Origin of the sequence: Streptomyces sp. NPDC052721, from assembly GCF_040678315.1 — a bacterium.
Classification (GTDB): Bacteria; Actinomycetota; Actinomycetes; order Streptomycetales; family Streptomycetaceae; genus Streptomyces.
Genome location: NZ_JBFATL010000020.1, coordinates 7,395 through 122,737 on the forward strand (window position 1 = coordinate 7,395; position 115,343 = coordinate 122,737).

General features: G+C 72.1%; 102 protein-coding genes and 2 pseudogenes (1 of these 104 only partly in view). 74 read left to right on the top strand and 30 right to left on the bottom strand.

The annotated features are described in order from the left end of the window. Positions 1-114: 114 nt before the first annotated feature. Complete coding sequence (locus AB0L21_RS20115) at positions 115-948, top strand: chaplin family protein (RefSeq protein ID WP_365785432.1); 834 nt, start codon at positions 115-117, stop codon at positions 946-948. A 77-nt stretch (positions 949-1,025) separates the two neighbouring features. Here the strand turns inward: AB0L21_RS20115 and AB0L21_RS20120 are convergent, their stop codons facing one another. Continuing rightward, on the bottom strand, positions 1,026-1,214 hold the full coding sequence (locus tag AB0L21_RS20120) for a DUF5703 family protein (RefSeq protein WP_043407302.1): 189 nt from the start codon (positions 1,212-1,214) through the stop codon (positions 1,026-1,028). A gap of 47 nt (positions 1,215-1,261) precedes the next feature. Here AB0L21_RS20120 and AB0L21_RS20125 point away from each other — a divergent pair, with 47 nt between their 5' ends. Beyond that, entirely contained in the window at positions 1,262-1,981 is a 720-nt protein-coding gene (locus tag AB0L21_RS20125) for a hypothetical protein (protein WP_365785434.1), read from the top strand. A 201-nt stretch (positions 1,982-2,182) separates the two neighbouring features. Here the strand turns inward: AB0L21_RS20125 and AB0L21_RS20130 are convergent, their stop codons facing one another. Together AB0L21_RS20130 and AB0L21_RS20135 are read right to left on the bottom strand one after the other, a co-directional pair. Then, on the bottom strand, positions 2,183-4,567 hold the full coding sequence (locus tag AB0L21_RS20130; protein ID WP_365785436.1) for a helix-hairpin-helix domain-containing protein: 2,385 nt from the start codon (positions 4,565-4,567) through the stop codon (positions 2,183-2,185). After that, positions 4,564-5,547, bottom strand: a complete 984-nt coding sequence (locus AB0L21_RS20135; RefSeq protein ID WP_365703836.1) for an aldo/keto reductase — start codon at positions 5,545-5,547, stop codon at positions 4,564-4,566. The genes AB0L21_RS20130 and AB0L21_RS20135 overlap by 4 nt, the downstream gene beginning before the upstream one ends. Before the next feature lie 234 nt (positions 5,548-5,781). Between AB0L21_RS20135 and AB0L21_RS20140 the strand changes: the two genes are divergently transcribed. Both AB0L21_RS20140 and AB0L21_RS20145 read left to right on the top strand, forming a co-directional pair. After that, positions 5,782-6,837 (top strand): LLM class F420-dependent oxidoreductase, encoded by a 1,056-nt coding sequence (locus tag AB0L21_RS20140; protein ID WP_365785438.1) that lies wholly within the window; start codon positions 5,782-5,784, stop codon positions 6,835-6,837. Between the two features lie 348 nt (positions 6,838-7,185). After that, positions 7,186-7,974 (top strand): ferritin-like domain-containing protein, encoded by a 789-nt coding sequence (locus AB0L21_RS20145; RefSeq protein ID WP_365785440.1) that lies wholly within the window; start codon positions 7,186-7,188, stop codon positions 7,972-7,974. 7 nt (positions 7,975-7,981) lie between these two features. Here the strand turns inward: AB0L21_RS20145 and corA are convergent, their stop codons facing one another. Further along, positions 7,982-8,977, bottom strand: coding sequence for a magnesium/cobalt transporter CorA (gene corA, locus AB0L21_RS20150; protein WP_365703842.1), 996 nt, complete (start codon positions 8,975-8,977; stop codon positions 7,982-7,984). A gap of 62 nt (positions 8,978-9,039) precedes the next feature. On the opposite strand from corA, the gene AB0L21_RS20155 reads away from it, so the two are divergent. The 4 genes from AB0L21_RS20155 (at position 9,040) to mshC (ending at position 12,527) form a co-directional block, all read left to right on the top strand. Next, a complete protein-coding gene (locus AB0L21_RS20155) occupies positions 9,040-9,726 on the top strand; it encodes a histidine phosphatase family protein (RefSeq protein WP_365703844.1) in 687 nt (228 codons plus the stop codon). A 99-nt stretch (positions 9,727-9,825) separates the two neighbouring features. Beyond that, on the top strand, positions 9,826-10,416 hold the full coding sequence (locus AB0L21_RS20160) for a DUF3090 domain-containing protein (RefSeq protein ID WP_103812375.1): 591 nt from the start codon (positions 9,826-9,828) through the stop codon (positions 10,414-10,416). Next, entirely contained in the window at positions 10,380-11,204 is an 825-nt protein-coding gene (locus AB0L21_RS20165; RefSeq protein WP_365703846.1) for an SCO1664 family protein, read from the top strand. Before AB0L21_RS20160 ends, AB0L21_RS20165 begins: the two co-directional genes overlap by 37 nt. Positions 11,205-11,297: 93 nt before the next feature. Beyond that, positions 11,298-12,527, top strand: coding sequence for a cysteine--1-D-myo-inosityl 2-amino-2-deoxy-alpha-D-glucopyranoside ligase (gene mshC, locus AB0L21_RS20170; RefSeq protein ID WP_365703848.1), 1,230 nt, complete (start codon positions 11,298-11,300; stop codon positions 12,525-12,527). Positions 12,528-12,591: 64 nt separating this feature from the next. Here mshC and AB0L21_RS20175 read toward each other — a convergent pair whose 3' ends face one another. The 6 genes from AB0L21_RS20175 to AB0L21_RS20200 all read right to left on the bottom strand — a co-directional run bounded on the left by AB0L21_RS20175 (position 12,592) and on the right by AB0L21_RS20200 (position 19,720). Beyond that, on the bottom strand, positions 12,592-13,512 hold the full coding sequence (locus AB0L21_RS20175; protein WP_365785442.1) for a PAC2 family protein: 921 nt from the start codon (positions 13,510-13,512) through the stop codon (positions 12,592-12,594). A gap of 169 nt (positions 13,513-13,681) precedes the next feature. Next, positions 13,682-14,353, bottom strand: a complete 672-nt coding sequence (locus tag AB0L21_RS20180; protein WP_365703852.1) for a FadR/GntR family transcriptional regulator — start codon at positions 14,351-14,353, stop codon at positions 13,682-13,684. A gap of 152 nt (positions 14,354-14,505) precedes the next feature. Continuing rightward, positions 14,506-16,122, bottom strand: coding sequence for a glycerol-3-phosphate dehydrogenase/oxidase (locus AB0L21_RS20185; protein WP_365785444.1), 1,617 nt, complete (start codon positions 16,120-16,122; stop codon positions 14,506-14,508). A gap of 48 nt (positions 16,123-16,170) precedes the next feature. Then, positions 16,171-17,709: a glycerol kinase GlpK gene (gene glpK / locus AB0L21_RS20190; protein WP_365703856.1), complete on the bottom strand. Its 1,539-nt coding sequence runs from the start codon at positions 17,707-17,709 to the stop codon at positions 16,171-16,173. A gap of 91 nt (positions 17,710-17,800) precedes the next feature. After that, positions 17,801-18,595, bottom strand: a complete 795-nt coding sequence (locus tag AB0L21_RS20195; RefSeq protein WP_365703858.1) for an MIP/aquaporin family protein — start codon at positions 18,593-18,595, stop codon at positions 17,801-17,803. Positions 18,596-18,955: 360 nt separating this feature from the next. After that, on the bottom strand, positions 18,956-19,720 hold the full coding sequence (locus tag AB0L21_RS20200; protein ID WP_365703860.1) for an IclR family transcriptional regulator: 765 nt from the start codon (positions 19,718-19,720) through the stop codon (positions 18,956-18,958). Between the two features lie 281 nt (positions 19,721-20,001). Between AB0L21_RS20200 and metH the strand changes: the two genes are divergently transcribed. From metH to AB0L21_RS20220, 4 genes are all read left to right on the top strand, one after another. Beyond that, the gene (metH, locus tag AB0L21_RS20205) at positions 20,002-23,514 is read left to right on the top strand and encodes a methionine synthase (RefSeq protein WP_365785446.1); all 3,513 of its coding nucleotides are present in this window, start codon (positions 20,002-20,004) and stop codon (positions 23,512-23,514) included. Positions 23,515-23,626: 112 nt separating this feature from the next. Further along, positions 23,627-24,328: an HAD family phosphatase gene (locus AB0L21_RS20210; protein WP_365785448.1), complete on the top strand. Its 702-nt coding sequence runs from the start codon at positions 23,627-23,629 to the stop codon at positions 24,326-24,328. 433 nt (positions 24,329-24,761) lie between these two features. Beyond that, the gene (locus AB0L21_RS20215) at positions 24,762-26,366 is read left to right on the top strand and encodes an ABC transporter substrate-binding protein (RefSeq protein ID WP_365703865.1); all 1,605 of its coding nucleotides are present in this window, start codon (positions 24,762-24,764) and stop codon (positions 26,364-26,366) included. A gap of 99 nt (positions 26,367-26,465) precedes the next feature. After that, on the top strand, positions 26,466-28,046 hold the full coding sequence (locus tag AB0L21_RS20220) for an ABC transporter substrate-binding protein (protein WP_365785450.1): 1,581 nt from the start codon (positions 26,466-26,468) through the stop codon (positions 28,044-28,046). 69 nt (positions 28,047-28,115) lie between these two features. On the opposite strand, the gene AB0L21_RS20225 is transcribed toward AB0L21_RS20220, so the two are convergent. Together AB0L21_RS20225 and AB0L21_RS20230 are read right to left on the bottom strand one after the other, a co-directional pair. Continuing rightward, positions 28,116-28,787: a response regulator transcription factor gene (locus AB0L21_RS20225; RefSeq protein ID WP_365703869.1), complete on the bottom strand. Its 672-nt coding sequence runs from the start codon at positions 28,785-28,787 to the stop codon at positions 28,116-28,118. A 53-nt stretch (positions 28,788-28,840) separates the two neighbouring features. Continuing rightward, entirely contained in the window at positions 28,841-29,851 is a 1,011-nt protein-coding gene (locus AB0L21_RS20230; protein WP_365703871.1) for a RecB family exonuclease, read from the bottom strand. A 177-nt stretch (positions 29,852-30,028) separates the two neighbouring features. On the opposite strand from AB0L21_RS20230, the gene AB0L21_RS20235 reads away from it, so the two are divergent. From AB0L21_RS20235 to AB0L21_RS20245, 3 genes are all read left to right on the top strand, one after another. Then, positions 30,029-31,654, top strand: a complete 1,626-nt coding sequence (locus AB0L21_RS20235; RefSeq protein ID WP_365785452.1) for a site-2 protease family protein — start codon at positions 30,029-30,031, stop codon at positions 31,652-31,654. Positions 31,655-31,797: 143 nt separating this feature from the next. Further along, positions 31,798-32,700 (top strand): tRNA (adenine-N1)-methyltransferase, encoded by a 903-nt coding sequence (locus AB0L21_RS20240; protein ID WP_061921269.1) that lies wholly within the window; start codon positions 31,798-31,800, stop codon positions 32,698-32,700. A 235-nt stretch (positions 32,701-32,935) separates the two neighbouring features. Further along, the gene (locus AB0L21_RS20245) at positions 32,936-33,517 is read left to right on the top strand and encodes a hypothetical protein (RefSeq protein WP_365703875.1); all 582 of its coding nucleotides are present in this window, start codon (positions 32,936-32,938) and stop codon (positions 33,515-33,517) included. 7 nt (positions 33,518-33,524) lie between these two features. Here AB0L21_RS20245 and AB0L21_RS20250 read toward each other — a convergent pair whose 3' ends face one another. Then, positions 33,525-33,827 carry a ferredoxin gene (locus AB0L21_RS20250; RefSeq protein ID WP_041665048.1) on the bottom strand — a complete coding sequence of 101 codons (303 nt, stop codon included), beginning with the start codon at positions 33,825-33,827 and terminating at the stop codon, positions 33,525-33,527. 520 nt (positions 33,828-34,347) lie between these two features. Between AB0L21_RS20250 and arc the strand changes: the two genes are divergently transcribed. From arc to prcA, 6 genes are all read left to right on the top strand, one after another. Continuing rightward, a complete protein-coding gene (gene arc, locus AB0L21_RS20255; protein ID WP_365703877.1) occupies positions 34,348-36,114 on the top strand; it encodes a proteasome ATPase in 1,767 nt (588 codons plus the stop codon). A gap of 232 nt (positions 36,115-36,346) precedes the next feature. Beyond that, the gene (gene dop / locus AB0L21_RS20260; protein WP_365703879.1) at positions 36,347-37,858 is read left to right on the top strand and encodes a depupylase/deamidase Dop; all 1,512 of its coding nucleotides are present in this window, start codon (positions 36,347-36,349) and stop codon (positions 37,856-37,858) included. 172 nt (positions 37,859-38,030) lie between these two features. Next, positions 38,031-38,249 carry a ubiquitin-like protein Pup gene (locus AB0L21_RS20265; RefSeq protein WP_020939002.1) on the top strand — a complete coding sequence of 73 codons (219 nt, stop codon included), beginning with the start codon at positions 38,031-38,033 and terminating at the stop codon, positions 38,247-38,249. Between the two features lie 49 nt (positions 38,250-38,298). Next, a complete protein-coding gene (locus AB0L21_RS20270) occupies positions 38,299-38,904 on the top strand; it encodes an endonuclease VII domain-containing protein (RefSeq protein WP_365703881.1) in 606 nt (201 codons plus the stop codon). Beyond that, positions 38,856-39,701: a proteasome subunit beta gene (prcB, locus tag AB0L21_RS20275; protein WP_365703883.1), complete on the top strand. Its 846-nt coding sequence runs from the start codon at positions 38,856-38,858 to the stop codon at positions 39,699-39,701. The genes AB0L21_RS20270 and prcB overlap by 49 nt, the downstream gene beginning before the upstream one ends. 61 nt (positions 39,702-39,762) lie before the next feature. Further along, on the top strand, positions 39,763-40,518 hold the full coding sequence (gene prcA, locus AB0L21_RS20280; RefSeq protein WP_365703885.1) for a proteasome subunit alpha: 756 nt from the start codon (positions 39,763-39,765) through the stop codon (positions 40,516-40,518). 61 nt (positions 40,519-40,579) lie between these two features. Here the strand turns inward: prcA and AB0L21_RS20285 are convergent, their stop codons facing one another. Then, the gene (locus tag AB0L21_RS20285; protein ID WP_365703887.1) at positions 40,580-41,599 is read right to left on the bottom strand and encodes a LacI family DNA-binding transcriptional regulator; all 1,020 of its coding nucleotides are present in this window, start codon (positions 41,597-41,599) and stop codon (positions 40,580-40,582) included. A 116-nt stretch (positions 41,600-41,715) separates the two neighbouring features. Between AB0L21_RS20285 and AB0L21_RS20290 the strand changes: the two genes are divergently transcribed. The 16 genes from AB0L21_RS20290 to AB0L21_RS20365 all read left to right on the top strand — a co-directional run bounded on the left by AB0L21_RS20290 (position 41,716) and on the right by AB0L21_RS20365 (position 58,736). After that, positions 41,716-42,975: an MFS transporter gene (locus tag AB0L21_RS20290; protein WP_365785454.1), complete on the top strand. Its 1,260-nt coding sequence runs from the start codon at positions 41,716-41,718 to the stop codon at positions 42,973-42,975. Positions 42,976-42,984: 9 nt separating this feature from the next. Beyond that, complete coding sequence (gene pafA / locus AB0L21_RS20295; protein WP_365703891.1) at positions 42,985-44,346, top strand: Pup--protein ligase; 1,362 nt, start codon at positions 42,985-42,987, stop codon at positions 44,344-44,346. Between the two features lie 143 nt (positions 44,347-44,489). Then, complete coding sequence (locus tag AB0L21_RS20300) at positions 44,490-45,494, top strand: FKBP-type peptidyl-prolyl cis-trans isomerase (protein ID WP_365703893.1); 1,005 nt, start codon at positions 44,490-44,492, stop codon at positions 45,492-45,494. Between the two features lie 87 nt (positions 45,495-45,581). Beyond that, positions 45,582-45,953, top strand: a complete 372-nt coding sequence (locus AB0L21_RS20305) for an FKBP-type peptidyl-prolyl cis-trans isomerase (RefSeq protein ID WP_030654003.1) — start codon at positions 45,582-45,584, stop codon at positions 45,951-45,953. Positions 45,954-46,101: 148 nt separating this feature from the next. Next, entirely contained in the window at positions 46,102-47,055 is a 954-nt protein-coding gene (locus AB0L21_RS20310) for a WYL domain-containing protein (RefSeq protein ID WP_365703895.1), read from the top strand. 15 nt (positions 47,056-47,070) lie between these two features. Then, a complete protein-coding gene (locus tag AB0L21_RS20315; protein ID WP_365785455.1) occupies positions 47,071-48,075 on the top strand; it encodes a WYL domain-containing protein in 1,005 nt (334 codons plus the stop codon). Positions 48,076-48,220: 145 nt separating this feature from the next. Continuing rightward, complete coding sequence (locus tag AB0L21_RS20320; RefSeq protein WP_171160135.1) at positions 48,221-48,481, top strand: hypothetical protein; 261 nt, start codon at positions 48,221-48,223, stop codon at positions 48,479-48,481. Between the two features lie 42 nt (positions 48,482-48,523). Next, the gene (locus AB0L21_RS20325; protein ID WP_356342149.1) at positions 48,524-48,718 is read left to right on the top strand and encodes a hypothetical protein; all 195 of its coding nucleotides are present in this window, start codon (positions 48,524-48,526) and stop codon (positions 48,716-48,718) included. A gap of 259 nt (positions 48,719-48,977) precedes the next feature. Further along, positions 48,978-49,259, top strand: coding sequence for a Sec-independent protein translocase subunit TatA (gene tatA / locus AB0L21_RS20330; RefSeq protein ID WP_103812401.1), 282 nt, complete (start codon positions 48,978-48,980; stop codon positions 49,257-49,259). Positions 49,260-49,306: 47 nt separating this feature from the next. Beyond that, complete coding sequence (gene tatC, locus AB0L21_RS20335) at positions 49,307-50,257, top strand: twin-arginine translocase subunit TatC (protein ID WP_365703900.1); 951 nt, start codon at positions 49,307-49,309, stop codon at positions 50,255-50,257. 128 nt (positions 50,258-50,385) lie between these two features. Beyond that, the gene (locus tag AB0L21_RS20340) at positions 50,386-53,238 is read left to right on the top strand and encodes a DEAD/DEAH box helicase (RefSeq protein ID WP_365785457.1); all 2,853 of its coding nucleotides are present in this window, start codon (positions 50,386-50,388) and stop codon (positions 53,236-53,238) included. Positions 53,239-54,075: 837 nt separating this feature from the next. Further along, positions 54,076-55,746 (top strand): ATP-binding protein, encoded by a 1,671-nt coding sequence (locus AB0L21_RS20345; RefSeq protein WP_365785459.1) that lies wholly within the window; start codon positions 54,076-54,078, stop codon positions 55,744-55,746. After that, the gene (locus AB0L21_RS20350; RefSeq protein ID WP_014671672.1) at positions 55,743-56,147 is read left to right on the top strand and encodes a roadblock/LC7 domain-containing protein; all 405 of its coding nucleotides are present in this window, start codon (positions 55,743-55,745) and stop codon (positions 56,145-56,147) included. Before AB0L21_RS20345 ends, AB0L21_RS20350 begins: the two co-directional genes overlap by 4 nt. Beyond that, a complete protein-coding gene (locus tag AB0L21_RS20355; RefSeq protein WP_365703906.1) occupies positions 56,144-56,596 on the top strand; it encodes a DUF742 domain-containing protein in 453 nt (150 codons plus the stop codon). The genes AB0L21_RS20350 and AB0L21_RS20355 overlap by 4 nt, the downstream gene beginning before the upstream one ends. Beyond that, positions 56,577-57,197, top strand: coding sequence for an ATP/GTP-binding protein (locus AB0L21_RS20360; RefSeq protein ID WP_365703908.1), 621 nt, complete (start codon positions 56,577-56,579; stop codon positions 57,195-57,197). Before AB0L21_RS20355 ends, AB0L21_RS20360 begins: the two co-directional genes overlap by 20 nt. A 45-nt stretch (positions 57,198-57,242) precedes the next feature. Further along, positions 57,243-58,736, top strand: coding sequence for a cytochrome P450 (locus tag AB0L21_RS20365; protein WP_365785461.1), 1,494 nt, complete (start codon positions 57,243-57,245; stop codon positions 58,734-58,736). 725 nt (positions 58,737-59,461) lie between these two features. Here AB0L21_RS20365 and AB0L21_RS20370 read toward each other — a convergent pair. After that, the gene (locus AB0L21_RS20370) at positions 59,462-60,412 is read right to left on the bottom strand and encodes an RluA family pseudouridine synthase (RefSeq protein ID WP_365785463.1); all 951 of its coding nucleotides are present in this window, start codon (positions 60,410-60,412) and stop codon (positions 59,462-59,464) included. A gap of 86 nt (positions 60,413-60,498) precedes the next feature. Here AB0L21_RS20370 and AB0L21_RS20375 point away from each other — a divergent pair, with 86 nt between their 5' ends. Continuing rightward, positions 60,499-61,080, top strand: coding sequence for a GNAT family N-acetyltransferase (locus tag AB0L21_RS20375; RefSeq protein WP_365785465.1), 582 nt, complete (start codon positions 60,499-60,501; stop codon positions 61,078-61,080). A 74-nt stretch (positions 61,081-61,154) separates the two neighbouring features. Here AB0L21_RS20375 and AB0L21_RS20380 read toward each other — a convergent pair whose 3' ends face one another. Together AB0L21_RS20380 and AB0L21_RS20385 are read right to left on the bottom strand one after the other, a co-directional pair. After that, on the bottom strand, positions 61,155-62,003 hold the full coding sequence (locus tag AB0L21_RS20380) for a siderophore-interacting protein (protein WP_365785467.1): 849 nt from the start codon (positions 62,001-62,003) through the stop codon (positions 61,155-61,157). 110 nt (positions 62,004-62,113) lie between these two features. Next, entirely contained in the window at positions 62,114-63,034 is a 921-nt protein-coding gene (locus AB0L21_RS20385) for a 5'-3' exonuclease (protein ID WP_365703918.1), read from the bottom strand. A 58-nt stretch (positions 63,035-63,092) separates the two neighbouring features. Here AB0L21_RS20385 and AB0L21_RS20390 point away from each other — a divergent pair. From AB0L21_RS20390 to AB0L21_RS20405, 4 genes and pseudogenes are all read left to right on the top strand, one after another. Continuing rightward, positions 63,093-63,633 (top strand): annotated as a pseudogene (locus tag AB0L21_RS20390) (ATP-binding cassette domain-containing protein); the annotation flags it as partial. A gap of 17 nt (positions 63,634-63,650) precedes the next feature. After that, positions 63,651-63,884: a glycine betaine ABC transporter substrate-binding protein gene (locus AB0L21_RS20395; protein ID WP_365785469.1), complete on the top strand. Its 234-nt coding sequence runs from the start codon at positions 63,651-63,653 to the stop codon at positions 63,882-63,884. A 405-nt stretch (positions 63,885-64,289) separates the two neighbouring features. Then, complete coding sequence (locus AB0L21_RS20400; protein WP_365785471.1) at positions 64,290-64,862, top strand: helix-turn-helix domain-containing protein; 573 nt, start codon at positions 64,290-64,292, stop codon at positions 64,860-64,862. 112 nt (positions 64,863-64,974) lie between these two features. Then, the gene (locus AB0L21_RS20405; RefSeq protein ID WP_365785530.1) at positions 64,975-65,667 is read left to right on the top strand and encodes a helical backbone metal receptor; all 693 of its coding nucleotides are present in this window, start codon (positions 64,975-64,977) and stop codon (positions 65,665-65,667) included. Positions 65,668-65,689: 22 nt separating this feature from the next. Here the strand turns inward: AB0L21_RS20405 and AB0L21_RS20410 are convergent, their stop codons facing one another. Beyond that, entirely contained in the window at positions 65,690-69,895 is a 4,206-nt protein-coding gene (locus AB0L21_RS20410; RefSeq protein ID WP_365785473.1) for a trypsin-like peptidase domain-containing protein, read from the bottom strand. Between the two features lie 271 nt (positions 69,896-70,166). On the opposite strand from AB0L21_RS20410, the gene AB0L21_RS20415 reads away from it, so the two are divergent. Further along, complete coding sequence (locus AB0L21_RS20415; RefSeq protein WP_365703926.1) at positions 70,167-71,084, top strand: LysR family transcriptional regulator; 918 nt, start codon at positions 70,167-70,169, stop codon at positions 71,082-71,084. Positions 71,085-71,158: 74 nt separating this feature from the next. On the opposite strand, the gene AB0L21_RS20420 is transcribed toward AB0L21_RS20415, so the two are convergent. Together AB0L21_RS20420 and AB0L21_RS20425 are read right to left on the bottom strand one after the other, a co-directional pair. Next, the gene (locus AB0L21_RS20420; protein ID WP_365703928.1) at positions 71,159-71,845 is read right to left on the bottom strand and encodes a gamma-glutamyl-gamma-aminobutyrate hydrolase family protein; all 687 of its coding nucleotides are present in this window, start codon (positions 71,843-71,845) and stop codon (positions 71,159-71,161) included. Between the two features lie 49 nt (positions 71,846-71,894). Then, entirely contained in the window at positions 71,895-72,632 is a 738-nt protein-coding gene (locus AB0L21_RS20425; protein WP_365785475.1) for an FCD domain-containing protein, read from the bottom strand. 97 nt (positions 72,633-72,729) lie between these two features. Here AB0L21_RS20425 and AB0L21_RS20430 point away from each other — a divergent pair, with 97 nt between their 5' ends. Genes AB0L21_RS20430 through AB0L21_RS20440 form a run of 3 tightly spaced genes read left to right on the top strand, consistent with a single transcriptional unit; the run spans position 72,730 to position 76,267 of the window. After that, a complete protein-coding gene (locus tag AB0L21_RS20430) occupies positions 72,730-74,088 on the top strand; it encodes a glutamine synthetase family protein (RefSeq protein WP_365703932.1) in 1,359 nt (452 codons plus the stop codon). A gap of 11 nt (positions 74,089-74,099) precedes the next feature. Then, complete coding sequence (locus tag AB0L21_RS20435) at positions 74,100-75,473, top strand: aldehyde dehydrogenase family protein (RefSeq protein ID WP_365785477.1); 1,374 nt, start codon at positions 74,100-74,102, stop codon at positions 75,471-75,473. Positions 75,474-75,484: 11 nt separating this feature from the next. Then, positions 75,485-76,267 carry a 3-oxoacyl-ACP reductase gene (locus AB0L21_RS20440; RefSeq protein ID WP_365704030.1) on the top strand — a complete coding sequence of 261 codons (783 nt, stop codon included), beginning with the start codon at positions 75,485-75,487 and terminating at the stop codon, positions 76,265-76,267. 14 nt (positions 76,268-76,281) lie between these two features. Here AB0L21_RS20440 and AB0L21_RS20445 read toward each other — a convergent pair whose 3' ends face one another. Continuing rightward, positions 76,282-77,484, bottom strand: coding sequence for an amino acid deaminase/aldolase (locus tag AB0L21_RS20445; protein ID WP_365703936.1), 1,203 nt, complete (start codon positions 77,482-77,484; stop codon positions 76,282-76,284). A gap of 1,252 nt (positions 77,485-78,736) precedes the next feature. On the opposite strand from AB0L21_RS20445, the gene AB0L21_RS20450 reads away from it, so the two are divergent. Then, a complete protein-coding gene (locus AB0L21_RS20450; RefSeq protein ID WP_365785479.1) occupies positions 78,737-79,633 on the top strand; it encodes a hypothetical protein in 897 nt (298 codons plus the stop codon). Then, entirely contained in the window at positions 79,630-80,790 is a 1,161-nt protein-coding gene (gene mycP, locus AB0L21_RS20455) for a type VII secretion-associated serine protease mycosin (RefSeq protein WP_365785481.1), read from the top strand. Before AB0L21_RS20450 ends, mycP begins: the two co-directional genes overlap by 4 nt. Positions 80,791-80,794: 4 nt before the next feature. Here the strand turns inward: mycP and AB0L21_RS20460 are convergent, their stop codons facing one another. Further along, complete coding sequence (locus tag AB0L21_RS20460) at positions 80,795-81,967, bottom strand: lipase (protein ID WP_365785531.1); 1,173 nt, start codon at positions 81,965-81,967, stop codon at positions 80,795-80,797. 96 nt (positions 81,968-82,063) lie between these two features. Continuing rightward, positions 82,064-82,341, bottom strand: a pseudogene (locus tag AB0L21_RS20465) (hypothetical protein); the annotation flags it as partial. 233 nt (positions 82,342-82,574) lie between these two features. Here AB0L21_RS20465 and AB0L21_RS20470 point away from each other — a divergent pair. After that, complete coding sequence (locus tag AB0L21_RS20470) at positions 82,575-83,306, top strand: SseB family protein (protein ID WP_365785483.1); 732 nt, start codon at positions 82,575-82,577, stop codon at positions 83,304-83,306. A gap of 1 nt (position 83,307) precedes the next feature. Here AB0L21_RS20470 and AB0L21_RS20475 read toward each other — a convergent pair whose 3' ends face one another. After that, entirely contained in the window at positions 83,308-83,673 is a 366-nt protein-coding gene (locus AB0L21_RS20475) for a DUF1844 domain-containing protein (protein WP_365703948.1), read from the bottom strand. A gap of 340 nt (positions 83,674-84,013) precedes the next feature. Here AB0L21_RS20475 and infC point away from each other — a divergent pair, with 340 nt between their 5' ends. The 10 genes from infC to AB0L21_RS20525 all read left to right on the top strand — a co-directional run bounded on the left by infC (position 84,014) and on the right by AB0L21_RS20525 (position 94,886). Continuing rightward, positions 84,014-84,676 (top strand): translation initiation factor IF-3, encoded by a 663-nt coding sequence (infC, locus tag AB0L21_RS20480; protein WP_030654735.1) that lies wholly within the window; start codon positions 84,014-84,016, stop codon positions 84,674-84,676. A 123-nt stretch (positions 84,677-84,799) separates the two neighbouring features. After that, positions 84,800-84,994: a 50S ribosomal protein L35 gene (gene rpmI, locus AB0L21_RS20485; protein WP_004933563.1), complete on the top strand. Its 195-nt coding sequence runs from the start codon at positions 84,800-84,802 to the stop codon at positions 84,992-84,994. A 96-nt stretch (positions 84,995-85,090) separates the two neighbouring features. Then, positions 85,091-85,474: a 50S ribosomal protein L20 gene (rplT, locus tag AB0L21_RS20490; RefSeq protein ID WP_006141703.1), complete on the top strand. Its 384-nt coding sequence runs from the start codon at positions 85,091-85,093 to the stop codon at positions 85,472-85,474. A gap of 193 nt (positions 85,475-85,667) precedes the next feature. Continuing rightward, positions 85,668-86,528 (top strand): RNA methyltransferase, encoded by an 861-nt coding sequence (locus AB0L21_RS20495; RefSeq protein ID WP_365785485.1) that lies wholly within the window; start codon positions 85,668-85,670, stop codon positions 86,526-86,528. Between the two features lie 50 nt (positions 86,529-86,578). After that, positions 86,579-87,709: an ATP-binding protein gene (locus AB0L21_RS20500; protein ID WP_365785487.1), complete on the top strand. Its 1,131-nt coding sequence runs from the start codon at positions 86,579-86,581 to the stop codon at positions 87,707-87,709. Positions 87,710-87,834: 125 nt separating this feature from the next. After that, a complete protein-coding gene (gene pheS / locus AB0L21_RS20505; protein ID WP_365785489.1) occupies positions 87,835-88,956 on the top strand; it encodes a phenylalanine--tRNA ligase subunit alpha in 1,122 nt (373 codons plus the stop codon). Further along, positions 88,956-91,478 carry a phenylalanine--tRNA ligase subunit beta gene (pheT, locus tag AB0L21_RS20510; protein ID WP_365785491.1) on the top strand — a complete coding sequence of 841 codons (2,523 nt, stop codon included), beginning with the start codon at positions 88,956-88,958 and terminating at the stop codon, positions 91,476-91,478. The genes pheS and pheT overlap by 1 nt, the downstream gene beginning before the upstream one ends. A gap of 166 nt (positions 91,479-91,644) precedes the next feature. After that, positions 91,645-92,742 (top strand): PP2C family protein-serine/threonine phosphatase, encoded by a 1,098-nt coding sequence (locus tag AB0L21_RS20515; RefSeq protein ID WP_365785493.1) that lies wholly within the window; start codon positions 91,645-91,647, stop codon positions 92,740-92,742. 198 nt (positions 92,743-92,940) lie between these two features. Further along, on the top strand, positions 92,941-94,281 hold the full coding sequence (locus AB0L21_RS20520) for a transcriptional regulator (protein ID WP_365703960.1): 1,341 nt from the start codon (positions 92,941-92,943) through the stop codon (positions 94,279-94,281). Between the two features lie 65 nt (positions 94,282-94,346). After that, a complete protein-coding gene (locus AB0L21_RS20525) occupies positions 94,347-94,886 on the top strand; it encodes an NUDIX hydrolase (RefSeq protein ID WP_365703962.1) in 540 nt (179 codons plus the stop codon). Positions 94,887-94,894: 8 nt separating this feature from the next. Here the strand turns inward: AB0L21_RS20525 and AB0L21_RS20530 are convergent, their stop codons facing one another. Both AB0L21_RS20530 and AB0L21_RS20535 read right to left on the bottom strand, forming a co-directional pair. Next, the gene (locus AB0L21_RS20530; protein ID WP_365703964.1) at positions 94,895-95,155 is read right to left on the bottom strand and encodes a hypothetical protein; all 261 of its coding nucleotides are present in this window, start codon (positions 95,153-95,155) and stop codon (positions 94,895-94,897) included. 194 nt (positions 95,156-95,349) lie between these two features. Further along, the gene (locus tag AB0L21_RS20535; protein WP_365703966.1) at positions 95,350-96,210 is read right to left on the bottom strand and encodes a 3-hydroxybutyryl-CoA dehydrogenase; all 861 of its coding nucleotides are present in this window, start codon (positions 96,208-96,210) and stop codon (positions 95,350-95,352) included. A gap of 171 nt (positions 96,211-96,381) precedes the next feature. On the opposite strand from AB0L21_RS20535, the gene AB0L21_RS20540 reads away from it, so the two are divergent. After that, complete coding sequence (locus AB0L21_RS20540; protein ID WP_365785495.1) at positions 96,382-97,659, top strand: family 10 glycosylhydrolase; 1,278 nt, start codon at positions 96,382-96,384, stop codon at positions 97,657-97,659. On the opposite strand, the gene AB0L21_RS20545 is transcribed toward AB0L21_RS20540, so the two are convergent. Together AB0L21_RS20545 and AB0L21_RS20550 are read right to left on the bottom strand one after the other, a co-directional pair. Next, positions 97,660-97,857, bottom strand: coding sequence for a DUF1918 domain-containing protein (locus AB0L21_RS20545; protein WP_103812437.1), 198 nt, complete (start codon positions 97,855-97,857; stop codon positions 97,660-97,662). Positions 97,858-97,876: 19 nt separating this feature from the next. Further along, positions 97,877-98,788, bottom strand: coding sequence for a DMT family transporter (locus AB0L21_RS20550; RefSeq protein ID WP_365785497.1), 912 nt, complete (start codon positions 98,786-98,788; stop codon positions 97,877-97,879). Here AB0L21_RS20550 and AB0L21_RS20555 point away from each other — a divergent pair. From AB0L21_RS20555 to AB0L21_RS20565, 3 genes are read left to right on the top strand one after another with little or no spacing between them, the layout of a single operon-like run. After that, positions 98,787-100,265, top strand: a complete 1,479-nt coding sequence (locus AB0L21_RS20555; protein ID WP_365785499.1) for a PLP-dependent aminotransferase family protein — start codon at positions 98,787-98,789, stop codon at positions 100,263-100,265. The genes AB0L21_RS20550 and AB0L21_RS20555 overlap by 2 nt on opposite strands. Before the next feature lie 10 nt (positions 100,266-100,275). Continuing rightward, positions 100,276-100,728, top strand: a complete 453-nt coding sequence (locus AB0L21_RS20560) for a GNAT family N-acetyltransferase (RefSeq protein ID WP_365703974.1) — start codon at positions 100,276-100,278, stop codon at positions 100,726-100,728. 49 nt (positions 100,729-100,777) lie between these two features. After that, positions 100,778-101,371, top strand: coding sequence for a histidine phosphatase family protein (locus AB0L21_RS20565; protein ID WP_365703976.1), 594 nt, complete (start codon positions 100,778-100,780; stop codon positions 101,369-101,371). Here AB0L21_RS20565 and AB0L21_RS20570 read toward each other — a convergent pair. Continuing rightward, a complete protein-coding gene (locus AB0L21_RS20570; protein ID WP_365703978.1) occupies positions 101,368-101,820 on the bottom strand; it encodes a DUF6314 family protein in 453 nt (150 codons plus the stop codon). The genes AB0L21_RS20565 and AB0L21_RS20570 overlap by 4 nt on opposite strands. 127 nt (positions 101,821-101,947) lie before the next feature. On the opposite strand from AB0L21_RS20570, the gene AB0L21_RS20575 reads away from it, so the two are divergent. From AB0L21_RS20575 to AB0L21_RS20625, 11 genes are all read left to right on the top strand, one after another. Further along, entirely contained in the window at positions 101,948-104,428 is a 2,481-nt protein-coding gene (locus AB0L21_RS20575; protein WP_365785501.1) for an alpha-L-arabinofuranosidase C-terminal domain-containing protein, read from the top strand. Positions 104,429-104,729: 301 nt separating this feature from the next. Further along, positions 104,730-107,288: a YfhO family protein gene (locus tag AB0L21_RS20580; protein WP_365785503.1), complete on the top strand. Its 2,559-nt coding sequence runs from the start codon at positions 104,730-104,732 to the stop codon at positions 107,286-107,288. Between the two features lie 22 nt (positions 107,289-107,310). Further along, positions 107,311-108,261 (top strand): glycosyltransferase family 2 protein, encoded by a 951-nt coding sequence (locus AB0L21_RS20585; protein ID WP_365703984.1) that lies wholly within the window; start codon positions 107,311-107,313, stop codon positions 108,259-108,261. Further along, positions 108,261-108,629, top strand: a complete 369-nt coding sequence (locus tag AB0L21_RS20590) for a GtrA family protein (RefSeq protein ID WP_365785505.1) — start codon at positions 108,261-108,263, stop codon at positions 108,627-108,629. The genes AB0L21_RS20585 and AB0L21_RS20590 overlap by 1 nt, the downstream gene beginning before the upstream one ends. Positions 108,630-108,675: 46 nt before the next feature. Further along, a complete protein-coding gene (argC, locus tag AB0L21_RS20595; RefSeq protein WP_365785507.1) occupies positions 108,676-109,704 on the top strand; it encodes an N-acetyl-gamma-glutamyl-phosphate reductase in 1,029 nt (342 codons plus the stop codon). An 88-nt stretch (positions 109,705-109,792) separates the two neighbouring features. Then, positions 109,793-110,947, top strand: a complete 1,155-nt coding sequence (gene argJ / locus AB0L21_RS20600) for a bifunctional glutamate N-acetyltransferase/amino-acid acetyltransferase ArgJ (RefSeq protein ID WP_365785509.1) — start codon at positions 109,793-109,795, stop codon at positions 110,945-110,947. Continuing rightward, positions 110,944-111,852 (top strand): acetylglutamate kinase, encoded by a 909-nt coding sequence (argB, locus tag AB0L21_RS20605; protein WP_365703992.1) that lies wholly within the window; start codon positions 110,944-110,946, stop codon positions 111,850-111,852. Before argJ ends, argB begins: the two co-directional genes overlap by 4 nt. Beyond that, positions 111,849-113,057, top strand: a complete 1,209-nt coding sequence (locus AB0L21_RS20610; protein ID WP_365703994.1) for an acetylornithine transaminase — start codon at positions 111,849-111,851, stop codon at positions 113,055-113,057. The genes argB and AB0L21_RS20610 overlap by 4 nt, the downstream gene beginning before the upstream one ends. 7 nt (positions 113,058-113,064) lie before the next feature. Continuing rightward, positions 113,065-113,610, top strand: coding sequence for an arginine repressor (locus AB0L21_RS20615; protein ID WP_365703995.1), 546 nt, complete (start codon positions 113,065-113,067; stop codon positions 113,608-113,610). A 108-nt stretch (positions 113,611-113,718) separates the two neighbouring features. Then, positions 113,719-114,306 carry a sigma-70 family RNA polymerase sigma factor gene (locus AB0L21_RS20620; protein ID WP_365703996.1) on the top strand — a complete coding sequence of 196 codons (588 nt, stop codon included), beginning with the start codon at positions 113,719-113,721 and terminating at the stop codon, positions 114,304-114,306. Then, positions 114,296-115,069 carry a zf-HC2 domain-containing protein gene (locus tag AB0L21_RS20625; RefSeq protein ID WP_365785511.1) on the top strand — a complete coding sequence of 258 codons (774 nt, stop codon included), beginning with the start codon at positions 114,296-114,298 and terminating at the stop codon, positions 115,067-115,069. The genes AB0L21_RS20620 and AB0L21_RS20625 overlap by 11 nt, the downstream gene beginning before the upstream one ends. Before the next feature lie 9 nt (positions 115,070-115,078). On the opposite strand, the gene AB0L21_RS20630 is transcribed toward AB0L21_RS20625, so the two are convergent. Continuing rightward, positions 115,079-115,343 carry the 3' end of a serine/threonine-protein kinase gene (locus AB0L21_RS20630; protein WP_365785513.1) on the bottom strand. The gene runs 644 nt beyond the window's last position, so 265 of the gene's 909 nt are visible here — the last part of the coding sequence; the start codon falls outside the window, past its right edge; the stop codon is at positions 115,079-115,081.

Sequence of the window (115,343 nt, forward strand, 5' to 3'; positions counted from 1 at the left end):
GGGGTGCCCGTTGGTGTCTATTTCTCCCGCTCGTGGCCGTGGGCGCGCGCCCCCCCGCGGCGCCCGACCGGTCTTTCCGGAAACGAAGACATGGAAGGCAGGGGGGTATTCAGCATGCGACAAGGCACACGCAAGAGCCTGATGACCATGGCCGCCGCGACCGGTGTCATCGCCGCCGCGGGCGGCTACGCACACGCCGACTCGGGCGCGGCGGGCTTTGCCGGGGGATCACCCGGCGTACTGTCCGGCAACACGGTGCAGGCGCCCGTGCACGTGCCGGTGAACATCTGCGGCAACACCGTGAACGTCGTCGGGCTCCTGAACCCGTCGGTGGGCAACGCATGCGCCAACCACGGCGGCACCTCCGGGGGTCACCACAGCGGTTCCGGCGGCTCGCACGCGGACGGCCACACCGGCGGCTCGCCGGGCGTCGGCTCCGGCAACACCGTGCAGGTGCCGATCGATGTCCCGGTGAACGTGTGCGGCAACAGCGTCGACGTCATCGGGGTGGGGAACGCCGCGGTGGGGAACGACTGCGCCAACGAGGGCGGGCACGGCAATCCGCCCGGGGAGCCGGGGCACCCGGGTCACCCGGGGGAGCCCGGGCATCCCGGGAAGCCGGGAGAGCCAGAGCATCCGGGGAAGCCTGGTGAGCCCGGGCATCCGGGGAAGCCGGGTCATCCCGGGCAGCCCGGTAAGCCTGGCAACCCGGGGCACCCCGGCCATCCGGGCCACCCCGGCACCGGCACCCAGACCGGCGAGGGCGGCTCCGGCACGCACGGTACGTCCCAGGTCAGGGCCCAGGTGGGCCGCTCCGGTCAGCCCGTGAGCACCGGCCAGCTCGCCCATACGGGCAGCGAGGTGCCGCTCGGCATCGCCCTGCCGGCCGGCGCGGGCGCGCTGCTCGCCGGAGCGGTGCTCTACCGCAAGGCGCGCGCCAGGGCGTGACCCGAAACGGAGCGGGCCCCTGCCATGCCGGCGGGGCCCGCTCCGTTCATCTGTCCACACTCACCCTGTGATCACGCTCACCATGTCGCGCGCACCTGGCGGATGATCCGCCGGCGCAACCGCACCTTGCGGCTGCCGTCGCGCAACAGGCTCAGTCGGTCCAACTCCCAGTGTCCGTACTCGGCATGGTCCGTCAGCAGACGTGTGGCCTCCTTGCGGGAGACCCCGCGAGGTACGTACACGTCGACAAATTCGTATTCCGGCATCGCATCTATTGTGCGGGCTGGTGCCCGGTACGGATAGCGTCTGCACTATGTCTGATGCTGCGCAGCCCACCGCTGCCGAGGTACGCGCCGCCGCCGAGGCCGTCAAGACCGCGCTCGACCGTCATCTCGCCGCGGTCGAACGCAGGTCGGGGGAGGACGACCCGGCCGTGTCCGAGGCGTTCAACCAGCTGGCCGCTGCCGCCGAGGCGTACGACGAACTGCTCTACGACCGCTTCGACGAGGTCACCCCCTTCGAGATCCCCGGCGCGGAGGAAGCGCTGCCGCCGTACGCGGGCCCGGAGGAGCCGAACGCGATCAGTGTGCTGATCCGCCGCGACTACACCGTGGCAGAACCCCAGCGCCTGCTGGCGCAGGCCCAGCGGGTCGAGGCGGCGGAGTTCGACGACGTCGTGGACGAAGACGATGCCGCCGGGACGGTTCCGGGGGCGCTGGGCATCCTCTTCGGCGAGTTCGAACCGGACGAGATCGCCTCCCGGCACAAGGAGTTCGGCCTGGAGGAAGGCGACTCCACGCTCTGGGTCACCGCGGCCGAGGAGCCGCCCGAGGCGGGGGAGTGGCTGGAGGCGCCGTTCGAGCACATCGATCCGCAGCAGGTGGTGTGCCGGTTCGATGTGAGCGCGGTGTTCGACGACGAGGTCTCCGACGGCGAGGACGACATCGACTTCGTCGACGAGGACGAGGACGAGGACGAGGACGGGGACGGGGACGGGGACGGGGAGCTGGAAGCGCTCGACGCCGAGAAGTGAAGAGGTGGAAGTGACGGGGTGGAAGTGCGGGGTGGAAGTGACGGCGGTGGCGGTGCCGTGGGCCTGGGGCCGGTACGGCACCGCCGGACTCCGCCGTCGCGACTGATCCCCGGTCGCGTGATCGCCGCTCGCGGCGGAGGCAGAGGCGCGGAGGAATACGATCGTACGAAGACGCGCGGGCGAAGACGCGCGGGCGAAGACTCAGGTCGCCGCGACCTGCGTGCGCAGCAGCGTCTGCAGTCGGGTCGTGCGCGGCTTGGACGGGACCTCCGCCACCGCCTTCGGCAGGGCCTGTTCCACACCGTGCACCACGGACAGGTGCCGCTCCGCCCGGCCGAACGCCGTGTACACCCAGGGGCGGCTGAGAGCCTGCGCGGCGTCGCCGGGCAGGACCACGACCGCCGCCGGCCAGCGGGTGCCCACCGCCTGGTGCGCGGTCAGCGCCCAGCCGTGCCGCACGCTGCCCTCCACCCGCTCGCGCGGTACGACGACGGGGGCGCCGGCGCACGACAGGTGCAGCCCGTCGGCGTCGGCCTTCACCACCACACCCGGCACCGTGCGCCCCGGTGCGGGGGAGTAGGCGATCCGGTCGCCGGGGTCGAAGCCGCCGAACCGGCCGGGGCCGGGGTTGAGGCGCTCCTTCAGGACGGAGTTGAGGGCGCGTGTGCCCGCGGCGCCGCCGTGGCCCGGGGTGATCACCACGGTCTGGTCGGCCGGGACGCCGATCGCCCGTGGCACCGAGTCCGCGACCAGCTGCACCGTCCGGTGCACGGCCTCGCCCGCGTCCCGCACCGGCACGATGACGATCTCCTTGCCCGGCGCGGCGACCTGGTTCAGCTCGCCGACGCCGATGCCGGAGACCAGCTCGCCGAGCGGACCGGGGTCGGGGACGCGGGAGGCGGTCTGCGGGCAGGCGCGGGCCGCGAGCAGGTCGGCGAAGACGCGGCCCGGACCGGCCGACCACAGCACCCCGGGGTCACCGCTCAGCAGCAGCCGGGCCCCGTCGGGCAGCGACTCCACCAGCATCGCGGCGCTCTCCACGTCGAGCTGGGGCGCGTCCAGCACGATCAGCAGATCGAGTTCCAGGGCGCCGTCCGCGTCGCGGCCCGGGCCCTCGGTGCCGGACAGCAGCCCCGCGACCGTGCCCACGCCGTGCTCCGCCGGCTCCCCGCCCAGCCGCTCGGCCAGTCGCCGGCGCCCGTCCGGGGTGTGGCAGGCGGCGAAGGCCCGCAGGCCCGCGGCACGGGCGGCACCGAGCAGCGCGGCCGGTTCGGCGCGGGCCGCCTCTCCGCCGGTGTGCAGCACCAGGCCGTGCGCGGCGACCGCGCGGGCCAGCTCCGCAGCACCGCCGGACAATCCGGCCGCGGTGCCCTCCCAGGCCTGCCCGGCCTCCTTGGACAGGGAGTTGACCAGCCGGGCCAGGCCGTCCGCGAGGCTCTCCTCGGCCAGCGCGTACCGCTCCAGACCGACGAGAACCCGGACCGGCCGCTCCCCCTCCTCGTCGGTGTCCTCGTCGCTTGCCTGGGGCGCGGCGGCGCCGGGCTCCTCCAGGGCGTCCTGGAACACCAGCGCCTCACCCTCGGCGAGCGCGCCCTGCACCGCCGCGTCCGGGTCCGGCACGCCCTGCTTGCCGAGCGCCGCGGTGAGCGTGGGCAGCTCCAGGGCGGTGTGCCCGGCCACGGCCGCCTGCTCCAGCAGCCAGACGGTCAGCGCGCGGCCCCGCCGCTCGTCGTCCGGGCCGCAGGCCGCGCCGAGCAGCGCACGGGCGAAGCCGTCGGCCTGGTCCGGCCGTACGCCGCCGATGCGGAGCAACTGCCAGGGGTCCTCCCGGAGGGCGGTGTCGGCGCCCTCACCGAGGGCCGCGGCGACCTGCGGGGCCAGGGTGTCGGGTGCGCCGCCTTCGGCCAGCACGCGGCGCACGGCGTCGACGGTCTCCGGCGCGGGGCCGCTGGGCGCGACCGGGGCGGGGGCCGGCTGGGGCCTGCGCACCGGTTCCGGGGCGGGGCGGCGCGGTGCCGGTGCGGGCTCCGCGAACACCGCGGCCACCGGCTTCTCGCCGCTCTCCACGGCCCGGACCGCCGCGAGCAGGTCGGCGGCCTTGCCGCTCAGCTTGGTGCCGCTGTCGATCGGGCCCCTCTTCTCGGCCTTGCGCCGCTCGATCCGCTCCCGCTCGATCCGCTGCGCGGCCAACTCGGCCTCCGCCTCGGACAACTCGGCAGCGGCGGCACCGCCCTCGGCACCGCCGGAGCCGCCGACGGCGTCCGTGCTCTCGGCGCCTGTGAGGGCATCCGCCGCGCCCGTGTCGCCACCGGCGTCCGCGCCGCCGATGCCATCCGCCGCGCCCGTGTCGCCACCGGCGTCCGCGCTGTCCGGGTCGCCGGTGGCATCGGCACTGCCGGAGCCGCCGACGGCGTCCGTGCTCTCGGCGCCGGTGAGGGCATCCGCCGCGCCCGAGTCGCCGACGGCACCGCCGGTGTCGGTCGTGCCCTCGGCCGTGACGGTCCCGTCGGTGCCCTGCTCCGTGGTCCCCGGTGTGTCCGGCGTCCCCGGCCCGGCTTCCTCCGTGGTCTCCGGCTCCGTGCTCACAGCGTGCTCCAGTCGTGATCGGGATAGCGGTGCACGGGCGCCGACACATCGTCCAGCGCCCGGCAGATCTCGTCAGGAAGACTAAGGGCCTCCACTGACAACGCCGCCGTGAGCTGCTGCGCGTTGCGTGCGCCGACGATCGGCGCGACCACCCCGGGCCGGTCCCGGACCCAGGCGAGGGCCACGTGGAGCGGGGTGACCGCGAGCCCGTCGGCGGCCGTCGTCACCGCGTCCACGATGCGGGTCGCCGCGTCGTCCAGGTACGGCTCCACGAACGGCGCCAGGTGCTCGGAGGCGCCGCGCGAGTCCGGGGGAGTGGTGTGCCGGTACTTGCCGGTCAGCACGCCCCGGCCGAGCGGGGAGGAGGGCAGCAGGCCCACCCCGAGGTCGAGCGCGGCGGGCAGCACCTCGCGCTCCACGCCCCGCTGGAGCAGCGAGTACTCCATCTGTGTGCTGGCCAGCCGGGTGCGGACGCCCGGCGCGGCCAGCTGCCAGGTGGCCGCCTTGGCCAGCTGCCAGCCGCAGAAATTGGACACCCCCGCATACCGGGCCCGGCCGCTGCTGACGGCGAGGTCGAGGGCGTGGAGCGTCTCCTCCAGCGGGGTGGCGGGGTCGTAGGCGTGGATGTGCCACAGGTCGACGTAGTCGGTGCCCAGGCGGGCCAGGGAGGCGTCGAGCGCGGCGAGCAGATGGCCGCGGGAACCGTCGAAGCGGCGGTCGGGGTCGGGAACGCTGCCCGCCTTGGTGGAGATGACCAGTTCACGGCGGGGCACCAGGCCGTCCATGAGCTGCCCCAGCAGATACTCCGCCTCCCCGTCGCCGTACACGTCCGCCGTGTCGACGAGGGTGCCGCCGGCCTCCCAGAACGCCTTCAGCATGTCCGCGGCGTCGTGCTCGTCGGTGTCCCGGCCCCAGGTGAGGGTGCCGAGTCCGATCCGGGACACGCGCAGGCCGGTCCGGCCGAGATGCCTCTGCTCCATGCCCGCGAGATTACTGGCCGGAACCCGGTGCGGTGGGTTGCCTGTGGACAACCCGTTCGGAGTGCCCCGAAGGACGCGAGGACCTGCGCGACCGGCCCCTACCCGGCCCGCAGCCGAGGAACCGCCGAAGACCCACCGGCGAACCGCCGAAGCCGGGCACCCTGCCCCCGGCACCCGCCCCCGCGCTAAGGTCTGCCGCACAGGGACGTTACTCATGGGTAAGGGGATTCGGCCATGCAGCTCGGGATCAACCTCGGCTACTGGGGTGCCGGAATGGACGGCGACAACCTGGCCGTGGCGCAGGAGGCCGACCGGCTGGGCTACGCGGTGTGCTGGGCCGCCGAGGCCTACGGCTCCGACGCCGCCACGGTGCTCAGCTGGGTCGCCGCCCAGACCGAGCGCATCGACGTCGGCTCGGCCATCTTCCAGATCCCGGCCCGGCAGCCCGCGATGACCGCGATGACCGCGGCCACGCTCGACTCGCTCTCCGGCGGCCGGTTCCGGCTCGGCCTCGGCGTCTCGGGCCCGCAGGTCTCCGAGGGCTGGTACGGCGTCAAGTTCGACAAGCCGCTCGCCCGCACCCGCGAGTACGTGGAGATCGTGCGCAGGGCGATGACCCGGAAGCGGCTGACGTACGAGGGCGAGCACTGGACGCTGCCGCTGCCCGGCGGCCCGGGCAAGCCGATCAAGCTGACCGTGCACCCGCAGCGCGAGCACATCCCGCTCTACATCGCCGCGATCGGCCCGAAGAACCTGGAGCAGACCGGCGAGATCGCCGACGGCGCGCTGCTGATCTTCCCCTCCGCCGAGCACCTGGAGGAGACCACGGTCAAGTACCTGCGGGCCGGCCGGGAGAAGGCGGGACTGACACTCGACGGGTTCGACGTGTGCCCGACCCTGCCGATCGCGCTCGGCGACGACAAGGACGTGGCCCGGCTCGCCGACACCTTCCGCCCGTACACCGCGCTGTACGTCGGCGGCATGGGCAGCGCCAAGCAGAACTTCTACAACCAGCTCGCCCAGCGCATGGGGTACGAGAAGGAGGCCGCCGAGATCCAGCGGAGGTATCTGTCCGGGGACAAGCAGCAAGCCGCCGCCGCGATCCCGCAGGACCTCATCGACCGGACCACCCTGCTGGGCTCCGTCGACCGGATCGCCGACCGGATGAAGGCCTACGCCGCCGCCGGGGTCACCACCCTCAGCCTGGCCCCGGCCGGCTTCACGCTGGAGGAGCGGATCGCCTCCCTGCGGGCCGGCAGCGAGGCCCTGGAGCGCGCCGGGCTCGCGTAAAGGGGATTTCAGCGGCCGTGGTGGGGGCTCGGGGGTCTTCCCCGCCACGGCCGTCACCGAGAACAACGCGCCCGGCACCGCCCGGTTACGACCGCGACCCCTTCTTTCACGACTCCAGCGGGCACCCGCCGCCCCGCCGTTCACGGCATCGGCGGCCCCTGTCCACGCGCCCTTCGCGCCCCGGCGTCCCACCGTCCACACCCCGGCGCCCCGCCCGCCGCGCCCCCCTTCCTCCGTTCGGACCAGTCCGCCCGCACCCCTGTTGCGGCCCTGTCCGCCGCGCATTTGACTCGTTCTTCGCGGGATCCGTTTCGCGGAGTCCGGCGGAGCTGCGGAGAGGTGCCTGCCATGCTGTCGGCCAAGAGTCTGTTCCAGGAGATCCTCGACAACGACGAGTCCTTCCGGCTCTTCTGCTCCATCGCCGCAAGCGGGGAGGCCCAGGGCGGCTGGGAGAACGGGCGGATCGCCGCGCTGGTGCCGCGGAGCGAACGCGCGCTGGCCCCGAAGATCGCCCGGCACGGCGCCGACGAGGACAAGCACGGGCGCGTCTTCACCGCCCTGCTGAAGAAGCGCGGCCTCACCCCCGTCCCCGTCCCGCCCGAGACCGACTACACGATGCTCCTGGAGCGGCGCGGCATCGGCCTCGCCCACGACAAGCTCCGCCGGGACGAGCCCCTGACCGTGCGGGACGTCATCGTCTACCTCGCGCACAGCAGGGTCACCGAACAGCGCGCCGCGGAGCAGCTGGGGCTGCTGCGGACGTACTTCGCCGACCACCCGGAGATCGGCAAGGCCGTCCGCATGATCTCCGACGACGAGGACAACCACCTCGCCTACACCCACGAGGAACTGCTGCGCCTCGCCGCCGCCGGGCACGGCCGGCTGATCCAGCGCACCCTGCGCGCGTGCGCGCTCACCGAGATCCGCGTCCACCGGGACGTCAGCCTCGCCGTCATGGCCCGCATGAGCCGCATCCTCGGCTGGCCGAAGGCCAGGTCCGCGCTGCTCGCGGCCGGCATCCACGCCGTGTACGCCTACGAACGCCTCGCCGGCTGGCACCGCATGGTCACCCTCACCATGCCCGAGCGCCACGACGCCCTCGGCGGACCGGCGGCACCCGCGCCCGAGTGCGCCTGAGCCGCGCTCACAGCCAGCCGCGCCGCTTGAACTGCCGGTACAGCAGCACCTCCAGCACGGCCATCACCAGGATCACCGCCGGATACGACCACAGCCAGTGCAGTTCGGGAATGTGGTCGAAGTTCATGCCGTAGATGCCCGCGATCATGGTGGGGACCGCGGCCATCGCCGCCCACGCGGAGATCTTCCGCATGTCGTCGTTCTGCCGGACGCTCATCTGCGCCAGGTGGGCGGAGAGGATGTCCGACACCAGCCGGTCCAGGGCCTCCACCGACTCGTTCACGCGCGTGAGGTGGTCGCCCACGTCCCGGAAGAAGGGCCGTGCCTTGTCGTGCACGAAGGGCACCGTGCCGCCCGTCGGGCCGTTGCCGGCCAGCCGGGCCAGCGGCAGGGTCAGCGGCCCGGTGGCCCGGCGGAACTCCAGGACCTGCCGCTTGAAGGTGTAGATCCGGGACGCGGTGTTGCGGGAGCCACCGGTCTCGGGCTGGAACACCTCCGCCTCCAGCTCGTCCAGGTCGGTCTGCAGCTCCGTCGCCACCTCCAGATAGTGGTCGACGGTGGCGTCCGCGATCGCGTACAGCACGGCGGTGGGCCCCTTGTCGAGCATCTCCGGCTCCTCCTCCAGCCGGTGCCGCACCGCCGCCAGCGGCGAGCACTCGCCGTGCCGGACGGTCACCACGAATGAGTCGCCCACGAAGACCATCACCTCGCCGGCGGAGACCGCGTCGCTCTCCGGTTCGTACACGACCGGCTTCAGCACCATGAACAGCGAGTCGTCGTACACCTCCAGCTTGGGTCGCTGATGCGCCTTGAGCGCGTCCTCCACGGCCAGCGGGTGCAGTCCGAACTCCTGGGTGACCAGCTCGAACTCCCGCTCGGACGGCTCGTGCAGCCCGATCCACACGAAGCCGCCCGCCGCCCGCGCCTCGGCGAGCGCGTCGGACAGGTCCTCCGGCCCCTCGGTGCGGTGCCCCTGCCGATAGATGGCGCAGTCAACGATCACGCCGCGCATTCTCCCTTCGCCCAGCCGCCGGCGCACACCTTCATGCGCCTACCCTGGTCCGCATGCCCACGCTGATCCTCGTCAGGCACGGACGTTCCACCGCCAACACCTCGGGTGTGCTCGCCGGGAGGACGCCCGGCGTCGCCCTGGACGAGCGCGGCGCCGCGCAGGCCGCCGCGCTGCCCGCAAGGCTCGCCGGCCTGCCGCTCTCCGAGGTCGTCACCAGCCCGCTCCAGCGCTGCCAGGAGACCGTACGCCCCCTGCTGGAGGCCCGCCCCGGCCTCCCCCTCCACACCGAGGAGCGGATCGGGGAGTGCGACTACGGCGACTGGTCCGGCCGCAAGCTCGCCGAGCTGAAGGACGAGCCGCTGATGGAGGTCGTCCAGGCCCACCCGTCAGCCGCCGCCTTCCCCGGCGGGGAGTCCATGCGGGCCATGCAGACCCGCGCCGCCGAGGCCGTACGCGAGTGGAACGCGCGCGTGGAGCGCGAGCACGGCGCCGACGCCGTCTACCTGATGTGCTCCCACGGCGACATCATCAAGTCGCTCGTCGCCGACGCCCTCGGTCTTCACCTCGATCTCTTCCAGCGGATCTCCGTGGAGCCCTGTTCCGTCACCGCCATCCGCTACACCCGTCTGCGGCCCTTCCTCGTCCGCCTCGGCGACACCGGCGACTTCGCTTCGCTCGCCCCGCGCGAGGAACCCGGTGAGGGCGACGCACCGGTCGGGGGTGGTGCGGGCGCACCGTGATCGTCGGCCGCAGTAGGGTGAAGCGACTCACCCCATCGCGTGTCCGCATGGCCCGCACCGCTGAAACGCTCGAAACCACGACATCAATGGAGACAGGACGTGTCCCGTCAGGTGTTCCTCTACGACCAGCCGGACCGCTTCGTGGCCGGCACGGTCGGACTGCCCGGGCGCCGTACGTTCTTCCTCCAGGCCACCGCAGGCCCCCGGGTGACCAGCGTGGTCCTGGAGAAGACCCAGGTCGCCGCGCTCGCCGAGCGCATGGACGAACTGCTCGACGAGGTCGTACGCCGTAGTGGCGGCAGCGCCGCGGTCCCCGCCGTGGCCCCCTCCGAGATCGCCGACACCGCGCCGCTGGAGACCCCCATCGAGGAGGAGTTCCGCGTCGGCACCATGGCCCTGGCCTGGGACGGCGAGGAACAGCGCATGATCGTCGAGGCGCAGGCCCTCGTGGAGCTGGAAGCCGACACCGAGGAGGACCTGGCCGAGGCCGAGGAACGGTTGCTCCAGGACGAGGAGAACGGACCCCCGATGCTGCGGGTCCGGCTGACCGGCGCGCAGGCCCGGGCCTTCGCCAAGCGCGCCCTCGACATCGTCAACGCCGGGCGGCCACCGTGCCCGCTGTGCAGCCTCCCGCTCGATCCGGAAGGACATGTATGTCCGCGCCAGAACGGATACCGCCGCGGAGCGTGACGGCCGATCCGAACCCCGCCGGACTGCTCGCGCGGGGTGAGCTGACCGTGCGCGGCCGGATCCGCGAGGCGTCCAACGCGGCGCTGTTCTGCACGGTCGCCCTGGACGGCCGGGAAGCCTCCTGCGTGTACAAGCCGGTGGCCGGGGAGCGCCCGCTGTGGGACTTCCCCGACGGCACCCTCGCGGGCCGCGAGGTGGCCGCCTACGAGGTCTCCGAGGCCACCGGCTGGGGGCTCGTGCCGCCCACCGTGCTGCGCGACGGGCCGTACGGCGAGGGCATGTGCCAGCTGTGGATCGACGTCCACCCGGAGGCGGAGCTGCTCGCCCTGGTCGACGCCGAGGAGCCGGAGCCGGGCTGGAAGGCGATCGGGTTCGCCGAGGTCGGCGAGGGGCGCACCGCGCTGCTGGTGCACGCCGACGACGAGCGGCTGCGCCGGCTCGCCGTCCTGGACGCGGTGATCAACAATGCCGACCGCAAGGGCGGCCATCTGCTGCCCACCGCCGAGGGCCGGCTCTACGGCATCGACCACGGCGTCAGCTTCAACGTCGAGAACAAGCTGCGCACCCTGCTGTGGGGCTGGGCCGGCGAACCCCTCACCCCGGAGGCCGTGGCCGTCCTCAAGGGGCTGCGCGAAGGCCTGGAGGGGGATCTGGGCCGGCGGCTGGCCGCACTGATCACGGCGGCGGAGATCGACGCCACGCGCGCGCGTGTCGACGCGCTGCTCACCTCGGGCCTGCATCCGGAACCGAGCGGGGAGTGGCCCGCCATCCCCTGGCCGCCCGTGTGAGCACATCCGGCGCCGAGTCACAAGACCGCGGAACCGGCCATCCGGCCCGATCCCGTTCGTATACGCAGCTCGGCGCCGGTTAGGCTCATGTACATGCATGCCTGGCCCGCTTCCGAGGTCCCCGCCCTGCCTGGTCAGGGCCGCGACCTGAGGATCCACGACACCGCGACCGGCGGCCTGGTCACCCTCGACCCCGGTCCCGTCGCCCGCATCTATGTCTGCGGCATCACGCCGTACGACGCGACCCACATGGGTCACGCGGCGACCTACAACGCGTTCGACCTGGTTCAGCGCGTGTGGCTCGACACCAAGCGGCAGGTCCACTACGTCCAGAACGTCACCGACGTCGACGATCCGCTGCTGGAGCGGGCGGACCGGGACGGCGTCGACTGGGTCGCCCTCGCCGAGAAGGAGACCGCCCTCTTCCGCGAGGACATGACCGCCCTGCGGATGCTCCCGCCGCAGCACTACATAGGCGCCGTCGAGGCGATACCCGGCATCGTCCCGCTCGTGGAGCGGCTGCGCGACCTCGGCGCGGCCTACGAGCTGGAGGGTGACATCTACTTCTCCGTCGAGTCCGACCCGGACTTCGGCAAGGTCTCGAACCTGGACGCCGCCGCCATGCGGCTGCTGTCCGCCGAGCGCGGCGGCGACCCGGACCGCCCGGGCAAGAAGAACCCGGTCGACCCGATGCTGTGGATGGCGGCCCGGCCCGGCGAGCCCAGCTGGGACGGCGGCTCCCTCGGCCGGGGCCGGCCCGGCTGGCACATCGAGTGCGTGGCCATCGCCCTCGACCACCTCGGCATGGGCTTCGACGTCCAGGGCGGCGGCTCCGACCTCGCGTTCCCGCACCACGAGATGGGCGCCTCGCACGCCCAGGTCCTCACCGGCGAGTTCCCCATGGCCAAGGCGTACGTGCACGCCGGCATGGTCGCCCTGGACGGCGAGAAGATGTCGAAGTCCAAGGGCAACCTGGTCTTCGTCTCCACGCTGCGCCGCGACGGCGTCGACCCCGCCGCCATCCGCCTGGCGCTGCTCTCCCACCACTACCGCGCCGACTGGGAGTGGACCGACCAGGTCCTCCAGGACGCCGTCGCCCGCCTCGCCCGTTGGCGCGCGGCCGTCTCCCGTCCCGACGGCCCCTCCGCCGACGCACTGGTGGAGGAGATCCGCGAGGCCCTGGCGAACGACCTGGACGCCCCCGCCGCCCTGGCCGCGGTGGACCGCTGGGCGGCCCGGCAGGAGCAGGAGGGCGGCACCGACACCGGCGCCCCCGGCCTGGTCACGCGAGCGGTGGACGCGCTGCTGGGCGTGGCTCTGTAAGGCCCCGAAGGGGCGCTTCTCCCCATGGGAAGCGCCCCTTCGCCGTACCTCAGCCGCCGTATCCTCAGTCCTCCGGGCTGTCTTCGTCCTCCTCCTTGGACACGCCCCCGGCCGCCGGAGGCCGCGGCTTGCCGCCCGGAGGGCCCACGTCCCGGCGCCGCAGATACCGCTCGAACTCCCGCGCGATGGCCTCACCGGACGCCTCCGGCAGCTCCGCGGTGTCCCGGGCCTCCTCCAGCGTCTGCACGTACTCGGCGACCTCGCTGTCCTCGGCGGCCAGCTGGTCCACGCCCACCTGCCAGGCCCGCGCGTCCTCGGGCAGCTCGCCCTGCGGGATGCGCAGGTCGAGCAGGTCCTCCAGGCGGTTGAGCAGCGCCAGCGTGGCCTTCGGGTTGGGCGGCTGGGAGACGTAGTGCGGTACGGCCGCCCACAGCGAGACCGCGGGGACGCCCGCGTGCGTGCACGCCTCCTGCAGGACGCCGACGATGCCCGTCGGACCCTCGTACTTGGTCTCCTCCAGGTCCATCCGGCGGGCCAGGTCCGGGTCGGACGTGACCCCGCTGACCGGCACCGGACGCGTGTGCGGGGTGTCCCCGAGCAGGGCGCCCAGGATGACCACCAGCTCCACGCCCAGCTCGTGCGCGAAGCCCAGCAGCTCGTTGCAGAACGAACGCCAGCGCATGGACGGTTCGATGCCCCGGACCAGTACCAGGTCGCGCGGCTTCTCACCGCCGACGCGGACCACCGACAACCTTGTCGTCGGCCACGTGATCTTGCGCACACCGCCGTCCATGAACACCGTGGGGCGGTTCACCTGGAAGTCGTAGTAGTCCTCGGCGTCCAGCGCCGCGAACACCTCGCCCTTCCACTCGCGTTCCAGATGCGCGACCGCCGTGGAGGCGGCGTCGCCGGCATCGTTCCAGCCCTCGAACGCGGCCACCATGACTGGGTCGATCAGCTCGGGAACCCCCTCCAGCTCGATCACCCAGTGCCTCCTTCCGACGTGCCCTCGCTTGACTCACCAACCTTACGGCGTCCGGCGGGGGCGCCCGCAGCCCCCTTGCGTGGGGGAGTGAACGGATCACTGCCCCGTTCGCCGCCGCGGAACACGCGTGAGCAGCCGAACTCACAGAGCCGACGTCACACAGCCGGACTCACAGGGTGGACCGCAGCCACTGCTCCACGCTCGCGATGTGCACGGTCGCCCAGGAGCGCGCCGCCTCCGCGTCCCGGTCGCGCAGCGCGCCCAGGATCGCCCGGTGCTCGCGCAGGGTGCGGCCGACGGCGTCCTCCTGGGTGAGCCCCCGCCAGATCCGGGCCCGCGTGGTGGGCCCCGACAGCCCGTCCAGCAGCGAGCACAGCACCGAGTTCCCGGCGCTCTGCACGATGCTCCGGTGGAACTCCAGGTCGGCCGCGACCAGCTGCTCCACCGAGGGCTCGGCGCCCAGGGCGTCCAACTGGGCCTCCAGTGCGTCCAGTTGCCCGGTGTCGATCCGGGGGGCCGCCAGCGCGGTCGCGGCCGGCTCCAGGATCCGGCGCACCGCCAGGAACTCCAGCACCGTGTCGTCGCGGTGGAAGTCCACGACGAAGCTCATCGCCTCCAGCAGCAACTGCGGATCGAGGCTGGTGACGTAGGTGCCGTCGCCCTGCCGCACGTCGAGGATCCGGATCAGCGACAGGGCGCGTACGGCCTCCCGCAGGGAGTTGCGGGACAGGCCCAGCTCGGCGGCCAGCTCGCTCTCCTTCGGCAGCCGGTCGCCCGGGCGCAGCGCACCGGAGACGATCATCCCCTTGATCTTCTCGATCGCCTCGTCGGTGACTGCCACGGCCGGCCTCCTGTCGCCCCGGACATCGGATGTCAGCACATTATGCGGCGGCGCCGCCGGGCCGTGGAGCGCGTTCCCGCGCACGGGGAAGCGGAAGAGGCGGCCCCGTCGGCGTGGGGCCGCCCCTCCTGGATCGTGCACGCGCCCGCTTGCTACTTCTTGTCCAGCAGGTCCTGGACCTTGGCGCGGACCTCGTCCGTGGCCAGGCCCCGGATGGTCAGCGTGGTGCGGCGGCGCAGCACGTCGTCCGGCGTCTCGGCCCACTCGTGGTCACGGGCCCAGACGACCTGCGCCCAGATCTCCGGGGCGTCGGGGTGGACGCGCCCGGCCAGCTCCGGGTTCTCGTTCGCCAGGCGGGCGATGTCGAAGGCCAGGGAGCCGTAGTGGGTGGCCAGGTGCTTGGCGGTGTCGGCGGCCATGCGCGGGCCCGGAGCCGGACCGTCGACCAGCAGCCGGTGGGCGACCGCGCGCGGGTTGGCGACACCGGGCAGCGGCAGCTTCTTCGGCAGCGAGGAGATCGGCTCGAAGTCGTCGCCGAGGGGGTGGCCCGGCAGCGCCTCCAGCTTCTTCATGATGGTCCGGCCGATGTGGCGGAACGTCGTCCACTTGCCGCCCGCGACGGACAGCATGCCACCCTTGCCCTCGGTCACCACGGTCTCGCGCTTGGCCTTGGCGGTGTCGCCGGGGCCGCCCGGCAGCACCCGCAGACCGGCGAACGCGTACGTGATGAGGTCGCGCTGGAGCTGCTGGTCCCGGACGGAGAACGCGGCCTCGTCCAGGATCTGGGCTATGTCGTTCTCGTTGACCGCGACATCCGCCGGGTCGCCCTCGTACTCCTCGTCGGTGGTGCCGAGCAGCAGCATGTCCTCCCAGGGGAGGGCGAAGGTGATGCGGTACTTGTCGATGGGGGTCGCGAGCGCGGCCTTCCACGGAGACGTCCGCTTCAGGACCAGGTGCGCGCCCTTGGACAGACGGATGGACGGCGCCGCGCCCGGGTCCTCCATCCTGCGCAGGTGGTCGACCCAGGGGCCGGTCGCGTTCAGCACCAGGCGGGCGTTGACGCCGAACTCCTCGCCGGACAGCCGGTCCCGGAGGTCGGCGCCGGTGACCCGGCCCCTGGTGAAGCGCAGCCCGGTGACCTCGGCGTGGTTGAGGACGACCGCGCCCGCCTCGACGGCCGCGCGGACCGTCATCAGCGCCATGCGGGCGTCGTTCATCTGGTCGTCGCCGTACACGGCCACGGCCTTGAGGTTCTCGGTGCGCAGCTCGGGCACGTCCTGCGCCGCCTTGGCCGGCGAGAGCAGGTGGCCGACGCCGTCGCCGAACGCGGAGAGCGCGGAGTAGGCGAAGACGCCCGCGCCGAGCTTCGCCGCGCCGTGCGGCCCGCCCTTGTACACGGGGAGGTAGAAGGTGAGCGGGTTCGCCAGGTGGGGGGCCACCTGGCGGGAGACCGCACGGCGCTCGAAGTGGTTCTCCGCCACCAGCTTCACCGCGCCGGTCTGCAGGTAGCGCAGGCCGCCGTGGAGCAGCTTGGAGGAAGCGGAGGAGGTGGCACCGGCGAAGTCGCCGGCGTCGACCAGCGCCACCCTGAGCCCGGACTGCGCGGCGTGCCAGGCGGTGGAGATGCCCAGGATGCCGCCGCCGATCACAAGAAGGTCGTACGACGCCTTGGCGAGCTGCTCCCTGGTCTCGGCCCGGCTCGGGTTGGAGCCGGAAGCCGGGTGCGTTCCCAGGGCAGGCACGGACTGCAGGGTGGACTGACTGGTCATGTCGGGTACTTACTCCTCGTCAGAGATGTCTGAGCTGTCTTGGGCCGCTCAGCTCTCGTCCTCGATCCAGCCCATGGTCCGCTCGACGGCCTTGAGCCAGTTCTTGTACTCACGGTCGCGGGTCTCCGCGTCCATCTGGGGGGTCCATTCGGCGGCCCGGCGCCAGTTGGCGCGCAGTTCGTCGGTGCTGGACCAGAAGCCGACGGCGAGGCCGGCGGCGTAGGCGGCGCCGAGGCAGGTGGTCTCGGCGACCATCGGGCGCACCACGGGTGCGTCCAGGACGTCGGCGAGGGTCTGCATCAGCAGGTTGTTGGAGGTCATGCCGCCGTCGACCTTGAGGGTCACCAGCTCGTCGCCGGAGTCCTTGACCATGGCGTCGGCGATCTCCCGGGTCTGCCAGGCGGTGGCCTCCAGGACGGCGCGCGCGAGGTGCGCCTTGGTCACGTACCGGGTCAGGCCGGCGATCACACCGCGGGCGTCGGAGCGCCAGTGCGGGGCGAACAGGCCGGAGAAGGCCGGTACGAAGTAGGCGCCGCCGTTGTCCTCGACCGAGAGGGCGAGCGTCTCGATCTCGGCGGCGGTGGAGATCAGGCCCATCTGGTCGCGCATCCACTGCACCAGCGAGCCGGTGACGGCGATCGAGCCCTCCAGGGCGTACACCGTCGGCTGGTCGCCGATCTTGTAGCCGACGGTGGTCAGCAGACCGGCGTAGGAGTTGATGATCTTGGAGCCGGTGTTCATCACCATGAAGGTGCCGGTGCCGTAGGTCGACTTGGTCTCGCCCTCGGAGAAGCAGGTCTGGCCGAACAGGGCCGCCTGCTGGTCGCCGAGCGCGGAGGCGACCGGGATGCCGCCGAGCAGGTCGCCGAGCTTGCCGCCGGTGACCTCGCCGTAGACCTCGGCGGAGGACCGGATCTCGGGCAGGATCTGCAGCGGCACGCCGATCGATTCGGCGATCTTCTCGTCCCACTGCATCGTGTGCAGGTTCATGAGGAGGGTGCGGGAGGCGTTGGTGACGTCGGTGACGTGCTTGCCGCCGTTGACACCGCCGGTCAGGTTCCAGATGACCCAGGTGTCCATGGTGCCGAAGAGGATGTCGCCGGCCTCGGCGCGCTCCTTGAGGCCCTCGACGTTGTCGAGCAGCCAGCGGGCCTTGGGCCCGGCGAAGTAGGAGGCCAGCGGCAGGCCCGTCTCGCGGCGGAAGCGGTCCTGGCCGACGTTGCGGCCCAGCTCCCTGCAGAGCGCGTCGGTGCGGGTGTCCTGCCAGACGATGGCGTTGTGGACGGGCTCACCGGTGTTCTTGTCCCACAGCACGGTGGTCTCGCGCTGGTTGGTGATGCCGATGGCCTTGATGTCGTCGCGGGTGATGCCGGCCTTGGCGACGGCGCCGGCGACGACTTCCTGGACGTTGGTCCAGATCTCGTTGGCGTTGTGCTCGACCCAGCCCGGCTTCGGGAAGATCTGCTCGTGCTCCTTCTGGTCGACGGAGACGATGCGGCCGTCCCGGTCGAAGACGATGCAGCGCGAGGAGGTCGTGCCCTGGTCGATCGCCGCGATGAAGGGGCCTGCGGTGTGGGCGTCGGTCACTGTGTGCTCCTGAAAGATCCGTGGTGATGGGGCTGTACGTACGGCGCGTGCTCGAAGACTCGGTGCTTCTTCAGGCTTCTCAAGAGGCTTCTCAAGCAAAGGCGACGTTGTAGATGCCTGCAGCGATGGCGCCGCCGATCAGCGGACCGACCACCGGGATCCAGGCGTAGCTCCAGTCGGAACCGCCCTTGTTGGGCAGCGGCAGCAGGGCGTGCACGATGCGCGGGCCCAGGTCGCGGGCCGGGTTGATCGCGTAGCCCGTGGGGCCGCCGAGCGACAGACCGATCGACACCACCACGAGCGCGGTGATCAGACCGCCGAGGATGCCGAGGCCGTTGCCCTTGTCGTTCAGGCCCTGGGTCAGGACCGCGAGGATCAGCACGACCGTGCCGATGATCTCCGTGGCGAGGTTCTGCACCACGTTCCGGATCTCCGGACCGGTGGAGAAGATACCGAGGACCGGGCCGGCGCCCTGCTCCTCGGCCTCGACCGCCTTGGCCGCCGTGGCCTGCGCGCCCGGACCGCCGACGATCTCCCTGTCGGTCAGGTGCGCCTGGAACTGGCCGTAGTAGGCGACCCACACCAGGGCCGCGCCGATCATGGCGCCGAGCAGCTGGCCGGCGAAGTAGACCGGGACGTTGCTCCAGTCGCCGTCCTTGATGGCGAGGGCGACGGTGACGGCCGGGTTGAGGTGGGCGCCGGACAGCGGTCCGGAGATGTACACGGCCGTCAGGACGGCGAAGCCCCACCCGAAGGCGATGGCGAGCCAGCCGGCGTTACGGGCCTTGGAGGCCTTCAGCGTGACGGCGGCACAGACGCCGCCGCCGAGCAGGATGAGTATGGCGGTACCGATGGTCTCGCCGATGAAGATGTCGGAGCTGGACACCCGCGACTCCTTTGTCCTTCGTCCAGGGGTAGCCGAACCCCGGTCCCAGCGGGGGTTCTGGCGCCCTCAGGGGGTGAGAGCGATGCCGGCCCTTGGCGTTGTCACACTCTAGCGCGTATTGCCGGAAGGTGTTCGACAATGCCGACCGATGGACGGGAGTCTCGCTTCGGCGTTACACGTGAGTCAAGGGTTCTGTTATCGAAAACAGGATCGTTATTGATCGCTGCGCGTTATCAACGTTCGTGCACGGACGTACGATCTGGCCCATTTGGTCGATTTCAGGGTAGGTCGACGGCCGGAACGCCGCCTGGCGTCCCGGACGTCGAAGCCCTTTCGGTCGTTGCCCGCCCGGGCCGGCGGTCAGAACCGCCCGGCGCCCAGATCGCGGGAGACCGCACGGGCGCAGTCCCGCACCGCCGCGATCAGCTCGGGGCGCAGCTCGCCCTCCCGGCACAGCCGCTCCACGGCGCCGGTGATGCCGACCGCGCCCACGGGCATCCGGCGCCGGTCGTGGATGGGCGCGGCGATCGACGCCACGCCCTCCCAGGTCTCCTCCACGTCGGCCGCGTACCCACGCGCGCGCGTGATGTCGAGGAGGTGCTCGAAGTCGCCGGGGTCGCACACCGTGCGGTCCGTGAAGGCCTTCCGCTCGGTGTCCAGCGCCTCGCTGTGCGCCACCGGGTCGTACGCCGAGAGGACCTTGCCCAGGGCCGTGGAGTGCAGCGGCTGCATGGCCCCGATCTCCAGCACCTGCCGGCTGTCGTCGGGCCGGAAGACGTGGTGCACGATCAGGACGCCCTGCTGGTGCAGGACGCCCAGGTACACGCTCTCCCCGCTGGACCGGGCCAGATCGTCGGTCCACACCAGCGCCCGCGCGCGCAGTTCGTGCACGTCGAGATAGGTGGTGCCGAGGCGCAGCAGCTCCGCGCCCAGCTGGTAGCGCCCGGAGGCGTCGTCCTGCTCCACGAACCCCTCCTGCTGGAGGGTGCGCAGGATGCCGTGGGCGGTGCCCTTGGCGAGGCCCAGTGACGAGGCGATGTCCGACAGGCCGAGCCGCCGCTCGCCGCCCGCGAGCAGCCGCAGCATCGCCGCCGCCCGTTCGAGCGACTGGATGTTCCGTGCCATCGCCGTCCTGCCTCCGTCCCCTTCGACTGCCCCGGTGCCGTGTCAAAATCACCGTTCGGCAATGTCGAACACTACCGGTCCATGCCGACCTCCCGCTAATGGTCGGACGGCACCTGTTACATCACACGCGACCCGGGCGTGGCACCCGGGTCACCCGCGTCCGCCTCGTGGACGCCGCTGCCCATCCAAGCCGACTCCCGGTTACTCTGGCGCCGTGCGGCAACCCGGCCGGTCCGGGCAGCCGCATAGCCGACAGCCGTCGCACTCCAGGGAGCCCCTACATGGCCTCGTCGCCAACGTCCCCTTCCGCCGACAGCCGGACCCGTGCGTCCGCGCTCCGCGAGGCACTCGCCACCCGAGTGGTGGTCGCCGACGGAGCCATGGGCACGATGCTCCAGGCCCAGGAGCCCACCCTCGAGGACTTCCAGAACCTCGAAGGCTGCAACGAGATCCTCAACCTCACCCGCCCCGACATCGTCCGCTCCGTCCACGAGGCGTACTTCGCCGTGGGCGTCGACTGCGTCGAGACCAACACCTTCGGGGCCAACCACGCGGCCATGGCGGAGTACGACATCGCCGAGCGCGTCCACGAACTCTCCGAGGCCGGCGCCCGTATCGCCCGGGAGACCGCGGACGAGTTCTCCGCCCGCGACGGCCGGCCCCGCTGGGTCCTCGGCTCCATCGGCCCCGGCACCAAGCTGCCCACCCTCGGCCACATCGGGTTCACCACCATCCGGGACGGCTTCCAGGCGAACGCCGAGGGCCTGCTCGCCGGCGGCGCCGACGCCCTGATCATCGAGACCACCCAGGACCTGCTCCAGACCAAGGCGTCCGTTCTGGGCGCCCGGCGCGCCATGGAGCGCCTCGGCACCGAGGTCCCCCTGCTGTGTTCGATGGCCTTCGAGACCACCGGCACCATGCTGCTGGGCTCCGAGATCGGCGCCGCGCTCACCGCGCTGGAGCCGCTCGGCATCGACATGATCGGCCTGAACTGCTCGACCGGCCCGGCCGAGATGAGCGAGCACCTGCGCTACCTCACCCGGCACTCCCGCATCCCGCTGCTGTGCATGCCGAACGCCGGCCTGCCCGTCCTCACCAAGGACGGCGCCCACTTCCCGCTCGGCCCCGAGGGCCTGGCGGACGCCCAGGAGAACTTCGTACGCGACTACGGCCTCTCCCTCATCGGCGGCTGCTGCGGCACCACCCCCGAGCACCTGCGCCAGGTCGTGGAGCGCGTCCAGGGTCTCACCCCGCCCGAGCGGGACCCGCGCCCCGAGCCGGGCGCCGCCTCCCTCTACCAGTCGGTGCCGTTCCGTCAGGACACCTCCTACCTGGCCATCGGCGAGCGCACCAACGCCAACGGCTCCAAGAAGTTCCGCGAGGCCATGCTGGAGGGCCGCTGGGACGACTGTGTCGAGATGGCCCGGGAGCAGATCCGCGAGGGCGCGCACATGCTCGACCTGTGCGTGGACTACGTCGGCCGGGACGGCGTCGCCGACATGGAGGAACTGGCCGGCCGCTTCGCCACCGCCTCCACCCTGCCGATCGTCCTGGACTCCACCGAGGTCGACGTCATCGAGGCCGGCCTGGAGAAGCTGGGCGGCCGCGCGGTGATCAACTCGGTGAACTACGAGGACGGCGACGGCCCCGACTCCCGGTTCGCCAAGGTCACCCGGCTGGCGCGGGAGCACGGCGCCGCGCTGATCGCGCTCACCATCGACGAGGAGGGCCAGGCGCGCACCCCGGAGAAGAAGGTCGAGATCGCCGAACGGCTGATCGCCGACCTGACCGGGAACTGGGGCATCCGTGAGGAGGACATCCTCATCGACACCCTGACCTTCACCATCTGCACCGGTCAGGAGGAGTCCCGCAAGGACGGCATCGCCACCATCGAGGCGATCCGCGAGCTGAAGCGGCGCCACCCCGCGGTGCAGACCACGCTGGGCCTGTCGAACATCTCCTTCGGCCTCAACCCGGCCGCCCGCATCCTGCTGAACTCGGTCTTCCTGGACGAGTGCGTCAAGGCGGGCCTGGACTCGGCGATCGTGCACGCCTCCAAGATCCTGCCGATCGCCCGGTTCAGCGAGGAAGAGGTCCGCACCGCCCTCGACCTGATCTACGACCGCCGCGGCGAGGGCTACGACCCCCTCCAGAAGCTCATGCAGCTCTTCGAGGGCGCCACGGCGAAGTCCCTGAAGGCCGGCAAGGCCGAGGAACTGGCCGCGCTGCCCCTGGAGGAGCGGCTGGGGCGCCGCATCATCGACGGCGAGCGCAACGGCCTGGAAGCCGACCTGGACGAGGCGCTCCAGGACCGCCCGGCGCTCGACATCGTCAACGAGACCCTGCTGGACGGCATGAAGGTCGTCGGCGAGCTGTTCGGCTCCGGCCAGATGCAGCTGCCGTTCGTCCTGCAGTCCGCCGAGGTCATGAAGGCCGCCGTCGCCTACCTCGAACCGCACATGGAGAAGTCGGACGCCGAGGGCAAGGGCACGATCGTGCTCGCGACCGTGCGCGGTGACGTGCACGACATCGGCAAGAACCTCGTCGACATCATCCTGTCCAACAACGGCTACAACGTCGTCAACCTGGGCATCAAGCAGCCCGTCTCCGCGATCCTGGAGGCGGCCGAGGAGCACCGGGCCGACGTCATCGGCATGTCCGGGCTCCTGGTGAAGTCCACGGTGATCATGAAGGAGAACCTGGAGGAGCTGAACCAGCGCGGCCTCGCCGCGCGCTTCCCGGTCATCCTCGGCGGCGCCGCCCTCACCCGGGCCTACGTCGAACAGGACCTGCACGAGATCTACGAGGGCGAGGTCCGCTACGCCCGGGACGCCTTCGAGGGCCTGCGCCTGATGGACGCCCTCATCGGCGTCAAGCGGGGCGTGCCCGGCGCGAAGCTGCCCGAGCTGCGGCAGCGCCGGGTGCGGGCCGCCGCCGTGGAGATCGAGGAGCGCCCGGAGGAGGGGCACGTGCGCTCCGACGTCGCCACCGACAACCCGATCCCCGAGCCGCCGTTCTGGGGCACCCGTGTCGTCAAGGGCATCCAGCTCAAGGAGTACGCGAGCTGGCTGGACGAGGGCGCGCTGTTCAAGGGCCAGTGGGGCCTGAAGCAGGCCCGCACCGGCGAGGGCCCGACGTACGAGGAACTGGTCGAGACCGAGGGCCGGCCCCGGCTGCGCGGTCTGCTCGACCGGCTCCAGACCGAGAACCTCCTGGAAGCGGCCGTCGTCTACGGCTACTTCCCCTGCGTGTCCAAGGACGACGACCTGATCGTCCTGGACGAACAGGGCAACGAGCGCACCCGCTTCACCTTCCCGCGCCAGCGCCGCGGCCGGCGCCTGTGCCTGGCCGACTTCTTCCGCCCGGAGGAGTCGGGCGAGACGGACGTGGTGGGCCTCCAGGTCGTCACCGTCGGCTCGCGCATCGGCGCGGAGACGGCCAAGCTCTTCGAGTCCAACGCCTACCGCGACTACCTCGAACTGCACGGCCTGTCCGTCCAGTTGGCCGAAGCCCTCGCCGAGTACTGGCACGCCCGCGTCCGCGCCGAACTCGGTTTCGGCGGCGAGGACCCGGCCGCCATCGAGGACATGTTCGACCTGAAGTACCGGGGCGCCCGCTTCTCCCTCGGCTACGGCGCCTGCCCCGACCTGGAGGACCGCGCCAAGATCGCGGAACTGCTCGGGCCGGAGCGGATCGGCGTCCACCTGTCCGAGGAGTTCCAGCTCCACCCCGAGCAGTCCACGGACGCGATCGTGATCCACCACCCGGAGGCGAAGTACTTCAACGCACGGTGACGCGTGTCTCACCCAGCAGACTGATCGGACAAGTCGTACACTGGTCGGTCCACTGCAGGCCGGTTCCCCGCCCGGGAACCGGCCTGGTCGTCCCTCAAGGAGGTGCGCCCGGATGACCAGTACGGTCCCCGCGCTCGGAACCCGTACAGCCGAAGGCTCCGCCCTGCAGGCGGTGCTGCTCGACATGGACGGCACCCTGGTGGACACAGAGGGCTTCTGGTGGGACGTCGAGGTGGAGGTCTTCGCCGCCCTCGGCCACACCCTGGACGAGTCCTGGCGGCACGTCGTGGTCGGCGGCCCCATGACCCGCAGCGCCGGCTTCCTCATCGAGGCGACCGGCGCCGACATCACCCTCGCGGAACTCACCGTGCTGCTCAACGAGGGCTTCGAGGGCCGGATCGGCCAGGCTCTGCCGCTGATGCCGGGCGCCGACCGCCTGCTCGCCGAACTGCACCTGCACGGCGTCCCCACCGCCCTGGTCTCCGCCTCCCACCGGCGCATCATCGACCGTGTGCTGTCCGTGCTCGGGCAGCACCACTTCGCCCTCTCCATCGCCGGCGACGAGGTCTCCCGCACCAAGCCCTTCCCGGACCCGTACCTGCTCGCCGCCGCCGGACTCGGTGCGGATCCGGCCAGATGCGCGGTGGTCGAGGACACCGCCACCGGGGTCGCCGCCGCCGAGGCCGCGGGCTGCCGGGTGGTCGCCGTCCCCTCCGTGGCCCCCATCGGCCCGGCCGAGGGACGCACCGTCGTCGCCTCTCTGGAAGAGGTCGACCTGGCATTTCTGCGGGGTCTGATGACGGAAATGCGCTAGCCGTTCACCCAGCGTGTTAAGTCCATTGGCGGCGCTGGACACATTTCCGGGGAAGTGCACCCGAGGGGAATTCGCCGGGAGCGGAGCGGCCGAATTCTGCTGACTGGTCGCACAGTTGGGTGTGTGACGTTCCCCACGCCGATGGGGCTCGACAACGTTGGCCAAGTGTGCTGACCGGCCCCGGCCGGGGTGTTTCCGCACGACCTTGTGTCCCGATTGATGGGAAGCTGCACTAATCCTGCCGCTGTCGGGTTTTCGGTCTGTCCGCGGCCGGTTCCACTGCGTGATGGGGGGTCAGCTCACGCGGCTGTGAACCCGGCTGCGGGCGCGGACTAATCTCATCGCGAGAACATCGCCGAGAACCCCCGTGATCCGCCGCGTCACCCCTGCATGCCGGATACACGGACCCGAACAGCTCTGGAGAAACTCCCGCATGAACCGCAAGACTTTGGTGCTGCCGGCGGTGGCCGGCCTGCTCACCCCGGTTCTCGCCGCGTGCGGCGGATCCGACAGCGGGAGCAAGAGCGGTGACGCCATCGTCGTCGGTACCACGGACCAGTTCACGGCCACCAAGGAAGCCCCGGCGCCCCTCGACCCGGCCTACGCCTACGACGTCGGCACCTGGAACATCCTGCGCCAGTCCGTGCAGACCCTGATGGCCCAGCCCAAGGGCGAGGGCGACCCCGTCCCGGACGCCGCCGAGAGCTGCTCCTTCACCGACAGCGGCAGCGAGCGCTACGCCTGCAAGCTAAGGGAGGGCCTGAAGTTCGCGAACGGCGACCCGGTCACCGCCGAGGACGTGAAGTACTCCATCGAGCGCGCGCTGCGCATCAACGTCGCCGGCGGTCCCGCCGCCCTGCTGAACACCATCGACACCGTCGAGACGCAGGGCGAGCGCCAGGTCATCTTCCACCTGAAGACGGCCGACGCCACCTTCCCGTACAAGCTGTCCACCCCGGTCGCCGGCATCGTCAACCCGAAGGACTACCCGAAGGACAAGCTCCGGGACGGCTTCGAGATCGACGGCTCCGGCCCGTACACCTTCAAGGCCGAGGTCAAGGACAACGCGATCGTCAACGCGACCTTCACCAAGAACCCCTCCTACAAGGGCGGCGTGACGGTCAACAACGACAAGGTCGAGCTGCGCTCCTTCGCCGACGCCGACGCCATGGGCGCCGCGATCGACAAGGGTGACATCGACGTCATGACCCGCACCATGTCGCCCGCGCAGATCCAGAAGCTGGACGCCGGCACCGACGAGAACGTCGACCTGGTCGACATGCCCGGCCTGGAGATCCGCTACCTGGCCTTCAACACCGACGCCTCCAGCGTCAAGTCCAAGGCCGTGCGCCAGGCCATGGCCCAGCTCATCAACCGCGGCGAGCTGGTCTCCAAGGTCTACGGCACCCAGGCCGAGCCGCTGTACTCGCTGGTCCCGGCCACCGTCACCGGCCATTCCAACTCGTTCTTCAACAAGTACGGCAACCCCAGCCTCGACAAGGCCAAGTCGCTGCTCACCAAGGCCGGCATCACCGCCCCGGTGAAGCTGACCCTGCACTACACCACCGACCACTACGGCTCGGCCACCAAGCAGGAGTTCGAGGTGCTGCAGAAGCAGCTCAACGACAGCGGCCTGTTCGACGTCTCCATCCAGGGACACCCCTGGGAGACCTTCCGGCCCGCGGAGCAGAAGGGCCAGTACGACGTCTACGGCATGGGCTGGTTCCCGGACTTCCCGGACGCCGACAGCTTCCTCGCGCCCTTCCTCGACAAGGACAACACTCTCGGCTCGCCGTACAGCAACGGCACCATCCAGCGCACGCTGATCCCGGAGTCCCGCCGCGAGGCCGACCGGCTCAGCGCCTCCAAGAGCCTGAACGAGATCCAGGACATCGTCGCCGAGGACGTCCCGGTCCTGCCGCTGTGGCAGGGCAAGCAGTACGTCGCCGCACGGGACGACGTCACGGGCGTGGCCTACGCCCTCAACTCCTCCTCGACGCTTCAGCTGTGGGAGCTCGGCCGCGGTGTGAGCGGCTGACGGCTCTCCGTACCCGGGGCCCAGGACGACACGGCCCCGGGGCCCGGGACCAGGGACGGCGGCCCCGGGCTGACGAACCGACGACAAGGCACATCGCACGTGAACATGCGCAACCAGTGGCCAGTTCTGCCCATCGTGGCGGGGCTGGCCTCCGGCCTGTTGACCGGCTGCGGCTCCGAGACCGGTGATTCCGGGGGCACCGGCTCCTCCGTGGTGATGGGGATGTCCGACGACGTCCTCACCACGGACCCGGCATCCGGCTATGACCCCGGCTCCTGGCTGTTGTTCAACAACGTCTTCCAGTCGCTGCTCGGCTTCCCCAAGGGCGCGACCGAACCCCAGCCCGAACTGGCGAAGCAGTGCGCCTTCACCGACGACCGGGCCATGGTCTACAAGTGCGAGCTGAAGGACGGCCTGAAGTTCAGCAACGGTGACGCCCTCACCTCCGAGGACGTGAAGTTTTCCTTCGACCGCATGCTGAAGATCGACGACCCCGCCGGTCCGGCCATCATGTTCCCGATGCTCGACAAGGTCGAGACACCGGACGCGAGAACGGCCGTCTTCCGTCTGAAGGTGCCCGACGCCACCTTCCCCAGCAAGATCGCCTCTGGCGCCGGCTCCATCGTGGACCACCGCCAGTACGACGCGAACGGCCTGCGCACCGACCACCAGGCCGTCGGCTCCGGCCCCTACAAGCTGGACTCCTTCGACAAGGACCAGGCGGTCTTCTCGGTCAACGACAACTACAAGGGCACCGCCGAGGTCAGGAACTCCGGCGTCACCCTGAAGTTCTTCCACGGCGACCGGACCGCCCTCCGCAAGGCCCTCCTCGACGGCGACATCGACATCGCCTACCGAGGCCTGGCCGCGTCCGACATCGCCGACCTCGACCAGGGGGCCGACAGCAAGGGCGTCGACGTCATCGAGGGCACCAGCGCCGAGGTCCAGCACCTGGTCTTCAACATGAAGGACCCGGTGGCCGGCAAGCTCGGCGTCCGCAAGGCCATCGCCTACCTCCTCGACCGCGACGCCCTCATCAAGGACGTGTACGACGGCACCGCCACCCCGCTGTACTCGATCATCCCGGCAGGCATCGCGGGCCACAACACCGCGTTCTTCGACACCTACGGCGCCCGCCCCTCCGAGGACAAGGCCGCCGCCGCGCTGCGCGCCGACGGCATCACCGGCAAGGTCAGGCTCACCCTGTGGTCCACGCCGTCCCGTTACGGCCCCGCCACCGACGACGAGCTGAAGGCCGTCGCCGGCCAGCTCAACGGCAGCGGCCTGTTCGACGCCGACGTGCAGTCCGTCCCCTTCGAGCAGTACGAGAAGGACATCGCCGCCGGCAAGTACGGCGTGTACGTGAAGGGCTGGGTGCCGGACTACCCGGACGCCGACAACTTCACGGCCCCGTTCTTCGGCGAGGGCAACGTGCTGGGCAACAACTACGGCAACCGCGCCATCACCACGTCCCTCCTCCCCGCCACCGCCGCGCAGAGCGACCGCTCGGCGACCGACCAGGACTTCGGGAGGCTCCAGGACATCGTCGCCGACGAACTGCCCGTCCTGCCGGTCTGGCAGGCCAAGCAGTACGCGGTCGTCCGCGACGGCGTGTACGGCCTGGAGTACTGCCTGGACGCCTCGACGGTGTTCCGGTTCTGGGAACTCAGCAAGGGCTGACGCCCGGTACGGCAAGGGCGCCTTCCCCGCGCGGGAGGGCGCCCTTCGCCGTCGTACCGCCCTGCCGGCCTACTGTGCGCCGGGGCGCACCAGACCGCTCTCGTACGCGTACACCGCGGCCTGCACCCGGTCCCTGAGGCCCAGTTTGGTGAGCACATGGCCCACATGCGTCTTCACCGTCGTCTCGCTGACGAACAGATCGGCCGCGATCTCGGCGTTGGACAGCCCGCGCGCCACCAGCTTCAGCACCTCCACCTCGCGGTCGGTGAGGGTGTGCAGGGTGTCCGGCACCGGCTCCTCGCCGGACGGCAGATGCGTGGCGTACTTGTCGAGCAGCCGCCGGGTGATGCTCGGCGCGAGCATGGCCTCGCCGGCCGCGACCACCCGGATCGCCTGCACCAGTTCGTCGGCGGGCGCGTCCTTGAGCAGGAAGCCGCTGGCCCCCGCGCGCAGCGCCTCCACCACGTACTCGTCCAGGTCGAACGTGGTCAGCACCAGCACCTTGGCCGGACCGTCCCGGCCGGGCCCGGTGATCTGCCGGGTGGCCTCCACGCCGTCCATCCGCGGCATCCGGATGTCCATGAGCACCACGTCCGGCTGGAGTGCGCGCACCTGGTCGAGGGCCTGCAGGCCGTCACCGGCCTCGCCGACGACCGCGAGGTCCTGCTCGGCCTCCAGGATCATCCGGAAACCCGTACGCAGCAGGGGCTGGTCGTCGACCAGTAGGACGCGGATGGCCACGTGACACTCCTTCGCTAGTCCGGCCCCATTCTGCCCTGCCCGGGTTTCCGGGTTCACCCGGTCCCGGACCCGGGCGCTGTGACCGGCAGCGGGTAGGGCGGGGGAGTGCCGCCGAACTCCGGGCAGTGCGCCTGGTGGTCGCACCAGCCGCACAGCCTGGTGGGCCGGGGCCGCCAGTTCCCGGTCTCCGTGGCCTGCTTGATGGCCTCCCACAGCGCGTGCAGCTTGCGCTCCACCCGCTCCAGGTCGGCGAGGACGGGGTCGTACGTCAGCACGTCCCCGCTGCCGAGGTAGACGAGCTGGAGCCGGCGCGGAACGACCCGCTTCAGCCGCCACACCACCAGGGCGTAGAACTTCATCTGGAACAGCGCGCCCTCGGCGTACTCGGCGCGGGGGGCCTTGCCCGTCTTGTAGTCGACGATCCGCACCTCGCCGGTCGGCGCCACGTCCACCCGGTCGATGATGCCGCGCAGCCGCAGCCCCGACTCCAGCTCGGCCTCCACGAACAGCTCGCGCTCGGCCGGCTCCAGCCGCGTCGGGTCCTCCAGCGTGAACCAGCGCTCCACGAGCCGCTCCGCCTCGGCGAGCCACCCGGCCAGCCGCTCCCCCTCGGGGTCGTCGGCGAACAGCTCGGTCACCTCCGGGCGGCTCTCGCGCAGCCGGTCCCACTGCCCCGGGATCAGCGCCTTGGCGCGCGGCGCGGTCCGCTCTGCGGCGGGCGCGTCGAACAGCCGCTCCAGCACGGCGTGCACCAGCGTGCCCCGGGTGGCCGCCTCGCTCGGCTTCTCCGGCAGCCGGTCGATCACCCGGAACCGGTACAGCAACGGGCACTGCATGAAGTCACTGGCCCGGGAGGGCGACAAGGAGGTCGGCGCGACGGCGCTCCGCTCCTCGCCCGCGCCGTCCGCGGCCGGGGGCGGGACCGGGGCCGTCGGTGGCGCCGCTTCCCCGGCCGGTTCCGTGGCCGCAGGCATCGCGGGGTCCGGCGTCCGGGGTGGGGTGGCCGGGGGCGTCTGTACGGCGCCGCCCGGCTGGGCCGCCGCCTCGTCGATGCTGCTGTCCATGTCCACAGACCTTACGGCCCACCACTGACAGTGACCCAGCCGCCGTCCGCGCCGACCGCGCGACCCCCGGGGGAACTCAGGGGGTGCCGGGGCGAACGTGCCACCACGGCCGCATACCATCGACAGCAGACCCTTCCGTCCGGCAGGTGCGGAAGACGCTTCGAACGAGGGGACACCGTGGACGTGAGCGGCGGGAGCGGGCAGCCGCGGTCCGGCAACGACGAGCCGGCCGAGCACTCCGCTGACCCTACGGCCCCGGCGACCGGACCCACCGGCCCTCCAGGCCCGGAGCCCGGACCCCCGCGCCCCGCCGACCGAGCCGAGAACGGCACCGAGGAGCCGCCGGCGACGCCCACCGGACGGAACGGCGCCACCGACCGGCCGACGGAAGAGGCCACGGCGGGCAGGACCGGCACGGGCCCTACGGGCGGCGGAAACAGCACGGACGACCGTACGAGCGGCAGCACCAACGACACGGCGGGCAGCGCGCCCGGTGCCCCCGTCCCGCCCGACCCGGACCACCGAGCCCCGGCCGACACCCCCCGGCACGACCCGGTCCCGGCCCCCACGCACCACGCCGCCGCCCCCGAGCACCGTTCCCTCGCCCATTCCGGCATCGCCAAGGGCGAGCCGCCCGAGCCGCGGCCCAAGGAGCCCGGCGGCGGTATTCTCATGGGCCGCCCCTTCGGTGTGCCCGTCTACGTCGCACCGAGCTGGTTCCTCGTCGCCGCGCTGATCACCTGGGTCTTCGGCGGACAGCTCGACCGTGTGCTGCCAGAGCTGGGCGCCGCCCGCTACCTGGTCTCCCTCTTCTTCGCGGTCGCCTTCTACGCCTCCGTCCTGGTCCACGAGCTGGCCCACACGGTCGCCGCGATCCGTTTCAAGCTCCCGGTCCGCCGCATCCAGCTCCAGTTCTTCGGCGGCGTCTCGGAGATCGAGAAGGAGGCCGAGACCCCGGGCCGGGAATTCGTGCTGGCCTTCGTCGGCCCGCTGCTCTCCCTCGCCCTGGCCGGCCTGTTCTACCTGGCCATGAAGCCCGTCGAGCCCGGCACCGTGCCCGGTGTCCTGCTGGCCGGGCTGATGGTCTCCAACCTCATCGTGGCGATCTTCAACCTCCTCCCCGGCCTCCCGCTCGACGGCGGCCGCATGCTCCGCGCCGTCGTCTGGAAGATCAGCGGCAAGCCGATGACCGGCACGGTCGCCGCCGCCTGGGTCGGCCGCGCCCTGGCCGTCTCCGTCCTGATCGGCCTGCCCCTGCTCAACCAGTCCGGCGCCCTCGGCGGCAGCGGCGAGGACGTGGGCGGCATGGACACCGTCACCGACGCCCTGCTCGCCGCCATCCTCGCCGCGATCATCTGGACCGGCGCCGGCAACAGCCTGCGCATGGCCCGGCTGCGCGAACACCTTCCCGAGCTGCGCGCCCGCGCCCTCACCCGGCGGGCCGTGCCCGTGGAGAACGACACCCCGCTCTCCGAGGCGCTGCGCCGCGCCAACGCCGCCGGGGCCCGCGCCCTGGTCGTGGTCGACGCCGACGGCAACCCGCTGTCGCTGGTCCGCGAGGCCGCCATCGTCGGCGTACCCGAGCACCGCCGCCCCTGGGTGGCCGTCAGCGGCCTCGCCCAGGAGCTGACCGACGGCATGCGGGTCTCCGCCGAGCTGGCCGGCGAAGAACTGCTGGACGTGCTGCGCGCCACCCCGGCCACCGAGTACCTGGTGGTGGAGGAGACCGGCGAGATCTACGGCGTCCTGTCCGCCGCCGACGTGGAACGAGCCTTCGTCAGGGCCATGGCAAGGCCGGCCTGACAGCGCCAAGAGCCGGGGCGTCCCGTACGGGGCGCGGGGAACCGCGCGCTCGGCCCCGCCCGGCCCGCACCGTTCCGCCGTACGCTCGCCCCCCACCCCCTCCGTCGGTCAAGCCCCCGGCAGGGAACCGGTACGCTGGTCACATGTCCGAACCGACCGGTGCCGCCCGCAGGCGCGGGCCCTTCAAGGTCGGGGACCAGGTACAGCTGACCGACCCCAAGGGTCGCCACTACACGTTCACGCTCGAAGCCGGGAAGAACTTCCACACCCACAAGGGGTCCTTCCCGCACGACGAACTGATCGGCGCTCCCGAGGGCAGCGTTGTCCGGACCACCGGCAACGTCGCCTACCTCGCGCTGCGCCCCCTGCTCCCCGACTACGTCCTGTCCATGCCCCGCGGGGCAGCCGTCGTCTACCCGAAGGACGCGGGGCAGATCCTCGCCTTCGCCGACATCTTCCCCGGCGCCCGCGTCGTGGAGGCCGGCGTCGGCTCCGGCTCGCTCAGCAGCTTCCTGCTGCGGGCCATCGGCGACCAGGGCATGCTGCACTCCTACGAGCGCCGCGAGGACTTCGCCGACATCGCCCGGCAGAACGTGGAGCGCTACTTCGGCGGCCCGCACCCCGCCTGGCAGCTCACCGTCGGCGACCTCCAGGACAACCTGTCCGACACCGACGTCGACCGCGTCATCCTCGACATGCTCGCCCCCTGGGAGTGCCTGGAGGCCGTCTCCAAGGCGCTCGTCCCGGGCGGCATCCTGTGCTGCTACGTGGCCACCACCACCCAGCTCGCCCGGACCGTGGAGTCCATCCGGGAGATCGGCTGCTTCAACGAGCCGACCGCCTGGGAGACCATGATCCGCAACTGGCACATCGAGGGCCTGGCCGTCCGCCCGGACCACCGGATGATCGGCCACACCGGCTTCCTGCTCACCGCCCGCCGCCTCGCGGACGGCGTCGAGCCGCCCATGCGCCGCCGCCGCCCCGCAAAGGGCGCCTACGGCGAGGACTACGCCGGACCGAACGCCGACGGCGGCACCGGACGCTGACCGGGCACACGCCGATACAACGCGAGGGCGCCGTGCCCGAGTTCCCGACCGCGTCCGGGAACTCGGCCACGGCGCCCTTTCGTTGACACGGCACCAGCGTCGACGCCTCCCCCGCGCGCGTGCGGCTTGCGCACCATCCGGCCCGGAATCCCGCACCCCGCCGTTCCCGCGCACTGTGACGTGTGGCACCATGCAGCCCATCCCACCGGCACAGCCCTCACAGGAGACGCTCCTCGTGCAGCAATCCGCCGTTCCGGAGCTCGCGCACACCCAGACCCGGCCCATCCACTGGGTCGCCACCGCCACGGCCGTCGCGGGTGTCGTGGCCCTCTCCTCCGTCGTCCAGCCCGGATCGGCCACGGCCGCCCAGTCCGCCCCCGCCGCCAAGGGCAAGTCCGCCGCCGCGGCCGTAGCGCCGCCGAGCACGGCCGGTGTGCGGTTCCCGCTGGACTGCGGCCCCGTGAAGGCGGTGGTCGCCAAGAAGGCCACCGGAGACCTGGACGGCGACGGCAGGCCGGAGACCGTCGCGGTGGTGCACTGCGACGCCCCCATGGGCACCCCGCCCGACGGGGTCTACGTCCTCACCCGCTCCGCGGACGGCGGCAAGCCCCGCGTGGTCGCCACCCTCGTCGAGCCGAAGGAACGGCTCACGGTCACCGACTTCACGCTTCGCGCGCGTGCGGTCTCCGCCACGCTGCTCGGCTACTCCTCGGACGCCGTGCCCAGTTGCTGCCCCGATGTGAAGACCCCGGCCTCGTGGCGGTGGAACGGCAGCGCCTTCCTCCGTTCCACCCCGGCCGGGACCCAGAGCGTCTGAACCGCGCTCACTCCGCGTCGGGCCCGTACACCTCGACCTTGTCCGAAACCCGGCGCACGTGGATGCACTCGCCGGGACACTCCTTCGCCGAGTCCACCACGTCGGTCAGCAGCGGGAGCGGTACCGGCGTGGTCGCCCCGGGGGCCTGGAGCAGCTCGTCGTCCGCGCCCTTCACATAGGCCAGCCCGTCGATGTCCAGCTCGAACACCTCCGGGGCGTACTGGGCGCAGATCCCGTCGCCGGTACACAGGTCCTGGTCGATCCAGACCTCCAGCGCCTCGCCGCCCGGGGCCTCCTGCTGCACGGTCATCTCTCCTGCCGTCGGTTCGCCGGGCGGTCCCGGCACCCCTAGGGCCAGCCGGGTCCGCTCCAGCGGCTGTTGAACACCCTCGACCCTACCTCCGCCCGGTTTGTTGCCGTGTGGGACCGGTTCGGGGTTTCCGGTCCGGCCCGCTCGGGTACCAGCGCCGGACCGGGAAAGGGGTTCCGCGGCGGCCGGATCGATCACTTCAGGCCGCCACGGCGGTGACACCGCCCGCCGGCGCCGTCGCTCTGCGTGATGACCGTACGAGCGCTCTGTGTGCTGCCCGTATACGGGCCCATCGGTCGGGCGTGGACAACTCCGGTCAGTAATGAAGGGATTCGACCGCGCCATGCATGGAACAAGCTGCTTTCCCTTCACGTTGAGTGGGTATCCCCTCCGTGCGAGGAAGTGTGCACCGGGTGACCGACGACACACCTTGACAGTCTTTGTGATCTAGGGGTTTCAATCGACACCAGCCCAGGTAGGGTCTGGAAGCGTCCAGCTCCCCTTGGAGGAGGTGAGGACCGTGGCAGCCCACGACGACGACATGAACCGCGGCATCCGCCCGGGACGCGGGTCCGACGACCCGGCCGGGCAGATCGCCTACCTTGAGCAGGAGATCGCCGTCCTGCGCCGCAAGCTCGCCGACTCTCCGCGCCACACGAGGATTCTCGAAGAGCGGATCGTCGAGCTGCAGACCAACCTGGCCGGCGTGTCCGCCCAGAACGAACGACTGGCCAACACCCTCCGTGAGGCCCGCGACCAGATCGTGGCCCTCAAGGAGGAGGTCGACCGGCTCGCCCAGCCGCCGGCCGGCTTCGGTGTCTTCCTGCAGGCCAACGAGGACGGCACCGCCGACATCTTCACCGGCGGCCGCAAGCTCCGGGTGAACGTCAGCCCCAGCGTCGAGCTCGACGAGCTGCGGCGCGGCCAGGAGGTCATGCTCAACGAGGCGCTCAACGTGGTCGAGGCCATGGAGTTCGAGCGCGTCGGCGACATCGTCACCCTCAAGGAGATCCTTGAGGACGGCGAGCGCGCCCTGGTTCTCGGGCACACCGACGAGGAGCGGGTGGTACGGCTCGCCGAGCCGCTGCTGGACGTCACCATCCGCGCCGGCGACGCGCTCCTGCTCGAACCCCGCTCCGGCTACGTCTACGAGGTCGTGCCCAAGAGCGAGGTCGAGGAACTGGTCCTCGAAGAGGTCCCCGACATCGGCTACGAGCAGATCGGCGGCCTCGGCAACCAGATCGAGGCCATCCGCGACGCGGTCGAGCTGCCGTACCTCTACCCGGACCTGTTCAAGGAGCACGAGCTGCGCCCGCCCAAGGGCGTCCTGCTCTACGGCCCGCCCGGCTGCGGCAAGACGCTGATCGCCAAGGCCGTGGCGAACTCGCTGGCCAAGAAGGTCGCCGAGGTCACCGGCCAGGCCGCGGGCAAGAGCTTCTTCCTGAACATCAAGGGCCCCGAGCTGCTCAACAAGTACGTCGGCGAGACCGAGCGGCAGATCCGCCTCGTCTTCCAGCGTGCGCGTGAGAAGGCCAGCGAGGGCACCCCCGTGATCGTCTTCTTCGACGAGATGGAGTCCCTCTTCCGCACCCGCGGCTCCGGCGTCAGCTCGGACGTGGAGAACACCATCGTCCCGCAGCTGCTCGCCGAGATCGACGGCGTGGAGGGCCTGCAGAACGTGGTCGTGATCGGCGCCTCCAACCGCGAGGACATGATCGACCCCGCCATCCTGCGCCCCGGCCGGCTCGACGTGAAGATCAAGATCGAGCGTCCGGACGCGGAAGCGGCGAAGGACATCTTCGGCAAGTACCTCACCGAGCGTCTGCCGCTGCACGCGGACGACCTCGCGGAACACGGCGGCGACAAGGGCGCCACGGTCCAGGGCATGATCCAGACCGCGGTCGAGCACATGTACGCCGAATCCGAGGAGAACCGCTTCCTGGAGGTCACGTACGCCAACGGCGACAAGGAAGTCCTCTACTTCAAGGACTTCAACTCCGGCGCCATGATCGAGAACATCGTGGGCCGTGCCAAGAAGATGGCGATCAAGGACTTCCTGGAGAAGAACCAGAAGGGCCTCCGCGTCTCCCACCTGCTCCAGGCCTGCGTCGACGAGTTCAAGGAGAACGAGGACCTGCCCAACACCACGAACCCGGACGACTGGGCCCGGATCTCCGGAAAGAAGGGCGAGCGGATCGTCTACATCCGTACCCTCATCACCGGAAAGCAGGGCGCGGACACCGGACGCTCCATCGACACGGTGGCGAACACCGGTCAGTACCTGTAACGGCAGGGCGGCTGCGGGTGCCCTCGGCGGGTACCCGCAGCCGACTGTTTTCCGGGCCACGACCGGAGCAGCCAATGACGCAAATGATCTCCCCACCAGCGCAAAGGCGTTCTAGGCTCGTTCCTGCCGCCGAGTCGCGCCGTGCGGGGACGGGCACCGCACACGCACCGGAGCGCCAGCGGTATGTGAGCGGCGCCCACGACCGAGGGTGCCGCCGGGCAAGGAGGGCCGCATGACCGTACGGCGAGTAATGGGCATCGAGACGGAGTACGGGATCTCCGTCCCCGGCCACCCGAACGCCAATGCCATGCTCACCTCGTCCCAGATCGTCAACGCCTACGCGGCGGCGATGCACCGGGCCCGCCGGGCCCGCTGGGACTTCGAGGAGGAGAACCCGCTGCGCGACGCGCGAGGCTTCGACCTCGCCCGGGAGGCCGCCGACGCCAGCCAGCTCACCGACGAGGACATCGGCCTGGCCAATGTGATCCTCACCAACGGTGCGCGCCTCTACGTCGACCACGCCCACCCCGAGTACAGCGCGCCCGAGGTCACCAACCCCCGCGACGCCGTCCTCTGGGACAAGGCCGGCGAGCGGATCATGGCCGAGGCCGCCGAGCGGGCCGCGCAGCTGCCCGGCGCCCAGCCGATCCACCTCTACAAGAACAACACCGACAACAAGGGCGCCTCCTACGGCACGCACGAGAACTACCTGATGAAGCGGGAGACCCCCTTCTCGGACATCGTGCGCCACCTCACGCCCTTCTTCGTCTCCCGCCAGGTCTTCGCCGGAGCCGGCCGCGTCGGCATCGGCCAGGACGGGCACGAGCACGGCTTCCAGATCAGCCAGCGCGCGGACTACTTCGAGGTCGAGGTCGGCCTGGAGACCACGCTCAAGCGGCCGATCATCAACACCCGCGACGAGCCGCACGCGGACGCCGAGAAGTACCGCCGGCTGCACGTGATCATCGGCGACGCGAATCTCTCCGAGATCTCGACGTACCTCAAGCTGGGCACGACCGCCCTGGTCCTGTCCATGATCGAGGACGGCTTCATCGCCGTGGACCTCGCCGTCGACCAGCCCGTGCGCACCCTCCACCAGGTCTCGCACGACCCGTCGCTCAAGCGCCTGGTCACCCTGCGCAGCGGGCGCACCCTCACCGCGGTCCAGCTGCAGATGGAGTACTTCGAGCTGGCCCGCAAGTACGTCGAGGAGCGTTTCGGCGCCGACGCCGACGCCCAGACCAAGGACGTCCTCAGCCGCTGGGAGGACACCCTCACCCGGCTGGAGAACGACCCGATGAGCCTGGCCGGCGAGCTGGACTGGGTCGCCAAGCGGGAGCTGATGGAGGGCTACCGCCGCCGCGACGACCTGGACTGGGACGCGGCCCGGCTGCACCTGGTCGACCTCCAGTACGCCGACGTACGCGCCGAGAAGGGCCTGTACAACCGCCTGGTGGCCCGCGGGCGCATCAAGCGGCTCCTGGACGAGTCCGAGGTCGACAGGGCCCGTACGAAGCCGCCGGAGGACACGCGCGCGTACTTCCGCGGACGCTGCCTGGAGCAGTACGCGGACGACGTCGCGGCCGCCTCCTGGGACTCGGTCATCTTCGACCTCCCCGGCCGCGACTCGCTCCAGCGCGTTCCAACCCTGGAACCGCTACGCGGAACGCGAAATCACGTCAAGGAGCTCCTGGACCGCTGCCGTACCGCGGAAGACCTGGTCAGGGTCCTGTCCGGCGGGTGAGCGGAGCCAGGGGGGTACTCGGTGCGCCCGGGCGGCCGGGGTGGAAACCCCACCGCCCGGGAATCATCCGGGTGGCCCCCGTACGTTGGAGAAACTGCGGGGCCGATGTCGGACCCGGCTTGTAGGGTCTGATCATCACCGATCGGCAGGCGAACTGAGCGGGGTGAGGGTTATGGCAACCAAGGACACGGGCGGCGGCCAGCAGAAGGCCACACGTTCCACCGAGGAGGTCGAGGAGCAGGCGCAGGACGCGCAGGCCTCTGAGGACCTCAAGGAGCGGCACGAGAAGCTGAGCGACGACGTGGACTCGGTCCTGGACGAGATCGACGACGTACTCGAGGAAAATGCCGAGGATTTCGTGCGGAGCTTCGTGCAAAAAGGTGGGGAATAAAGGGTACTAGCGCCTTAGACCTTCGAATTGAAGGTGGCGGGGGGTAAGGGTGGCTGGCGAAGCGGACGCGAAGCGGTGCAGGAAGTGCAAGCGAAGCCTGCCTCTGGTCGCATTCGCGCGGGACAGGAACCGGCGTGACGGCCTCCAGGTGGACTGCCGGGAGTGCGTGGCGGAATACGGCGCCGCGCACTACCGGCGGCGCCGGGAGGCTTTGGGGAAGCCGGTTCGGGAGAAGGTGGACGTTCCAGCGGGACACAAGCTCTGCCGGACGTGCGGGGAGATCAAGCCGCACAGCGAGTGGCACCGTAACGCCACCGCGTCCGACGGGTTGTCCACGCGCTGCAAGGCGTGTCGGGCGGCGCAAGGGCGGGAGCTGCATCTCAAGCGCCAGTACGGCCTCACCGAAGCCGAGCGGGACGAGTTGGTCACGGCTCAGGGCGGAGTCTGCTGCATATGTCTTTCGGCTCCGCCCGCTCATGTGGATCACTGTCACGAGACGGGTAGGGTCCGTGGCGTACTGTGCTTCAGCTGCAACGCAGCGCTGGGGCAGTTCAAGGATCGGCCCGACGTCATACGGCGGGCTGCTGTATACGTGGAAGGAAACTCGTGGAAGCCAACTCTCGTGGCACCGGGCGTCTACCAGCTGCCTTCCTGACGCCAGGATCCTCTTCGTTCATGGACTTCCTCGCCGAGCACCAGCCCGAGCTGCTGCCCGGCAACCGGCAGCTGCCGCCCACCAAGGGCGTGATCGAGGCGCCGCACGGCACGACCATCGTGGCCGTGACGTTCCCCGGCGGCGTGGTGCTCGCCGGTGACCGCCGGGCCACGATGGGCAACGTGATCGCGCAGCGGGACATCGAGAAGGTGTTCCCGGCCGACGAGTACTCGGCCGTCGGTATCGCCGGCACCGCTGGCCTGGCCGTCGAGATGGTCAAGCTCTTCCAGCTGGAGCTGGAGCACTTCGAGAAGGTCGAGGGTGCCCAGCTGTCCTTGGAGGGCAAGGCGAACCGGCTGTCGACCATGATCCGATCCAACCTCGGCATGGCCATGCAGGGCCTGGCCGTGGTGCCCCTCTTCGCTGGGTACGACCTGGACCGCGAGAAGGGGCGCATCTTCTCCTACGACGTCACGGGCGGCCGTTCCGAGGAGCACAACTTCGCGGCGACGGGCTCCGGCTCGATCTTCGCGCGCGGTGCGATGAAGAAGCTGTTCCGTGACGACCTGACCGAGGAGCAGGCCACCACCCTCGTGGTGCAGGCCCTCTATGACGCGGCTGACGACGACTCGGCGACCGGCGGTCCCGATGTCGCCCGCCGGATCTACCCGATCATCACCGTGATCACCGAGGACGGCTTCCGCCGGCTCACCGAGGACGAGGCCTCCGAGATCGCCCGCGCGGTGCTCCAGAGGCGCCTGGAGGAGCCCGACGGCCCCAAGGCCGCCCTGCTCTGAGCGCGGGCCCGGTTCTTATCAAGGTGATCCAGTGACCATGACAGAAAGGGACGGATAACCGGTGTCGACGCCGTTCTATGTCTCACCCCAGCAGGCCATGGCCGACCGGGCGGAGTACGCCCGCAAGGGCATCGCCCGTGGCCGCAGCCTGGTCGTGCTGCAGTACGCCGACGGCATCGTCTTCGTTGGCGAGAACCCGTCCCGCGCGCTGCACAAGTTCAGCGAGATCTACGACCGGATCGGCTTCGCGGCGGCCGGCAAGTACAACGAGTACGAGAACCTGCGCATCGGCGGTGTCCGCTACGCCGACCTGCGCGGCTACACGTACGACCGTGACGACGTCACCGCCCGCGGCCTGGCCAACGTCTACGCCCAGACGCTGGGCACGATCTTCTCCTCCGCGGCCGAGAAGCCGTACGAGGTGGAGCTGGTGGTGGCCGAGGTGGGGGAGACCCCCGAGGGCGACCAGATCTACCGGCTGCCGCACGACGGCTCCATCGTCGACGAGCACGGCTCGGTCGCGGTGGGCGGCAACGCCGAGCAGATCAGCAGCTTCCTGGACCAGCGCCACCGCGACGGCATGAGCCTCGCCGAGGCCCTCAAGCTGGCCGTGCAGGCCCTGTCCCGGGACACCAACGGCAGCGAGCGGGAGATCCCCGCCGAGCGCCTGGAGGTGGCCGTCCTGGACCGCACGCGCCCGCAGAAGCGTAAGTTCAAGCGCATCGTCGGCCGCCAGCTCGCCCGCCTGCTGGCGGCGGACGGAGCGAGCACGGAGGCGGAGAGCGCGGACGGCTCCGAGGACTCCGACGAGGAGTGAGCCGCCTCCCCCACGTATCGCCGGGTGCCCCGGCCGGACCTCCGGCCGGGGCACCCGGCTTTCACGTGGACGCGCGTGGCGGCGCCGTGGAGCCCCGGACGACCAGTTCCACGGGTATGTCCCCGCCCTCCGGTTCCCGGCCCTCCAGGACCGCCAGCAGGGCCCGCATGCCCCGTTCCCCGAACAGCTCGGCGTCCAGTCGTACCGTCGTCAGCTCGGGGTCGATCGCGGTGGCCAGGGCCAGGTCGTCCAGGCCGGTGACGGACATGTCGTCCGGGATCCGCAGGCCCAGGCGGCGCAGCGCCTTGTAGGCGCCGGCGGCGAGCTTGTCGTCGTCGCAGACCACCGCCGTCGGCCGGGGACCGGGCGCGGTGAGCGCGGCCTCGGTGGCGGCGAGCGCGCCCTCGATGGAGATCGGGGCCCGGGCCGTCCGGACCTCGGTGCCCGGTACGGCGGCCATGCGTGCGGCCAGTTCCTTCGCGCGGACCTCGAAGGTCCAGGAGGGCACGTCGGCGGCGAGGTGCAGCACCCGGCGGTGGCCGAGGGCCAGCAGGTGGGCGGCGACCTGCCGGACGCCGTCGGCGATGTCCAGGTTCACGGTCGCGGCGCCCAGGCTGCCCGCCGGGTCGCTGTCGAGCATGACCAGGGGCAACTGGTCGCCCCGGATCGCGGTGAGGGCGTCGGCGGCCATGGAGGAGCCGATGACGCCGTCCAGGGCTCCCTCGGCGGAGGCGAAGGGGTCGCGGGCCGGGCCGATGCCCTCGGGGGAGGGGTAGAGCACCACACCGAAGCCGTGTTCGGCCGCCACGCGCGCGGCGCCGGTGTAGACGCCGGCGAAGAACTCCGTCGTCAGGGCGGGCACCACGAGCAGGACGGTACGGGTGCGGCCCAGGCGGAGGTTGCGGGCGGCGAGGTTGGGGCGGTAGCCCAGCTCGCGCGCGGCCTCGCGGACGCGCTCGGCGGTGGTCTCGGACACCCGGCCGCGCCATTTGTCGCCCAGGACGAGGGAGACGGCCGCCTGGGAGACCCCGGCCGCCTGGGCGACGTCCCGGCTGGTCGGGCGCGTGCTGCTGCGGGCCACCACTGACTCCCCGTCGTCTGGACGTGCGAACAGCGCACATGGTACGTATGAAGAAGGACGTTATACGTAACACCTCGGGCCGTCACGGCGTCCCGGTGAGCCACGGAGGGCAGCACATGGCCACGGGATACCTGGACATCCTGAAGGCGAGGCACGCCCTGCGGCTGCTCACCGGCACCCTGGTGGGCCGGCTGCCCAACGCCACCGCCGCCATCGCCCTGGTGCTCTTCGTCCGCGCCGAGGGCGGCACCTACAGCCTCGCCGGCGCCCTGGCCGCCGTGTACGGCGTCGCCAACGCCATCGGCCAGCCCGTGCTGGGCCGCCTCGTGGACCTGTACGGCCAGCCGTGCGTGCAGCTGCCCGCGGCCGTCCTCGCCGCCCTCGCCATGGCCCTCTTCGCCTTCTCCGGCACCGCGCCGCTGGCGCTCGCCTACGCGGCCGTCGCGGCGGCCGGCCTGTTCACCCCGCCCCTGGAGGGCGGCCTGCGCGCCCTGTGGCCGTCTGTGCTGGGCCGTGAGGAACAGGTGCACACCGCGTACGCCATGGACGCCATCGCGCAGGAGGTCATGTTCACCGTCGGCCCGCTGCTGGTGACCGTGTGCGCGGCCCTGTGGGACGAGCGCGCCGCCCTGCTCGCGCTCAACCTGGTGGGCGTGCTCGGCGCGCTCTCCGTCGTCCTCTCCCCGCCCTCGCGCGCGTGGCGCTCGGCCCCGCGCGAGGCCCACTGGCTGGGCGCCCTGCGCTCGCCGGGCCTGCTCGCGCTGCTCGCCGCCCTCCTGTTCGTGGGCATCGCGATGGGCTCCATCACGGTCGCCTCGGTGTCGTACGCGGACGGTCACGGCGGCGACGCGGTGTACGGCTGGCTGATGGCCGGACTGGGCCTCGGGGCGCTGGCCGGCGGCACCGTCTACGGCGCCCGCGCGTGGGCCGGCGCACCCGAACGGCGACTCAGAGTGCTGGTGGCCCTTCTGGCGGTGTGTTACCTGCCGCTGATGCTGATGCCGGGCGCGGTGGCCATGGTGTTGCTCAGCGTGGTCGCCGGTGTGTTCCTGGCGCCCTGCATCGCCTGCGCGTTCATCATCGTCGACCGGCACGCGCCGAGGGGCACCGTCACCGAGGCGTTCTCCTGGCTGGTGACGACGTTCACCGTGGGCGCCTCGGCCGGAACGGGCCTGGCCGGGCCGGTGGTCCAGGCCGGTGGCACCCTGTGGGGGTTCACGCTGCCGGGTGCCGCCGGGGCCGTGTCGCTGCTGGTCCTGCTCGCCACCGGACGGGTCCTCGCAGCTCCCGCGCGGGGCGGGATCGTTGCGGCTTCATCGGAAAATGATCCAAATCGTGCTGCCGAACCCCGTTTCAGCTCGGGGGATCGGGCGTAATGTTCCCTCATGGACCGCCGCATTTTCGGGCTGGAGAACGAGTACGGCGTCACGTGCACGTTCAGGGGACAGCGCCGCCTGTCTCCTGACGAGGTGGCGCGGTACCTCTTCCGCCGTGTCGTGTCATGGGGCCGCAGCAGCAATGTCTTTCTGCGAAACGGCGCCCGGCTCTATCTCGACGTGGGCTCACATCCGGAATACGCGACCCCCGAATGTGACAACGTGATCGAACTGGTCACCCACGACAAGGCCGGCGAGCGCATTCTCGAAGGACTCCTGGTGGACGCGGAACGACGCCTGCACGAGGAGGGAATCGCAGGCGACGTCTACCTCTTCAAGAACAACACCGACTCGGCGGGCAACTCCTACGGCTGCCACGAGAACTACCTGGTGGCCCGGCACGGGGAGTTCTCCCGGCTCGCGGACATCCTCATCCCCTTCCTCGTCACCCGGCAGCTGCTGTGCGGCGCCGGCAAGGTGCTCCAGACCCCGCGCGGCGCCGTCTACTGCGTCAGCCAGCGCGCGGAGCACATCTGGGAGGGCGTCTCCTCGGCGACGACCCGCTCCCGGCCCATCATCAACACCCGCGACGAACCCCACGCGGACGCCGAGCGCTACCGCCGGCTGCACGTCATCGTCGGCGACTCGAACATGTCCGAGACGACGATGCTGCTCAAGGTCGGCGCCACCGACCTGGTGCTGCGCATGATCGAGGCCGGCACCGTGATGCGCGACCTCACCCTGGAGAACCCGATCCGGGCGATCCGCGAGGTCAGCCACGACATCACCGGCCGGCGCAAGGTGCGCCTGGCCAGTGGCCGGGAGGCCTCCGCGCTGGAGGTGCAGCGCGAGTACTTCGACAAGGCCGTGGACTTCTGCGACCGCCGGGGCATCCGCACCGGCACGGTCGCGCAGGTCCTGGACCTGTGGGGCCGCACCCTCGAAGCGATCGAGAACGAGGAACTCGACCGCATCGAGACCGAGATCGACTGGGTCATGAAGTACAAGCTCATCGAGCGGTACCGGGCCAAGCACAACATGACGATGTCGCACCCGCGGGTCGCCCAGATAGACCTCGCCTACCACGACATCCACCGCCGTCGTGGCCTGTACTACCTGCTGGAGAAGAAGGGCCAAGCCGCCCGGATCTGCAACGATTTGAAGATCTTCGAAGGCAAGTCGGTTCCCCCGCAGACCACTCGTGCCCGGCTGCGCGGCGACTTCATCCGGCGGGCACAGGAACAGCGCAGGGACTTCACGGTCGACTGGGTGCACCTCAAGCTCAACGACCAGGCGCAGCGGACCGTGTTGTGCAAGGACCCGTTCCGTTCGGTGGACGACCGGGTGGAGAAGCTCATCGCCGGAATGTAGTCACCGCAAGGTGGGTCAAGCGTTCCGGCACCGAAATGCCGGAACGCCACACGGGCGCCGTACGTTTCCCGTACGGCGCCCTTCTCAAGTCGTAGAGTTGCGCGCACGCCATCCGCAAGATCGACCGATTACGAGGCTCTTCCGTGCGCCGACGCTCACTCCTCCTCGCCGCCGTTCCCGCAGGACTGGTCACACTCGCCGGATGCGGTGACGACACGTCCGACTCCAGCAAGACCGGCGCCTCACCGTCGGCCTCGGCGTCGTCCGCGCCCCCGCCCAAGATCGTGGACGGGCCGCTGCCGGCGGTCACGGCGGGCGCGAAGTTCGGCGAGAAGCCGACCGTCGCCAAGGGGCCGGGCGACCCGTCGAAGAACCTCGCGGTGAAGACGCTGATCGCGGGCAGTGGCCGCACGATCGCGGAGAACGACTTCATCCAGGCGAACTATCTCGGCCAGATCTGGAGCACGGCCAAGGTCTTCGACAACTCCTACGACCGCAAGCGCCCCCTGGTCATGCAGCTCGCCCAGGGCAGCATCATCGACGGCTGGCGGTACGGCCTCGCGGGCAGGAAGACCGGCAGCCGCGTCCAGATCGCCGTCCCGCCCACCTGGGGCTACGGCAAGGAGGGCAACGCGCAGGCGGGCATCAAGGGCACCGACACCCTGGTCTTCGTCATCGACCTGATCGAGTCGTTCAACTCCAAGAGCTCCGCCAAGGGCACGCCCGTCCCGCAGAACGACGCCGCCCTGCCGAAGGTGGCCACCAACACCGACGGCCAGGTGCCCAAGGTCACCGTCCCCCGGACCGACCCGCCGAAGAAGCTCGTGTCGGAGTACGTCCTGGAGGGCGACGGTCCCGAGCTGAAGGCCGACCAGACGGTCCTGTGCCAGTTCCAGGGCCTGGTCTGGGACGGCGGCAAGACCTTCCAGCGGACGTACGGCTCCGGCCGGCTCAGCCAGTTCTCGCTGGAGCAGATGCAGCAGGCGGTCAAGGGCCTCGCCCAGGGCCTGACCGGCAAGAAGGTCGGCAGCCGGGTCCTGATCGTGATCCCGCCGGAGCTGGGCTACGGCGACAACCCGCCGAGCGGCGGAGTGATCAAGAAGGGTGCCACCCTCGTGTTCACCGTGGACATCCTCGCGGCGATGTAGCGCCCGGGACGCCCGGGGCGGGCGGGAGGCCCGCGATGATGAAAGACTGTCCACGTTTCGTGTCGTACACAAGCAGGAGCTTTTGACGTGAGCATCGAGAAGCCCGAGATCGACTTCCCGGGCGGCGAGCCCCCGGCGGACCTGGAGATCAAGGACATCTGGGAGGGCGACGGACCGGTCGCGCAGGCGGGCCAGAACGTCACCGTCCACTACGTGGGCGTCGCCTTCAGCACCGGCGAGGAGTTCGACGCCAGCTGGAACCGTGGCACCCCGTTCCGCTTCCCGCTGGGCGCCGGCCGGGTCATCAAGGGCTGGGACCAGGGCGTGCAGGGCATGAAGGTCGGTGGCCGCCGCCAGCTGACCATCCCCGCCCACCTCGCCTACGGCAACCAGAGCCCGACCCCGGCGATCAAGCCCGGCGAGACCCTCATCTTCGTGGTCGACCTGCTCGGCGTCTGATCCACGCCCGGTCGACCGGCCGGTTCCGACCGGAACCGATCACCTGGGGCCCATGCCTGCTCGGGCATGGGCCCTCGGCTTTTGTCACCGCCCCGCGGAGCGGTACGGTCATCGGTCAGAAGCACCATAGGGAAGGCGAAGGGCGTCGATGGCCATTGCCAAGGCCGAGCGGCTGATGAACCTCGCGCTGTGTCTGCTCGGGACGCGGCGGCCGCTCAGCAAGCGGGAGCTGCGCGAGTCCATCGAGGCCTACCTGGAAGCGGGCAGTGACGACTCCTTCAACCGCATGTTCGAGCGGGACAAGGACGACCTGCGGGAACTGGGCCTGGTCATCGAGACCGTCGAGAACCTCGACGGCGAGGTCGGCTACCTCGCCCGCCGCGACAGCAACCGCCTGCCCCCCATCACCCTGGACGCCGAGGAGGCCGCCGCCCTCGGCCTCGCCGCCAAGGTCTGGCAGCAGGCCCGGCTGGCCGGGGCCGCCAGCGGCGCCCTGCAGAAGCTGCGCGCCGCCGGGCTCCCCGAGGACGTCGACCCGTACGAGGCGCACGGCGCCCTGGAGCCGCGCATCCCGGTGCACGAGGCCGCCTTCGAGCCGCTGATGCTGGCCTGCCGCGACCGCCGCCCGGTGGTCTTCGAGTACCGCAAGGCCTCCGCCGCCCGCCCCGAGCCCCGGCACGTCGAGCCATGGGCGCTGGAGTGCTGGCGCGGCCACTGGTACCTGGCCGGCTTCGACCGCGACCGGGGCGCCGAGCGCGTCTTCCGGCTCTCCCGGATCACCGGCAAGGTCCGCTCCCGGGGTACGGGCTTCACCGCGCCCGTGCCGGACGTCGTCACCGTGCGCGAGACCGTCGCGGGCTGGGCCGGTGAGATCGCCGACCGCTCGGCGCTGATCCGGCTGCGCTCCGGCGCCGGTTACCCCCTTCGGGCGAAGGCCACCGAGGTCCGGGAACTCGGCGACGGCTGGGACGAGTTGGAGATTCCGTACGGGCACGGCCTGGACGCCTGGCTGGTGGAGTTCGGACCAGACGTGGTCGTCCTGGAGCCGGCCGAGCTGCGGGCCGACGTGGTCGACCGGCTGCGCGCCGTGGCCAAGGGCTGAGGGGGGAGCAGGACTGTGGCAGTCAAACCGGCCAGGACCGTCAACGCCATCGATCAGACGCGGCGGATGCTCTCCCTGGTGACGTATCTGAGAGAGCGCCCCGGCGCCCGGATCGCCGATGTCGCGCGCGCCTTCGGCATCACCGAGGACGAGCTGGTCGCCGACCTCGATCTGCTGCCCATGTGCGGCACGAGCTTCCGCGGCGGCGACCTGCTGGACATCGACACCGACGGCGAGCGCATCTGGTGGCACAACCCGGCCGCGCTCGGCGAGGAAGCGGCCGAACCGCTCCGGCTCGCCGCCGACGAGGCCACCGCGCTGCTGGTCGCCGCCCGAGCGGTGTCGACCCTGCCCGGTCTCAGGGAGAGCGACCGGCAGGCCCTGCTGCGGGCCACCGCCAAGGTGGAGACCGCGGCCGGCGAGGCCGCCGGTGCCAGCTCCCGGCTGTCGGTGACCTTCGAGTCCGAGGGCGGCGTCTTCGCCGACGTCGACCGGGCGATCTCCGAGCGCCGCCGGCTGTGGATCCGCTACTACTCCCCGGCCCGGGACGAGGTCACCGAGCGCGAGATCGACCCGATCCGCCTGGTCAGCGTCGGCCACACCTATGTGGAGGCCTGGTGCCGCCGCTCCGAGGCACGGCGCACCTTCCGCCTCGACCGGGTCGCCGAGATCAGGATCCTCGACGCGCCCTCGGCGCCGCCCGAGATAGAACTGCGCGACCTCTCCGAGGCGCTGGTGCAGCCGGCCGCCGAGGACCCCGAGGTCGTGGTCGAGGTCGGCCCCGGTGGCCGCTGGGTCGCCGAGTACTACCCGCACGACAGCGCCGATGAGCTTCCCGACGGCGGGCTGCGTATCACTCTGCGCACCCCCGACCCGGCCTCGCTGCGCCGGCTCGCCCTGCGCCTCGGCCGCGACGGCCGGATCGTCTCCCCGCCGGAGCTGGCCGAAAGCGCCCGGAGAGCGGCGACGGAGGCATTGGCGGCGTACGACACGGAGCGGCCGGCAGGCCGCGGGCAGTGAGACGCGCCCGTAGGGGCGCGGCGAACTGCGCGACCGGCCCCCATGGCGCCGCGGACGCGAAACGGCACAAAGCGGCACTCCCAGCGGCGCACCTGGCGAACGACCAGAAGAAGGAGCGAGGCCTGTGAGCGAGCGTGCGGGTGAGATGACGGCGGCGACCGCCTTCGCCGGCATGAGAAGAGCGGTCCCGGTGATGTTCAGGGCCGGCTGCCCGGACTGCCGCGGTCGCTTCGAACTCGCCGCCGGCGCGCTGCGCCTCGCCATCGGCGCCAGCAGCCGGACGACGTTCTACTCCTTCACCTGCCCCGACTGCGGCGCCGCCGTCCGCAAGCCCGCCGGGGAGCGGATCGTCGAGCTGCTCACCGGCGGCGGGGTCAGGACCCTGCGGCTGCACTCCACGGTGTAGCCCCCTGCGCTCCGCGTCGGCGGACGGTCTAGGCTCGGCGTCATGTTCTGGCCGATGTTCGCGGTAGCGATGGGTTTCCTGGGTATCGCCGTCCTGGGGGTGCTCGCCGTGCGGGTGTTCCTGGAGGCGCGGCGTCTCGGGGAGCAGGTCGCGGACTCCGCGCGCCGTATCAACAGGGCCGCCGAGGATCTGGAGCGGGCGACCGTGCGGGCGGCCCGCGCTGTGGACGCGCTGTGAGCGGCGCCGAGCGGTGCCTGTGAGACCGGCGCCGCAAGCGCTTTGCGTCACTTCGCCCTGTCATGCTGCCCTGTGGGACAGGTACGCTGCTGGTCGCGGTGTGGAGAACGAGGCCAGCACCGTGGACCGGGAGTACGCACGGGGATTGCCTCACGTTTACCCCTGAGCGTTACGATCGCTGCCAGCACGACCATCGGACACATGTCCGACTGGTCGGACAGCACCCCACCCAGCCGCCTCGGTGAGAAGGTAAAGACTTATGTTCGGAAGGCTCGGAGCTCCCGAGATCATTCTCATCCTCGTCGTCATCATCCTGCTGTTCGGCGCGAAGAAGCTTCCGGACATGGCCCGCTCGCTCGGCAAGTCCGCGCGCATCCTCAAGAGCGAGGCCAAGGCGATGAAGGAAGAGGGCGGCAACGCGTCCGCCCAGGCGCCCACCACGGGCGAGCAGCCTCCGGCGCAGCGCACCATCCAGGCGGCCCCCGGTGACGTGACCAGCTCGCGGCCGGTCAACGAGCCGACGGACACCACCCAGCGCTGACGCACGGCCGGAAAACCCCGGCCTGCCGCACGAGATGAGGACGTGGGTTGCTCAAGCCTGCCCGCAACAAGGAGAAGGATCCCGAGGGGCGGATGCCCCTCGCGGATCACCTTCGTGAGCTCCGCAACCGGCTTGCGAAGGCCATGCTGGCCATCGTCGTCGTGACGGTCGTCGCCGCCTTCTTCTACAACGACATCATCAACTTCCTGACGAGGCCCATCCTCGACTCGATCGGTTGCCCGGAGACCTTCGAGGAGCTGGCGAAGGCCGGCGGCAAGCACCAGTGCGCGGAGATCACGATCAACGGTCTCCTCGCCCCGTTCACGCTGGCCCTCCAGGTCTCCCTGACGGCGGGTGTCGTGCTGGCCTCGCCGATCTGGCTGTACCAGCTGTGGGCCTTCGTCGCGCCGGGTCTGCACCGGCACGAGAAGAAGTACGCCTACGCCTTCGTCTTCACCGGCGCCCCGCTGTTCTTCGGTGGTGCCTTCTTCGCGTACAAGGTGCTGCCCACCACCGCGAAGGTGCTGATCGACTTCACGCCGAGCGGGTCCATCAGGAACTTCCTGCCGCTCGACGACCTGCTCCAGCTGGTCACCCGCATGGTGCTCGTCTTCGGTCTCTCCTTCGAGCTGCCGCTGCTGCTGATCATGCTCAACCTCACCGGGGTGCTGACCGGCCGGCGCATGCTCGGCTGGTGGCGCGCCATGATCCTCGGCATCACGGTCTTCGCGGCCGTGGCCACCCCGAGCACCGACCCGCTGTCCATGCTGGCCCTCGCCGGGCCGATCTGGGTGCTGTACTTCGGCGCGGTCGCCTTCTCGCTGCTCAACGACAGGCGCCGGCGCCGTCGCGAGGCCGCGGGCCCCGCCGACGACGAGGCCTCCGAGCTGGACCTCACGCCCGAGGACATCGGCGACGTCGAGCCCGTCTCGGCCACCCGGGCCCTGCCCGAGCAGGCGAGCACCGACCGGGTCAACGGATACGACGACGTGACCTGAGCCCTCACCGAGCCGCCACGCGATGCCCCCGCCCCCGAGGACGGGGGCATCCGTGTCTCACCGGCCGTCCGTCGTGTTTCTTCCGGACTTCTTACCCTCCGGCTGTCGTCCGGAGGGTGATCCGGATAATGATCGTCCTGTTGTCAGTGGGGCCCGGTACGCTCGAAAGTACGATGACAGAGCACCTCTCACCGGCCGAGCGGTACGCGGCAGCCCGCAGGCGGGCAGCCGAGCAGGCCACCGCGCTCGCCTCCTTCCGCGAGATGTACGACTTCGGCCTCGACCCCTTCCAGATCGAGGCCTGCCAGGCGCTCGAAGCGGGGAAGGGCGTTCTGGTGGCCGCCCCCACCGGCTCGGGCAAGACGATCGTGGGCGAGTTCGCCGTCCACCTCGCCCTGCAGCAGGGCAAGAAGTGCTTCTACACGACACCCATCAAGGCGCTGTCCAACCAGAAGTACGCCGACCTCTGCCGCCGCTACGGCACAGGGAAGGTGGGCCTGCTCACCGGCGACAACAGCGTGAACTCCGACGCCCCGGTGGTCGTGATGACCACCGAGGTGCTCCGGAACATGCTCTACGCCGGCTCGCAGACCCTCCTCGGCCTCGGCTATGTGGTCATGGACGAGGTGCACTACCTCTCCGACCGCTTCCGCGGCGCCGTCTGGGAAGAGGTGATCATCCACCTGCCCGAGTCGGTGACCCTGGTCTCGCTCTCCGCCACCGTGTCCAACGCGGAGGAGTTCGGTGACTGGCTGGACACCGTCCGCGGCGACACCGAGGTGATCGTCTCCGAGCACCGGCCCGTGCCGCTGTTCCAGCACGTGCTCGCCGGGCGCCGGATGTACGACCTGTTCGAGGAGGGCGAGGGCCACAAGAAGGCCGTCAACCCCGATCTGGTCCGGCTGGCCCGCATGGAGGCCACCCGGCCGTCGTACCAGGACCGCAGGCGCGGCCGGGCGATGCGCGAGGCCGACCGGGAGCGCGAGCGCAGACAGCGCTCGCGCGTGTGGACCCCGGGCCGCCCCGAGGTCATCGAGCGGCTCGACTCCGAGGGCCTGCTCCCGGCCATCACCTTCATCTTCAGCCGCGCCGCCTGCGAGGCCGCCGTCCAGCAGTGCCTGTACGCGGGCCTGAGACTCAACGACGAGGAGGCGCGGGAGCAGGTCCGCGCCCTGGTCGAGGAGCGCACCGCCTCCATCCCGACGGAGGACCTGCACGTCCTCGGCTACTACGAATGGCTGGAGGGCCTGGAGCGCGGCATCGCCGCCCACCACGCGGGCATGCTGCCGACCTTCAAGGAGGTCGTGGAGGAGCTGTTCGTCCGCGGCCTGGTCAAGGCGGTGTTCGCCACCGAGACCCTCGCGCTCGGCATCAACATGCCCGCGCGCTCGGTGGTGCTGGAGAAGCTCGTCAAGTGGAACGGCGAGCAGCACGCCGACATCACACCCGGTGAGTACACCCAGCTGACCGGCCGGGCAGGCCGCCGGGGCATCGACGTCGAGGGCCACGCCGTGGTGCTGTGGCAGCGCGGCATGAGCCCCGAGCACCTCGCCGGTCTCGCGGGCACGCGCACGTACCCGCTGCGCTCCAGCTTCAAGCCGTCGTACAACATGGCGGTCAACCTGGTCGAGCAGTTCGGCCGGCACCGCTCGCGCGAGCTGCTGGAGACCTCCTTCGCCCAGTTCCAGGCCGACAAGTCGGTCGTGGGCATCTCGCGTCAGGTGCAGCGCAACGAGGAGGGGCTGGCCGGTTACAAGGCCTCGATGACCTGTCACCTCGGCGACTTCGAGGAGTACGCGCGGCTGCGCCGCGAGCTGAAGGACCGGGAGACCGAGCTGGCCCGGCAGGGCGCGAACGAGCGGCGTGCCGAGGCCGCCGTCGCTCTGGAGAAGCTGAAGCCGGGCGACGTCATCCATGTGCCCACCGGCAAGTACGCGGGCCTCGCCCTGGTCCTGGACCCGGGTCTGCCCGCGGGCCGGTCCAACGGCCACCGCGGCTTCGACCACCACGACGGGCCGCGTCCGCTGGTGCTGACCGCCGAACGGCAGGTCAAGCGGCTGGCGTCGATGGACTTCCCGGTGCCGGTGGAGCCGCTGGACCGGATGCGGATCCCGAAGAACTTCAACCCGCGCTCGCCGCAGTCCCGTCGGGACCTCGCCTCCGCGCTGCGGACCAAGGCCGGGCACATCCCGCCGGAGCGGGCGCGCAAGAAGCGGTCCCAGGCCGCCGACGACCGGGAGATCGCGCGGCTGCGGACGGCGATCCGGGCACATCCCTGCCACGGGTGCAACGACCGTGAGGACCACGCCCGTTGGGCCGAGCGCTACCACCGGCTGCTGCGGGACACCTCGCAGCTGGAGCGGCGTATCGAGGGCCGTACCAACACCATCGCGCGGACCTTCGACCGGATCGTGGGCCTGCTGACCGAGCTGGACTATCTGCGCGGTGACGAGGTCACCGAGCACGGCAAGCGGCTCGCGCGGCTCTACGGCGAACTGGACCTCCTGGCCAGCGAGTGCCTGCGCGAGCGGGTCTGGGAGGGGCTGGCCCCCGCCGAACTCGCCGCCTGCGTCTCGGCGTTGGTGTACGAGGCCCGGGTCGGCGACGACGCGATGGCGCCGAAGCTGCCCTCCGGCAAGGCCAAGGCCGCGCTCGGCGAGATGGTCCGGATCTGGGGCCGGCTCGACGGGCTGGAGGAGGAGTTCCGGATCCACCAGAGCGAGGGCGTCGGGCAGCGGGAGCCGGATCTCGGGTTCGCCTGGGCCGCGTACATGTGGGCGTCCGGCAAGGGGCTCGACGAGGTGCTGCGGGAGGCGGAGATGCCGGCCGGGGACTTCGTGCGGTGGTGCAAGCAGGTCATCGACGTGCTCGGGCAGATCTCCGCGGCGGCTCCCGCGGAGGGATCGACCGTGGCCAAGGCCGCGCGCAAGGCTGTCGATCAGTTGCTGCGGGGTGTGGTCGCCTACTCGTCCGTGGGGTGACCTGTCCGGCAAGGGCTCGGACCGTTCTCGCCAGGCGGTCCGGGCCCGGCGGGCGTTCACCGGGCCCGCAGGCGCTCAGCACCGCGTGCGCGCAAGCCTCCGCTGTGAGGGTGGCGTCGCGGCCCGCCGACGCGGCCGGCGCATCCAGGAAGGCGGCAGACCCGGCCGGTTGCCGAAGCGCCGGAAGACCGTGCCCTTGCCCACGCCCGCCTCCGCCCCGACCCGGTGCCCGCCTCCGCCCCGACCCGGTCGAGCGAGATGTAGGCGCCCGGAAGCGGGCGCGCGGGTCGTCGCCTTCGTGCCGGGGGCGGGGGCGCGGTGCCGCCGGCAGCCTCGCCGTCGTACCGGACGGCGTCGCCCTGCCCACGGCCGGGATCACCGCGTCGCGCACCTGCGGGCTGCCCGGGCACGCGTGGTGGCCTGTCGGCGCCCGGCGCCCGGCGGCAGCAGGCAGAGCATCGGCTCGTGCTCGCCGTGACCGGGTCATGGCGGTCACGGCGAAGGGAACGGGGACCGTGGCCGCCGAGGTGCGGCCACGGTCCCCTTTTCACTCCGTACGGTGAGTGACTTTCGTACGCCCGTGCGCCGTTACTCATCGTGTGCGAGTAAAAGCTCCACGTGTAAAAGGAGTTGAGAGTACTCCCCTCGCGGGGCGATTTCAGGTGCTCGCCGAATATGACACGGCGATGATCCGGTCGGACTAAGCTCGCCCGCGGCGCACCGAGTTGAGGTAAATCGTGCGCCTGTTCCCCAATGTGACATACATCCCGACAGTTCCGTGTACCTTCCCCCCGCAAGCACCCCCGACACCCAGCCGATTCGTCTCAGAAGGCATCCATGGTGAGTGTTCAGAAGCCTCCCGGTCGCCGTGAACGTCCCTATGCGCGTGTGCTGTTGCCACCGGCCACAGTGATGGCCGCGGCGGCCGGGGCCGCCGTCGCCCTGGTACCGCCCACGGCCCGGCTCGCCGTCGGCGTGTGCGGAGCACTGGCCGTGCTGCTGGTACTCGGCACCGCCGGGGAAGCCGCCCGGCGCGGCCGTCTGCTCCGCGAGGCGCGGGCCGAACACGCCCGTCACGCCGCGTACCTGGAGCAGCGGATCGCCGCGCACAACGATCTGATGGAGCGCTTCGCCACCGACGTCCTGCCCGCCGGCTTCTACCGGCTGCGGCGCGGCCAGGTGCTCCGGGACGTCGTACGCGACGTGTTCGACGCGGATCCCGAACTGCGCGGCCTGCCCGAGGGCTACCGCGAACTGGTGCGCATCGCGCTGCGCGGCGCCGACCAGGAGATCTCGATGCGCGACGCCACCGAGCGCTCCTTCGTGAGCGTCGCCCGCCGCGTCCAGGCCATCGTCCACCAGCAGGCCTACGAACTGCGCGAGATGGAGGAGGACCACGGCCGCAACCCGGAGGTCTTCGACGACCTGCTCCGCATCGACCACGGCACCTCGCTGATCGGCCGGCTCGCCGACACCATCTCCGTCCTCGGCGGCGGCCGGCCCGGCCGCCAGTGGCCCAAGCCGGTCTCCCTCTACAGCGTGCTGCGCGGCGCGATGTCCCGGATCCTGGAGTACCGCCGCATCAACCTCGCCTCCATCGTCAACATCAACATCAAGGGAACCGCGGTCGAGCCGGTCATCCACGCCGCCGCCGAACTCCTCGACAACGCCACGCGCTACTCGCCGCCGTCGACCAAGGTGCACGTCACCGCCGTCGAGGTGCAGACAGGCGTCGTCATCGAGATCGAGGACTGCGGCGTCAGCCTCAGCGAGGAGTCCCGCGCCCGCATCGAGCGGATGATCGAGGACGCCAAGAACGGCGAGGACGCGCACAACCTCGGCGAGAACCCGCGCCTCGGCCTCGCCGTCGTCGGCCGCCTCTGCAAGCGGTTCGACATGGACGTCTCGCTGCGCTCCTCCGCGTACGGCGGTGTCCGCGCGATCCTCGTGGTGCCGCGCGTCATGACGACCACCGAACCCGGCGTCGGCGCCGCGCACGGCATCGGGGCCGCCGCCGCCCAGATCCCCACCGCGGACGCCGTCGAGGGCCCCAAGCGCCCGCCCAAGAAGCGCCGCCCCACCAGCCCCAAGATCCCCGCCGGCATCTCGCTGGAGGACGACGTCCCCGAGGTCACCGAGTGGACCGCGGGAGGCCTGCCGCAGCGCCGCAGCCGGGTGAAGACCCCGCTCAGCCAGCGGTACGCCGAACAGGCCGCCATCGAACGCGCCGAACGCGAGGGCCGGCCGACCATCTGGTCCCAGAAGAAGGCGGAACCGGAACCCGAGCCCGAGATGGACCCCGAGCGCAAGAAGCTCATGGAACGGCCGCCGGGCATGTGGATGGAGGCCTTCTGGGACGGTCTGCGCGAGGGCATGCCCCCGGACACCCCCACCCACGAACTGACCGACTTCACGCTCCACCCCACCAAGTACGTGCATCTGCTCAAAGATTCGGCCGACCCCGTCCAGGGCGCCACCGAGGCCGACGACGAGGGGGACTCCCAGTGATCCAGCAGCGAGGCAACCTGGACTGGATGCTCAAGCAGCTGAACGACGGCGTGCCGGGCATCGAGATGATCGTGGTCCTGTCCGCCGACGGCCTGCGCATCGCCCGCTACGGCGGCGACCCCGACGCCGCCGACCGGGTCGCCGCCGCCTGCGCGGGCGTGCAGAGCCTGGCCGGCGCCATCGTCCAGGAGCTGCCGGGCGCCGGCGACATGAAGACCGTCGTGTTCGAGATCGACGGCGGCTACTTCTACCTCATGAACGCCGGCCCCAACGCCTACCTCGCCGTGCTCTCCGACGTGACGTGCGAACCGGGGCGGATGAGCGGCATGATGCGCGACCTCGTCGTCCGGATCGGCGCCCATCTCACCAGTCCGCCCCGGCGGAACGGGCAGACCGTATGACACCTCCACGACGCACGCGGCGCCGGCCGCAGCCCCCGCCCGCCCCGCGGCCCCCGCGGCTGCCGCAGCCCCCGCCACCTCTGTCGCCGGAGGCGGCGGAGGCGGCGGAGGCCAAGGGGCCGGGCGACAACCCGGAACGGCTGTACTCCGTCGCCGGGTCCGGCGACGGCGCTCGCGCCGAACTCGACCTGGTGACCTTGATCGTGGCACGCTCCGCGCCCCCGGTCTCCGCCACCCCGGAGCAGGCGGCAGTGCTCCGGCTCTGCAAGGCCCCCCTGTCCGTGGCGGAGCTGTCGGCCTACCTCCGACTGCCGTTCAGCACGATGACCATCCTGCTCACCGAGCTGATCACGGCCGAACTGGTGCAGGCGCGCGCCCCCATCGCCCGCCAGGCGCTCCCCGACCGTTCACTCCTCGAAGCGGTGATGCATGGACTCCAAAGGCTCTGACACCCTCCCCGGCCCGCGCACCGAGGACCACCTGCCGCATACCGCGCAGGCCGCGGTGAAGATCGTGATCGTGGGCGGCTTCGGCGTCGGCAAGACCACCATGGTCGGTTCCGTCAGCGAGATCAGACCGCTGACCACCGAGGAGACCATGACCCAGGCCGGCATCGGCATCGACGACGACTACGGCTCCGAATCGAAGACGGCCACCACCGTGGCCATGGACTTCGGCCGGATCAGCATCACCGAGAAACTGGTGCTCTACCTCTTCGGCACCCCCGGCCAGGAGCGCTTCTGGTTCCTGTGGAACGGCCTGTTCGAAGGCGCGCTCGGCGCGGTCGTCCTGGTCGACACCCGGCGCCTGGAGGTCAGCTTCGACGTCATGGGCCGGCTGGAGGAGGGCGGCGTGCCCTTCGTCGTCGCCGTCAACTCCTTCCCCGACGCGCCCCGTTACCCGATCGAGGAACTGCGCACCGCCCTGGACCTGGGCCCGGACATCCCGATCATCGATTGCGACGTGCGCCGCCGGGCCTCCAGCAAGGACGTGCTGATGACCCTGATGAGCTTCCTGCACTCCCTCGCCATGTCCGGCGCCCTCACCTGACCGGCAGCCCACCGAACCCGACCCTTCCGTTCCGGAGCGACCACTGTGACGCCTGAATCCCCCTCACCGACCGGGACACCCGACACCCTCTCCGGTCCGCCACCGGGCTGCCCCGCGCACGGCCTCGGCCCCGCCGGGCCGCGCCGGCTCTACGGCCCCGACGCCGATGACCTCGGCGACCTCTACGAGCGCCTGCGGGACGAGCACGGCCCCGTGGCGCCCGTGCTGCTCCACGACGACGTACCGATGTGGGTGGTCCTCGGCCACGCCGAGAACCTCCAACTGGTGCGCAACCCCTCGCAGTTCACCCGCGACAGCCGGATCTGGACCCCGCTGCGCGAGGGCATGGTCAAGCCCGACCACCCGCTCATGCCGCACATCGCCTGGCAGCCCATCTGCTCCCACGCCGAGGGCGAGGAGCACAAGCGGCTGCGCGGCGCGGTCACCGCGGCCATGGAGACCATCGACCACCGCGGGGTGCGCCGGCACATCGGCCGCTACACCCAGATCCTGGTCAACAGCTTCTGCGAGCGCGGCCGGGCCGAGCTGGTCGGCCAGTTCGCCGAACATCTTCCGATGGCCGTGATGTGCGAGATCCTCGGCATGCCCGAGGAGTACAACGACCGGATGGTGCAGGCCGCCCGTGACGCGCTCAAGGGCACCGAGACCGCCATCCAGAGCCACACCTACGTCATGGACGCGCTCAGCCGGCTCACCACCCGGCGGCGCGCCCGGCCCGAGGACGACTTCACCAGCCACCTCCTCACCCACCCCGCCGGGCTCAGCGACGACGAGGTCCGCGAACACCTGCGGGTCGTCCTCTTCGCCGCCTACGAGGCCACCGCGAACCTCCTCGCCAACGCGTTGCGCATGGTCCTCACCGAGCCGGGGTTCCGGGCCCAGCTCAACGGCGGCCAGATGACCGTGCCCGAGGCGATCGAGCAGTCCCTGTGGGACGAGCCGCCTTTCAGCACGGTCTTCGGCTACTACGCCAAGCAGGACACCGAGCTGGGCGGCCGGCAGATCCGCAAGGGCGACGGGCTGCTCTTCGCGCCCGCGCCGGGCAACGTCGACCCGCGGGTGCGGCCCGACCTGTCCGCGAGCATGCAGGGCAACCGCGCCCATCTCGCCTTCGGCGGCGGCCCGCACGAGTGCCCCGGCCAGGACATCGGCCGCGCCATCGCCGACGTCGGCGTCGACGCGCTGCTCACGAGGCTGTCCGACATCCAGCTCGACTGCGCCGAGGAGGACCTGCGCTGGCGGTCGTCCATCGCCTCCCGGCACCTGGTGGCCCTGCCGGTGCGCTTCGAACCGAAGCCGCAGCAGGACGTCGACATGCCGCCGCGGGCCATGCCCGTCCCGCCGCAGCGCTCCGGCTGGCAGATCGGCACCCTGAGCAGCGACCCGGCCCCGGCCGCCGAGCCGGCCCCGGCACCCGCCCGCGCGTCCTTCGCCCCGGCCCCCACCCCTCCGGCCCCGGAACCGCGCCGGCCCCGGGGCCTGTGGGGCCGACTGCTGCACTGGTGGCGCGGAGAGTGACACCGGGGCCGCCGCCCCCGGCGGCTCCTGCTCCGATGGGGGTGGGTGCCGCGCCCGGCCCCTCCCGGCGTGGCTCTGTCGGGCTGGGATGACTCCGCTCCCTGGGCACGCCCGGCGGACCGACGCCCTCCTGCGACGCCGGCCCTGCCAGGCGGGGCCGGCCCGTCCGGCGGGGTCCCGTGTCTGGTGGGGGTCGGCTCGTCTCTGGTGGGGTCGGGGTCGTTCGGTGAGGGTCGGCCCGTGTCCGGCGGGGTCGGTCCGTCTTCGGTGGGGTTGGCCCGTCCGGTGGGGTGAGCCGTGACCGGTGGGGTCGGCCGTGTCCGGTGAGGAAGGCCGTGACCGGTGGGGTCGGCCGTGTCCGGTGAGGAAGGCCGTGACCGCTGGGTCGACCGTGACCGTGGGGTCGGTCCGTGTCCGGTGGGGCCGACTCGTCTCCGGTAAGGGTCGGCCCGTCTCCTGTGAGGTCGGCGCCGTCCGGTGAGGTCGGCGTCGTCCGGTGAGGGTCGGTTCTCCCCGCCGGGGCACGTGGGGAGGGAGCGGCTCTCTCCGGCAGGTGGCCGGTGAGGTCCCGGCCGTCCTGTGTCGTCGGCGTCGTCCGGTGAGGGTCGGTTCTCCCCGCCGGGGCACGTGGGGCGGGAGCGGCTCTCTCCGGCAGGTGGCCGGTGAGGTCCCGGCCGTCCTGTGTCCTCGGCGCCGTCCGGTGGGGTCGCTTCTCCCCGCCGGGGCTAGGTCCCGTCCGCCCAAGCCTCCGGCGAGGTCCACGCGCGGAGGGCGCGGGTGCTGGTGAGCGTGTGTTCCGTGCCGGTGACCGGGTCGGTGAACTCCAGCCTTCGCGCGAGCAGTTGCAGGGGGCGGCGGAAGTCGCCGGCCGGTACCGGGGCGGTCACCTCGGGGTACAGCGGGTCGCCGAGGATGGGCACGCCCAGCGCGGTCAGGTGCACCCGGAGCTGGTGGGTCTGCCCGGTGGTCGGCACGAGCCGGTAGCGGCCGAGCCCGGACCGGTGTCCGATCAGTTCCACCCGCGTCTCCGCGTTCGGCTCGCCCGGCACCTCCCGCGCGGCCGGCACCCCGCGCTCCTTCACGATCCTGCTGCGCACGGTCCGGGGCAGGGCGAGCGCGGGATCGTACGGCGCCACGGCCTCGTACTCCTTGCGCACCCGCCGGTCGCGGAACAGCGACTGGTACGCGCCCCGCTCCTCGGGCCGTACCGTGAACAGCACCAGCCCGGCGGTGAGCCGGTCCAGGCGGTGCGCCGCCGTCAGCGTCGGGATGCCCAGCTCACGCCGGAGCCGGGCCAGCGCGGTCTCGGCGACATGCGAACCACGCGGGGTCGTGGCCAGGAAGTGCGGCTTGTCGGCCACCACGATGTGGTCGTCCCGGTACACCACCTCCACCGGGAACGGCACCGCTACCTCGGCGGGCAGCTCGCGGTGGAACCAGACGAACATCCCCGGCCGGTACGGCGCGTCGGGCGGCACGGCCCGCCCGTCGGCCCCGACCACCAGCCCGGCGGCGAACATCGACTCGACCACCCCGGGCGGGGCCCCCGTCAGCCGCTCCACCAGATGCTCGCGCACGGTGGCCCACGCCCCGTCCACGGGCAGCCGTACGCGGACGGGGTCCACGCCCTCGCGCTGGGGGAGCGGGGCGGGCGGGGGCGGCGTACGGCGTCTCATCGGGGTCAAGGGTACGGGGCACGGTCACCCCGGTGGCCGTCGAAATGAGGGGGTCTGTCGGCCCCGCACTCGGCAGGATACGGACCATGCCGTTTCTCACCAGCCCCGTCCTGACCCCCGGCACCCTCGCCCGTGCCCCACAGCCCACCCTCCCCGCCGCCGACGGCATGCTCCTGCGCCCGTGGCGGGCCGAGGACGCGCCCGCCGTGCACGCCGCCTTCAAGGACCCGGCGCTGCGCCAGTGGCACGGCCGGTCCTGCGACTCCACCGAAGAGGCCGCCGACTGGATCGCGCAGTGGCAGAGGGGGTGGGCGGACGAGCGCGACGCGCAGTGGGCCGTCGTGGACGAGGACACGGACGAGCTGCTGGGCCGGGTCGCGCTGCGCCAGATGGTGCTCGGCGACGGCGTCGCCGAGATCGCGTACTGGACGGTGGCGGGGGCGCGGGGCCGGGGTGTCGCCCGGGGCGCCGCGACGGCCCTGACCCACTGGGCCTTCGAGGAGATCGGCTTCCACCGCCTGGAACTCATGCACGCGATCGCCAACCCCGCCTCCTGCCGGGTCGCCGGCAAGGCCGGTTTCGCCCTGGAGGGCACCAAGCGCAGTGCCTACCTCCACCAGGACGGCTGGCACGACATGCATCTGCACGCGCGCGTACGGGGCGACTGATCACACGGACGGGGGGACAACCGGGCCTGCGAAAGCGGCGGCGCCCTTCCCGGTCGCCGCCGCCTCCGCGTCGCTCAGGCAGCCGCCGCCGTGCCGCCCTCCTGCTCCGCCTCGATCCGGGCGTTCCACTCCCGCTTGGAGGCCTGCCAGCCGTCCTCGTTGTGGCCGAGCCGCCAGTAACCGGAGATCGACAGGTCCTCGCGCGGGATCTGGCGCTCGACCCGCAGCAGCCGGCGCAGCTCCTTCACGAAGCCCGCCTCGCCGTGCACGAAGGCGTGCGGCCGGCCCTCCGGGAACTCCAGCCCGCGCACGGCCTCCAGCAGGGCCTCGCCGACCGGCCGGTCCCCGCGGTGCAGCCAGACGACCGGCACCTCGGTGTCGATCTTCTGCTCCTCCTCGGGGCCGGAGACCTCGATGAACGCGTGCGCACGGGCGCCGGCGGGCAGCGTCTCCAGGGCGCGGGCGATGGCGGGCAGGGCGCTCTCGTCCCCGGCGAGCAGGTGCCAGTCGGCATCGAGGTCGGGCGCGTACGCGCCGCCGGGGCCCATGAAGCGCACGGTGTCGCCGGGTCGCGCGCGCAGGGCCCAGGGGCCGGCCAGGCCCTCGTCGCCGTGGATCACGAAGTCCAGGGTCAGCTCGCGCTGTCGGGGGTCCCAGGCGCGCACGGTGTAGGTCCGGGTCACCGGCCACTGTTCGCGCGGGAACTCGGCGCGGATCCGCTCCAGGTCGAAGGGCTCCGGGTAGGTGACACCGGCGGCGCCGAACAGCAGCTTCACATAGTGGTCGGTGCAGGTGTCCGCGGCGAATCCGGCCAGGCCCTCGCCGCCGAGCACCACGCGCTGCATGTGCGGGGTCAGCCGCTCGGTGCGCACCACCTGGGCGGTATGGGGCTTGCGCGGCTTTCGTCCCGGACGCTCTGCCATCACGGCCTCCTGCGGATTGGTTAGGGTTACCTAAGTTAGCACCTCGCTCCGGTTCAACACCTCTTTCCCGAGCGTTCGATGAGATCCCTTTGCCGGAATATGGGCCGGCCTCACTCCGCGAGCGTGGTCAGCAGCCGCTGCAAGGAACCGCCGAGGCCCCACCTGCGCGCCAGTCCGTCCAGTGCCGCCGGGTCGTGCGGGGTGTGCGGCAGGGCCGTGTCGACGTCCGGCAGGGGCACGTCGTCGGCGACCCGCACCACCTTCGGCGCGACCGCGAGATACGGCCGGGCCTCGGTGAGCCGCTTGCGCTGCGACGGCGTGAGCTTCGCCCGCGGGTCGTCGACCGCCGCCATGATCCCGGCCAGATCGCCGAACTCGGCGAGCAGCTTCGCGGCCGTCTTCTCGCCGATGCCGGCCACGCCCGGCAGGCCGTCGCTCGGATCGCCGCGCAGCAGCGCCAGATCCGCGTACCCGCGCCCGTCGACGCCATACTTCTCGCGCAGCGCCGCCTCGTCGGTCAGCTGGAGCGTGCCGACGCCCTTCACCGGATACAGCACCCGCACCCCGCGCTCGTCGTCCACGAGCTGGTACAGGTCGCGGTCGCCGGTGACGATGTCCACCGGGCCCCCTGCCCGCGCGGTGAACGTGCCGATCACATCGTCCGCCTCGTACCCCGCGACCCCGACGCGGGCGATCCCGATCGCGTCCAGCACGTCCTCGATCACCGGCACCTGCGGGGCGAGAGTGTCCGGCACCTCCTCCTCGTCCGGCGCGCCCTCGTGCTCCTCGGCGACCCGGTGCGCCTTGTAGGTGGGGATGAGGTCCACCCGCCACTGCGGGCGCCAGTCGGCGTCCATGCAGGCCACCAGGTGCTCCGGGCGGTGGTCCTTGACCAGCCGGTCGATGAAGTCCAGCAGCCCGCGCACCGCGTTGACGGGCGTGCCGTCCGGCGCCTTCACGGAGTCCGGGACGCCGAAGTAGGCGCGGAAGTACAGCGAGGCGGTGTCGAGAAGCATGAGTCGTCCGGTCACGCACGCATCATGCCGCACCGCACCGACAGCGGCCCCCGCTCCCGGAACGCGTTGCGTCCTGTACAAGGTGTTCGGCAGACGACCCGGCGAAGCAGTGGAACGCCTGCGCGAGGGCGCCGACCGGACGGAACTGCGCGCCGACGGCACGACCGCGGCCGTGATCGACGCCTCGTTCCGCGTCGGGGCCGGCGAGATCTTCGCCGTCATGGGGCTGTCGGGTTCCGGCAAGTCCACCCTGCTGCGCATGCTCAACGGGCTGCTGGAGCCGACCGCGGGCACCGTGCGCTTCGACGGCCAGGACCTGACCGCGCTCACCGGCCGGGTCGCTGCGCGAACTGCGCTCCAGGAAGATCAGCATGGTCTTCCAGCACTTCGCGCTGTTCCCGCACCGCAGCGTCCGCGACAACGCCGCCTACGGCCTGGAAGTGCAGGGCGTGCCCCGCGCCGAGCGCGAGCGCCGCGCCGACGGGGCGCTCGCCCTGTGCGGCCTGGCCGGCTGGGAGACCTCCTGGCCCGACGAGCTGTCCGGCGGCATGCAGCAGCGCGTCGGCCTCGCCCGCGCCGTCGCCACCGACGCCGACGTGCTGCTGATGGACGAGGGGGCAAGGGCGACGGCGTGCACACCCTCGCCCGCAAGGGCTTCGCCGCCGACAACCCGCAGGCCGGCCAGTGGCTGAAGGACTTCTCGATGACCGAGGAGCAGCTGACCGGCCTGGAGGCGCGCATCCAGAAGGCCGGCAAGGGCAACGAGCAGGGCGCCGTCCGCGCCTGGCTGCGGCAGCACCCCGGCGTCGTCGACACGTGGGCCCCGGTCGCCAAGGAGGACGCCACGAGCCAGGCGGCCGGGTGACCTGACCGGCCCGGACCGCCTCCCGAGGGGCGGGCGCCGCCGGACGCCGACACGCGTCCGGTGCCGCCCGCCCCTCGCGGTCTTCCGCCCGCTCCCGCGGCCCCCGACCTACGGGACGGTTCCGGCCAAACACTCAGTGTGAGGAGCCATGGGCCGCGCCGCGGGACCCGGCCCAGCTGGACGGCATGTTCATCCTCCAGGGTGACCGGGGCGTAGGGCACTCCCCGGCCCCCGAGCGCTGGCGCGAACTGTGAGGGTCGGGGATCACGGGAGTGTCAGGGATGTGACAGGCACGTGAAACGGTTTGCCGAACATGCGTAGGGTGCAGAGAAGTCATCGGAAGAGGAGTGCCCCGGAGCGGGCACCCGGAGAGCGGCACGACGAGCGAGGGAGGGAGCCGGAGCGATGGGCGACCACAAAGAGCAGCAGCCCGTGCGGGTGGGCGCGGCCGTCCGGCGGCGCCGTCGTACGCTGGAACTGACCCTCGCCGTCGTGGCCGAGCGCAGCGGCCTCTCGGTGCCCTTCCTCAGCCAGGTCGAGAACGACCGGGCCCGGCCCAGCCGCACCTCCCTGGAGAAGCTGGCCGACGCCCTGCGCACCACGGCCGTCGAACTGCTCGCCGCCGCCGACCCGGCCGCCAGCGTGGACGTCGTCCGCGCCGAGGCCGTCACCGAGGGCGACTTCGACCCGCGGACCCGCTCCCTGGTGCGCGGCCATCACCAGCTGCACGCCTCCGAGTTCACCGGCGACCACGACGCCGGCCGGGAGTTCCAGCACCGCAACGACGAGCTGATGTACGTCGCCGACGGGGCGGTGGAGATCGAGGCCGAGGGGCGCGCGTACCGACTCGGACGCGGCGACACGCTGTACCTGACGGGCGGGGTACGGCACCGGTGGCGGGCGACGGTGCCGGACACGAGGGTGATCGTGGTGGCGGTGGCGGAGCACATCGAGGCGGTCCACGATCGGGCCCGCTGAGCGCTCACCGAACGGGATCGTGCCGGACCATCGGCGTCCGCGGGTCCGTCGTGGCTGGTCGCGCAGTTCCCCGCGCCCCTTCGGGGCGCGCGTCGTCTCCCTCGTTCCCTCACTGACCGAGGCGGTGGCGAGGACGCTCCCCGGAGCCCTCGTCGGTGCCACCGACTGGTGCAGTCGTCCGGTGGAGCTGGACGTCACCCGGATCGGCGGCACGAAGAATCCGGACGTGGAGCGGATCATCGCGCTCGCTCCCGACCTGGTGATCGCCAACGAGGAGGAGAACCGCGCGCCCGACCTCGACGCCCTCCGTGCGGCCGGACTGGACGTCCTGGTCACCGAGGTGCGGAGCGTGCCGCAGGCCATCGGTGAGCTGGACCGGGTGCTCACCGCGTGCGGCGCGCCGGGACGGCCCGGCTGGCTGGCCGAGGCGGAGGACGCCTGGACGGCCCTGCCCGAGCCGGCGGAGCGCAGGACGGCGGTCGTACCGATCTGGCGGCGCCCCTGGATGGTCCTCGGCCGGGACACCTTCGCGGGTGACGTCCTCGCCCGCCTCGGCGTGGACCACGTGTACGCCCAGCACCCCGAGCGCTATCCCCGCGTCCCCCTGGACGAGCTGCGCGCTCAGGCGCCGGACGTGGTGGTCCTGCCCGACGAGCCGTACCGCTTCACCGCCGACGACGGCCCGGAGGCGTTCCCGGGGCTGTCCTGCGCCCTGGTCAGCGGACGCCACCTGACCTGGTACGGGCCGTCCCTGACGGAAGCGCCACGGGTACTCGCCGGGGCGCTGCGAGCAGCGCGCCGCTGAGCCGGCCGCGCACGGTGCCGGTTCAGTCTCCGCAGGGCTCGCCCGGGGCCGTTCCGTGCGGCAGCAGCCGGCGTTCGGCCCCGGTGAGCGGCCGGTGCACGGCGCGGCACAGCCGGGCACGCCACCGGTCGGGGTCGAGAGGCAGCGTGACCGACCCGGTGTCGGTGACGCCCCGCACCGTGGCGCCGTGGACGAACCACAGGTAGTCGGGAACGGCGAGGTCGGCGATCTCCTTGGGCGTGTTCCAGCGCCAGACCCCCAGGTGATCGGGGCCCTGGGAGATCAGGTACCCGTCGGGGCCGAATCCGACCAGTCCGTAGGTGTCACCGGCCTGGAGCGGCGGTGCCAGGAGGTGGAAGTCCGGCAGCCGGAGAAACTCGATCGTCGCCGCGTGCTCGGCCTTCATGTTGCTCATGACGGCAAGGGTGTCGCCTGTCGCGTCGAAGGCCTGGCCCGGCCAGGCGCCGATGGTGTCCGGGTCGGCCTGGAAGGCGCCGCGCGAGCGCCGTGCGCCGAGGTCCCACAGGCGGGTCACACCGTCACGCCCTCGCACGAGCGCCTGCGCCGGATGCCGGGGACGCGGCAGGACGCGGGCGCCGTGGGCCGCCAGCCAGGCGAGGTCCGCGCCATGGACCAACGGCAGGGGGGACCCGAACGGGCGTCCGGTGGCCGGGTTCCAGCGGCTCAGCGCTCCGGCACGGAGCGCCAGCACGCTGCCGTCGTCCGCGGCGGCCAGGCTTGTGGGGAAGCTGCCGTGCGCCCCCGGCGCCGAGGGCAGGGTGATCGTGCGTTCCGGTGTCAGCCGGGGCGTGGCGTAGACCGTCATGGAGGCCCCGTCGGCGGCGACGAGGTGGCGGCCGTCGGAGGTGAAGACCGTCTGTCCTGCCGTCCAAGCCGTCAGGAGACGCTGCTGCACGCCGGCCGCGGGTGTGGATATCACGCCGTCGGAGGTGTCGAGGAGCCGCACCGTTCCCTTCTCTTCGTCGGCCAGCAGGCGGAAGCGCCCGTCATCGCTGAGAAGGAGTTCCGATGCCTGGTGCGGAAGGGGGTGGCGGACGAGCCGCGACGGCCGGGGGGCGGTGAAACGCAGCAGTTCCCCGCCCTTGAGGGCGAGGACCGACAGGCTGCCGTCCCCGCGTGGACACACCGCGAAGTCAGCCCCGTCCAGGGCCTCGTGGGCCGGGGCGGTGGCCCAGGACACCAGACCGGACCGCAGGTCGACCAGCTTGATCGTCGTCAGGTCCGAGGAGCCGAGTGCTTGGCCGGGCTCCACGACGGCGTAGCGGCGGGTGCCGTCGAGCAGCTGCGAGGCGCAGTCGGTGGTCGCCACCGTGTGCAGCGGGGCGCCGTCGCGCGTGGACCGGATGCGCAGTCCCCCGGGGGCGCAGTCGACCACGACCTGGCCCTCAAGCCCCAGATCAGCGGGGAACTCGATGGGGAAGGAGCCGGCGTCGCCGCCGGTGCGCAGGTCGACCTGGAGGTAACCGCCGTCGTCCCCTTCGTGGTACAGCAGAACGCTGTCGGGCCGTGCGCCGAACCCCACCCGGTAGAAGGAACCGGGACCCAGGGTGCGCCGGGAGACCGGCCTGCCGCCGTCGGCGGTCCACAGGCCCAGCCGGTCGCGCTCGGACTTGCCCTCGTGGGGGCCGGCGAACAGAGCCACCAGCCGGGAGCCGTCGGGAGAGAAAGCGAGGTCGCGCACGGTGTGTGCGGCGTCCCAGCCCGCCGGGACGGGCAGCCGGACGGGGCTGTCCGGACGGTCCGGGCTCCACACCGTGAGGCCTTCGCGCTCGTCCAGCAGGGCGACCCGCCGGCCGTCCGGGCTGATCTTCACCAGGGGCGTGTGCTCGTTGAGCGCCCGGGTCCGCGTGAACACCTGGTCTTCGACCTTCCCCAGCAGACCGGTCAGGCGGTGGACCACCCCGCGCTGGTCGACGACGACGGCCGCGCTGCCGTCGGGCGCTGCGGTGAACGACAGCGCGTGGTCGATGGAGAGTTCCCGGACCCTCTCCGTGTTCCGGAGCCGTGTGTACAGCTTGAAGAGCGCTCCGTATGCCTCCGGCTGGGTCTTGTCGGTGTGCCATGCGGACAGGGCGAGCAGGGCCGCGGTGCCCTGGGCGCTGTCGGCCCGGCGCTGGGCGTCCTGGCCGAGCAGCACGGCGGCCTGGGCGTGCAACTGGCGGGTGACGGTCTGGTTCCGGTCGTATGTCACGCCGGCCAGGGTCGCCGCGAGCACGGCCAGGACCGCTATCACACCGGTCACGACGCGCCCGCGCCGCGCGCGACGGTTCCGCAGCGCCCGGCCGGCGTCGATGTACGCCCGCTCTTCGGCGGTGATGTCCTGTGGCCGTCGCTCACTCCATGTCAGTGCCTCCGTCAGCATCGGCTCCTGCAGCAGGCCGCCGTTGAGACGGCCGATCCGCTCCCACTGACGCAGGTTCCGGCGCAGTCTCTCCTGCCAGCTCCGGAACTCCCGGTCCGCGGCGAGCCAGTCCCGCAGCCGTCCCCAGCTGCCGATGAGGGCGTCGTGCGCGAGGTCGGCGATCTCCGCTCCGTCCACGGCCCGGCTCGTCACCAGCAGTTTGCGGTCGGCCAGCCGGGGCACCAGGCGTCGCTGGTCCTCGTCGAGGTCGTCGACGCGTACGGCCCGCCGGGTGAACCCGCCGTCCTCCTCGGGCCGTGCGAGCTGGACGAACAGCCGTCTGGCGGACTCCCGCTCCGAGGGGCGCAGTTGCCTGTCGTACACCTCCTCCGCGTAGTCCGCGACGGAGCCCGGCACACCGCCGAAGCCGTCGTACGCCTCGTGCGTGAGCACCCCGCCGTGGTGGCGGTCCCACAGCCGGGTCAGCGTGAATTCCACGAGGGGAAGCCGGCCAGGCCCTTCCCCGGCGTCGTCGAGGATCCGTTCCACGAGGCCGGGTTCGAGCGTGACACCCGGAGTGACGGCCAGTGGCCCGGTGATCGCCGACCGCAGCTGCTCGCGCCCCATCGGGGCCAGCAGCATGACGCCCTCGCCCAGCGTGCCCTGATTCTGCTCGGTCAGCATGCGATCCAGCGACCCGGAACGCACCGTCGTCAGCCCCCGGACGGGCACGGGCGACGAGGTTTCGCGCGTCAACGCCCACAGCAGGCCCAGGATCTCCCGTGCCGCCTCCTGGTCGGCGGTGACCATCTCCTCGAACTGATCGGCGAACAGCAGCACGCCCCGCGGATACCGTCGGCGGAGTCTGGCCGCGACTTCGGCGTGTCCTGCCGAGGCCAGACGCCCGGTCAGCTCACGCTCGTCGAGTTCGCCCTCCAGCAACGGTGCCAGCGCACCCGCCAGTGTCTGCGCCGGGCTGAGCCCGGCGATCGGGCGGAAGTCCGCCGTTGCCCAGTTCCCCCGGTTCAGCCGCGGCAGCAGTCCGGCCCGCACCAGAGAGGACTTCCCGCTGCCCGAAGGCCCCGCCAGGACCACGACGGGCTGCCGGGCGACGAGCGTCTCCAGCCGGGCGGCGGCCTCGTCCCGGCCGAAGAACACCTGCTCGTCCTGCTCGGTGAACGAGCTGAGGCCCCGGTAGGGCGACGACGGCAGAACGCGCTCGGCCAGTTCCGGCCATGTCCGCAGAATGACGGAGGAGGGCAGGAGATACGCGGTGTTCCGGCCGCTGCCGGTACCCGCCGCCACCGCCATGCCCACGACTCCGGCGAGGCCGGTGTCCCACACCGGACATCCGCTGAACCCGCCCTCGATGGCGGGCCCCGCCTCGCTCTGCATCTGTATCCAGCCCGCACCCTGCAGGGCGCGCAGACGGCCGGCGACCCACACACCGTGGTCGCTGCCCGGCGGAAAGCCGAGCACCCGCACCGCGTGGTCCCACAGCTCGTTCGCCTCCACCATCCATGGCACCGTGGCCGCCGGCGGTGGTTCGTCCAGCCGTAACAGGGCCAGGTCCCCCGTGTCGTCGGCCCGTAGCGGCCGCCAGCCCACCACACGGGCGGACACGGTGCCCCGGCTGACTCCCGCGGGCGCGTCGGGACCGGCCGAGCCCAGGAGGGGGAAGTCGAGTCCTACCCGGCCCTGTGGCGGATCGGCCGACCGGGCGTCCGTTCCCAGCGCCTGCGCCACCACGTGAGCGCAGGTGGACACCAGCCCGGGGGCGACCAGGAACCCACCGCCGACGATCGAGCCGTCCGGGCGGCGGACCCGGACGACGGCGCCGTACAGAGCGGACACGCCCGCGGTCACGGACGCCGTCCCCGGAGCGCGGGGGCCGGCACGACACCGGCACCGGCACAGACGCCGCCCCCGCTCCCGCGCGGATCCGTCACCACCTGCTGCACCGGCCTCCCAGCCCCCTGTCACCGCGCCGTGCGTGCTGTGGCGCCGATCATAGACAGCACCGCAGACCCCGGGGGAGGGCATCGCTTCCCGCCCGCGCGATTCCGGCCAGTGGGCCGGCGGGGTGCGCGGGAGGCGGGCCGGGGGAGCATGGGTCTACGAGGCATAAGCTGGTCTTATGAGTGAGGCGGAGGGGCGACACACGCAATCGCTGGCGCACCGGGTGCCGGACCTCGCCGCGCTGGAGCTGCTGCTCGCGGTGGCGCGGCTGGGCAGTCTCGGCGCGGCGGCGCGCGAGGTCGGCATCACCCAGCCGGCCGCCAGCAGCCGGATCCGCTCCATGGAACGGCAGCTGGGCGTGGCCCTGGTCGACCGCTCGCCGCGCGGCTCCCGGCTCACCGACGCCGGTGCCCTGGTCACGGACTGGGCCCGGCGGGTGGTGGAGGCGGCGGCTGCCTTCGACGCGGGCGCGCGGGCGCTGCGGGACCGGCGGGACTCACGGCTGCGGGTCGCGGCGAGCATGACCATCGCCGAGTACCTGCTGCCCGGCTGGCTGCTCGCGCTGCACGCCGAGCGGCCCGACACGGCGGTCTCGCTGCTCGCCGGGAACTCGGCGAAGGTCGCGGAACTCCTGCTGGCCGGCGAGGCGGACCTGGGCTTCGTGGAGGGTCTGACCGTGCCCACGGGCCTGGACTCCACGGTCATCGCCCGCGACCGGCTGATCGTCGTCACCGCGCCCGCCCACCCGTGGGCCCGCCGCCGACGGCCCCTGACGGCGGCGGAGCTGGCCGCGACCCCGCTGATCCTCCGCGAGCGGGGCTCCGGCACCCGTCAGGTCCTGGACGCGGCCCTCGGCGGCCTCGCCCGCCCGCTGATCGAGCTGTCCTCCACGACGGCGGTGAAGGCCTCCGCCGTCAGCGGCGCGGGCCCCTCCGTCCTCAGCGAACTCGCGGTGGGGGAGGAGCTGGCGATGCGGCGCCTGGTCAGCATTCCGGTCGAGGGCGTCTTTCTGCGCCGGGACCTGAGAGCGGTCTGGCCGACGGGCCACCGCCCCACGGGACCGGCCCGGGAACTCCTGTCCCTGACACGAGGCTGAAAAGGGGCGCGGGGAACCGGGCGACCAGCCATGACGCATCCGCACCGAAGAGACGGCCGCACACGCACCGGCGCTCAGCCCGCGGCAGCGACCAGCGCCGCCATCACCCGCAGGTCCTCGCCCATCTCCGGATGCCACTGCACCCCCAGCGCCCACCCCCGGTCCGCCGGCAGTTCGACGGCCTCCACCGTGCCGTCCGCCGCGTAGGCCGACGGGACGAGCCCCTCGCCGAGCCGTTCCACCGCCTGATGGTGATACGTCGGCACCGTCAGCTCCTCCGGCACGATCTCGGCGTACAGCGTCCCCGGCACCGGCTTCACCGGGTGCTCGCCGAACACGCCGACCACCTCCGCGTGCCCGTCCAGGTGCTGGACGAGCGTGCCGCCGCGGGCCACGTTCAGCAACTGCATGCCCCGGCACACCCCGAGCAGCGGCACGCCGGCCGCCAGCGCCGCGTCGATCAGCGCCAGCTCCCAGGCGTCCCGCTCCGGCGCGGGCGGCCCCGTGCGCGGCGAGCGCTCGGCGCCGTAGCGGGCCGGGTCGACGTCCGGGCCGCCCGCGATGACCAGCCCGTCGAGCCGGGCCACCGCCGCCCCGGCGTGCTCCGGGGCGTCCGGCGGCAGCAGCGCGGCCAGCCCGCCGGCCCGCTGGACCAGCCGTGGATAGCCGGCCGCCAGCAGCACGGCGTCCAGCTCCCACACCCCCCAGCGCACGCCGGACTCCAGATACGTGCTCACACCGATCAGCGGCCGTACGGTCATGCTGCCTCCTCGACATCAAAGGTTCATCCGATTACCTTTTCGGGGCGGCTCACGCCAGAAAGCCACGCAGCAGCGCCGCCGTACCCGCGCAGTGCTCGCGCGTCATCTCCCGCGCCCCGTCCGCGTCCCCGTCCAGCACCGCCTCCACCAGCGCGGTGTGCTGGCGCTGGGAGTGCTCCAGGTTGCGGACCAGCAGCGGGATACAGTCCAGCAGGTCGTTCACGGTGGCCCGGACCGCCGCGTACTGCGCGGTCAGCGACGGCGAACCGCACAGCTCGGCCAGTGTCAGGTGCAGCAGTGTGTCCGCCCGCCGGTACTCCGTCAGCGGGGCCTCGTGGGTGCGGTCCAGCGCCTCCCGCAGCCGCTCGGCCCGCTCCTCTGTCAGCCCGTGCGCCGCGCACAGCCCGGCCGCGCCCACCTCCAGCACCTCGCGGAAGCGCAGCACGTCCTCGATGTCGACCTCGGCGATCCGGCGCCGCAGCTCGTCCTCGCCGCCCGCGTCCGGCCGCGGCAGCACAAACGTTCCGCCGTACCGCCCGCGCCGCGCCTCCACCAGGCCCTGGTCCTGGAGCACCTTCAGCACCTCACGCAGCGTCACCCGGCTGATCCCGAGCCGCTCCGCCAGCTCCCGCTCGGCCGGCAGCCGCTCGCCGGCCGGCACCAGACCGAGCCGTACGACCTGAAGGACCTGCTCCAGCGCCTCCTCGAAGCCGTTGCCCGCCCGCACCGGCCGCAGCACCGGCGCGAGCCGGTCGCCCACCGTCCGTGCGTCCGCCTGCTGCGACATCCGGCCGCACCCCCTTCCCAAGCAATGGTTCGCGGCAATACCTTATGGCTCCCGGCCCGGCCGAAAAAAGCGCGATGGCGCCGAAGGAGGCTCCCCCGTGGCAGACCGCACACCCCCGCTCAGCGTCGAGGAACTGCACGCCCTCGTCGCGAGCGGTGAGATCGACACTGTCGTCCTGGCCTTCCCCGACATGCAAGGACGCCTCCAGGGCAAGCGGTTCGCCGCCCGCTTCTTCCTCGACGAGGTCCTGCACCACGGCACCGAGGGCTGCAACTACCTGCTCGCCGTCGACACCGAGATGAACACCGTCGACGGCTACGCGATGTCCTCCTGGGAACGCGGCTACGGCGACTTCGCCATGCACCCGGACCTGTCCACCCTGCGCCGCGTCCCCTGGCACCCCGGCACCGCGCTCCTCATCGCCGACCTCGCCTGGAACGACGGCTCCCCGGTCGTCGCCGCCCCCCGCCAGATCCTGCGCCACCAGCTGGAGCGGCTCGCCGAGCACGGCTACACCGCCCAGGTCGGCACCGAGCTGGAGTTCATCGTCTTCAAGGACAGCTACGAGCAGGCCTGGGACGCGGGCTACCGGGGCCTGACCCCGGCCAACCAGTACAACATCGACTACTCCATCCTCGGCACCGGCCGCATCGAGCCCCTGCTGCGCCGCCTGCGCAACGACATGGCCGGCGCCGGCCTCACCGTCGAGTCCGCCAAGGGCGAGTGCAACCCCGGCCAGCACGAGATCGCCTTCCGCTACGACGAGGCCCTGCGCACCTGCGACCAGCACGCCCTCTACAAGACCGGCGCCAAGGAGATCGCCGCCCAGGAAGGCGTCTCGATCACCTTCATGGCCAAGTACAACGAGCGCGAGGGCAACTCCTGCCACATCCACCTCTCGCTCGCCGACGCCGACGGCACCAACGCCATGGCCGGACCCGACGGCATGTCCGAGGTGATGCGGCACTTCCTCGCCGGACAGCTCGCCGCACTGCGCGACTTCTCCCTGCTGTACGCCCCCAACATCAACTCCTACAAGCGGTTCCAGCCGGGCTCCTTCGCCCCCACCGCCGTCGCCTGGGGCCACGACAACCGCACCTGCGCCCTGCGCGTCGTCGGCCACGGCCGCTCCCTGCGCTTCGAGAACCGCCTCCCCGGCGGCGACGTGAACCCCCACCTCGCCGTCGCGGGGCTCGTCGCGGCCGGTCTGTACGGCATCGAGCACAAGCTGGAGCTGCCCGAGCCCTGCCCCGGCAACGCCTACAGCGCCGACCACGCGCAGGTGCCGACCACCCTGCGCGAGGCCGCCGAGCTGTGGGAGAACAGCCCGATCGCCCAGGCGGCGTTCGGCGACGAGGTCGTCGCCCACTACCGCAACATGGCGCGCGTCGAGCTGGAGGCCTTCGACGCCGCGGTCACCGACTGGGAGCTGCGCCGCTCCTTCGAACGCCTGTGAAAGGTCACCACGTGCCCGACCCGAACGAGCTGACCGTCCTCAACCCCGCCACCGAAGAGGTCGTCGCCACCGTCCCCGCCGCCACCGCCGGGGACGTCGACGCCGCCGTCGAACGCGCCGCCCGCGCCCAGCCCCGGTGGGCCGCCCTCGCCCCCGCCGACCGGGCCCGGCTGCTGCGCCGCTTCGCCGACGTGGTCGACGCCCACACCGAGGAACTCGCCCAGCTGGAGGTCCGCGAGGCCGGCCACACGATCGGCAACGCCCGCTGGGAGGCCGGAAACGCCCGCGACCTGCTCCTCTACGCGGCCGGCGGCGCCGAGCGCCTCCTCGGCAAGCAGATCCCGGTCCCCGGCGGCTGGGACGTCACCTTCCAGGAACCGCTCGGCGTCATCGGCGTCATCGCCCCCTGGAACTTCCCCATGCCCATCGCCGCCTGGGGCTCCTTCCCGGCGCTCGCGGCCGGGAACGCGGTCCTCCTCAAGCCCGCCGAGACCACCCCGCTCACCGCGCTCCGCCTCGCCGGACTGGCCCTGGAGGCGGGTCTGCCCGAGCACCTCTTCCAGGTGCTGCCCGGCTACGGCGACACCGCCGGACGCGCGCTGGTCGACCACCCGGACGTCGCCAAGATCGTGTTCACCGGCTCCACCCGCACCGGCCGCGAGGTCATGGAGCGCTGTGCCCGCCTGGTCAAACCGGTCACCCTCGAACTCGGCGGCAAGAGCCCCAACGTCGTCTTCGCCGACGCCGACCTGCGGGCCGCCCTCGACCCCTTCTCCTTCCTGGACAACTCCGGCCAGGACTGCTGCGCCCGCACCCGCGTCCTGGTCCAGGAGGCGGTGCTGGACGAGGCCCGCGCCTTGCTCGCCGACGCGCTGGCCGCCGTCGTCGTGGGCGACCCGGCCGACGACAAGACCCAGATGGGCCCGCTCATCTCCCACCGGCAGCTGGAGCGCGTACGCTCCTACGTCCCCGACGACGCCCCGGCCCTGCGCGGCAACGCCCCCGACGGCCCCGGCTTCTGGTTCCCGCCGACCGTGCTCACCGGCGAGCGGCACGACAGCCCGGCGGCCCGCGAGGAGATCTTCGGCCCGGTCGCCGTCCTGCTGCCCTTCACCGACGAGCAGGACGCGATCCGCCTCGCCAACGACACCCCCTACGGCCTCTCCGGCTCCATCTGGACCCGGGACGTCGGCCGCGCCCTGCGCGTGTCGCAGGCCGTCCGCGCGGGCAACCTGTCCGTCAACTCCCACTCCAGCGTCCGCTACTGGACCCCGTTCGGCGGCTACCAGCAGTCCGGCCTCGGCCGGGAACTCGGCCCCGACGCCCTGACCGGCTTCACCGAGACCAAGAACGTCTTCCTCAGCACGGAGGTCCCCGCACCGTGACCGACAACAGCGTGACCGACACAACTGTCTGCCGCCGCCTGGTGGGCCGTACCGCCGTCGTGACCGGAGCCGGCAGCGGCATCGGCCTCGCCAGTGCCCGCCGGCTCGCCTCCGAGGGCGCCCACGTCGTCTGCGCGGACGTCGACGAGGCGCGCGGCAAGGCCGCCGCCGACGAGGTCGGCGGGCTCTTCGTGAAGACCGACGTCACCGACCCCGAGCAGGTCGAGGCGCTGTTCAAGGCCGCGTACGACACCTACGGCAGCGTCGACATCGCCTTCAACAACGCCGGCATCTCCCCGCCCGACGACGACTCCATCCTGGAGACCGGCCTGGAGGCCTGGAAGCGGGTCCAGGAGGTCAACCTCACCTCCGTCTACCTGTGCTGCAAGGCCGCCCTCCCCTACATGCGCCGCCAGGGCAAGGGCTCCATCATCAACACCGCGTCGTTCGTGGCGCGGATGGGCGCGGCCACGTCCCAGATCTCCTACACGGCCTCCAAGGGCGGCGTCCTCGCCATGTCCCGCGAACTGGGCGTGCAGTTCGCCAGGGAGGGCATCCGGGTCAACGCGCTGTGCCCCGGCCCGGTCAACACCCCGCTGCTGCAGGAGCTGTTCGCCAAGGACCCGGAGCGGGCCGCGCGCCGCCTGGTCCACATCCCGGTCGGCCGGTTCGCCGAGGCCGAGGAGATCGCCGCCGCCGTCGCCTTCCTGGCCAGCGACGACTCCTCCTTCGTCAACGCCACCGACTTCCTGGTGGACGGCGGGATCGCCGGCGCCTACGTCACGCCTCTGTAGGGCGGCTCAGAGCCTCAGAGGAACGTACGCCCCTCACCCCGGTAGGTGGGCACGGTGGCCGTCACCGTGTCCGACTCGATCAGGTGCAGCGTGTCGAACCGCTCGCACAGCTCGCCCGCCTTGGCGTGCCGGAACCACACCTTGTCGCCGATGAGCAGATCGTCGGCGGGCGAGCCGAGCAGCGGGGTCTGCACCTCGCCGGGGCCCTCCTGCGGGTCGTACCTCAACCCCTCCGGCAGATACGGCACCGGCAGCCGGTCGGGGCCGGCGGCACCGGAGGCCGGGTAGCCGCCGCCGAGCACGGTGACGACGCCCACGCCGGGCCGCCGGACCACCGGCTGGGCGAAGAGGGCGGCCGGACGGCCGGTGAAGGACGTGTAGTTGTCGAACAGGCGCGGCAGGTACAGCCCCGAGCCGGCCGCGATCTCGGTCACCGCGTCCTCGGCGGCGGTGTGCTGCACACTGCCGGTGCCGCCGCCGTTGACGAACTCCAGGTCCGGGGCGACCGCCCGGACCGCCCGGACGACCGCCGCCCGCCGCTCGGCCAGCTCCCGCCGGGCGGCGGCCTGCATCAGCCGGATCGCCCGCGAGCGCAGGGGCCGGCCGGCGACCGCGTCCCCGACCCCGGCGACGTGCCCCTCGTACGCCATGATCCCCACCAGCCGGAAACCCGGCCGCCGGGCCACGGACCGCGCCAGCTCGGCGAGTTGGGCGGGGGAGTGCAGCGGCGAACGCCGGGCCCCGACCCGGACCCGGCCGCCGAGCAGCTTCAGCGAGGTGTCCAACTCCAGGCAGACCCGGACCACTTCACGCCCGCCGTTCCGGGCGGCGTCGATGAGATCGAGGTGCGCCGGATCGTCGATCATCACGGTGACGGCACCGGCCAGCTTCGGATCGGCGGCCAGCTCCGCGAAGCCCGCCCGGTCCGCCGACGGATAGGCCAGCAGGATGTCCTCGAACCCCGAACGCGCGAGCCACAGCGACTCGTCCAGGGTGAACGACATGATCCCCCGGAAGCCGTCCCTGGCCAGGACGCGTTCCAGCAGGGCCCGGCAGCGGACCGACTTGCTGGCGACCCGCACGGGCTTCCCTCCGGCCCGGCGGACCAGGTCGTCCGCGTTGGCGTCGAAGGCGTCCAGGTCCACGATCGCGAGAGGGGCGTCGAGATGGGCGGTGGCCCGGTCGTAACGGGCCCGGTCGGCGGCGCGCGCAGTCATGACGGAAGCCTGCCAGACAGGATTACCGCAGGGTAGGGGGACGTTCCGGGCAGATGCCTCTGGCTCGTGGACCGGTTCTCCTTCTCTCCCGGACAACCCGTAGAGTGACGCGCACGTACGGCGGAACGCGCCCGGCCAGCACGTGAACCGGGATGCCGGTCCGGCCGTACGGGTATGCGTGCCCGGAAGGAGCTTCCACACCGGGCGCGGCCGAGCAGCAGACCGGCCCGCGTACGAGGAGACGGCCCGGGCACGAGGAAACGGGGGGTGCATGAGCACGGAAGCCCGCCACGCCCCGATCCCGCGTCGCCCGTCGACTCCCCCGGGGCCCCCGGCCCAGCGCCCGCCGACGCCCTCGACGCCGCCACGCCCCGACGACGACCCCGACGAGGAGCCGTCGGTCTTCACCCCGCGTGGTGCCCGGCCCACACCCGACCCGGTACCGCGCGCCCACCGCCCGCGCCCGTCTGCCGTACCCGAAGCCCCCGCCCCCGTGAGCCCGCCCCCGCCACCCGCCTCGGCCCGGTTCCCCGACGCACCGCCGAGTACGGGGTCCGCCGGCGCACCGGCCCCGACGGCTTCGGCAACCGCGGCGGAGACGAGCACGGCCCGGCTTCGCCGGGGCAGGGAGCCCGGGGGGCAGGGCGCCCCGGCCGAAACCCCGTCGGAGACGACGACACGGCTACGCCCGATCCGCCCGGAGACCTCGCCCCTGCCGGCGTCCCCGACTCCGCCGGTCTCCTCCCGCACGCCGGATTCCCCGCGCTCTTCGGCCCCCGGCCCCCGGCACCCCGGCTCCGTTCCGGCTGGTCCTGTGGGGGCGCCGGGGAACCGCCGTACCAGTGGCGAGCCCGCGCCCGGACAGGCGGCGCCTCCCCGTACGGGCGGCGTGCCGGTGCCAGGGCGGGCGGAGGCTTCCCGTGCGGGGGGCGTGTCCGCGTCCGGCCAGGTGGGCGATCCCCGTGTTGGTGGGGTGTCCGCGCCTGGGCAGGCGGGGGATTCCCGTACGGGTGGCGGCCCGGTGGGAGGGCGGGCGGAGGCTTCCCGTGCGGGGGGCGTGTCCGCGTCCGGCCAGGCGGGCGATCCCCGTGTCGGTGGGGTGTCCGCGCCTGGGCAGGCGGGGGATTCCCGTACGGGTGGCGTGCCGGTGCCCGGGCAGGCGGGGAACTCCCGTGCGGATGGGGGGCCCGGGGCGGCGACGGACCCCCGCTCTGGTGTCGTCCCCCCGCCCGGGCAGACGAACGACCGGGCCATGGCCGGGGCCTGGCGTCCCATGGCTCCCGCTCAGCCCGTGCGTCCCGCGCCCGACCCCGCCCACTCGTGGGGGGCCGGAACCGGCGGGCTGCCGCTCGTGTCGTTCGGGGAACCCGAGGGGTTCGGGGGGCGGACGCGTCCCCGAGTCGGGGCGCGCACCGTCGCCGCCGCTGCCTGTCTCGTGCTCGGCCTCGGACTCATCGGCGGTGCCGCGACCGGGAGTTGGCTCACCGGGGACGGCGCGGCGGACAGTGCCGGGAGCGCGTTCGGCACCGCCCGGACCCTCTGGCACAGCGTGCCGGTGGACGAACTGTTCCCGCGCACCGTCCAGGGCACCGGCGCCGGCCCCGGCGGCGCCGACCGCACCTGGACCCGGATCGCCGTGGCGCGGGACAGCGGCTGCGCCCACGCCTTCGACCCGCTGCTGCACAAGGCCCTCGCCCCGGCCGGCTGCCGGCGGCTGCTGCGCGCCACCTACACCGACGCCACCCAGACCTACGTCACCACCGTGGGCCTGCTCTTCACCAAGGCCGACCCCGCCGCGATGTCCGCGCTCGCCGCCCGCTTCCGCGACGAGCACCTGGACAGCCGCGCCGACCTGATGCCCCGGCCGTACGCCGCCGCCGGCACGGCCGCCGCCGGATTCGGCGACCGGCAGCGGGCCTCGTGGACCGTCTCCGTCCTCACCGACGCCCCCGTCGTCGCCTACGCCGTCTCCGGCTGGGCCGACGGCCGTACCGTCGACACGCCCCAGCCCGCCGCGGACGCCGTCCGCTCCGGCGCCACCACGGCACCGGCCCAGGCCGGCCTCGGCAACGAGGCCCAGGGCCTGGCCGACCGCATCGAACGGCGCCTGCGCAAGACCGTCGGCACGGCCACGGAGAAGCCTTCATGAAGCACGCCGCCAAGGCGGCGGTGAGCCTGCTGCTCGCCGTCCCCCTCGCCCTGCTGCCGTCCGCCGCCGCCCACGCCGACGGCATCCGAGCCCAGCAGTGGGGCCTCACCGCCCTCCACCTGGACGAGGCCTGGCGGACCACCAAGGGCCGGGGCGTCACCGTCGCCGTCCTGGACACCGGCGTCGAGGCCGGCCACCCGGACCTCGCCGGCAACGTCCTGCCCGGCAAGGACATGATCGGCTTCGGCGCCGGACCGGGCGACCGCACCTGGGCCCGGCACGGCACCGCCATGGCCGGCATCATCGCCGGGCACGGCCACGGACCCGGCGACACCGACGGCGTCATGGGCGTCGCCCCCGAGGCGAAGATCCTGCCCGTCCGGGTGATCCTGGAGGACGGCGACCCCGCCCGCGCCAAGGCCCGCACCACCCGCGGCAACGCCCTCGCCGACGGCATCCGCTGGGCCGCCGACCACGGCGCCGACGTCATCAACCTCTCCCTCGGCGACGACTCGAACTCGGCCCATCCCGAACCCGGCGAGGACGAGGCGGTGCAGTACGCCCTGAAGAAGGGCGTGGTCGTCGTCGCCTCCGCGGGCAACGGCGGCGACAAGGGCGACCACGTCTCCTACCCGGCCGCCTACCCGGGCGTCATCGCCGCCACCGCCGTGGACAAGTACGGCACCCGCGCCGCCTTCTCCACCCGCCGCTGGTACGCGGCCGTCAGCGCGCCCGGCGTCGACGTCGTCATCGCCGACCCCGACCACAAGTACTACGCGGGCTGGGGCACCAGCGCGGCCTCGGCGTTCGCCTCCGGCGCGGCGGCCCTGATCAAGGCCGCCCACCCCGGCCTTTCCCCGGCCCAGATCAAGAAGCTCCTGGAGGACACCGCCCGGGACGCCCCGGCCGGCGGCCGGGACGACTCCCGGGGCTTCGGCATGATCGACCCGGCGGCGGCCCTGAGGGCTGCCGCCCGCGTCGAACCCCGGGGCCTGAAGGCCGCGTCGTACGGCGAGAAGTACTTCGGGGCCGGCCCGGACACCTCCAGGGCCACGAGCGGCCCCTCCGACTGGGCGGCCCCGCTCGCGGGCGGTGCGGGCGGGGTCCTGCTGGTGGCCGGGGTGATCCTGTGGCGGGGCCGCAGACACGCGGCATGAGCCGCTATCCGGCGATGTACCCGATCTCCGGGTAGCGAGGTGAAGCGCCGTTCAGCAGGTGCCCGGTGTCGGGACGACCGCGCAGCCGGAGGTCGAAGAAGGCCCGCACCGTGGCCCGTACGGCCGCCACCGCCCGGTCGGCGGGGATCGAGCCGACCTGCAACGGCAGCCCGGGCGGAAGCTGCGGGGCGAGGGCCACGAGGTCGGTGAAGGAGTGGTGTCCGGCGTCCGCGAGCCGCAGACAGCGGCGCCAGCCGCGCAGATTCCGCCAGAACTCGGGCCAGGACGGGTCCTTGTTCAGGCCGTCGTGCACCGCCGTGTCCATCAGCAGGAACGGCCGGTCCAGGCCGCGCCCGATCACCGGCCCGACCATCGTGCCGTCCAGGTCGGCGCCGGCCCGCACCCGCGGGTCCAGGTCCATGACGGCCGCCGCCGCGGCACCGCCCCGGGAGTGGCCGAAGGCCCCCACGCGGGTGAGGTCCAGGGCGCCGCGCAGCCCGCGCGGGAGCCGGCGCCGCCCGGCGTCCGGGGTGCCGCCCCGGACCAGGACGGCCAGGGAGTCGAGTACGAACCGCAGATCGGCGGCGCGCACCGCGACCGCGGCGGCGATGGCGTCCGCGCCCTCGGCGCGGTGGGAGAGCACCACACGGCCGTCGGGAAACTCCACCTCGCCCGAGTCGTAGGGGTGGTCGACCGTGACCACGACATACCCCCACGACACCAGCTCCTCGACCACCAGGGTGTTGAACGTGCGGTCCTCGGCCGCGCCCGGGGAGTACAGGAGCACCGGCCGGCGGCCCGGCCGGGCCGGGGCGCGGTCCGCGCTGTGCGTCGGCGGGAGCGCGTAGGCGTCCAGCACACCGCCGTACGCTGCCTTCAGCGCCCGCTCGGCACCCGGCGGCAGCCACGGCAGCAGCGGGCGGTCCCGGACGTCCACGGCCGGATAGGTGACGGTCGCCATCAGCTCACGCGGCCGTCCCGACCACGGATCGGTCCGCGCCCCGTCGACCAGGTGCAGCTCCACCGCACCCACCGGCGCGGGCCCGGTCGGCCCGGCCAGCCGGAGTTCGGTCGCCGCCGCGGCGTGCGCGGCTGTCGGCAGGGGAACGGTGGCGGCGACGACGGCTCCCAGGCCACCGGCGATGAGGGAACGGCGTGTGGGGCGTACGGGAGGCACTGCGCTCCTTCCGCGGCCGGACCCCGGACATCGGCGAGGAGGACTCCGTGCTCCGGCCTGGCCATCGTCAAGTCCCCCGCAGCCTAAGGCACTTGCCGCCGTGTCCGGCCCGGCCGCCCGCCCGACCGTGTGCCACAGCGCCGTCGCGGACGCGTTGTCGCTCTTCCCGGTCATCCTCGTGGCGTACGCCCGCTCCTGTGCCTCAGTCGCCGGCCCGCGTCCTGCGCCTGGAGCAGCGGCGCGGCCAGGATGTCGACCTGGACGATGCTCGCCGTGTCGAAGGCGGCGTCGCCGTACACGGCGCTCTCCCCGGACTCCGGCGCCAGCACCGCCGCCGACACCCGCGCGCCCGCCGGCACCTCGACCCTCGCCATCGCGGCGCTCAGAGCCGCTTGCCGGTCCACCGTCGCGGGCTCCGTGACGGACGCCTCCTTCCCCGGCCGTGACCCCGACCACGGTGAGGACGGCGAGTGCAGTGCACGGGAGGGTACGGCGCCGGGACGGACGCGCCCGCGATGCTCGGCGTCCGCTGCCCATGCAAACCGCCCTCCGGTTCCTTGCGGGGCCCGGTACGAGCTGCTTACACCCTGGATTAGGGTCGGGGACCGTGGCGAACAAGAACATTCCCGACCCCGGCTTCTCCGACGACGACGGCTCCGCCGACCCCCGGCTGAGCGCCGCGCTCGCCGCCTGGGCCGAGGACCGCGGCGCCCTCGGGTCCGTCCTGGAGGCGCTCAAGGGCGCCCGCCTGCTGGTCCCCGTCGTCGCCGTGCTCGGCGAGGTGGAAGAGGACGAGAACGGGTTGCGCCGCGAGAAGACGAGCGACATGGCCGTACCCACCCTGAAGGCCGGCGACCGCACCGCGCTGCCCGCCTTCACCTCCACGGACTCCCTCGCCCGCTGGGACCCCGCGGCCCGCCCGGTGGCCGTACCCCTGCACCAGGCCCTCCAGGCCGCCGCGCACGAGAAGGCCGACACGGTCGTGCTCGACCTCGCCGGACCCGTGCCGTTCGAGCTGACCGGCCCGGCGCTTCTCGCCCTCGCCGAGGGCCGCACCAGCATCGACCCGCTCACCGACCCCGCCGTGGTGGGGGCGGTCCGTACGGCGGTGGCGGCGGAGCCCGCCGTGCTGCGCGCCCACCTCGGGCCCGGGCAGGCCGACGGCACCCTCGCCCTCGTCCTCGACCCGGCCGTGCCGCCCGCCGAGGCCGCCCGCGCGGTCGCCGAGCGGCTCGCGGCCGACGAAACACTGCGGGCCCGCCTGGTGCGCGGCCTCGACCTGGCACTGCTGCCGGCCGGGACCACGCCTCCGGGCGAGCCCCTGTACATCAAGGAATAGGTCAGCCGTAGATCGGGCCGGTGTACTTCTCGCCCGGCCCCTGGCCCGGCTCGTCCGGGACGATCGACGCCTCGCGGAACGCCAGCTGGAGCGACTTCAGACCGTCGCGCAGCGGAGCGGCGTGGAAGGAGCTGATCTCGGTCGCGCTCGCGTCCAGCAGACCGGCGAGCGCGGTGATCAGCTTGCGGGCCTCGTCCAGATCCTTGTACTTCTCGCCCTCCTCGCTCAGCCCGAGCTTCACGGCAGCGGCGCTCATCAGGTTGACGGCGACCGTCACGATCACCTCGACGGCGGGGACCTCGGCGATGTCCCGGGTCATCGCGTCGAAGTCGGGAGCCTCGGAAGACTCGGCAGGGGTGTCACTCATGCCCCACACCATAGGTGGTCGCGCCCGGCGCCCCTCAATTAGCCCTTGTCAAGCGATCCTGCTAATCTGAAGGACGACCGGCTGGACATGACTGTGTCCGGCCCACAAGTGGAGGCTCCGATCTCCCACCTGACCGTCCTCCGGGACGGCGGGTCACCCGGTCAGGCGGCCACCATCGTTCCGTACGGACGATGGAGTCGCCCGAAAGCGCGCCCCGCGGCATCGCGGCGGTGCTCCGGTTGTTTGGAGCCCCGCCTGTGATCGTCCGGGGCATTTTTTGTGCTTCGGCGCGGTTAGGTCTAACGAAAAGAGACGTTACGCGGCTGTCCGCCAGACCGCCGTGTGGTGCTACCGAGGAGGATCCATCAGCGCCGAGCCCCGCATCAACGACCGGATTCGCGTTCCCGAGGTGCGACTTGTCGGTCCCAGTGGCGAGCAGGTCGGCATCGTGCCGCTCGCGAAGGCACTGGAGCTTGCGCAGGAGTACGACCTGGACCTGGTCGAGGTCGCGGCGAACGCCCGTCCGCCCGTGTGCAAGCTCATGGACTACGGGAAGTTCAAGTACGAGTCGGCCATGAAGGCCCGTGAGGCGCGCAAGAACCAGGCGCACACGGTCATCAAGGAGATGAAGCTCCGGCCGAAGATCGACCCGCACGACTATGACACCAAGAAGGGTCACGTCGTCCGGTTCCTCAAGCAGGGCGACAAGGTCAAGATCACGATCATGTTCCGTGGTCGCGAGCAGTCCCGCCCCGAGCTGGGCTACCGACTGCTGCAGCGGCTCGCTGAGGACGTCCAGGACCTCGGTTTCGTGGAGTCGAACCCGAAGCAGGACGGCCGGAACATGATCATGGTCCTCGGTCCGCACAAGAAGAAGACCGAGGCGATGGCCGAGGCCCGCCAGGCGCAGGAGGCCCGCAAGGCCGAAGCGAAGGCGAACCCCGGTAAGTCGCAGAACCCTGCCGAGGCTGAGGCGCCGTCCGAGGAGCCGGCCGAGGCGTGATCCCGGGGGATGTGCGTTCCCGTACGTCCCCGAGGATGTAACCGAAAGAAGAGAGCGACGCTCCACCGTGCCCGGTTTCACGACCGGGCACCGGAGCGCCACCGACGAGGAGAGAACGGCGCTATGCCGAAGAACAAGTCGCACAGCGGTGCCAGCAAGCGCTTCAAGGTCACCGGCTCCGGCAAGGTGCTCCGTGAGCGCGCCGGCAAGCGCCACCTGCTCGAGCACAAGTCGTCCCGCGTCACGCGTCGCCTCACCGGCAACGCCGAGATGGCCCCGGGCGACGCCGCGAAGATCAAGAAGCTTCTCGGCAAGTGACGCGGCGGCGCGCTGAGCGCCGTGCGTCGGGACCGGGACCGAATCGATTCCGGGTCGTGTGAGTACCACCACGACCCCGCTACAAGGAGTTAACAAGTGGCACGCGTCAAGCGGGCAGTCAACGCCCACAAGAAGCGCCGGGCGATCCTCGAGCAGGCCTCCGGCTACCGCGGTCAGCGTTCGCGCCTGTACCGCAAGGCCAAGGAGCAGGTCACCCACTCGCTGGTCTACAACTACAACGACCGCAAGAAGCGCAAGGGCGACTTCCGTCAGCTGTGGATCCAGCGCATCAACGCCGCTGCCCGCGCCAACGGCATCACCTACAACCGCTTCATCCAGGGTCTGAAGGCCGCGAACGTCGAGGTCGACCGCAAGATCCTGGCCGAGCTGGCCGTGAACGACGCGAACGCCTTCGCGGCGCTCGTCGAGGTCGCGCAGAAGGCGCTGCCGTCGGACGTGAACGCTCCCAAGGCCGCGTGACGCTGCGCCGGCGCTAGGCCGACGCTCACTGTAGGACCCGCAGGCTGTTATGGCTTGCGGGTCCTGTTGTTGGGGTCCACTGCACGTCGTTCGGCCGCGGGCCCGTCGTGGTCGCTCGCGCCCACGCGGCGGAGCCGCATATCGACAGAGCCCCGCGCCCCCGAGGGGGCGACAAGTCGCCGAAGGTAAAAGGATGCCCTCCGTCTCTCCCGAGCTGATTTCCCCCAGGTCCGCCCGTGTCTCCGCCGCCCGGCGTCTCGCCAAGCGGAACTTCCGGGGCAAGGATCGGCTGTTCCTGGCCGAAGGGCCGCAGGCCGTGCGAGAGGCTGCCGGGCATCGGGTCGACGGCATCCCCACCCTCGTGGAGCTGTTCGCCACGGTCGAGGCCGCGGAGCGGTACGCCGACATCATCGGCGCGGCCCGCGGCGTCGGTGCCCGGGTGCACCTCGCCTCCGAAGAGGTCATCGCCGACATCTCCACCACCGTCACCCCGCAGGGCCTGGTCGGCGTCTGCCGGTTCCTGGACACCCCGTTCGAGGACATCCTCGCGGCCCGGCCCAAGCTGGTCGCCGTGCTCGCCCATGTGCGGGACCCCGGCAACGCCGGCACCGTGCTGCGCTGCGCCGACGCCGCCGGTGCCGAGGCCGTGGTGCTCACCGACGCCTCCGTGGACCTGTACAACCCCAAGGCCGTCCGGGCCTCGGTCGGCTCGCACTTCCACCTGCCCGTCGCCGTCGGCGTCCCCGTCGAGCGGGCCGTGGCCGGACTGAAGGAGGCCGGGGTGCGCGTCCTCGCCGCCGACGGTGCCGGCGACCGCGACCTGGACGAGGAGCTGGACAAGGGCACCATGGGCGGGCCCACCGCCTGGGTGTTCGGCAACGAGGCCTGGGGGCTGCCCGAGGAGACCCGCGCCCTCGCCGACGCCGTCGTACGCGTCCCCATCCACGGGAAGGCCGAGAGCCTGAACCTCGCCACCGCCGCCGCCGTATGTCTCTACGCGTCGGCCCGTGCACAGCGCGCCTCCGGAGGGTGCCGCTCCGTCACCGAGAGCTAGTAGGGTGACCAGCGCGGGGCCCTGCGCCGTCTGAGAGGTGGGGTACGGGGATGAGTGTGGCCGGCACGAGCACCGCGCCGGAGGGACGGGACGCGCGCCGCGCGCCCGCGCCCCGGTGCGCCGGCTCCGGCGTCGATCCCGACCAGCTGCCCGACGGCCTCGTCGTCGCCGACGAGCACGGCCGTGTGACCTGCTTCAACGCCGCCGCCGCGCGGATCACCGCGGTGCGGCCCGCCGACGCCCTCGGACAGTCCCTGGAGAAGGCGCTGCCCCTGGAGGACCTGGAGGGGCGCCGCTGGTGGCAGCTCACCGATCCCTACGGCGGGCTCGCCATCCGGGTGCGGCAGCCGGAGCGCAATCTGCTGCTCCCCGGCGGCCGGGAGGTCCTCGTCTCCGCCCGCTATGTGCGCGACGAGCCGCTGGGGCCGGTGCGGAGCGTGGTCGTCTCCCTCCGGGACACCGAGGCCCGCCGGCGCACCGAGCGCGGCCACGCCGAGCTGATCGCCACCGTCGCCCACGAGCTGCGCTCCCCGCTGACCTCCGTGAAGGGCTTCACCGCCACCCTGCTCGCCAAGTGGGAGCGCTTCACCGACGACCAGAAGCGGCTCATGCTGGAGACCGTCGACGCCGACGCCGACCGCGTCACCCGCCTCATCGCCGAGCTGCTGGACATCTCCCGGATCGACTCCGGGCGGCTGGAGGTGCGCCGCCAGCCCGTCGACATCGGCGCCGCCGTCTCCCGGCACATCCAGGCCTACGTCGCCGCCGGCCAGCCCGCCGACCGCTTCCTGCTCCGCATCGAACAGCCGCTGCCCGCCCTGTGGGCCGACCCCGACAAGATCGACCAGGTGCTCAGCAACCTCATCGAAAATGCCGTGCGGCACGGCGAGGGAACCGTCACCATTGACGTCACGCCCACGCCGTCCCCTCGCGAGGGCGAGGAAACCGGCACGTCGGTCACCGTGAGCGACGAGGGGCCCGGCATCCCGGAGGAGTCCATGAACCGCGTCTTCACCCGTTTCTGGCGGGGCAGCAAGCGCGGCGGCACGGGCCTCGGGCTGTACATCGTCAAGGGCATCGTGGAGGCCCACGGCGGCACGATCACGGTCGGCCGGGCCGCGAGCGGCGGCGCCGAGTTCCGATTTACGTTGCCCGTGGCGGCCCCGGCGTATCTCGCCTAGCGGCCCACGGGCGCATTCGCGTAGCTCCACCCCGTTAGACTCGGCCTTTGGCACCTTTGTGTCCTTCACACGGCCCATCCATGGTCACGGGGACCATCCGCCAGCAATCGGAAGCACGGGAAGAGATGTCGGCACCCAATAAGTCGTACGACCCTGTCGAGGTCGAGGCGTTGAAACCGGAAGAGATCGAGCGCATGCGGGACGAGGCGCTCGCCGCCTTCGCCGCCGCGGACTCCCTCGACGCGCTCCACGAGGCGAAGGTCGCCCACACCGGCCCGGCCTCCCCGCTGGCCCTCGCCAACCGCGAGATCGGCGCCCTGCCCCCGCACGCCAAGGCCGAGGCCGGCAAGCGCGTCGGCATGGCCCGCGGCGGCGTGAACAAGGCCCTGGCCGCCCGCCAGGCCGAACTGGAGGCCGAGCGGGACGCCCGCGTGCTGGTCGAGGAGGACGTCGACGTCACGCTGCCGTACGACCGCGTCCCGGCCGGTGCCCGCCACCCGCTGACCACGCTCTCGGAGCGCATCGAGGACATCTTCGTGGCCATGGGCTACGAGGTCGCCGAGGGCCCCCAGGTCGAGGCGGAGTGGTTCAACTTCGACGCCCTGAACATCGGCCCGGACCACCCGGCGCGCGGCGAGGCCGACACCTTCTTCGTGCAGGGGCCGGACGGCGGCGCCGAGTCCGGCGTCGTGCTGCGCACCCACACCTCGCCCGTGCAGATCCGTTCGCTGCTCGACCGTGAGCTGCCGGTCTACGTGATCTGCCCGGGCCGCGTGTACCGCACCGACGAGCTGGACGCCACCCACACGCCCGTCTTCCACCAGGTCGAGCTGCTCGCCGTGGACGAGGGCCTGACCATGGCCGACCTCAAGGGCACCCTGGACCACATGGTCCAGTCGCTGTTCGGCGAGGGCATGAAGACCCGGCTGCGGCCGAACTTCTTCCCCTTCACCGAGCCGAGCGCCGAGATGGACATGCTCTGCTACGTCTGCAAGGGCGAGTCCGTCGGCAACCCCGACCGGCCCTGCCGCACCTGCTCCAGCGAGGGCTGGATCGAGCTGGGCGGCTGCGGCATGGTCAACCCGCGGGTGCTCACCGCCTGCGGCGTCGACCCGGAGAAGTACAGCGGCTTCGCCTTCGGGTTCGGCATCGAGCGGATGCTGATGTTCCGCCACAACGTCGAAGACATGCGAGACATGGTCGAGGGTGACGTCCGGTTCACCCGGCCGTTCGGGATGGAGATCTGATGCGGGTCCCGCTTTCTTGGCTGCGGGAGTACGTCGACCTGCCGGCGACTCAGACCGGGCGCGACGTCCAGGCCAAGCTCATTTCGGCCGGTCTGGAGGTCGAGACGGTCGAGCAGCTCGGCGCCGACCTCAAGGGCCCCCTGGTCGTCGGCCAGGTGCTGACCATCGAGGAGCTGGAGGGCTTCAAGAAGCCGATCCGCTTCTGCACCGTCGACGTCGGCCAGGCCAACGGCACCGGTGAGCCCCAGGAGATCGTCTGTGGCGCCCGCAACTTCCAGGTCGGCGACAAGGTCGTCGTGGTCCTCCCCGGCGCCACGCTGCCCGGCGGTTTCTCCATCGCCGCCCGCAAGACCTACGGCAAGACCTCCCACGGCATGATCTGCTCCAGCGACGAGCTGGGCATGGGCGACGACGGCACCCACGGCATCATCGTGCTGCCGCCGGAGACCGAGGTCGGCAAGGACGCCATCGAGCTGCTGGAGCTGGTCGACGAGGTCCTGGACATCGCCGTCACCGCCAACCGCGGCGACTGCCTGTCCATCCGCGGCGTCGCGCGCGAGACCGCCATCGCCTACGGCCTGCCGCTGCGCGACCCCGCGCTGATCGACGTCCCCGCGCCGAACGCCTACGGCTACCCGGTCCAGGTCTCCGACCCGTTCGGCTGCGACCGTTTCACCGCGCGCACCGTCACCGGCCTGCGCCCCGAGGCACGCTCCCCGATCTGGCTCCAGCGCCGGCTGCAGAAGGTCGGCATGCGCCCGATCTCGCTCGCCGTCGACGTCACGAACTACGTGATGATGGAGCTGGGCCAGCCGCTGCACGCCTACGACCGGTCCCTGGTCCGGGGCACGATCGGCGTGCGCCGCGCGCAGGAGGGCGAGAAGCTCGTCACCCTCGACGGCGTCGAGCGCACGCTGCACGCCGAGGACCTGGTCATCACCGACGAGCGCGGCCCCATCGGCCTCGCCGGTGTGATGGGCGGCGCCAACACGGAGATCGCCGATCACGAGGTGACCGAGGAAGGCGTCAACGGAACGACCGACGTCGTCATCGAGGCCGCCCACTTCGACGCCGTCTCCATCGCCCGGACGGCCCGCCGCCACAAGCTGCTCTCCGAGGCGTCCCGCCGCTTCGAGCGGGGCGTCGACCCGCAGGCCGCCGCTGCCGCCGCGCAGCGCACGGTGGACCTGCTGGTCCTCCTCGCGGGCGGTACGGCGGAGGCCGGCGTCACCGAGATCATCGCGCCCTCGGCCCCGCACACCATCACCCTCCCGGCCGGCCACCCGGACAAGGTCGCGGGGGTCGACTACGGCCGGGAGACGGTCGTACGCCGTCTCCAGCAGGTCGGCTGCGACGTGTACGGGCAGGACGAGCTGCTGGTCACCGTCCCGTCCTGGCGCCCCGACCTGGTCGACCCGAACGACCTGGCCGAAGAGGTCATCCGCCTGGAGGGTTACGAGAACCTGCCCTCCACGCTGCCCAAGCCGCCCTCGGGCCGTGGCCTGACCCACCGCCAGCGGCTGCACCGCCGGGTCGGCCGGGCGCTGGCCGGCGCGGGCTATGTCGAGGCACCGAACTACCCGTTCGTCAGCGAGCAGGTCTTCGACCAGCTCGGGCTGGAGGGCGACGACCCGGCCCGCCGCGTCGTGAAGCTGGTCAACCCGCTCAGCGACGAGGAGCCGGCGCTGCGTACGACGCTGCTGCCGGGCCTGCTCGGCGCCCTGCGGCGCAACGACGGCCGGGGCTCGCACGACCTCGCCCTGTTCGAGACCGGGCTGGTCTTCCTGCCGCGCGAGGAGTCGCGCGGCGCCACGCACCTGCCCGTCGACCGGCGTCCCACCGACGAGGAGATCGCCGCGCTGAACGCCGCGCTGCCCGCGCAGCCCCGGCACGTGGCCGTCGTCCTCGCCGGCGCCCGTGAGCAGGCCGGCTGGTGGGGCAAGGGCCGTCCGGCCGACTGGGCCGACGCGGTCGAGGCGGGGCGTGCCGTCGCCCGGGAAGCCGGTGCCGAACTGATCGTCCGCAAGGGCCAGTACGGTCCGTGGCACCCCGGCCGGTGCGCCGAGCTGGTGGTCGTCGCGGACGGCGCCGAGCAGGTCGTGGGCCATGCGGGAGAACTGCACCCGCGGGTCCTCAAGGCCCTGGGGCTGCCCGAGCGCACGTGCGCGATGGAGCTGAACCTGGACGCCCTGGAGGCGGTGGGTGACGGTACCCCGCAGGCGCCGGGCATCTCCTCGTTCCCGGTCGCCACGCAGGACGTCGCCCTCGTCGTCGACAAGCCGGTGCCGGCCGTGGAGGTCGAGGCGGCGCTGCGTGAGGGTGCCGGTGAACTGCTGGAGTCCATCCGGCTGTTCGACGTGTACGAGAACGCCGAGCAGTTGGGGGAGGGCCGGAAGTCGCTCGCCTACGCCCTCCGGTTCCGGGCCGCCGATCGCACGCTGACCGTGGACGAGGCTTCGGCCGCGCGGGACGCGGCGGTTGCGCTCGCGGGTGAGCGGACCGGGGCGGTGCTCCGGGGCTGATCGCCTCCTCAGCTGCATAAATGCGGGTTGACCGACGGGGGCTCACTCATTCGGGTGGGAAGTGAGGGCGATCCTGCCCGCCCGGGTCATGCCGTCGACAGAATCGGACCGGCCTTTCGGGGTCGGTCCGATTCCTCTGTCAGGGCCCATATGGGGGACCAGAGGCATGATCCGCATCAAGGCACGGGCGCCCACCGGGCGGGCAGCCGTACTGCCCACGGTCTGGGGAGCCGTCGCGGTCGGCTACAAGTTCGGCTGCCCGCTCGCCCAGCAGAACGGGCTCGGGGCCCGCATCGTCACCAGTGCCGTGTTCTTCGCCGTCGGCACCGGCCTCATAGTCCATGTCCGCCGCTCCCTGCTGCGGGAGCTGCGGCTCGCCCGGCGGGCGGCGAAGGCCGCGCAGAACGTCGTCCTGCGTCCGCTGCCGCCACGACTCGACGGGATCGACGTCGCCGCCGCCCAGCTGTCCGCCGACCGGGGTGCGAGCGTCGGCGGCGATCTGTACGAGGCCATCGCCACGGAACACGGGGTCCGGGTGGTGATGGGGGACGTACGGGGGCACGGTCTGGCCGCCCTCGGCACCGTCGCCGCCCTCCTCGGCAGCTTCCGCGAGGCCGCCCACGACGAGCCCGAACTCGGCCTCGTGCTCGGCAGACTGGACCGCGCCCTCGCCCGCCACCTGCGCGAACGCGCCCGCGCCGAGCACCCCGCGAACGGCCCCGCCGACCTCGACAACCCGGTCGCCGAGGAGTTCGTCACCGTACTCCTCCTGGAGATCGGCAGGGACGGCGACCTGCGTGTCCTCAACTGCGGCCATCCGTGGCCGTATGTGCTGAGGGGGACCAGGGTCGAGCAGCTGACCTGCGGGGACCCCCTTCCGCCGCTGGGGCCGTTTCCGCTGCCGACGGAGCTGGAGGTCCTGTCCTGCGGCCGACTGCGTCCGGAGGAGTCGCTGGTCCTCTTCACGGACGGGGCGGAGGACGCACGGGACGGCCAGGGTCGCTTCTTCTCGCTGCCGGAAGTCTTGCGTGAGGCCGTACACGACCATCCGGTTTCACCCCAGGCGGTCCTGCGCACCGTCTTCACGGCCCTTCTGCGCCACACCGTTGGCAGAACGACGGATGACGTTGCGGTACTGGTCCTGCGCAATGGCCGAAGAGGGTCAAGCTGTGACTCCCCGGGGGCGCGGGGCGATGACATCAGCTGCTCCGCCGCGCGGGCCTGCTCAGCTCCCACGCACCCGCAGCCGACGACGTACCGGTAGCCCCCGTGGCCCGGCCGAGCCGCCGTCGTTCGAGGGGGAGCCGGCGGCTCGGCCGGCCTCTTGCGAGGCATCTCAGTCAACCGGATCGACACGCTCCGCGACAGCGCGCGTACACCACGGATACGGGCACTCCGTTCACACCCCGTGTGAACGCGGAGCCACTACGCTGACCGCACCAGGCCACTCGGGGGGCATCCCATGCAGCCCAACACTCTGCTCGACGCCATCCTGGACGAGGCGGGGATCTCGCACGCCGGCCTCGCCGCCCACGTCAACCAGGCGGGCCGCGCCCGCGGACTCACACTGCGGTACGAACACACCGCCGTGGCACGCTGGTTGAAGGGCCAGCGGCCCCGCGGCCAGGTGCCGGACCTGATCTGCGAGGTGCTCGCGGCACGGCTGCGGCGGCCCGTCACGCTCGACGACATCGGGCTCGGTGTGCCCGGTGAGCCCAGCACCCCGCACGCCGGTTCGCTGGGCGGGTTCGTGGAGCGGGCCACCGCCCTGTGGCGCTCGGACGAACAGCAGCGGCCCCATGTGCTGGGCGCCCCGGCCGTCACCGGGACCCCGGCGGTGATGCCGGTGTGGGAGTGGGAGAACCCGCCCGAGGACGTCGACGTCTCCCGGGGCGGCCGGCACCGGGTCACCACGGCCGACATCGAGATGCTGCGAGCCGCCCGGACGCACTACGAGCAGATGTACCGCAAGGCCGGCGGTGTCGCCACGCGGACGCGGATCGTCGGGTTCCTCAACGCCGAGGCCGCGCCGCTGCTGCGCGGCAGCTACACCGACGCCACCGGCCGCCAACTGCACCGGGCCACGGGCGGGCTGGTGGCGATCGCGGGCATCTGCGCGTACGACTCCGACGCGCACGGGCTGGCCCAGCGCTACTTCCACCAGGCGCTGCGGCTGGCAAAGGCCAGCGGGGACCGGGGCCTCGGGGCGTACGTCATCGCGCTGCTCGTCAACCAGTCGCTGTTCATGCGGGAGTACCGGCAGGCCGTCGCCTTCGCCGAGGCCGCGCTGCGCGCCGCCGGCCGGCACATCACCCCGGCGCTCGCCTCCGACCTGTACGCGATGCAGGCCAAGGCGTACGCGCATCTCGGGGACGGCGGCAGCGCGCTGTCCTGCATCCGGCGGGCGGAGACGGCGGCCGAGCGGATCCGGCGGGGCTACGAGCCCGACGAGACCGGGTATGTGCAGCCGGGGCTGGTCAATGTGCAGGTGGCCGAGGCGCTGCTGAGCCTCGGGGAACTCGCCGCCGCCCGGGAGCACGCGGCGGCGGCCGTCGACAACCCGGCCCACGACCGGGGGCGGGTGCACCGGCTGGCCATGCTCAGCACCATCGAACTGCGCCAGGGCAACGCCGACAAGGCCGTGGCCACCGCGGTGCAGATGGCGGAGCAGGCACGGGGAATGGAGTCCCAGCGGCTGCGCGACCGACTGCGCGCGGTACGCGAGCATCTGGTGCGGTGCGGTTCGGCCGGCACCGCCGAGGCCGCCGAACTCATCGACGGGGCACTGCGCGTACCGCTGTAGGCCCCCTGTGGGCGCACCGTCCCTGCTGCGATATTGCCACTTACTCGGCGGAAGGTGGCAGAACCGTGCAGTGGACGAAACAGAGCGAACAAACTGTGTATGAAAACCGCTGGTTCAGCGTCAATCTCGCGGATGTCGAGCTGCCGGACGGCCGGCACCTCGACCACTTCCTGATCCGGCTGCGGCCCGTGGCCGTGGCCACGGTGGTCAACGAGGCGAACGAGGTGCTGCTGCTGTGGCGGCACCGCTTCATCACCGACAGCTGGGGCTGGGAGCTGGCGGCGGGCGTCGTCGAGGACGGCGAGGACATCGCGAGCGCGGCGGCCAGGGAACTGGAGGAGGAGACCGGCTGGCGGCCGGGGCCCCTGCACCACCTCATGAGCGTGGAGCCGTCCAACGGCCTCACCGACGCCCGGCACCACATCTACTGGTCCGACCGGGGTGAGTACGTCGGACACCCCGTGGACGACTTCGAGTCGGACCGGCGGGTATGGGTCCCCCTGAAACTCGTCCCCGACCTGATCGCCCGTGGGGAGGTCCCGGCCGCCAACATGGCGGCCGCGTTACTCCTGCTGCACCACCTCAGGCTCGCCGAAGGTCAGTGAGCCGGCGGCTAGTGGGCCGCCAGCGCCTGCCAGACCGTCACCACGAGCGCACCGAGCGCGGTCAGCGCCGCGAGCGAGGGCAGCGGCCAGCGTGCGTGTTCCAGCGAGGCCATCCGGGTGTTCAGTTCGTCCAGCTCCTTGGCGGTCTCCTCGGTACGGTGACGCAGCAGCGCCAGTCCTCCCTCGACGCGGACGTAGGCCACGTCGAGGCGGCGCCGTAACTCTGCGAGTTCTCCATGGACCACGGGATGCTCCGGATCGGCGGTCACGGGTCCGCTCCTCTCTGTAGTCGAAATGGATGGTTCCGCATCCCTTGCATGCGCATGCAGAGTCAACTCCCCTGGTGGGCACGTGGGGAGCGTGTGCGAAGGGCATATGCGTGCCCGGCGCGCACACGGCGTGTGAAACAGATGGGCCCGGCACCGGAATCCGGTGCCGGGCCCGTAGGCGTCGCTCTTCGTAATCAGCCGTAGGTGTAGAAGCCGGAGCCGGTCTTCCGGCCGAGCCGGCCCGCCTCCACCATGCGCTGGAGCAGCGGGGGAGCGGCGTACAGCGGCTCCTTGTACTCGGCGTACATCGAGTTGGCGATGGAGACGATGGTGTCCAGGCCGATCAGGTCGGACAGCTTCAGCGGGCCCATCGGGTGGGCGCAGCCCATCTCCATGCCGTTGTCGATGTCCTCGCGGCTCGCGATGCCCGACTCGAACATCCGGATCGCGGACAGCAGGTACGGCACGAGCAGCGCGTTCACCACGAACCCGGAGCGGTCCTGGGCGCGGATGGCGTGCTTGCCGAGCACCTTCTCGGCGAAGACCTGGGCGCGGCTGAGCGTGCCCTCGGAGGTGGTGAGCGCCGGGATCAGCTCCACCAGCTTCTGCACCGGGGCCGGGTTGAAGAAGTGGACGCCGACGACGTGGTCCGGGCGGGAGGTGGCGACCGCCAGCTTCACCAGCGGGATCGAGGAGGTGTTGGAGGCCAGGATCGCGTCCGGCCGGGTCACCACCTGGTCGAGCACCTGGAAAATCTCGGTCTTCACCTGCTCGTTCTCGACGACGGCCTCGATCACCAGGTCCCGGTCGGCGAACTCGCCGAGGTCGGTGGTGAAGCTCAGCCGCGCCTGGGTGGAGTCCCGCTCCGCCTCGGTGATCTTGCCGCGCTCGGCGGCCTTGGCCAGGGAGTTGAACAGCCGGGTGCGGCCGATCTCCAGGGCTTCGCCGGTGGTCTCGGCGACCTTCACGTCCAGTCCCGCGCGGGCGCACACCTCGGCGATGCCCGCGCCCATCTGGCCGCAGCCCACGACTCCGACGCGCTCGATGTCGGTCACATCGTTCCCTTCGCTGAGTTCTCCGGCTCGCTGGCAGACCTCCGGGTTCGGCGCCTGCTCCGATCGTGCACGTTACCGCCAAGTATCGATGATCGATCGCCGGGGTGGGGGCATCCTGAACCGCGGAACGATCCGTGACGGAGCGGATCCGGAGCGTATGGGGGTGTCCCGATGGGGCGCATGTCGCGGCGGACCTTCGCCCTGGGCGCGCTGTCCACGCTGGCGACGGCACCGGCTGTGCCCACGAGGAGCGCGGCGGTCCCGGCACCGGGCGAGGCCCGCCCGGCTCCGGCGCCGTACCCCGACCGCACCTCGCGCGCCGGCGCCGGGATGCGGGGCGTCTGGATCGCGACCGTCGTCAACCGGGACTGGCCCTCGCGGACCGGCCTCACGCCGAGCGCGCAGCGCAAGGAGCTGATCGCCCACCTGGACCGCGCGGTCCGCGACCGGCTCAACACGGTGATCCTCCAGGTGCGGCCCACGGCCGACGCGCTGTGGCCGTCGCCGTACGAACCCTGGTCCGAGTACCTCACCGGCACCCAGGGCAGGCACCCGGGCTGGGACCCGCTCGGCACGGCCGTCCAGGAGGCGCACGCCCGGGGCCTGGAGCTGCACGCCTGGTTCAACCCGTACCGGATCGCCCAGCACACCGACCCCGGCCGGCTGGCCGCCTCGCACCCGGCCCGCAAGCACCCCGACTGGGTCGTGCCCTACGGCGGCCGGCTCTACTACAACCCCGGCCTGCCCCAGGTCCGCGCCTTCGTGCAGCAGGCGATGCTCGACGCGGTCGCCCGCTACCCGGTCGACGCCGTCCACTTCGACGACTACTTCTACCCCTATCCGGTCGCCGGGCAGACCTTCGACGACGACGACGCGTACGACCGCCACGGCGGCGCCTTCTCCGGCCGGGCCGCCTGGCGGCGGGACAACATCGACACACTGGTGCGGGAGATGGCCGCCGGCATCAAGCGGGTCCGGCCCGGCACCCGGTTCGGGGTCAGCCCCTTCGGGGTGTGGCGCAACGCGTCGACCGACCCGCGGGGCTCCGACACGCAGGCGGGCGTGGAGACGTACGACGACCTGTACGCGGACACCCGCGCCTGGGTCCGCAACCACTGGATCGACTACATCGTCCCGCAGCTCTACTGGCACATCGGGTACTCCGCCGCCGACTACGCCCGGCTCGTGACCTGGTGGGCGGAGGTCGCCAAGGGCACCAAGACCCACCTGTACATCGGCGAGGCCCTGTACCGGGCGGGCGCCGCCGGGCAGCCGTCCGCCTGGCAGGACCCGGTCGAACTGTCCCGGCACCTGACCCTCGCCGCCCGGTACCCGCAGGTGCGCGGGCACGTGTTCTTCGCCGCGGCGGACCTGACGGCCGATCCGATCGGGGCGATGGCACGGGTGGTCGCCGACCACTACCCGGGGCCGGCGGAACCACCGCGCTGACTACTGCTGTTGCTCGTCCTTGTGCTTGACCTGGCAGTCGGGTCCGGGGGACATGATCGCCTCGTGCCCGTCCTCGAAACGGACGCGGTAGGGCGGGTTGCCCTCCTGCCCGAGCACTTCTACGACTTCCGAGACGTGGTCGTGCTGACCCACCACCCTGCCGTGCTGGACCAGCTTGTCGCCCTTGGATGCGCGCATCTACAGGCCCTCCTCACGATCACGACCGCTGAGTGACGGCGATGCACACGAGCACGGCGACGGCGGTCAGGGGGGCGGCCGCCGTGAAGTGCTCGCCCAGCAGCAGCGCCGACCACACCAGTGTGAGCAGGGGCTGAGCCAACTGCAACTGGCTGGCCCGGGGGATGCCGATGGCCGCCATCCCCCGGTACCAGACGAGCAGCCCGAGGAACTGCGAACCGATCGCCACCCACAGCAGGCCGGCGACGCCGTGCCCGCTCAGGCGCACCGGCTCGTACGTCAGCGCCAGCGCCGCGGCCGGCACGGTCAGCGGCAGGCACAGCACCAGCGCCCAGCCGATGACCTGCCAGCCCGGCATGACCCGGGCCAGCCGGCCGCCCTCGGTGTACCCGGCCGCGCACACCAGCAGCGCCCCGAAGAGATACGCGTCGGCCGCGGTGAGCGCGCCGCCGCTCTGGCCGACGGTGAAGGCGAGCACGGCCGCCGCGCCCGCCACGGCCGCCAGCCAGAACCGGCGGGAGGGCCGGGCGCCGGTACGCAGGGCCGAGAACACGGCGGTGGTCAGCGGCAGCAGGCCCACCACGACGGCCGCGTGTGCGGTGGTGGACGTCTGCAGGGCGAGCGTGGTCAGCATGGGGAAGCCGAGCACCACTCCGGCGGCGACCACGGCGAGCCCGGCGAGATGCCGCCGGGCCGGAAGCCGTACGCGCAGGGCCAGCAGACAGCCACCGGCGACGAGTGCGGCGAGGACGCCGCGCACCGCCACCAGCGACCACGGGCCGAAGCTCTCCAGGCCCCAGGCGGTCGAGGGGAAGGTCAGGGAGAAGGCGACCACGCCGAGGGCGGCCTGGACGGTGCCGAGTCCCCGGGACTCCCGCGGAGCGCTGACTGCTATCGGGCTGGGGGTAGTAGCGCTACTCTGTGTTCTCATGCAACAGCGTAGCAGCGTGGGAGAACTGGCAGAACAGCTGCGGAGGGAACTCGACCGCTACTCTCCCGGTGGAAAGCTCCCGTCGAGCCGGGCGCTGGTCGAGCGGTTCCGGGTGAGCCCCGTGACCGTCTCGCGGGCGCTCGCCCAGCTCGCCGCCGAGGGCCTGGTGGTCACCCGGCCGGGCGCGGGCGCCTTCCGGGCCCGGCCGCACCGGACCGAGACCCCCGCCGGGGACACCTCCTGGCAGGAGGTCGCGCTGAGTGCCGACGGCGCCGCCGACCTCGTACCGCGCACCGTGGACGCCTCCGGCGTCACGGTCTCGCTGGCCGCCCCGCCGCCCGGGGTCCTGGAACTCAGCGGCGGCTATCTGCACCCCTCGCTCCAGCCGGAGCGCGCCATGGCGGCGGCCCTCGCGCGGGCCGGGCGGCGGCCGGGCGCCTGGGGGAGGCCGCCGCTGGAGGGCCTGCCGGAGCTGCGGGAGTGGTTCGCGCGCGGGATCGGCGGCACCGTCACCGCGGCCGAGGTGCTGATCGCGGCGGGCGGCCAGGCCGCGCTGGCCACCGCCCTGCGCGCGCTCGCCCCGCCCGGCGCCCCGGTGCTCGTGGAGTCGCCCACCTACCCGGGCATGCTGGCCCTCGCCCGCGCGGCCGGACTGCGGCCCGTCCCGGTCCCCGTCGACCCCGACGGGGTGCGCCCCGACCTGCTCGCGGACGCCTTCCACGCCACCGGCGCCCGCGTCTTCGTCTGCCAGCCGCTGTTCCAGAACCCCACCGGCGCCGTGCTGGCGCCCGCCCGGCGCACCGAGGTGCTGCGCATCGCCCGCGAGGCCGGCGCGTTCGTCGTCGAGGACGACTACGTCCGCCGGCTCGTGCACGCCGACGCCGGCCCGCTGCCCCGCCCGCTGGCCGCCGACGACCCGGACGGCGTGGTCGTCCACGTCGGTTCGCTGACCAAGGCGACGTCGCCCAGTTTCCGGGTGAGCGCCCTGGCCGCGCACGGGCCGGTGCTGGAACGGCTGCGCGCCATCCAGGTCGTGGACAGCTTCTTCGTCCCCCGCCCGCTCCAGGAAGCCGCCCTCGAACTCGTCGGCTCCCCGGCCTGGCCCCGCCATCTGCGGGCGCTGTCGGCCGAGCTGAGGACCCGCCGCGACGCCATGACGAGCGCGCTCGCCCGGCAGCTGCCCGGCCTCGCCCTGCCGCACATCCCCTCCGGCGGCTACCACCTGTGGGTGCGCCTGCCCGACGGCGCTGTCGGCTCCGGGGGAGAGTCCGCGCTGACCGCGGCGGCCCTCCGCGCGGGCGTCGCCGTCACCCCGGGCCGCCCCTACTTCAGCGCCGAACCCCCCGCCGCCCACCTCCGCCTGAGCTTCGCGGCGGTCGCCGGCACCGGGGAGATCGCGGAGGGGGTGCGGCGGCTGCGGGCGGCGTACGACGAGGTCCTGCGAAATCCGCTCGTCGCCCGGCAGCCGGACCTGTGAGGATCACCGCATGAGCGATACACCTGACCTCCCCGAGGGGTACGAGTTCTGCGCCGACTCCGCCCGGGTCGACGTGGACCGCGTGCACGGCTGGCTGTCGTCCGACGCGTACTGGGCGATCGGCCGTCCGCGCGAGAAGCACGAGCGGGCGATGGCGTCCTCGCTGAACTTCGGGGTGTACGCCACGGGCTCAGGGGAGCAGGTGGCGTACGCGCGCGTGGTCACCGACCAGGCGCTGTTCGCCTGGCTCGCCGATGTGTACGTCGACCCGTCGGTGCGCGGAAAGGGCGTCGGCACGGCGTTCGTCGCCCGGATCCGCGCGCACCTGGAGCCACTCGGCCTGCGCCGGCTGCTGCTGGCGACGCAGGACGCGCACGGGGTCTACGAGAAGCTGGGCTTCCGGCCGCTGGACCGTCCCGAGCTGTACATGGTGCACACCTTCGGGCAGACGGTGGACGCCTGACCGCACCGCGTCTCTTGACCTGCTGCTCGCCGGGGCTCACCATCACCGCATGCCACTGAGGGTGACGTTCGTCGCCGCCGCGCGCGGTGCCGCGCTGCTCGCGGAGCGCTTCGAGGACGACCGGCCGCTGGACCAGGGCGGCTGGGACGAGGTGCAACGCGTCGCCGCAGGCCTGCTGCCGCTGGCCGCGGCCGAGCTGCGCTACTGCTCGCCGACGCCGCGCAGCCGGGCCACGGGCGACGCCCTGGGGTACGCCCCGCTGGTCCAGCTCGCGCTGCGGGACTGCGACATGGGCCGCTGGCGGGGGCTGACGCTGGGCGAGGCGATGGCCCGGGAGCCGGAGGCGGTGGACGCCTGGCTCGCGGACCCGCGGTCCACCCCGCACGGCGGCGAGTCGTTGCTGGCGTTCATCTCCCGGGTCGGCGGCTGGCTGGACACCCGGCCGGTGGACGACGGCGGCCGGATCGTCGCGGTGGCCGAGCCGTCCGTGATCCGGGCGGCCCTGGTCTACGCCCTGAAGGCGCCTCCCTCGACCTACTGGAACATCGACGTCCGCCCGCTGTCCACGACGACGGTCACGGGCCGCGCCGGCCGCTGGAACCTCCGCTTCGACGGGGTCCCGGCTCAGGCCGCGCGCGGCTAGCCGGCCGCTCCTTCACGCACGTAGTCGGTGGTGAGAACCAGGTCCTTCGCCGGCCCGCCGACCCGCCACACCGTGCGCCAGTGGTCGGCGTCCCGGACCGTGAACTCGCCCCGGTAGAGGTCGGCCGCGCAGGGGTGGTCGGCGACGTACCGGCCCGTGGTCAGGTCCAGCTCGTGGAAGGGCCGCCCGTCGGCGAACCGCACGTCGGCCCGGCCCGGCCCGGGCCCCGGCAGGAAGCGCAGGGTCCGGGTGGCGGGCCGGGCCACCCCCTGCCAGGTGAAGGTGCCGCGCTCCTCGTGCAGCAGCCCACCGCCGGCCAGCGCGCTGAAGACGGTCGTCCCGGTGAAGTGCCCTTCGTCCCCGCTCGCCAGATCCCGCACAGCACGCTCGACGCGCCACCGCCCCGCCAGATGGGCCAGTACGTCGGGTACGGGCCAGAACTCGTCCATCACCGTGCCTCTCCCGGCGCCCCTTCGCGGCGCTCGCCCCATTGACGTGCTCATACCCCTTCTCTATCTTGCCGTTCGAAGTGCTGACCAATGTCTGATATTTCGAACAACGAGCCGCGGAGTATCCATGTCACGCACCGCCCGCTGGAGACTCGGCCTGGGAACGAGCGCCGTTCTGCTCGCCACGGCCGCCCTCCCCGCCCCCGCCCACGCCGAGGACGTCACCGACTACGCGATCACCGTCGACCCCTCCGCCACCGGGCCGAAGATCGACAAGACGATGTACGGCGTCTTCTTCGAGGACATCAACCGCGCCGCCGACGGCGGCCTGTACGCCGAACTCGTCCAGAACCGGTCCTTCGAGTACTCCACCGACGACAACAAGGCCTACACCCCGCTGACCGCCTGGACGGTCTTGGGCACCGCGCAGGTCCTGGACGACTCCGGCCGCCTGAACGACCGCAACCGCGCCTACCTCTCCCTGGGCGCGGGATCGTCGGCCACCAACGCCGGCTACAACACCGGCATCGCCGTGCGGGACGGCGAGACGTACGACTTCTCGGTCTGGGCCCGCGCCGAGGCCGGCAGCACGCTCACCGTGACCCTCCAGGACTCCGGCGGCACGCTCGCCACCGCCCGGCGGATCGCCGTGAAGAAGAACGGCTGGGCCCGGTACCAGGCCGTCTTCACCGCCACCCGCACCAGCGCCACCGGCCGGCTCACCGTGGCCGCCGACGCCGCCACGGCCCTGGACATGGTGTCCCTCTTCCCGCGCGACACCTACAAGCACGAGCCCAACGGGCTGCGCGAGGACCTCGCCGAGAAGATCGCCGCCCTGCACCCGGGCTTCGTCCGCTTCCCCGGCGGCTGCCTGGTCAACACCGGCTCCATGCAGGACTACAGCCAGGCCTCCGGCTGGCAGCGCAAGCGCTCCTACCAGTGGAAGGACACCATAGGCCCGGTCGAGCAGCGCGCCACCAACGCCAACTTCTGGGGCTACAACCAGAGCTACGGCCTCGGCTACTACGAGTACTTCCGGTTCGCCGAGGACATCGGCGCCATGCCGCTGCCCGTCGTACCGGCCCTGGTCACCGGCTGCGGCCAGAACAAGGCCGTCGCCGACGACGCCCTGCTGAAGCGGCACATCCAGGACACCCTCGACCTCATCGAGTTCGCCAACGGGCCCGCCTCCTCGAAGTGGGGCAAGGTGCGCGCCGGGATGGGCCACCCCAAGCCCTTCCACCTCACCCACATCGAGGTCGGCAACGAGGAGAACCTGCCGAACGAGTTCTTCGCCCGCTTCCAGCAGTTCCGCGCGGCCGTCCAGGCGAAGTACCCGTACATGAAGGTGATCTCCAACTCCGGGCCGGACGACGCGGGATCGACCTTCGACACGGCCTGGAAGCTCAACCGGGACGCCAAGGTCGACATGGTCGACGAGCACTACTACAACAGCCCGCAGTGGTTCCTGCAGAACAACGACCGCTACGACTCCTACGACCGCTCCGGGCCGAAGGTCTTCCTCGGCGAGTACGCCTCCCAGGGCAACGCCTTCAAGAACGGCCTCGCCGAGGCGGCGTACATGACGGGCCTGGAGCGCAACGCGGACGTCGTCAAGCTCGCCTCCTACGCCCCGCTGTTCGCCAACGAGGACTACGTCCAGTGGAGCCCGGACATGGTGTGGTTCAACAACCACGCCTCCTGGGGCTCGGCGAACTACGAGGTCCAGAAGCTGTTCATGACGAACGTGGGCGACCGGGTGGTGCCGAGCACGGCCACCGGCACCCCGAGCCTCAGCGGGCCCATCACGGGCGCGGTCGGCCTGTCCACCTGGAACACCAGCGCCGCCTACGACGACGTACGGGTCACCGGCGCCGACGGCGGCACGCTGCTCAGCGACGACTTCTCCGCCGACGCCTCCCGGTGGACCCACACCGGCACCGGCAGCTGGAGCATCCAGGACGGCCGGTACGTCCAGACGGACGACACCGCCGAGAACACCATGGTCCAGGCCGGCGACCCGTCCTGGCACGACTACGACCTGCACGTGAAGGCCACCAAGAAGTCCGGCAAGGAGGGCTTCCTCGTCGCCTTCGGCGTCAAGGACACCGGGAACTACTACTGGTGGAACATCGGCGGCTGGAACAACACCCAGTCGGCGGTCGAGCAGGCCGTGGACGGCGGCAAGTCCACGCTGATCTCCAAGGCCGGGTCGGTCGAGACCGGCCGTGCCTACGACGTCGACATCGAGGTGCGCGGCCGTCAGGTCACCCTGTACCTCGACGGCGAGGAGTGGGGCAGCTTCACCGACGACAAGCCGGCCGAGCCGTTCCGCCAGGTCGTCACCCGCGACGCGAAGACCGGCGAGCTGATCGTCAAGGTCGTCAACGCCCAGTCCGCCGCGGCCCGCACAGCCGTCGACCTCGGCGGCGCCGAGGTGGCGTCCACGGCGAAGGTGACGACGCTCGCCGCCGCGCCGGACGCGGTGAACACCGAGACGTCCACGGCGGTCGCCCCGCGGACGTCCACGTTCACCGGGGTCGCGAGGAAGTTCACCTACACCTTCCCGGCGAACTCCATCACCTTCCTGAGGATCGAGCAGAGGTAGCGACGGATCACCCCGAAGCGGCGTCCGGCGCGGGCTGCTGTCCGGGCGGCAGCGGCCCGCGCCCGGCGACGCCAGCGCCCCCTCGGGGGTCGGCGGGGCCTCCGCGGCCCGCGAGGCCGGTTCACCTTGAGAACCCCTCGCGGAAATCTACCGTTTTCCGAAGCGCCCTCGAATTCACGCGATGTTTCCCTTATTCGGAGGAAGTCGCCTCACTTTTCGGTGAGCACACAACCCTTCGGAAACACCCCCCGTCTAAGTCGGCGAAATCACCGAAATGAATTCGCTGGGGGCCTTCCGCGCAATGGACCGCTCGACCACACCTGATGCGCCGCGCCGGGCCGCCCTGCTCGCCGCGGCCGTCACGATCACCGCCTTCTGCGCCGGTGACGTGCTGGCGCGCGGCTATCCCTTCGGCCCCCGCACCCGCAGCGTCAACGACCTCGGCAACCAGTACGTGCCCTTCCACGCCCACCTGTGGGACCTGCTGCACGGCAGGGCCCACGGCGGCCTCCTCGTGAACTGGCAGTCCGGCTACGGCGCCAGCTTCCTGCCCGACCTCGGCACCTACCTCGGCAGCCCCTACGCCCTGCTCGTCGCCCTCTTCCCGCGCGACCAGATCGACCTCGCCGTCTACGCCGTCACCCTCCTGAAGACCGCCTCCGCCGCCGCGGCCATGGCCTGGCTGCTGCTCACCCTGCGCCCCGGCCGCTGGTGGGCGGCGGGCCTGCTCGGGGCCTCGTACGCGCTGTGCGGCTGGAGCACGGCCGACGCCTCCTACAACCCGATGTGGCTCGACGGCCTGATCGCCCTGCCCCTGCTGTGCCTGGTCGGCGAGTGGGCGCTCACCGGACGCCGTCGCCTGACCGGCGTCCTGATCGTCGCCCTCGCCTGGACCGCCAACTTCTACACCGCCTACATGGCCACCCTCGGCGCCGCCCTCGTCCTGCTGCTGCGCCTGCTGCTCGCCCGGCCGCCGCGCCGGCAGGCGCTCGCCACGGCCGGCCGCGCCGCCCTCACCACCGCCCTCGGCGTGGGCCTCGCCGCCCCGCTCGTGACGGTCGTCTACTTCGGCACGAAGCACGCCTACCCCGGCCGCGTACGCCAGTTCGCCCCGGTGCCCACCGAGGACGTGGCCGCCCGGCTGCTGCCCGCGACCTACGGCTTCGGCTCCCCGGCCCTCTACGTCGGCATCACCGCCCTGCTCCTCGCCCTCGCCCTGCCCTTCCACCGCGCGGTCCCGGTCCCGGTGCGCGCCGGCTGGACGGCGCTGGCGCTCGTCGTGGCCCTCTCCCTCCAGTGGGGCCCCACCCACCTGCTCTGGCACGCCTTCGCCACCCCGCAGGGCAGCCCCTACCGGCAGGCGTTCGTGCTGTGCGGGCTGCTGGTCATCGCCGCCTGGCACGCCATGGCGTACGGCCTGCCCGGCCGGCGCGCCCTCGGTGCCGCGACCGCCCTGCTCGTGCTGATCGCCGCCGTCGCGAGCCGCAGCGGGCTGGTGCGGCCGTACACCTGGCCGGTGCTGCTGCTCGCCCTCGCGGGAGCCGTCGGCGGCCTGGCCCTGCTGGGCCGCGCCGGGCAGCGCACCCGGCTCGCCGGGCTGGCCGTCGTCCTGCTCCTCGGCGCCCAGACGGGCGAGACGGCCGCCACCTCCGCCGTGGACACCCGGCTGCGCCTCGGGCACCTGGACGACTACGCGCCCTGGGGCGAGCGGCAGGAGACGCAGGCGGCGGCCATCGCCGGGGCCGACGACTGGCCGCGGTACCGCACCGATCCCGGCCGCGAGCAGACCGTCGGCAACGACCCGCTGCTGGTGGGCGGCGAGGGCGCCCAGTACTACAGCAGCCTGACCCCGGACGTCCTCAGCCGCACCCTCACCGCCCTCGGCGGCGGCTGGACCTCGCGCGGCCGGAACGTGCAGAGCCTGGACAACGCGGTCACGGACGTCGTCTTCTCCGTCGGTGCCCGGGTGCACTCCCCGCCCGACCCGCACCAGAAGTACCTGTCCCCGCACGCCGGTCCGGTGACCGTCACCCGCCGTGAGGTACCGCCCCTGGTCACCGTCCGGGCCGCGCCCGGCAGGACACCGTTCGGGCCGTCGCCGTACCGCAACCAGGAACTGCTGCTGGGCAGCCGCGTCTACACCGTGCCCCGCGTCACCGTGCGCGACGACGGCGGCCGGCCGGTCCCGTCCCACCGGGTCGGCACCGGGAACGCCCTGGCCCGGCCGACGATCACCGCCCGCTGCCCGGCCGGCACCCAGGTCCACCTGTGGGCCCCGCACTTCTCCGGCACCGCGCGGCTCGCCGGCGCCGGGGGGTCCGCCCGCTTCCGGTCCGAGTTCCCGCGCAACCGCGCCGACATGGAGCCGCTCGGCACCGCCCCCGCCCCGGGCGCGCTGCGTATCGAGCTGCGGCCGGACCGGCCCGGCCGCATCCCGTCCGGCGCCGTCGGCTGCCTGGACACGGCCCGGCTGGCCGGCGCCGCCGCCCGCCTGAAGGCGACCGGCGCCACCGAGGTGACCGTCTCCGACGCCACGGTACGGGCCCGGCTGCCCGCCGGCAGCAAGGGCGTCGCGGTCGTCGCAGCCCCCCGGATCGCCGGCTGGCGCTGCGCCGGCGGCGACGGACCCGAGCGGCCCGCCGATGACTTCCACGGCCTGATCGCGATGCCCCTCGACGGCACCGCCACCAGCCTGACCTGCACCTTCCATCCACCCGGCCTGCGGCTGGGCACGATCGTGGGCGCCGCCTCGCTGCTGACGCTCGTCGTGCTCACCGCCCTCGCCGCCGTCCGCCGCCGGCGCGCCCAGGCGCCGCCCACGACCACATCACCGCGCGAGCGCGTGACCACCGCTCTCTGACCGCGCCCAGGGGGGATTCCGCATGCTGATATCGATCGTCGCGCCCTGCTACAACGAGGAGGACGTCCTCGCCCGCTTCCACGAGGAGGTCCAGAAGGTCGCCGAGGAACTGCTGCCCCTCGGCCACGACATGGAGTTCGTGTACGTCGACGACGGCAGCCGGGACGGTACGCTCGCCGTCCTCAAGGAACTGGCGGACCTCGACTCCCGGGTCCGCTACGTCTCCTTCAGCCGCAACTTCGGCAAGGAGGCGGCCCTGCTCGCCGGCCTGCGGCACGCCTCGGGCGACTCGGTGATCGTCATGGACGCCGACCTCCAGCACCCGCCGGCGCTGATCAAGCGCATGGTCGAGCTGCGCGACCAGGGCCACGACCAGGTCATCGCCCAGCGCACCCGGACCGGCGACCGGTTCACCCGGACGCTCACCGCCCGGCTGTACTACCGGCTCGTCAACCGCCTGGTCGACGTCGAACTCGTCGACGGCGTGGGGGACTTCCGGCTGCTGTCGCGCCGGGTGGTGGACGCGGTGCTGGCCCTCACCGAGTACAACCGTTTCTCCAAGGGTCTGTTCGCCTGGGTGGGCTTCCCGAGCACCACCTTCGAGTACGAGAACGCCGCGCGCGAGGCCGGCCGCAGCTCCTGGAACCTGCGCGGCCTGCTCAACTACGGCCTCGACGGCCTGCTGTCCTTCAACAACCGCCCGCTGCGCGCCGCGCTCTGGCTGGGCGTGGGCCTGCTGCTGTGCGCGGGCCTCTACACCGCGTGGATCGTGGGCGCCACGCTCGCCCACGGCGTCCGGACCCCCGGCTATGTGACCATCATCACCGCCGTCACCGCCCTCTCGGGAGTCCAGATGGTCATGCTGGGAGTCATCGGGGAGTACACCGGCCGCATCTACTACGAGGTGAAGGGACGCCCGCACTTCCTGGTGAAGGCGACCAACGTGGAACGGACGAAAGATCTCATCCCCTGATGCGGCAGATTCTGACCTTCGCGGCGGTCGGCGTCGTGAACACGGCGACCTACTACGGTCTCTACCTGTTGTTCCTGACCGCTCTTCCTTATCTGGCCGCGCACATCCTGGCCTTTCTGCTCAGCATGACCGGGTCTTTTTTCCTGAACGCGCGCTTCACCTACCGGACGCGGCCCACCTGGCGGAAATTCCTGCTGTTCCCGCTGACGAACGCGACGAATTTCCTGATCACCACGGCGGGCGTCTACGTGATCGTCGGCCTCCTGCACGCCGGCAGCCGCTTCGCCCCGCTGCTCGCCTCCGCGGCGGCGATCCCGGTCACCTTCGTCGTCTCGCGCTGGGTGATGCTCCCCAAGTCGATTGCATAAACGTGCAACGATACGTATAGTCATGCCATCCAGGAGGAGGATGGACATGGCGGTACGTGCGGCGGTGGCCGGAGCGAGCGGATACGCGGGCGGAGAGGTCCTGCGCCTGCTCCTCGCGCACCCCGAGGTCGAGATCGGTGCCCTGACCGGAAACTCCAACGCCGGACAGCGGCTCGGCGCGCTCCAGCCGCATCTGCTGCCGCTGGCCGGCCGCGTGCTGGCCGAGACCACGCCCGAGGCCCTCGCCGGGCACGACGTGGTCTTCCTCGCGCTGCCGCACGGGCAGTCCGCCGCCGTCGCCGAGCAGCTCGGCCCCGACGTCCTCGTCATCGACATGGGCGCCGACTTCCGCCTCAGGGACCCGGCGGACTGGGAGAGGTTCTACGGCTCCCCGCACGCCGGCACCTGGCCCTACGGCCTCCCCGAACTTCCGGGCGCCCGCACCCGGCTTACGGGGTCCAAGCGCATCGCGGTGCCCGGTTGCTACCCGACCGCCGTCTCCCTCGCCCTGTACCCGGCCTACGCGGCCGGACTCGCCGAGCCCGAGGCGGTGATCGTCGCCGCGTCCGGCACCTCCGGCGCGGGCAAGTCCCCCAAGCCGCACCTGCTCGGCAGCGAGGTCATGGGCTCCATGTCGCCGTACGGCGTCGGCGGCGGTCACCGGCACACCCCCGAGATGATCCAGAACCTCAGCGCAGTCGCCGGGGAAACCGTGAAGGTCTCCTTCACGCCGACCCTCGCGCCGATGCCGCGCGGCATCCTCGCCACGTGCAGCGCGTCCGCCGCCGAGGGGGTCACGGCCGACTCGGTGCGCGCCGCCTACGAGAAGGCCTACGCCGACGAGCCCTTCGTCCACCTCCTCCCCGAGGGCCAGTGGCCCGCGACGGCGTCCGTCCACGGTTCCAACGCCGTTCAGGTGCAGGTCGCGTACGACGCCGCCGTGGGCCGCATCATCGCGATCAGCGCCCTCGACAACCTGACCAAGGGCACCGCGGGCGGTGCCGTCCAGAGCATGAACATCGCCCTGGGTCTCGACGAGACCACGGGTCTTTCCACGATCGGAGTCGCACCGTGAGCGACGCGCGTGCAGCCGCCGGGCCGCAGACGACGACGATGGCCGCACCGCTGCGCTGCACGGGCGGAGAAGCGAACAAGGAGATGCAGTGAGCGTCACGGCAGCCAAGGGATTCACGGCGGCGGGCATCGCCGCCGGGATCAAGGAGAACGGCAACCCCGACCTGGCCCTCGTGGTCAACAACGGGCCCCGCCGTGCCGCCGCGGGCGTCTTCACCTCCAACCGTGTGAAGGCCGCGCCGGTGCTCTGGTCCGAGCAGGTCCTCAAGGGCGGCCAGGTCTCGGCGGTCGTCCTCAACTCCGGAGGCGCCAACGCCTGTACCGGCCCCCAGGGCTTCCAGGACACCCACGCCACCGCCGAGAAGGCCGCCGAGGTGCTCGGCCGGGGCGCCATCGAGGTCGCCGTCTGCTCCACCGGCCTGATCGGCGTGCCGCTCCCCATGGACAAGCTCCTCAAGGGCGTGGAGACGGCCGCCGCCTCCTTGAGCGAGCACGGCGGCGAGAAGGCCGCCATCGCGATCAAGACCACCGACACCGTCCACAAGACGTCCGTCGTCAGCAGCGAGGGCGGCTGGACCGTCGGCGGCATGGCCAAGGGCGCCGGCATGCTCGCGCCGGGCCTCGCCACCATGCTCGTCGTCCTCACCACCGACGCCGACCTGGACGACGAGACCCTGGACAAGGCCCTGCGCGCCGCCACCAGGGTCACCTTCGACCGCGTCGACTCCGACGGCTGCATGTCCACCAACGACACCGTCCTGCTGCTCGCCTCCGGCGCCTCCGGCGTCACTCCGGAGTACGAGGAGTTCGCCGAGGCCGTACGGCAGGTCTGCGCCGACCTCGGCCGGCAGCTCATCGGTGACGCCGAGGGCGCCAGCAAGGACATCAAGGTCGAGGTGGTCAACGCGGCGAGCGAGGAGGACGCCGTCGAGGTGGGCCGCTCCATCGCCCGCAACAACCTCCTCAAGTGCGCGATCCACGGCGAGGACCCCAACTGGGGCCGCGTGCTCTCCGCGATCGGCACCACGAAGGCCGTCTTCGAGCCGGACCAGCTCAACGTCGCCATCAACGGCGTCTGGGTCTGCAAGAACGGCAGCGTCGGCGAGGACCGCGACCTGGTCGACATGCGCTACCGCGAGGTCCACATCGTGGCCGACCTCGCCGCCGGCGCCGAGACCGCGACCATCTGGACCAACGACCTGACCGCCGACTACGTCCACGAGAACAGCGCCTACTCCTCATGACCACGACGCGCAAACACACGGCACTGCCGAAAGCCCAGATCCTCATCGAGGCGCTGCCCTGGCTGACCCGGCACCACGGCAAGATCGTCGTCATCAAGTTCGGCGGCAACGCCATGGTGGACGAGGAACTGAAGGCCGCCTTCGCCCAGGACGTCGTCTTCCTGCGGCACGCCGGCCTCAAGCCGGTCGTCGTGCACGGCGGCGGCCCGCAGATCAGCGCCGCCCTCGACCGGCACGGCATCGTCAGCGAGTTCAAGGCGGGCCTGCGCGTCACCACCGAGGACGCCATGGACGTCGTACGGATGGTGCTCGCCGGGCAGGTGCAGCGCGAGCTGGTCGGGCTGCTCAACCAGCACGGCCCGTTCGCCGTGGGACTGACCGGCGAGGACGCGCACACCATCACCGCGACCAAGCACACCCCCGAGATCGACGGCGAGCCGGTCGACATCGGGCGGGTCGGCGAGATCACCGCCCTCGACACGGGCGCGATCGAGGCGCTGCTGGCCGACGGCCGCATCCCGGTCGTCTCCTCGATCGCCCGCTCCCAGGATGACGGACATGTCTACAACGTCAATGCTGATACGGCGGCTGCGGCACTCGCTGCGGCACTGGGCGCCGAGACGCTCATGGTCCTCACCGACGTCGAGGGCCTCTACGAGGACTGGCCCCACTCCGACGAGGTGATCAGCCGGCTCACCGCTTCCCAGCTGGAGAAGCTGCTGCCGGAGCTGAGTTCCGGCATGGTGCCGAAGATGGAGGGCTGCCTGCATGCCGTGCGCAACGGCGTGACGACCGCCCGCGTCATCGACGGCCGGGTCCAGCACTCGATCCTGCTGGAGATCTTCACCGACGAGGGCATCGGCACCATGGTCGTGCCCGACGAGCTTGAGGGGGACACGCAGTGACGGGCAACCAGGAGCTGACCGAGCGCTGGCAGGGCGCGCTCATGAACAACTACGGCACCCCGCGGCTGTCCCTCGTCCGCGGCGAGGGCACCAGGGTGTGGGACGCCGAGGGCCGGCAGTACCTCGACTTCGTCGGCGGCATCGCCACCAACGCGCTCGGCCACGCCCACCCCGCGATCGTCGAGGCCGTGACCCGGCAGATCGGCTCCCTCGGCCACATCTCCAACTTCTTCATGGCCGAGCCCACCGTCGCCCTCGCCGAACGGCTCCTGACGCTGTTCGGCCGGGAGGGCCGGGTCTTCTTCTGCAACTCCGGCGCCGAGGCCAACGAGGCCGCCTTCAAGATCGGCCGGCTCACCGGGCGCACCCGCATGGTCGCCACCGACGGCGGCTTCCACGGCCGCACGATGGGCGCCCTCGCGCTCACCGGCCAGCCCGCCAAGCAGGACCCGTTCCGGCCGCTGCCCGGCGACGTCACCCACGTCCCCTACGGCGACGCCCAGGCGCTGGCCGCCGCGGTCACCGAGGACACCGCCCTGGTGGTCATCGAGCCGATCCAGGGCGAGAACGGTGTCGTCGTGCCCCCGGCCGGCTACCTCAAGGCGGCCCGCGCGATCACCGCCGCCACGGGTGCGCTGCTCGTCCTGGACGAGGTGCAGACCGGCATCGGCCGGACCGGGACCTGGTTCGAGTACCAGGCCCACGAGGGCGTACTGCCCGACGTCGTCACCCTCGCCAAGCAGCTCGGCGGCGGGCTGCCGCTCGGCGCGACCGTGGCCTTCGGCCGGGCCGCGGAACTGCTCCGGCCCGGCCAGCACGGGACCACCTTCGGCGGCAACCCGGTCGCCTGCGCCGCCGGGCTCGCCGTGCTCGACACCATCGAGGGCGAGGGCCTGCTCGACAACGTCAAGCGGCAGAGCGAGAGGTTGCGGGACGGCGTCGAGGCCCTGGACCACCCGTTGATCGATCATGTGCGGGGTGCGGGCCTGCTCCTGGGTATCGTGCTCACCGGGCCGCGCGCACCACAGGTGCAGCAGGCGGCCCAGGAGGCCGGGTTCCTGGTGAACGCGCCCGCCCCCGACGTCGTACGGCTCATGCCACCGCTGAATCTCCGCGACGACGAGGTGGGCGCGCTGCTCCGGGCGCTGCCCGGCATCCTCGACGCGGCGAACCCCGTCGACGGGGACGGACGATCCGGAGAATGAGACGACGATGAGCGAGGCGCAGGACCACGAGGCGGCGGGCGGGGCCGGGCCCGCCGTGCCGCAGACCCGCACCGCACGGCACCGCCGGATCGTGGACATCCTCAACCGGCAGCCGGTGCGGTCGCAGAGCCAGCTGGCGAAGCTGCTCGCCGACGACGGGCTGAGCGTCACGCAGGCGACGCTCAGCCGGGATCTCGACGAGCTGAACGCGGTGAAGATCCGCAACACCGACGGCGACCTGATCTACGCGGTGCCCAGCGAGGGCGGCTTCCGTACGCCGCGGGCCCCGCTGGGGGAGTCGGCCAAGGAGGAGCGGATGCGGCGGCTCTCCCAGGAGCTGCTGATCTCCGCGGAGGCCTCGGCGAATCTGGTGGTCCTGCGGACTCCTCCGGGAGCCGCGCAGTTCCTGGCCTCCGCCATCGACCAGGCGGAGCTGCACGACATCCTGGGGACGATCGCCGGTGACGACACGCTGTTGTTGATCAGCCGGGATCCCAGCGGGGGTCAGGCCCTGGCGGACCATCTGCTGCGGCTGGCGCAGAACGGGCACTGACCGTATGCGGGGCCCGGCCGGCCGACGCACAATGGGCATGTGATCTTCCGCGGCGAGCGGCCAGGGGGACGGGCAATCCCCTGGCGGCCGTCGAACGTATACAGAGGTGTGTCGGGATATCGGTTCCCCGTCGGCCGCCTCCCGGACGAGGCTCTGCTGTCCGGGCTGGCCGCCGGAGATCCGGAGCTGGCCGTGATCTTCGTACGGAGGTTCCAGCATCGGGTCTTCGGCGTGGCCATGGCCGTCACCGGGGACCGGCAGCTCGCCGAGGACGTCGCCCAGCAGACGTTCGAGCGCGCGTGGCGTCATGCGCAGATCTACGACTCGCGCCGCGGCTCGGTCATGACCTGGCTGACGACCATCGCGCACAACCTGGCCGTCGACGCGGTCCGGGCCCGGCGGACGGAGCCGCTGGCACCCGAGGACCTCGAGGACCTGCTGGACGCCGTCACCGAGACCCCCGAGGAGTGGGCGCTGGCCGACGAGGCCTCCGCCCGGGTCCGGGCCGCCCTGGCACGGCTGCCACGGGAACAGGCCAGGGCACTGATGATGGCCGGCATCTACGGCATGACGGCCCAGCAGGTCGCCGACGCGGAGCGGATCCCGCTGGGTACCGCCAAGACGCGGATCAGGACGGCGATGGCGAGGCTGCGCACCACCGTCGCTTCTCCGGAACGAGGCGACCATGTCCAGTGACGCGAATTGCGAGAAGCTGCGGCAGATCGGTCCCGAGCTGGCGCTGGGCGTGCTGTCCGGCCGGGAGCGGGCCGAGGCGGTCGCCCATCTGGACCGGTGCGCGGACTGCCGGGAGTACGTCCGGCAACTGACCCTGGTCGGCGACCGGCTGGTCGGCCTGCTGCCGGACCGCGAGCCGCCGCCCGGCTTCGAGACCCGTGTGGCGCGCGGCCTCGCCCCGTCGGCGACGGCGCCCGAGGGACAGCGGCCGGCGGGTGTCTTCGGCCGCTCGCGCCGAGGCCTGCGCCACGGTGCCCGGCAGGCCCGGGTACGGGTCGCCGCGGTCGGTGCCGCGTTCGCCGTCGCCGTCGGATTCGCCGGCTGGGCGGTCGGCACCGCCGTCGAGGAGATCACCGCCGCGCCGCCGCCCGCCGTCGAGTCCGAGCCGGTGCTCGTCGGGGACATGACCCCGGCCGGGCGCGGCGGGCAGCCCGTCGGAGAGGTCTACGCCCACCCCGGCACCCCCGGCTGGATCTTCGTGTCCGTCGCCCTCACCCGCCCCGGCACCCGCTACACCGGAACGGTCACCTGTCTCCTGGAGCGCGCCGACGGCACCAGCGTCCGCGTCGGCGACTTCCCCGTGCGCGACGGACACGGCAACTGGGGGGTGGCGGTCCCCGTCGACCTCACCCGGTACTCCGGCGCCCGTCTGACGTCGCCCGACGGCACCGTCCTCGCCACCGCGCAGCTGCGGAAGGGGCAGGTCCTCACACCCGAGGCGTGAACCGTCCGCTCAGCCGCCCTGGGCCGGGACGGGCAGGGCCGCCTCCAGCGCGGCGGCCAGCGCGGCGACGGTGGGCCGCGCCGCCGGATCGGCGCGCAGACAGCCGTCGACGGCGGCGGCGAGAGGGGCCGGCAGGCGCCGCCGGGACGCGATCGGCGGCGCCGCACGCTCCAGCCGCGGGTACCAGTCGCCAGGGTCACCGGTGCCGGTCCCGTCGTCGGGCTCGTCCCCGGCGTAGGGTCGGTGCCCCGTCCCGCCGGTGGTGCGGCACTCG

What these genes read in the sequence shown, in the direction of transcription:
- metH (WP_365785446.1), top strand. Translation starts at nt 20,002, where the DNA reads ATGGCCTCGTCGCCAACGTCCCCTTCCGCCGACAGCCGGACCCGTGCG.
- AB0L21_RS20415 (WP_365703926.1), top strand. Translation starts at nt 70,167, where the DNA reads ATGAGTGAGGCGGAGGGGCGACACACGCAATCGCTGGCGCACCGGGTG.
- AB0L21_RS20475 (WP_365703948.1), bottom strand. Translation starts at nt 83,673, where the DNA reads ATGAGTGACACCCCTGCCGAGTCTTCCGAGGCTCCCGACTTCGACGCG.
- AB0L21_RS20290 (WP_365785454.1), top strand. Translation starts at nt 41,716, where the DNA reads ATGGCCACGGGATACCTGGACATCCTGAAGGCGAGGCACGCCCTGCGG.
- AB0L21_RS20240 (WP_061921269.1), top strand. Translation starts at nt 31,798, where the DNA reads ATGTCCGAACCGACCGGTGCCGCCCGCAGGCGCGGGCCCTTCAAGGTC.
- AB0L21_RS20115 (WP_365785432.1), top strand. Translation starts at nt 115, where the DNA reads ATGCGACAAGGCACACGCAAGAGCCTGATGACCATGGCCGCCGCGACC.
- pheS (WP_365785489.1), top strand. Translation starts at nt 87,835, where the DNA reads ATGTCGGCACCCAATAAGTCGTACGACCCTGTCGAGGTCGAGGCGTTG.
- AB0L21_RS20625 (WP_365785511.1), top strand. Translation starts at nt 114,296, where the DNA reads ATGTCCAGTGACGCGAATTGCGAGAAGCTGCGGCAGATCGGTCCCGAG.
- AB0L21_RS20200 (WP_365703860.1), bottom strand. Translation starts at nt 19,720, where the DNA reads ATGGCACGGAACATCCAGTCGCTCGAACGGGCGGCGGCGATGCTGCGG.
- AB0L21_RS20185 (WP_365785444.1), bottom strand. Translation starts at nt 16,122, where the DNA reads ATGACCAGTCAGTCCACCCTGCAGTCCGTGCCTGCCCTGGGAACGCAC.
- AB0L21_RS20265 (WP_020939002.1), top strand. Translation starts at nt 38,031, where the DNA reads ATGGCAACCAAGGACACGGGCGGCGGCCAGCAGAAGGCCACACGTTCC.
- AB0L21_RS20540 (WP_365785495.1), top strand. Translation starts at nt 96,382, where the DNA reads ATGGGGCGCATGTCGCGGCGGACCTTCGCCCTGGGCGCGCTGTCCACG.
- AB0L21_RS20585 (WP_365703984.1), top strand. Translation starts at nt 107,311, where the DNA reads ATGCTGATATCGATCGTCGCGCCCTGCTACAACGAGGAGGACGTCCTC.
- AB0L21_RS20370 (WP_365785463.1), bottom strand. Translation starts at nt 60,412, where the DNA reads ATGAGACGCCGTACGCCGCCCCCGCCCGCCCCGCTCCCCCAGCGCGAG.
- AB0L21_RS20215 (WP_365703865.1), top strand. Translation starts at nt 24,762, where the DNA reads ATGAACCGCAAGACTTTGGTGCTGCCGGCGGTGGCCGGCCTGCTCACC.
- AB0L21_RS20125 (WP_365785434.1), top strand. Translation starts at nt 1,262, where the DNA reads ATGTCTGATGCTGCGCAGCCCACCGCTGCCGAGGTACGCGCCGCCGCC.
- AB0L21_RS20425 (WP_365785475.1), bottom strand. Translation starts at nt 72,632, where the DNA reads ATGTCGCAGCAGGCGGACGCACGGACGGTGGGCGACCGGCTCGCGCCG.
- AB0L21_RS20355 (WP_365703906.1), top strand. Translation starts at nt 56,144, where the DNA reads ATGACACCTCCACGACGCACGCGGCGCCGGCCGCAGCCCCCGCCCGCC.
- dop (WP_365703879.1), top strand. Translation starts at nt 36,347, where the DNA reads ATGACCGTACGGCGAGTAATGGGCATCGAGACGGAGTACGGGATCTCC.
- mshC (WP_365703848.1), top strand. Translation starts at nt 11,298, where the DNA reads ATGCATGCCTGGCCCGCTTCCGAGGTCCCCGCCCTGCCTGGTCAGGGC.
- AB0L21_RS20550 (WP_365785497.1), bottom strand. Translation starts at nt 98,788, where the DNA reads ATGAGAACACAGAGTAGCGCTACTACCCCCAGCCCGATAGCAGTCAGC.
- AB0L21_RS20545 (WP_103812437.1), bottom strand. Translation starts at nt 97,857, where the DNA reads ATGCGCGCATCCAAGGGCGACAAGCTGGTCCAGCACGGCAGGGTGGTG.
- pafA (WP_365703891.1), top strand. Translation starts at nt 42,985, where the DNA reads ATGGACCGCCGCATTTTCGGGCTGGAGAACGAGTACGGCGTCACGTGC.
- AB0L21_RS20165 (WP_365703846.1), top strand. Translation starts at nt 10,380, where the DNA reads ATGTCCGCGCCAGAACGGATACCGCCGCGGAGCGTGACGGCCGATCCG.
- mycP (WP_365785481.1), top strand. Translation starts at nt 79,630, where the DNA reads ATGAAGCACGCCGCCAAGGCGGCGGTGAGCCTGCTGCTCGCCGTCCCC.
- AB0L21_RS20565 (WP_365703976.1), top strand. Translation starts at nt 100,778, where the DNA reads ATGCCACTGAGGGTGACGTTCGTCGCCGCCGCGCGCGGTGCCGCGCTG.
- AB0L21_RS20120 (WP_043407302.1), bottom strand. Translation starts at nt 1,214, where the DNA reads ATGCCGGAATACGAATTTGTCGACGTGTACGTACCTCGCGGGGTCTCC.
- AB0L21_RS20450 (WP_365785479.1), top strand. Translation starts at nt 78,737, where the DNA reads ATGGCCGGGGCCTGGCGTCCCATGGCTCCCGCTCAGCCCGTGCGTCCC.
- rpmI (WP_004933563.1), top strand. Translation starts at nt 84,800, where the DNA reads ATGCCGAAGAACAAGTCGCACAGCGGTGCCAGCAAGCGCTTCAAGGTC.
- tatA (WP_103812401.1), top strand. Translation starts at nt 48,978, where the DNA reads ATGTTCGGAAGGCTCGGAGCTCCCGAGATCATTCTCATCCTCGTCGTC.
- argC (WP_365785507.1), top strand. Translation starts at nt 108,676, where the DNA reads ATGGCGGTACGTGCGGCGGTGGCCGGAGCGAGCGGATACGCGGGCGGA.
- AB0L21_RS20520 (WP_365703960.1), top strand. Translation starts at nt 92,941, where the DNA reads ATGCAGCCCAACACTCTGCTCGACGCCATCCTGGACGAGGCGGGGATC.
- AB0L21_RS20420 (WP_365703928.1), bottom strand. Translation starts at nt 71,845, where the DNA reads ATGACCGTACGGCCGCTGATCGGTGTGAGCACGTATCTGGAGTCCGGC.
- AB0L21_RS20445 (WP_365703936.1), bottom strand. Translation starts at nt 77,484, where the DNA reads ATGACTGCGCGCGCCGCCGACCGGGCCCGTTACGACCGGGCCACCGCC.
- AB0L21_RS20145 (WP_365785440.1), top strand. Translation starts at nt 7,186, where the DNA reads ATGCTGTCGGCCAAGAGTCTGTTCCAGGAGATCCTCGACAACGACGAG.
- AB0L21_RS20515 (WP_365785493.1), top strand. Translation starts at nt 91,645, where the DNA reads ATGATCCGCATCAAGGCACGGGCGCCCACCGGGCGGGCAGCCGTACTG.
- AB0L21_RS20320 (WP_171160135.1), top strand. Translation starts at nt 48,221, where the DNA reads ATGACGGCGGCGACCGCCTTCGCCGGCATGAGAAGAGCGGTCCCGGTG.
- AB0L21_RS20230 (WP_365703871.1), bottom strand. Translation starts at nt 29,851, where the DNA reads ATGGACAGCAGCATCGACGAGGCGGCGGCCCAGCCGGGCGGCGCCGTA.
- pheT (WP_365785491.1), top strand. Translation starts at nt 88,956, where the DNA reads ATGCGGGTCCCGCTTTCTTGGCTGCGGGAGTACGTCGACCTGCCGGCG.
- AB0L21_RS20340 (WP_365785457.1), top strand. Translation starts at nt 50,386, where the DNA reads ATGATCGTCCTGTTGTCAGTGGGGCCCGGTACGCTCGAAAGTACGATG.
- AB0L21_RS20375 (WP_365785465.1), top strand. Translation starts at nt 60,499, where the DNA reads ATGCCGTTTCTCACCAGCCCCGTCCTGACCCCCGGCACCCTCGCCCGT.
- AB0L21_RS20495 (WP_365785485.1), top strand. Translation starts at nt 85,668, where the DNA reads ATGCCCTCCGTCTCTCCCGAGCTGATTTCCCCCAGGTCCGCCCGTGTC.
- AB0L21_RS20345 (WP_365785459.1), top strand. Translation starts at nt 54,076, where the DNA reads ATGGTGAGTGTTCAGAAGCCTCCCGGTCGCCGTGAACGTCCCTATGCG.
- AB0L21_RS20580 (WP_365785503.1), top strand. Translation starts at nt 104,730, where the DNA reads ATGGACCGCTCGACCACACCTGATGCGCCGCGCCGGGCCGCCCTGCTC.
- AB0L21_RS20310 (WP_365703895.1), top strand. Translation starts at nt 46,102, where the DNA reads ATGGCCATTGCCAAGGCCGAGCGGCTGATGAACCTCGCGCTGTGTCTG.
- AB0L21_RS20560 (WP_365703974.1), top strand. Translation starts at nt 100,276, where the DNA reads ATGAGCGATACACCTGACCTCCCCGAGGGGTACGAGTTCTGCGCCGAC.
- AB0L21_RS20135 (WP_365703836.1), bottom strand. Translation starts at nt 5,547, where the DNA reads ATGGAGCAGAGGCATCTCGGCCGGACCGGCCTGCGCGTGTCCCGGATC.
- AB0L21_RS20400 (WP_365785471.1), top strand. Translation starts at nt 64,290, where the DNA reads ATGGGCGACCACAAAGAGCAGCAGCCCGTGCGGGTGGGCGCGGCCGTC.
- AB0L21_RS20570 (WP_365703978.1), bottom strand. Translation starts at nt 101,820, where the DNA reads ATGGACGAGTTCTGGCCCGTACCCGACGTACTGGCCCATCTGGCGGGG.
- AB0L21_RS20615 (WP_365703995.1), top strand. Translation starts at nt 113,065, where the DNA reads ATGAGCGAGGCGCAGGACCACGAGGCGGCGGGCGGGGCCGGGCCCGCC.
- AB0L21_RS20325 (WP_356342149.1), top strand. Translation starts at nt 48,524, where the DNA reads ATGTTCTGGCCGATGTTCGCGGTAGCGATGGGTTTCCTGGGTATCGCC.
- AB0L21_RS20250 (WP_041665048.1), bottom strand. Translation starts at nt 33,827, where the DNA reads ATGACCGTGCAGCAGGAGGCCCCGGGCGGCGAGGCGCTGGAGGTCTGG.
- argB (WP_365703992.1), top strand. Translation starts at nt 110,944, where the DNA reads ATGACCACGACGCGCAAACACACGGCACTGCCGAAAGCCCAGATCCTC.
- AB0L21_RS20140 (WP_365785438.1), top strand. Translation starts at nt 5,782, where the DNA reads ATGCAGCTCGGGATCAACCTCGGCTACTGGGGTGCCGGAATGGACGGC.
- AB0L21_RS20555 (WP_365785499.1), top strand. Translation starts at nt 98,787, where the DNA reads ATGCAACAGCGTAGCAGCGTGGGAGAACTGGCAGAACAGCTGCGGAGG.
- AB0L21_RS20360 (WP_365703908.1), top strand. Translation starts at nt 56,577, where the DNA reads ATGGACTCCAAAGGCTCTGACACCCTCCCCGGCCCGCGCACCGAGGAC.
- AB0L21_RS20155 (WP_365703844.1), top strand. Translation starts at nt 9,040, where the DNA reads ATGCCCACGCTGATCCTCGTCAGGCACGGACGTTCCACCGCCAACACC.
- AB0L21_RS20575 (WP_365785501.1), top strand. Translation starts at nt 101,948, where the DNA reads ATGTCACGCACCGCCCGCTGGAGACTCGGCCTGGGAACGAGCGCCGTT.
- AB0L21_RS20380 (WP_365785467.1), bottom strand. Translation starts at nt 62,003, where the DNA reads ATGGCAGAGCGTCCGGGACGAAAGCCGCGCAAGCCCCATACCGCCCAG.
- AB0L21_RS20500 (WP_365785487.1), top strand. Translation starts at nt 86,579, where the DNA reads ATGAGTGTGGCCGGCACGAGCACCGCGCCGGAGGGACGGGACGCGCGC.
- AB0L21_RS20210 (WP_365785448.1), top strand. Translation starts at nt 23,627, where the DNA reads ATGACCAGTACGGTCCCCGCGCTCGGAACCCGTACAGCCGAAGGCTCC.
- AB0L21_RS20590 (WP_365785505.1), top strand. Translation starts at nt 108,261, where the DNA reads ATGCGGCAGATTCTGACCTTCGCGGCGGTCGGCGTCGTGAACACGGCG.